Annotated in this window: 105 protein-coding genes (1 of these 105 only partly in view); 51 read left to right on the top strand and 54 right to left on the bottom strand. The window is 64.4% G+C overall.

Annotated elements, in window-relative coordinates:
* A protein-coding gene (locus E8E95_RS07430; protein WP_280349238.1) for a LysR family transcriptional regulator crosses the window boundary here: on the top strand, positions 1-87 show its final stretch. Its footprint begins 816 nt before the window's first position; only the last 87 of its 903 coding nucleotides appear in the window; its start codon lies off the left edge, out of view; its stop codon occupies positions 85-87.
* A 163-nt stretch (positions 88-250) separates the two neighbouring features.
* A complete protein-coding gene (locus E8E95_RS07425) occupies positions 251-634 on the top strand; it encodes a RidA family protein (protein WP_280349237.1) in 384 nt (127 codons plus the stop codon).
* An 85-nt stretch (positions 635-719) separates the two neighbouring features.
* Here E8E95_RS07425 and E8E95_RS07420 read toward each other — a convergent pair whose 3' ends face one another.
* The gene (locus E8E95_RS07420; RefSeq protein ID WP_280349288.1) at positions 720-6215 is read right to left on the bottom strand and encodes a trifunctional serine/threonine-protein kinase/ATP-binding protein/sensor histidine kinase; all 5496 of its coding nucleotides are present in this window, start codon (positions 6213-6215) and stop codon (positions 720-722) included.
* Between the two features lie 133 nt (positions 6216-6348).
* On the bottom strand, positions 6349-7023 hold the full coding sequence (locus E8E95_RS07415; protein ID WP_280349287.1) for a response regulator transcription factor: 675 nt from the start codon (positions 7021-7023) through the stop codon (positions 6349-6351).
* 456 nt (positions 7024-7479) lie between these two features.
* Here E8E95_RS07415 and E8E95_RS07410 point away from each other — a divergent pair, with 456 nt between their 5' ends.
* Positions 7480-8436 (top strand): DJ-1/PfpI family protein, encoded by a 957-nt coding sequence (locus tag E8E95_RS07410; RefSeq protein ID WP_348532575.1) that lies wholly within the window; start codon positions 7480-7482, stop codon positions 8434-8436.
* Positions 8437-8472: 36 nt separating this feature from the next.
* Here E8E95_RS07410 and E8E95_RS07405 read toward each other — a convergent pair whose 3' ends face one another.
* Positions 8473-9402 carry a LysR substrate-binding domain-containing protein gene (locus E8E95_RS07405; RefSeq protein ID WP_280349235.1) on the bottom strand — a complete coding sequence of 310 codons (930 nt, stop codon included), beginning with the start codon at positions 9400-9402 and terminating at the stop codon, positions 8473-8475.
* Between the two features lie 323 nt (positions 9403-9725).
* Here E8E95_RS07405 and E8E95_RS07400 point away from each other — a divergent pair, with 323 nt between their 5' ends.
* From E8E95_RS07400 to E8E95_RS07390, 3 genes are all read left to right on the top strand, one after another.
* Positions 9726-10082: a response regulator gene (locus E8E95_RS07400; RefSeq protein ID WP_280349234.1), complete on the top strand. Its 357-nt coding sequence runs from the start codon at positions 9726-9728 to the stop codon at positions 10080-10082.
* 245 nt (positions 10083-10327) lie between these two features.
* Positions 10328-11530: an NAD(P)/FAD-dependent oxidoreductase gene (locus E8E95_RS07395; RefSeq protein ID WP_280349233.1), complete on the top strand. Its 1203-nt coding sequence runs from the start codon at positions 10328-10330 to the stop codon at positions 11528-11530.
* 78 nt (positions 11531-11608) lie between these two features.
* Positions 11609-11833: a transmembrane sensor/regulator PpyR gene (locus tag E8E95_RS07390; protein ID WP_280349232.1), complete on the top strand. Its 225-nt coding sequence runs from the start codon at positions 11609-11611 to the stop codon at positions 11831-11833.
* A 339-nt stretch (positions 11834-12172) separates the two neighbouring features.
* Here E8E95_RS07390 and E8E95_RS07385 read toward each other — a convergent pair whose 3' ends face one another.
* The 5 genes from E8E95_RS07385 to E8E95_RS07365 all read right to left on the bottom strand — a co-directional run bounded on the left by E8E95_RS07385 (position 12173) and on the right by E8E95_RS07365 (position 17772).
* Positions 12173-12934 carry a TerC family protein gene (locus E8E95_RS07385; RefSeq protein WP_280349231.1) on the bottom strand — a complete coding sequence of 254 codons (762 nt, stop codon included), beginning with the start codon at positions 12932-12934 and terminating at the stop codon, positions 12173-12175.
* Between the two features lie 170 nt (positions 12935-13104).
* Entirely contained in the window at positions 13105-13476 is a 372-nt protein-coding gene (locus E8E95_RS07380; RefSeq protein WP_107504124.1) for a RidA family protein, read from the bottom strand.
* Between the two features lie 61 nt (positions 13477-13537).
* Positions 13538-15049 carry a BCCT family transporter gene (locus E8E95_RS07375; RefSeq protein WP_280349286.1) on the bottom strand — a complete coding sequence of 504 codons (1512 nt, stop codon included), beginning with the start codon at positions 15047-15049 and terminating at the stop codon, positions 13538-13540.
* A gap of 280 nt (positions 15050-15329) precedes the next feature.
* Complete coding sequence (locus E8E95_RS07370; protein WP_280349230.1) at positions 15330-16316, bottom strand: dipeptidase; 987 nt, start codon at positions 16314-16316, stop codon at positions 15330-15332.
* Between the two features lie 13 nt (positions 16317-16329).
* The gene (locus E8E95_RS07365; protein ID WP_280349229.1) at positions 16330-17772 is read right to left on the bottom strand and encodes an aldehyde dehydrogenase family protein; all 1443 of its coding nucleotides are present in this window, start codon (positions 17770-17772) and stop codon (positions 16330-16332) included.
* A gap of 93 nt (positions 17773-17865) precedes the next feature.
* On the opposite strand from E8E95_RS07365, the gene E8E95_RS07360 reads away from it, so the two are divergent.
* From E8E95_RS07360 to E8E95_RS07350, 3 genes are all read left to right on the top strand, one after another.
* Positions 17866-18771, top strand: a complete 906-nt coding sequence (locus E8E95_RS07360) for a LysR family transcriptional regulator (protein WP_280349228.1) — start codon at positions 17866-17868, stop codon at positions 18769-18771.
* 187 nt (positions 18772-18958) lie between these two features.
* Positions 18959-20668 (top strand): hypothetical protein, encoded by a 1710-nt coding sequence (locus E8E95_RS07355; RefSeq protein WP_280349285.1) that lies wholly within the window; start codon positions 18959-18961, stop codon positions 20666-20668.
* Positions 20662-21405 carry a DUF3726 domain-containing protein gene (locus E8E95_RS07350; protein WP_280349227.1) on the top strand — a complete coding sequence of 248 codons (744 nt, stop codon included), beginning with the start codon at positions 20662-20664 and terminating at the stop codon, positions 21403-21405. The genes E8E95_RS07355 and E8E95_RS07350 overlap by 7 nt, the downstream gene beginning before the upstream one ends.
* Before the next feature lie 4 nt (positions 21406-21409).
* On the opposite strand, the gene E8E95_RS07345 is transcribed toward E8E95_RS07350, so the two are convergent.
* Positions 21410-21538 carry a hypothetical protein gene (locus E8E95_RS07345; RefSeq protein WP_280349226.1) on the bottom strand — a complete coding sequence of 43 codons (129 nt, stop codon included), beginning with the start codon at positions 21536-21538 and terminating at the stop codon, positions 21410-21412.
* A gap of 307 nt (positions 21539-21845) precedes the next feature.
* Here E8E95_RS07345 and E8E95_RS07340 point away from each other — a divergent pair, with 307 nt between their 5' ends.
* Entirely contained in the window at positions 21846-23027 is a 1182-nt protein-coding gene (locus E8E95_RS07340) for an MFS transporter (protein WP_280349225.1), read from the top strand.
* Here the strand turns inward: E8E95_RS07340 and E8E95_RS07335 are convergent.
* Entirely contained in the window at positions 23024-23554 is a 531-nt protein-coding gene (locus tag E8E95_RS07335) for a helix-turn-helix domain-containing protein (protein ID WP_280349224.1), read from the bottom strand. The genes E8E95_RS07340 and E8E95_RS07335 overlap by 4 nt on opposite strands.
* A gap of 102 nt (positions 23555-23656) precedes the next feature.
* Between E8E95_RS07335 and E8E95_RS07330 the strand changes: the two genes are divergently transcribed.
* Complete coding sequence (locus tag E8E95_RS07330; RefSeq protein WP_280349284.1) at positions 23657-24280, top strand: isochorismatase family cysteine hydrolase; 624 nt, start codon at positions 23657-23659, stop codon at positions 24278-24280.
* Positions 24281-24365: 85 nt separating this feature from the next.
* Positions 24366-25931: an aldehyde dehydrogenase (NADP(+)) gene (locus E8E95_RS07325; protein WP_280349223.1), complete on the top strand. Its 1566-nt coding sequence runs from the start codon at positions 24366-24368 to the stop codon at positions 25929-25931.
* 22 nt (positions 25932-25953) lie between these two features.
* Here the strand turns inward: E8E95_RS07325 and E8E95_RS07320 are convergent, their stop codons facing one another.
* Positions 25954-26493, bottom strand: a complete 540-nt coding sequence (locus E8E95_RS07320; protein WP_280349222.1) for a cysteine hydrolase family protein — start codon at positions 26491-26493, stop codon at positions 25954-25956.
* A gap of 138 nt (positions 26494-26631) precedes the next feature.
* On the opposite strand from E8E95_RS07320, the gene E8E95_RS07315 reads away from it, so the two are divergent.
* The 4 genes from E8E95_RS07315 (at position 26632) to E8E95_RS07300 (ending at position 29753) form a co-directional block, all read left to right on the top strand.
* Positions 26632-27429 (top strand): alpha/beta hydrolase, encoded by a 798-nt coding sequence (locus tag E8E95_RS07315; protein WP_280349221.1) that lies wholly within the window; start codon positions 26632-26634, stop codon positions 27427-27429.
* Positions 27430-27484: 55 nt separating this feature from the next.
* Positions 27485-27886 (top strand): hypothetical protein, encoded by a 402-nt coding sequence (locus E8E95_RS07310; RefSeq protein ID WP_179059135.1) that lies wholly within the window; start codon positions 27485-27487, stop codon positions 27884-27886.
* 77 nt (positions 27887-27963) lie between these two features.
* A complete protein-coding gene (locus E8E95_RS07305) occupies positions 27964-28830 on the top strand; it encodes a GNAT family N-acetyltransferase (protein WP_280349220.1) in 867 nt (288 codons plus the stop codon).
* A complete protein-coding gene (locus E8E95_RS07300) occupies positions 28830-29753 on the top strand; it encodes a polysaccharide deacetylase family protein (RefSeq protein WP_280349219.1) in 924 nt (307 codons plus the stop codon). The genes E8E95_RS07305 and E8E95_RS07300 overlap by 1 nt, the downstream gene beginning before the upstream one ends.
* Positions 29754-29800: 47 nt before the next feature.
* Here E8E95_RS07300 and E8E95_RS07295 read toward each other — a convergent pair whose 3' ends face one another.
* The 7 genes from E8E95_RS07295 to E8E95_RS07265 all read right to left on the bottom strand — a co-directional run bounded on the left by E8E95_RS07295 (position 29801) and on the right by E8E95_RS07265 (position 38946).
* Positions 29801-30760 carry an HlyD family secretion protein gene (locus tag E8E95_RS07295; RefSeq protein ID WP_280349218.1) on the bottom strand — a complete coding sequence of 320 codons (960 nt, stop codon included), beginning with the start codon at positions 30758-30760 and terminating at the stop codon, positions 29801-29803.
* 3 nt (positions 30761-30763) lie between these two features.
* A complete protein-coding gene (locus E8E95_RS07290) occupies positions 30764-31114 on the bottom strand; it encodes a DUF3302 domain-containing protein (protein ID WP_280349217.1) in 351 nt (116 codons plus the stop codon).
* Between the two features lie 141 nt (positions 31115-31255).
* The gene (locus tag E8E95_RS07285) at positions 31256-33784 is read right to left on the bottom strand and encodes an MMPL family transporter (protein ID WP_280349216.1); all 2529 of its coding nucleotides are present in this window, start codon (positions 33782-33784) and stop codon (positions 31256-31258) included.
* Positions 33785-33801: 17 nt separating this feature from the next.
* Entirely contained in the window at positions 33802-34854 is a 1053-nt protein-coding gene (locus E8E95_RS07280; protein ID WP_280349215.1) for a YCF48-related protein, read from the bottom strand.
* A 70-nt stretch (positions 34855-34924) separates the two neighbouring features.
* Entirely contained in the window at positions 34925-36283 is a 1359-nt protein-coding gene (locus E8E95_RS07275; protein WP_280349214.1) for a DUF1329 domain-containing protein, read from the bottom strand.
* 41 nt (positions 36284-36324) lie between these two features.
* Positions 36325-38247 carry a DUF1302 domain-containing protein gene (locus E8E95_RS07270; protein ID WP_280349213.1) on the bottom strand — a complete coding sequence of 641 codons (1923 nt, stop codon included), beginning with the start codon at positions 38245-38247 and terminating at the stop codon, positions 36325-36327.
* Between the two features lie 135 nt (positions 38248-38382).
* On the bottom strand, positions 38383-38946 hold the full coding sequence (locus E8E95_RS07265) for an alpha/beta hydrolase (RefSeq protein WP_280349212.1): 564 nt from the start codon (positions 38944-38946) through the stop codon (positions 38383-38385).
* Between the two features lie 362 nt (positions 38947-39308).
* On the opposite strand from E8E95_RS07265, the gene E8E95_RS07260 reads away from it, so the two are divergent.
* Positions 39309-40313 carry an AraC family transcriptional regulator gene (locus E8E95_RS07260; protein WP_280349283.1) on the top strand — a complete coding sequence of 335 codons (1005 nt, stop codon included), beginning with the start codon at positions 39309-39311 and terminating at the stop codon, positions 40311-40313.
* Positions 40314-40793: 480 nt separating this feature from the next.
* Here the strand turns inward: E8E95_RS07260 and E8E95_RS07255 are convergent, their stop codons facing one another.
* The 8 genes from E8E95_RS07255 to E8E95_RS07220 form a co-directional block, all read right to left on the bottom strand.
* Positions 40794-41804, bottom strand: a complete 1011-nt coding sequence (locus E8E95_RS07255) for a putative sulfate exporter family transporter (protein ID WP_280349211.1) — start codon at positions 41802-41804, stop codon at positions 40794-40796.
* A complete protein-coding gene (locus E8E95_RS07250; RefSeq protein ID WP_280349282.1) occupies positions 41786-42136 on the bottom strand; it encodes a Rieske 2Fe-2S domain-containing protein in 351 nt (116 codons plus the stop codon). Before E8E95_RS07250 ends, E8E95_RS07255 begins: the two co-directional genes overlap by 19 nt.
* Entirely contained in the window at positions 42133-42801 is a 669-nt protein-coding gene (locus E8E95_RS07245; protein WP_280349210.1) for a DsbA family oxidoreductase, read from the bottom strand. Before E8E95_RS07245 ends, E8E95_RS07250 begins: the two co-directional genes overlap by 4 nt.
* The gene (locus E8E95_RS07240) at positions 42798-44102 is read right to left on the bottom strand and encodes an MFS transporter (protein ID WP_280349209.1); all 1305 of its coding nucleotides are present in this window, start codon (positions 44100-44102) and stop codon (positions 42798-42800) included. Before E8E95_RS07240 ends, E8E95_RS07245 begins: the two co-directional genes overlap by 4 nt.
* 113 nt (positions 44103-44215) lie before the next feature.
* Complete coding sequence (locus E8E95_RS07235; protein ID WP_280349208.1) at positions 44216-45268, bottom strand: 3-keto-5-aminohexanoate cleavage protein; 1053 nt, start codon at positions 45266-45268, stop codon at positions 44216-44218.
* A 70-nt stretch (positions 45269-45338) separates the two neighbouring features.
* A complete protein-coding gene (locus E8E95_RS07230) occupies positions 45339-46187 on the bottom strand; it encodes a TauD/TfdA family dioxygenase (RefSeq protein ID WP_280349207.1) in 849 nt (282 codons plus the stop codon).
* An 11-nt stretch (positions 46188-46198) separates the two neighbouring features.
* The gene (locus tag E8E95_RS07225) at positions 46199-47179 is read right to left on the bottom strand and encodes a quinone oxidoreductase (protein WP_077526986.1); all 981 of its coding nucleotides are present in this window, start codon (positions 47177-47179) and stop codon (positions 46199-46201) included.
* A gap of 232 nt (positions 47180-47411) precedes the next feature.
* On the bottom strand, positions 47412-48425 hold the full coding sequence (locus E8E95_RS07220; RefSeq protein ID WP_280349206.1) for a hypothetical protein: 1014 nt from the start codon (positions 48423-48425) through the stop codon (positions 47412-47414).
* A gap of 284 nt (positions 48426-48709) precedes the next feature.
* Between E8E95_RS07220 and E8E95_RS07215 the strand changes: the two genes are divergently transcribed.
* Positions 48710-49054: a hypothetical protein gene (locus tag E8E95_RS07215; protein ID WP_280349205.1), complete on the top strand. Its 345-nt coding sequence runs from the start codon at positions 48710-48712 to the stop codon at positions 49052-49054.
* A 45-nt stretch (positions 49055-49099) separates the two neighbouring features.
* On the opposite strand, the gene prpD is transcribed toward E8E95_RS07215, so the two are convergent.
* Entirely contained in the window at positions 49100-50584 is a 1485-nt protein-coding gene (gene prpD, locus E8E95_RS07210) for a 2-methylcitrate dehydratase (RefSeq protein ID WP_280349204.1), read from the bottom strand.
* Positions 50585-50733: 149 nt separating this feature from the next.
* On the opposite strand from prpD, the gene E8E95_RS07205 reads away from it, so the two are divergent.
* Positions 50734-50877, top strand: a complete 144-nt coding sequence (locus tag E8E95_RS07205; protein ID WP_162945806.1) for a hypothetical protein — start codon at positions 50734-50736, stop codon at positions 50875-50877.
* A 165-nt stretch (positions 50878-51042) separates the two neighbouring features.
* On the opposite strand, the gene E8E95_RS07200 is transcribed toward E8E95_RS07205, so the two are convergent.
* From E8E95_RS07200 to E8E95_RS07190, 3 genes are all read right to left on the bottom strand, one after another.
* Positions 51043-53478, bottom strand: a complete 2436-nt coding sequence (locus E8E95_RS07200) for a TonB-dependent siderophore receptor (protein WP_280349281.1) — start codon at positions 53476-53478, stop codon at positions 51043-51045.
* Between the two features lie 116 nt (positions 53479-53594).
* Positions 53595-54566, bottom strand: coding sequence for a FecR family protein (locus E8E95_RS07195; protein WP_280349203.1), 972 nt, complete (start codon positions 54564-54566; stop codon positions 53595-53597).
* Positions 54567-54649: 83 nt separating this feature from the next.
* Entirely contained in the window at positions 54650-55141 is a 492-nt protein-coding gene (locus E8E95_RS07190; protein ID WP_280349202.1) for a sigma-70 family RNA polymerase sigma factor, read from the bottom strand.
* 193 nt (positions 55142-55334) lie between these two features.
* Here E8E95_RS07190 and E8E95_RS07185 point away from each other — a divergent pair, with 193 nt between their 5' ends.
* Positions 55335-55901, top strand: coding sequence for a hypothetical protein (locus E8E95_RS07185; protein WP_280349201.1), 567 nt, complete (start codon positions 55335-55337; stop codon positions 55899-55901).
* 47 nt (positions 55902-55948) lie between these two features.
* Here E8E95_RS07185 and E8E95_RS07180 read toward each other — a convergent pair whose 3' ends face one another.
* Positions 55949-56434, bottom strand: coding sequence for a DUF2938 domain-containing protein (locus E8E95_RS07180; RefSeq protein WP_280349200.1), 486 nt, complete (start codon positions 56432-56434; stop codon positions 55949-55951).
* Between the two features lie 81 nt (positions 56435-56515).
* Here E8E95_RS07180 and E8E95_RS07175 point away from each other — a divergent pair, with 81 nt between their 5' ends.
* The 3 genes from E8E95_RS07175 to E8E95_RS07165 all read left to right on the top strand — a co-directional run bounded on the left by E8E95_RS07175 (position 56516) and on the right by E8E95_RS07165 (position 58969).
* A complete protein-coding gene (locus E8E95_RS07175; RefSeq protein WP_280349199.1) occupies positions 56516-56950 on the top strand; it encodes a helix-turn-helix domain-containing protein in 435 nt (144 codons plus the stop codon).
* Between the two features lie 104 nt (positions 56951-57054).
* On the top strand, positions 57055-58497 hold the full coding sequence (locus tag E8E95_RS07170; protein WP_280349198.1) for a SulP family inorganic anion transporter: 1443 nt from the start codon (positions 57055-57057) through the stop codon (positions 58495-58497).
* An 85-nt stretch (positions 58498-58582) separates the two neighbouring features.
* Positions 58583-58969, top strand: a complete 387-nt coding sequence (locus tag E8E95_RS07165; protein ID WP_280349197.1) for a VOC family protein — start codon at positions 58583-58585, stop codon at positions 58967-58969.
* A gap of 334 nt (positions 58970-59303) precedes the next feature.
* Here E8E95_RS07165 and E8E95_RS07160 read toward each other — a convergent pair whose 3' ends face one another.
* The 6 genes from E8E95_RS07160 to E8E95_RS07135 form a co-directional block, all read right to left on the bottom strand.
* Positions 59304-60416: a PAS domain S-box protein gene (locus E8E95_RS07160; protein ID WP_280349196.1), complete on the bottom strand. Its 1113-nt coding sequence runs from the start codon at positions 60414-60416 to the stop codon at positions 59304-59306.
* Between the two features lie 66 nt (positions 60417-60482).
* Positions 60483-61454 carry a PDR/VanB family oxidoreductase gene (locus tag E8E95_RS07155; RefSeq protein WP_280349195.1) on the bottom strand — a complete coding sequence of 324 codons (972 nt, stop codon included), beginning with the start codon at positions 61452-61454 and terminating at the stop codon, positions 60483-60485.
* A gap of 65 nt (positions 61455-61519) precedes the next feature.
* Positions 61520-62968, bottom strand: a complete 1449-nt coding sequence (locus E8E95_RS07150) for an NAD-dependent succinate-semialdehyde dehydrogenase (RefSeq protein ID WP_280349194.1) — start codon at positions 62966-62968, stop codon at positions 61520-61522.
* Between the two features lie 58 nt (positions 62969-63026).
* Positions 63027-64148: a ring-hydroxylating oxygenase subunit alpha gene (locus tag E8E95_RS07145; protein ID WP_280349193.1), complete on the bottom strand. Its 1122-nt coding sequence runs from the start codon at positions 64146-64148 to the stop codon at positions 63027-63029.
* Between the two features lie 243 nt (positions 64149-64391).
* Positions 64392-66005: a BCCT family transporter gene (locus E8E95_RS07140; RefSeq protein ID WP_280349192.1), complete on the bottom strand. Its 1614-nt coding sequence runs from the start codon at positions 66003-66005 to the stop codon at positions 64392-64394.
* Positions 66006-66219: 214 nt separating this feature from the next.
* On the bottom strand, positions 66220-67299 hold the full coding sequence (locus E8E95_RS07135; RefSeq protein WP_280349280.1) for a tartrate dehydrogenase: 1080 nt from the start codon (positions 67297-67299) through the stop codon (positions 66220-66222).
* A gap of 110 nt (positions 67300-67409) precedes the next feature.
* Between E8E95_RS07135 and E8E95_RS07130 the strand changes: the two genes are divergently transcribed.
* Together E8E95_RS07130 and E8E95_RS07125 are read left to right on the top strand one after the other, a co-directional pair.
* Positions 67410-68318, top strand: coding sequence for a LysR substrate-binding domain-containing protein (locus E8E95_RS07130; protein WP_280349191.1), 909 nt, complete (start codon positions 67410-67412; stop codon positions 68316-68318).
* Positions 68319-68611: 293 nt separating this feature from the next.
* A complete protein-coding gene (locus E8E95_RS07125) occupies positions 68612-68947 on the top strand; it encodes a DUF3703 domain-containing protein (protein WP_280349190.1) in 336 nt (111 codons plus the stop codon).
* Between the two features lie 4 nt (positions 68948-68951).
* On the opposite strand, the gene E8E95_RS07120 is transcribed toward E8E95_RS07125, so the two are convergent.
* From E8E95_RS07120 to E8E95_RS07110, 3 genes are all read right to left on the bottom strand, one after another.
* Positions 68952-70394: a HAMP domain-containing sensor histidine kinase gene (locus E8E95_RS07120; protein WP_280349189.1), complete on the bottom strand. Its 1443-nt coding sequence runs from the start codon at positions 70392-70394 to the stop codon at positions 68952-68954.
* A 195-nt stretch (positions 70395-70589) separates the two neighbouring features.
* Positions 70590-71471, bottom strand: coding sequence for a hypothetical protein (locus E8E95_RS07115; protein ID WP_280349188.1), 882 nt, complete (start codon positions 71469-71471; stop codon positions 70590-70592).
* A 453-nt stretch (positions 71472-71924) separates the two neighbouring features.
* Positions 71925-72665, bottom strand: coding sequence for a sulfite exporter TauE/SafE family protein (locus E8E95_RS07110; RefSeq protein WP_280349187.1), 741 nt, complete (start codon positions 72663-72665; stop codon positions 71925-71927).
* Positions 72666-72976: 311 nt separating this feature from the next.
* Here E8E95_RS07110 and E8E95_RS07105 point away from each other — a divergent pair, with 311 nt between their 5' ends.
* Positions 72977-73435, top strand: coding sequence for an Ohr family peroxiredoxin (locus tag E8E95_RS07105; RefSeq protein ID WP_280349186.1), 459 nt, complete (start codon positions 72977-72979; stop codon positions 73433-73435).
* A 154-nt stretch (positions 73436-73589) separates the two neighbouring features.
* On the opposite strand, the gene E8E95_RS07100 is transcribed toward E8E95_RS07105, so the two are convergent.
* Entirely contained in the window at positions 73590-74108 is a 519-nt protein-coding gene (locus tag E8E95_RS07100; protein ID WP_280349185.1) for a thioredoxin family protein, read from the bottom strand.
* 58 nt (positions 74109-74166) lie between these two features.
* Positions 74167-74391 carry a VF530 family protein gene (locus E8E95_RS07095; protein ID WP_280349184.1) on the bottom strand — a complete coding sequence of 75 codons (225 nt, stop codon included), beginning with the start codon at positions 74389-74391 and terminating at the stop codon, positions 74167-74169.
* A gap of 177 nt (positions 74392-74568) precedes the next feature.
* Here E8E95_RS07095 and E8E95_RS07090 point away from each other — a divergent pair, with 177 nt between their 5' ends.
* The gene (locus E8E95_RS07090) at positions 74569-75132 is read left to right on the top strand and encodes a DUF4256 domain-containing protein (protein ID WP_280349183.1); all 564 of its coding nucleotides are present in this window, start codon (positions 74569-74571) and stop codon (positions 75130-75132) included.
* 61 nt (positions 75133-75193) lie between these two features.
* Here E8E95_RS07090 and E8E95_RS07085 read toward each other — a convergent pair whose 3' ends face one another.
* Positions 75194-75697 carry an anthrone oxygenase family protein gene (locus E8E95_RS07085; RefSeq protein ID WP_280349182.1) on the bottom strand — a complete coding sequence of 168 codons (504 nt, stop codon included), beginning with the start codon at positions 75695-75697 and terminating at the stop codon, positions 75194-75196.
* A 229-nt stretch (positions 75698-75926) separates the two neighbouring features.
* On the opposite strand from E8E95_RS07085, the gene E8E95_RS07080 reads away from it, so the two are divergent.
* A complete protein-coding gene (locus E8E95_RS07080) occupies positions 75927-76205 on the top strand; it encodes a hypothetical protein (protein WP_280349181.1) in 279 nt (92 codons plus the stop codon).
* Between the two features lie 75 nt (positions 76206-76280).
* Positions 76281-76583 carry a YgaP-like transmembrane domain gene (locus E8E95_RS07075; protein ID WP_179059178.1) on the top strand — a complete coding sequence of 101 codons (303 nt, stop codon included), beginning with the start codon at positions 76281-76283 and terminating at the stop codon, positions 76581-76583.
* On the opposite strand, the gene E8E95_RS07070 is transcribed toward E8E95_RS07075, so the two are convergent.
* From E8E95_RS07070 to E8E95_RS07060, 3 genes are all read right to left on the bottom strand, one after another.
* Complete coding sequence (locus E8E95_RS07070; protein ID WP_280349180.1) at positions 76584-77165, bottom strand: MliC family protein; 582 nt, start codon at positions 77163-77165, stop codon at positions 76584-76586.
* Positions 77166-77378: 213 nt separating this feature from the next.
* Positions 77379-78167 (bottom strand): putative hydro-lyase, encoded by a 789-nt coding sequence (locus tag E8E95_RS07065; protein WP_280349179.1) that lies wholly within the window; start codon positions 78165-78167, stop codon positions 77379-77381.
* Positions 78168-78332: 165 nt separating this feature from the next.
* Entirely contained in the window at positions 78333-79286 is a 954-nt protein-coding gene (locus tag E8E95_RS07060; protein WP_280349178.1) for a LysR family transcriptional regulator, read from the bottom strand.
* 295 nt (positions 79287-79581) lie between these two features.
* Here E8E95_RS07060 and E8E95_RS07055 point away from each other — a divergent pair, with 295 nt between their 5' ends.
* From E8E95_RS07055 to E8E95_RS07035, 5 genes are all read left to right on the top strand, one after another.
* Positions 79582-80868, top strand: coding sequence for an MFS transporter (locus E8E95_RS07055; protein ID WP_280349177.1), 1287 nt, complete (start codon positions 79582-79584; stop codon positions 80866-80868).
* Between the two features lie 74 nt (positions 80869-80942).
* Positions 80943-81686, top strand: a complete 744-nt coding sequence (locus tag E8E95_RS07050) for a 5-oxoprolinase subunit PxpA (RefSeq protein ID WP_280349176.1) — start codon at positions 80943-80945, stop codon at positions 81684-81686.
* Complete coding sequence (locus E8E95_RS07045; RefSeq protein WP_280349175.1) at positions 81683-82396, top strand: allophanate hydrolase subunit 1; 714 nt, start codon at positions 81683-81685, stop codon at positions 82394-82396. The genes E8E95_RS07050 and E8E95_RS07045 overlap by 4 nt, the downstream gene beginning before the upstream one ends.
* A complete protein-coding gene (locus E8E95_RS07040) occupies positions 82393-83310 on the top strand; it encodes a biotin-dependent carboxyltransferase family protein (RefSeq protein ID WP_280349174.1) in 918 nt (305 codons plus the stop codon). Before E8E95_RS07045 ends, E8E95_RS07040 begins: the two co-directional genes overlap by 4 nt.
* 116 nt (positions 83311-83426) lie before the next feature.
* Positions 83427-84137: an rRNA pseudouridine synthase gene (locus tag E8E95_RS07035; protein WP_280349173.1), complete on the top strand. Its 711-nt coding sequence runs from the start codon at positions 83427-83429 to the stop codon at positions 84135-84137.
* A 161-nt stretch (positions 84138-84298) separates the two neighbouring features.
* On the opposite strand, the gene E8E95_RS07030 is transcribed toward E8E95_RS07035, so the two are convergent.
* Positions 84299-85219 (bottom strand): LysR substrate-binding domain-containing protein, encoded by a 921-nt coding sequence (locus E8E95_RS07030; RefSeq protein ID WP_280349172.1) that lies wholly within the window; start codon positions 85217-85219, stop codon positions 84299-84301.
* A gap of 246 nt (positions 85220-85465) precedes the next feature.
* Here E8E95_RS07030 and E8E95_RS07025 point away from each other — a divergent pair, with 246 nt between their 5' ends.
* From E8E95_RS07025 to E8E95_RS07005, 5 genes are all read left to right on the top strand, one after another.
* Positions 85466-86587 carry an ABC transporter ATP-binding protein gene (locus tag E8E95_RS07025; protein WP_280349171.1) on the top strand — a complete coding sequence of 374 codons (1122 nt, stop codon included), beginning with the start codon at positions 85466-85468 and terminating at the stop codon, positions 86585-86587.
* A gap of 28 nt (positions 86588-86615) precedes the next feature.
* Positions 86616-87542 (top strand): ABC transporter permease, encoded by a 927-nt coding sequence (locus tag E8E95_RS07020; RefSeq protein WP_280349170.1) that lies wholly within the window; start codon positions 86616-86618, stop codon positions 87540-87542.
* Positions 87539-88348 carry an ABC transporter permease gene (locus E8E95_RS07015; RefSeq protein ID WP_280349279.1) on the top strand — a complete coding sequence of 270 codons (810 nt, stop codon included), beginning with the start codon at positions 87539-87541 and terminating at the stop codon, positions 88346-88348. The genes E8E95_RS07020 and E8E95_RS07015 overlap by 4 nt, the downstream gene beginning before the upstream one ends.
* A gap of 16 nt (positions 88349-88364) precedes the next feature.
* Complete coding sequence (locus E8E95_RS07010; protein ID WP_280349169.1) at positions 88365-89399, top strand: extracellular solute-binding protein; 1035 nt, start codon at positions 88365-88367, stop codon at positions 89397-89399.
* A gap of 64 nt (positions 89400-89463) precedes the next feature.
* On the top strand, positions 89464-90918 hold the full coding sequence (locus E8E95_RS07005; protein ID WP_280349168.1) for an amidase: 1455 nt from the start codon (positions 89464-89466) through the stop codon (positions 90916-90918).
* 130 nt (positions 90919-91048) lie between these two features.
* Here the strand turns inward: E8E95_RS07005 and E8E95_RS07000 are convergent, their stop codons facing one another.
* Both E8E95_RS07000 and E8E95_RS06995 read right to left on the bottom strand, forming a co-directional pair.
* On the bottom strand, positions 91049-91351 hold the full coding sequence (locus tag E8E95_RS07000) for a hypothetical protein (RefSeq protein ID WP_280349167.1): 303 nt from the start codon (positions 91349-91351) through the stop codon (positions 91049-91051).
* Positions 91351-91581, bottom strand: a complete 231-nt coding sequence (locus E8E95_RS06995; protein WP_256873336.1) for a hypothetical protein — start codon at positions 91579-91581, stop codon at positions 91351-91353. Before E8E95_RS06995 ends, E8E95_RS07000 begins: the two co-directional genes overlap by 1 nt.
* A 206-nt stretch (positions 91582-91787) precedes the next feature.
* On the opposite strand from E8E95_RS06995, the gene E8E95_RS06990 reads away from it, so the two are divergent.
* On the top strand, positions 91788-92927 hold the full coding sequence (locus E8E95_RS06990) for a carboxylate-amine ligase (protein ID WP_280349166.1): 1140 nt from the start codon (positions 91788-91790) through the stop codon (positions 92925-92927).
* A 24-nt stretch (positions 92928-92951) separates the two neighbouring features.
* Here the strand turns inward: E8E95_RS06990 and E8E95_RS06985 are convergent, their stop codons facing one another.
* Complete coding sequence (locus tag E8E95_RS06985) at positions 92952-93638, bottom strand: RES family NAD+ phosphorylase (RefSeq protein WP_280349165.1); 687 nt, start codon at positions 93636-93638, stop codon at positions 92952-92954.
* Entirely contained in the window at positions 93638-94039 is a 402-nt protein-coding gene (locus tag E8E95_RS06980; RefSeq protein WP_280349164.1) for an MbcA/ParS/Xre antitoxin family protein, read from the bottom strand. The genes E8E95_RS06985 and E8E95_RS06980 overlap by 1 nt, the downstream gene beginning before the upstream one ends.
* A gap of 215 nt (positions 94040-94254) precedes the next feature.
* On the opposite strand from E8E95_RS06980, the gene E8E95_RS06975 reads away from it, so the two are divergent.
* The 4 genes from E8E95_RS06975 to E8E95_RS06960 all read left to right on the top strand — a co-directional run bounded on the left by E8E95_RS06975 (position 94255) and on the right by E8E95_RS06960 (position 99434).
* Complete coding sequence (locus E8E95_RS06975) at positions 94255-94845, top strand: TetR/AcrR family transcriptional regulator (protein ID WP_280349163.1); 591 nt, start codon at positions 94255-94257, stop codon at positions 94843-94845.
* A gap of 301 nt (positions 94846-95146) precedes the next feature.
* Positions 95147-96442, top strand: coding sequence for a PepSY-associated TM helix domain-containing protein (locus E8E95_RS06970; RefSeq protein WP_280349162.1), 1296 nt, complete (start codon positions 95147-95149; stop codon positions 96440-96442).
* A 193-nt stretch (positions 96443-96635) separates the two neighbouring features.
* Positions 96636-97157, top strand: a complete 522-nt coding sequence (locus E8E95_RS06965; RefSeq protein WP_280349161.1) for a gluconokinase — start codon at positions 96636-96638, stop codon at positions 97155-97157.
* Between the two features lie 351 nt (positions 97158-97508).
* Positions 97509-99434 carry a DEAD/DEAH box helicase gene (locus tag E8E95_RS06960; RefSeq protein WP_280349160.1) on the top strand — a complete coding sequence of 642 codons (1926 nt, stop codon included), beginning with the start codon at positions 97509-97511 and terminating at the stop codon, positions 99432-99434.
* Between the two features lie 171 nt (positions 99435-99605).
* Here E8E95_RS06960 and E8E95_RS06955 read toward each other — a convergent pair whose 3' ends face one another.
* Entirely contained in the window at positions 99606-100913 is a 1308-nt protein-coding gene (locus tag E8E95_RS06955) for an MFS transporter (RefSeq protein WP_280349159.1), read from the bottom strand.
* 196 nt (positions 100914-101109) lie between these two features.
* On the opposite strand from E8E95_RS06955, the gene E8E95_RS06950 reads away from it, so the two are divergent.
* Entirely contained in the window at positions 101110-102849 is a 1740-nt protein-coding gene (locus E8E95_RS06950) for an IlvD/Edd family dehydratase (RefSeq protein WP_280349158.1), read from the top strand.
* Between the two features lie 79 nt (positions 102850-102928).
* The gene (locus tag E8E95_RS06945) at positions 102929-103651 is read left to right on the top strand and encodes a FadR/GntR family transcriptional regulator (RefSeq protein ID WP_280349157.1); all 723 of its coding nucleotides are present in this window, start codon (positions 102929-102931) and stop codon (positions 103649-103651) included.
* Here the strand turns inward: E8E95_RS06945 and E8E95_RS06940 are convergent.
* Positions 103648-104973, bottom strand: coding sequence for a sensor histidine kinase (locus E8E95_RS06940; protein ID WP_280349156.1), 1326 nt, complete (start codon positions 104971-104973; stop codon positions 103648-103650). The two genes, E8E95_RS06945 and E8E95_RS06940, sit on opposite strands and share 4 nt — an antisense overlap.
* Positions 104970-105659 (bottom strand): response regulator, encoded by a 690-nt coding sequence (locus tag E8E95_RS06935; RefSeq protein ID WP_280349155.1) that lies wholly within the window; start codon positions 105657-105659, stop codon positions 104970-104972. Before E8E95_RS06935 ends, E8E95_RS06940 begins: the two co-directional genes overlap by 4 nt.
* 142 nt (positions 105660-105801) lie before the next feature.
* On the opposite strand from E8E95_RS06935, the gene dsbD reads away from it, so the two are divergent.
* The 5 genes from dsbD to E8E95_RS06910 all read left to right on the top strand — a co-directional run bounded on the left by dsbD (position 105802) and on the right by E8E95_RS06910 (position 111885).
* Positions 105802-107517 (top strand): protein-disulfide reductase DsbD, encoded by a 1716-nt coding sequence (gene dsbD, locus E8E95_RS06930; protein WP_280349154.1) that lies wholly within the window; start codon positions 105802-105804, stop codon positions 107515-107517.
* A complete protein-coding gene (locus E8E95_RS06925; RefSeq protein WP_280349153.1) occupies positions 107517-108332 on the top strand; it encodes a TlpA disulfide reductase family protein in 816 nt (271 codons plus the stop codon). The genes dsbD and E8E95_RS06925 overlap by 1 nt, the downstream gene beginning before the upstream one ends.
* Positions 108329-109102 (top strand): thiol:disulfide interchange protein DsbG, encoded by a 774-nt coding sequence (gene dsbG / locus E8E95_RS06920; protein WP_280349152.1) that lies wholly within the window; start codon positions 108329-108331, stop codon positions 109100-109102. The genes E8E95_RS06925 and dsbG overlap by 4 nt, the downstream gene beginning before the upstream one ends.
* Positions 109103-109281: 179 nt before the next feature.
* A complete protein-coding gene (locus tag E8E95_RS06915; RefSeq protein ID WP_280349151.1) occupies positions 109282-111066 on the top strand; it encodes an alpha/beta fold hydrolase in 1785 nt (594 codons plus the stop codon).
* A gap of 213 nt (positions 111067-111279) precedes the next feature.
* Complete coding sequence (locus tag E8E95_RS06910; RefSeq protein WP_280349150.1) at positions 111280-111885, top strand: cell wall hydrolase; 606 nt, start codon at positions 111280-111282, stop codon at positions 111883-111885.
* Positions 111886-111900: the final 15 nt, after the last annotated feature.

Below are 111900 nucleotides of genomic sequence, written 5' to 3'. Positions count from 1 at the left end.
ATCAACCTGTTCTGGCATGCGAAGTACCACCGCGACCCCGCTAACCGCTGGATCAGGCAATTGATGTTCGAGCTGTTTGCGGATTGAGGACCAAGCGCCTGCTCGCCCAACCTTCAGGCTGGATCGTTTCTGACCTGCGGCTTCTGGGGCGGTCCACAGCGCTATACACTGGCCGCCCGGCGGGCCTGGCTGACCGAGCCCGCCACGGTGGCCACGCAGGCCGCTTTCCTACTTCTCGAGCAAGATAGCCATGGCAAACCACGACCTCACCTTCCTCCCCGATCCCGATCCGGAATCCATCTCCTCGGACGTCGCCAGCTTCGGCGGCCTGCTGGTCTCCACCCAGATTCCCACTCGCGCCGACGGTAGTCTGGAACTGGGTGACATCGCCCTGCAAAGCGAATGCACGCTGCAGGCGCTGAAGGTCGCGCTGGAGCGCGCCGGCAGCTCCATGGACCGGGTCATGCACCTGACCATCTACCTCACCGACATGGCCGACCGCCCCGCCTTCAACGAGGTCTACCAGCGCTTCTTCGCCAAACCCTGGCCAGTTCGCGCCGCCGTGGGCGTGGCCGAGCTGGCCGTTGAAGGCATGCGCGTGGAAGTCACCGCGATGGCGGCTGCCAGGTCGTAATCCGGAATTCCCGGCTCGCTCCTACAAAAACATGACCACGTCCTTAGGGCGTGGCTTTTGCCGGGCGGACACCACGGGGGCACGATCAGACCGGCGAATGGGCAAGCACGGTGAACTGGACGACGGCTCCGCGCGGCTGATTGGCGCTCGCCCACAACTGGCCGCCGTGGGTCTCGATGATCGATCGGCAGATCGAGAGCCCCATCCCGAGGCCGGTGGGTTTGGTGGTGTAGAAAGGTGCGAACACCTGTTCGGCACTTTCCGCGAAACCCGGCCCCGAATCGCTCACCGTTACCCGCACCCCGCCTGACTCGTCGGCGCCGGTGCTGATGTGCAACTGGCGGAGGCCGTCATTGACGCTACCCATGGCCTCCAGCGCGTTGATGATCAGGTTGAGTAGCACCTGTTGCAGCTCGACACGGTCGCCTTCAATGAATGGCAAGCCTTCCGCGAGTTGCGTCTGCACCGCTGCACCGCACTTGCTGGCCTCGCCGTGGGTGAACTCGACCATCTCGCGGATCGCCGCGTTGATGTCCACGGGCTCCTTCTGCGGCGGCGCCTTCCTGATCAGCTCACGAATCCGCCCGAGGACGTCTGCCGCCCGGTTGGCATCCTTGATGATGCGGCCCAGGACCTGCCCCACCTCGCCGACTTCCGGCGGCTGCGCGTTCAGCCAACGCTGTGCGGCGTAGGCATTGGTCACGGTCGCGGCAATCGGCTGGTTCACCTCGTGGGCGATCGATGCGGCGAGCTGTCCCATGGTCGCCACCCGGTTCGCATGGGCCAGTTCCGCCTGCACCTCGCGATAGCGTTGCTCGCCCTCGCGAACCTTCTGCTCCGCCAGCTTGCGCTCGGTGAGGTCGAGCACGAACGCCACGCCATCCTTGCGACTGGTTTCGAACGTGGCCAGGCCGACGATAACCGGCAGGCGACTGCCATCCTTCCTGACGTACTCCTTCTCGAAGGGTTGCACATGTCCGGCCCGCAACGCCTCGGCCAAGGCCATTTCGCTCTGCGGGCGCAAATCCGGCTGCGTCAGGTCGCGCCAGCCTACGCTGCCCGAAACCAGGTCCTCCCGCTCGTAGCCCACCATGCGCAGGAAGGCGTCGTTGGCTTCGATGATGTCGCCTTCGGCATTCCAGACGATGATGCCGATGATGTTGGCATCGACGAGGCGCCGGATCTTCGCCTCGCGCTCCGCAATATCACGGTACAAGCGCGCGTTTTCCAGGGAGATCGCCGCCTGGGAGGCCACCAGCTTCAGTACGGCGATGCGGGCCGGGCTGAACACGCGAGCTGTCAGGTTGTTCTCGAGATAGAGCGCGCCGGTGAGCTTCGCCTGGTTCATCAGGGGCAGGCAGAGGATCGAACGGGTGCGCTGCTCGCGGATGTAAGGGTCCGCGGCAAACGAGGGCTCGGCCACCGCATCGTCGAGGAAGACGCTCTCGCGTGTACGCAGGACGTTGAACAGGATCGCTTCAGGCAGCAGCGCCGCACTCACCGGCACAGCCCTCAGCAGCAACTCCGTCGCGTCGCCGGCGGTCGTCGCCTCCGCCGCAATCAGGTGATCGCCGCCATCCGAGAGGATCAGCAGGCCCCGCTCGGCACCGGCCTGCTCGATGGCCGTGCGCATGACCATGTCGATCAGTTTCTCCAGGACGATCTCACCCGAGACCGCTTGCGACACCTTCAGCACGGTCGCCAGGTCGAGGTGTTCTACCGGCGTCGCGATGGTGGTGGTCGCGCCAAGGGCAGGCTCTTCCGTTCTCAGGTAGGAGTACTTCGTCTCGAGTTGCCACACCTTTCCATCGGCGCCCCAACGCAGGTAGCCATAGCGTGCGTCGCGCATGTACAAACGGGCGATCTTGCCGAGGCCTCGCGCCGCGTAGAAGCGCGACGCGAGCTCATTGGCGAGGGCCTCGACATGAATGAAGCCGTTCTGCTGCGCCGCCAGGATGGCATGCTCATAAAGCTGCTCGGCCTCCGCCACGCGGCCTTCGACGCGGGCAATCTCGGCGCCGATCAGGGCAGCACGGTCCGCGAAATTCTCGCGGCAGTTGTCTGCCCAGACCTGGTACTGCCGGTGATGCGAAGCCAGGGCGACCCGGTGCGTCGAATGCTCGACCGCCGGACTCGCATCGCACGCAGCAGCGTGGACCAGCGCGCTGTAGAAGTGATACTCGGCCTCCTCGAAGAATGAGGATGAAGTCCAGAGCAACGCCTCCGCCTTCGTGGCAGCCTCCATGGCCGCGGGATAGTCGCCGGCCAGGTAGCGCAGCTGCAGTTTGCGCGTCCAGTACCAGCATTCGGCGAGCGCCAGGTCGGGACTGCCGGCCAGATGCCGTTCGGTTGAAAGCTCGGTGAAGTTCGCATCGTCGAAACTGCCGAATGCGGTCGTCAGGCCACGAAGTGTGCGTACCAGCGCCAGTTGCGTGGCGATGAAGTCGACCACCAGGCCGAAGCCCACCTTCTCCGCATAGGCCAGTCCGCGCTCGGCTTCCGCCTGCACCGCAGGCAGCGATTCGCCGGAGAACAACAGGTCGGAGACCAGGCTGTTGCCGGCATAGGCGCCATACGGAAGGTCGCCGATCCTGTTCGCCGCGGCGAAGGCGCGACTCAGCAGCGCACGGCATTCCCGCACGGGCCGCAGCCAGCGCATGACGAAGATCGAGAAACACAGATAGGTCTTGGCCTCGAAGCGCTTCAGCCCGCGTCGGTCGACGAGGTCGCAGCCGAGCTGGCCAAAGCGCAAGCCGGCCTGGTAATCACCGAAGCGCCGCCCCGCCACCCGGCCGACGTTGGCATAGAGCACGCACGAGGCATCGCAGTTGCCACGTTCCAGACTGATGCTCACCGCCATGCAGATCGTCAGGCACGCCAGGTTCGCATCCGTCTGCAAGGCCGGCGCGAAAAGCTTGCTCAGCGCCTCCACGGTACCCAGCGAGGCCGCATCTTCCATCAAGGGCAGATCGATCAGGTCCTCGATCTGCCGCTCGCCTAGCAGCGTCCAGATCCGCTGGTATTCGCGCTGCACCTCCCCGTCGTCGGGATGCGCCGACCAGTCGATGCCCACATGCCGGAGGTAGGCGAGGCAAACCGCGACAGCACGGTCGCTCTGGTCGAGGACCAGGCAGACATCCAGTTGCAGGCACGCAACCAGTCCCTTTTCCACCGTCGTACGCGCACGTTCGGCCAGCGTCACCAGACGCGCGTCCGCCGCCGGCAGCTGCCCGGTGAGGAACTCGCATTCGGCCCGATTCAACTCCAGGGCGAAGCTCAGCTCATGGCGCCGCGCCCAGCAATCGCTACCCAGCAGTTCCGCACCGGCGTACAGGTAGGTAAGCGCCGACGCGTAGGCTGTCGATGCCTTCGCACGCTGGCCGGCCAGCAGGTTGAATTCGGCCAGTTGCTCACGCTCGGAGACGTCGGTCAGCAGTGCGGCGCCCCGGTTGAGCTGGCCAGCGATCTCGAAAATCGCCTCCTCGCGCCGTTCCGGCGTGGTCTGCGCGGCGAGCAGCCAGCCGATACGCAGATGGACCTCGGCGCGCGACGCCTTGGGGATCAGTGAGTAGGCCGCTTCGTGAATCCGGTCATGGACGAAGGCATAAGCGCTCTCCTGCCGCTCTACCAGCTCCTGGCGGATCGCCTCCCACAGCACGGCGTGAGCCTGGGCCTGGGGAATGCCCAGGACGCTTGAAAGGACGGTGATCTCGGCGACGTTGCCGAGACAGGCCAGCTGTTGCAGCGCCATCTGCGTGTCGCTGGGCAGGCGCGCCAGCTTGCCGACCATGAGGTCCACGACATTGTCCGTGTAGCCCTTGGCATGGATGCGATCAGGCTCCCAGCGCCAATGCCGCGCGTCATGGTCGAACGTCAGCAGGTCTTCTTCGACCAGCGCCTGGAGAAACTGGATGACGAAGAATGGATTGCCGGCGGTCTTGTCCTGCACCAGCCGGGCCAGCGACTCGATGCGCGCCTGCGGACTGTGCAGGGCCTCGGCGATCAGCTGTTCGATATGCGCCTTGGCCAGCGGCGCCAGCCTGATTTCGTCGATCCTGACACCCGCGTTCCTGATGGCCTGGAGCTTGGCCGTCAGTGGGTGTGCGGCATCCACCTCATTGTCCCGGTAGGCGCCCACCAGCATCAGATGGCGCAGGTCCGAACGGGTCAGCAGGTCCTCCAGCAAGTCGAGGGTTGCCGCGTCGAGCCATTGAAGATCGTCGAGGAACAGCGCGAGGGGGTGCTCCGGTTGCGCGAATACGCCGATGAAGCGCCGGAACACCAGCAGGAAACGGCGTTGCGACTGTTGCGGTTCGAGCTCCGGGACCGTCGGCTGTTCACCGATGATGAGCTTCAGTTCGGGGATGAGGTCGGTCATCAGCCGCGCATTGGGCTCCAGCGCCTCCCGCATCGCCCCGCGCCAGCTCTCCAGTTCTGCGTCGCTCTTGCCAAGCAGCGTCCGCACCAGGTTCTGAAAAGCCTGTACCAGAGTCGAATAGGGAATATCGCGTTTGTACTGGTCGAACTTGCCGGAGGCGAAAAGCCCCCGTGGCGGTACCAGCACCTTGTGCAGTTCGTTGACCACCGAAGACTTGCCGATGCCGGAGTAACCGGACACCAGCACCAGTTCCGGTGCACTGCTGTTGACGATGCGGGTGAAGGAGGCGACCAGCGTATCGACCTCGTATTCCCGCCCATACAGCTTCTCGGGTATCAGCAGGCGGTCGGGCGTGCCCTGCTCGTTCAGGGGGAAATCGTCGATGCGCTGACGGATTTGCCAGTCTTCCAGGCAGCGGCGCAGGTCATGTTCGACGCCAGCTGCGGTCTGGTAGCGCTCCTCGGCGGTCTTGGCCAGCAGCTTCATGACGATGTTCGAGACCACCGCCGGCACCGAGGCCACCCGTTCGCTCGGGGGCACCGCCTTCCTGGCGATATGGCAGTGCACCCATTCCATGGCGTCGGCGGCGGTGAACGGCAGCGCGCCCGTCAGCATCTGGTAGAGGGTGATGCCGAGCGCATAGAGGTCACTGCGCGAATCGATCGAACGATTCATCCGCCCGGTCTGCTCCGGCGCCATGTAGGCGAGCGTGCCGGCGATGGTTTCCGGCGGCTCGGGCGCCTGGCGCTCACGGGGCAGCCGCGAGGCGAGTCCGAAACCGGTGAGACGTACCTGGCCATCGGAGCAATTGACCAGGATGTGCGTGGGCTTGAGGTCCTTGTGGACGAGCCCGCGCTGGTGGAGCTTGCCCAGCGCCGTGGCGATGCCCACGGCGACGCCCAGGAAGGCGCCCATCTCCATGGGTGCGCCGAGCAACCGCTCGAGTGGCTCACCGCCCGGGTCCTCCAGCACCAGAAGAAGCCCACTGCTCTCACGCACCAGTTCAAGTGGCCGGACCGCCCATGCCCCATCGAGCTCTTCCTTGAGGCCGAACTCATGTGCGAGGCGCTCGAGGCTGGCCGGCAAAGGCTGTTCGGCGGCGGCCCGCGCGACCAGCACGTCGTCGCCGCCTTCATTTGGGTGCGGTCCTCGGCAGAAAGCACGCTCGCCGTCGTCCCAGCACATCTGGAGTCTGTTGCCCATTGGTTTCGGAGCCATAAGTAGGATTTCTTGAATGACGCACCCTGCCCTCAGGCTGCCGCCCGTCATTGCGATGGACGCTGGCGCCTCGGCGGGTCAGCGACAGGCCGCAAGGGCACTGCCGCTGATGCCGAAATCAGGACGACTTGCGTGACTGCGGCTGGATGCCCAGGGATTCCGATTTTCTGACGAGGTCCGCGACGGAGCGCGCGGCCAGCTTCTTCATGACCTGTCCGCGATGGACTTTCACGGTGACTTCGCTGAGGTTGAGTTCGGAGGCGATCTGCTTGTTCATCAGGCCGGCGACGACGAACCCCATGACTTCCCGCTCACGCACGGTGAGCGAATCGAATGCAGTGCGCAGCGTCGCGATGGACTGCTCGGCGGCCAGGCGCTCGCCGTCCTTCGCCAGGGCATTGGCCACTGCATCGAGCATGTCCTGGTCCCGAAACGGCTTGGCGAGGAAGTCGATCGCCCCGGCCTTCATCGCCTTGACCGTCATCGCGATGTCGCCATGCCCGGTCATGAACACGATCGGCATGCGCAAGCCGCTCTTCTCCACCTGTTCCTGGAAGGCAAGGCCACTCTCGCCACGCAGCCTGACGTCAAGGATCAGGCAGCTGGGGACGTTGTTCTTCGGGAAGGCAAGGAATTCCTGGGACGATTCGAACGTCTCGACGCGCAGTCCGATGGAGCGCAGCAGACCCTCGAGTGCCAGCCGCATCGACTCATCGTCATCGACCACATAAACCACGGGTTCCTTCTGTTCGCATGTGCTTTTGGTCGAAGTTGTTTGCGACCACGAACTCATCTTGTCTCCTTGCTGAAGACCGGCAAAACACAGCGTGCTGGTCAAAAAATCTAGTCCATGCCCCCCCTTGCGGCAACGCAATGGCCTCGGCGTCTGCCGGGCGTTATGCACGTTGGGAAGGCCTATGGCTGGAATGTTGATAACGCGGGTTGGGGCGCCGAGAACAGTGCGCTCAGCATTGACGAGGCTATCGCGCTTGCCGAGGCACCAGCCAGGACATAAAACCCTTGTTATCGGCCAACCCGGAACGCCGCACACCTCATCCGACTTTCCGACGATCGACCCTCGTGGATCGCTTGAAAAAAAGCACGGCGACACATACTTCCCAATGCCATTCGAACAGTCACGGCGGCGACAATGGTCGATTCTCCAGGCAGCCAAGGGAAACCCCCACCCAGGGACGGCACATTCGACACGCGGACTTCGACGTGGGACCGGCCTCGCGAAGTGGTGTTCGTGGCCTACCCGCAAATCGGGCTGCTCGACCTGACCGGTGCCCAGACAGTGTTCTGGGCCGCCACCAAGGCGCTGTCCGCACGCCAGATGCCCGGTTACCAGCTGCGCACCGCCAGCCTCGAAGGCGGGCTGGTGCAGACCGTCGAAGGTCTCGCCGTAGACACGTCCCGACTTGATCAGCCCAGCGCTCCCCCGGCCGACACCCTCGTCGTACCCGGCGCCCCGGGAATCTGCCTGTCCCTGGACAGCCACGGCGAGCTGGTTGATTGGCTGTCGGGCGCGGCCCACCGCTTTCGGCGTGTCGCGGCCGTCTGCAGTGGCGCATTCCTGCTGGCCAAGGCCGGCCTGCTCGATGGCCGGCGCGCCGCCACCCACTGGGCCATGTGCGACACGCTCAAGGAGCGTTTTCCGGCCATTGATGTCGATGCCGACGCGATCTTCATTCAGCAGGGAACCGTGTGGACGTCGGCGGGCGTGAGCGCCGGCATCGACCTGGCACTGGCCCTGGTGGAAGCCGACTGTGGCCGCGAAGTGGCCATGCAGGTGGCCAGGGAACTGGTGGTCTACCTCAAGCGACCGGGTGGCCAGGCGCAATACAGCACGCTGCTGCAGTCGCAATCGGGGGAAAGCGCCGCATTTGACGACCTGCACCTGTGGCTGACGGAAAACCTGGGGGACGAAAGCCTTACGGTCGAACGCCTGGCCGAGCGCGCGCAAATGAGCCAGCGCAACTTCTCCAGAGTCTACAAGCTCAAGACCGGCCGGACGCCCTCCAAGGCCATCGAACTGTTCCGCCTGGAAGCCGCGAAGCGCTTGCTGGAGAACTCCCCGCGCAATATCGAGCAGATCGCCCGGCTCTGCGGATTCGGCGACGAGGAACGGATGCGCTGCACCTTCCAGCGAAACCTGTCCATCTCTCCTCGCGACTACCGCAGCCGCTTCACGCGGGAACACTGATCGGTATTCCACCCGCCCCGCCCCGGCTCTCGCCCCTCAGGCCGCAACCGCTGCCTGTTCCACCGCCTCGCCGAGGTGACGGAAAAAGCACGAGCGCAGCCAGCGTTCACGCGGGTCGTCGTGGCTCGCGCCACGCCAGGCCATGGACAGGTCCGGAGCAGGTAGCTCCAGCGGCGCGAACTCGGCGTGCATCCCGTGCAGCCGCTCCATGGCCTGGGCAACGTAGTCCGGCACGATAGCGACCATGTCGCTGCCGGCGAGCAGCCCCGGCAAGGCACTGAACTGCGGCACCGCCAGCACCACCTTGCGCTGGCGCCCCATCACAGCCAGGACATGATCGACGTCATCGATGACGTTGCCCATCGAGGACACCACCACATGGGGCCGCGCGCAGAACTCGTCCAGCGTCAGGCTGCATGCCGCCGAATCGCCACGCAGCAACATCGGCTGCATCGGCCGCAGGCGTTTGCAGTGGGAGCTGGCCGGCAATCCCTGCGCCAGGCTGATGCCCACGGAAATTTCGCCCGTGGTGATCAACTGCGGCAATTGCCACTGGTCCACCCGGCGCACCACCAGGGTGATGTTCGGTGCCTCGTCGCGCAGGTGCTTCATCAGCTGCGGGAGCAGCGCGTACTCGACATCGTCCGAGAGTCCGACATGAAATGCCGCATCGCTGGTGCGCGGGTCGAACTCCTGGGAGCAGCTCAGGGCCACTGCGATGCCATCCAGGGCCGGTGCCAGACGGGCATGGATTTCCTCGGCCCGCGCGGTCGGCTCCATGACCCCGCCGGTGCGGATGAACAGCGGGTCGTTGAACATCGAGCGCAGGCGGGCCAATGCACTGCTGACCGTCGTCTGGCCGATGAACAAGCGCTCTCCGGCACGAGTGACATTGCGCTCACGCATCATGGTCTCGAAGACAACCAGCAAGTTGAGGTCAGCACGCCGCAGGTCATTTCTGTTCATGATGTCCGCCGCCTGGTTAATGGGTCTTTTACAACTTTCCATGCACCTCCGGAGTTACCGGAAGCCAATGACTGAGTAGTGCCAGATTATTCGAGATACCGGAAACAGTTAATTTGTACGTCAGTGCAGATGAAGTATCCATTCGGGGCGTGCACTTGTACCTGGGTATGATGCGTCGACGGAGAACCCAGAAGTGCTTCGCTTCGAGGGGCGGAGACTATACGTAGGTATACTTCTCGACGTTATGAGACAGCGTATCTTGAAATAACGACAGGCCGCCGCAACGAGCGACCCCACATGACGCAGATACTCAGGTGCGCAATATGGCTGTTATTGCAGTCGTCGATGATGACGAATCAATCCGTACGGCGCTGGAGAGCTTGTTGAGGGCCAGCGGCTACCAGGCCAGAACCTACTCCGACGCCTTGGAGTTCCTAGGCTCCAGCGGCCCCGCCGAAGCGCACTGCCTGATCTCCGATATCCAGATGCCGGGCATGTGCGGCGTCGAGATGCATGAAAAACTCATCGCGATGGGTTTTCGTATTCCCACCATCTTCATCACCGCCTACCCCGGCGCCATCGGCCCCGATACGTCCGGAATGGTCGCCTGCCTCCCCAAACCCTTCGAAGCCGACACACTGCTGAACTGCATCGAAATCGCCCTGCGCGAGCGCCCCTGAGAACATTGGAAATGTTACCGGACGCACACGACTTATACCTAGGTATATATCAATTCGACTGACGCATAATTCTGCTGACCCTATGTAGAAGTGCGCCAACAGATATCCATCGATAGCATGTAACCACAGCGGACGATCCGATACAGCGAATATGGGAACCCAGTATCAATGGACCTGTAATCGTCACGCCGGAGCTTTAAAAAACAACATCAATCTTATTGGGCACTTCTTTCGAGGAGCACTTCATGAAACAACAAATTCTGGTTGTTGGCGCAGGTTTCGGTGGACTCTGGAGCGCATTGAGCGCCGCACGTTTGCTGGATAAACATGATCGCAACGATGTGGCAATCACCCTGCTCGCGCCCCAGGCCGAACTGCGTATTCGTCCGCGCTTCTACGAGCCCAACGTCCATGCCATGTTTGCGCCCCTGGATGCTCTGTTCGATTCGGTTGGCGTGCGTTTCGTCAAAGGCACTGCAGAGCGCATCGATGAGCAGGCCAAGACCGTCGGTTACAGCGACGAGGCTGGCCGCCAGCAGGAGCTGCACTACGACCGCCTGGTCCTGGCGACCGGCAGCCAGTTGGCCCGCCCACCGGTTCCTGGCCTGGCCGAACATGCCTTCGACGTCGACCAGATCGAATCCGCGACTCGCCTGGAACAGCACCTCAAGTCCCTCGCGGAGCGCCCCTACAGCCTGGCTCGCAATACCGTGGTGGTCGCCGGCGGCGGCTTCACCGGTATCGAGACGGCCACCGAGATGCCGGCGCGCCTGCGCGAGGTACTGGGTAGCGACCAGGATATCCGCGTGATCGTCATCGACCGCGCCCCGCAAATCGGCGCCGCCCTGGGCGACGGGATTCGCCCGTCGATCGTCGAAGCCTCCGATCATCTCGGCATCGAGTGGGTTCTCGGAACCAGCGTTGCCGCAGTGGACGCCAATGGCGTGACCCTCGCCGACGGTCGCCATATCGAGAGCCATACGGTGATCTGGACCGTCGGCTTCCGGGCCAGCCCGTTGACCGAGCAACTGTCCAGCGTGCGCGATGCCCAGGGCCGGCTGCATGTGGACGAGAACCTCAAGGTGCGCGGCCAGGACAACATCTTCGCTGCCGGTGACGTCGCCTATGCCGCCACCGACGACATCGGCAACTTCGCCGCCATGTCCTGCCAGCATGCGATCTCCCTCGGTCGCCATGCCGGCAACAACGTCGCCGCCGACATCCTGGGCGTGTCGCCCACGCCCTACCGCCAGCCCAAGTACGTGACGTGCCTGGACCTGGGTGCCTGGGGCGCGGTGTTCACCGAAGGCTGGGACCGCCAGCTGAAACTGGTGAAGGCCGAAGCCAAGGAGCTCAAGACGCAGATCAACACGATGTGGATCTATCCCCCGGCAGCCGATCGCACCGCCGCCCTGGCCGCCGCCGATCCAATGATTCCGGTGGCCTGATCACCCTGCATGGACCCGGCGTCCGTGACCCCGTCACGGACGCCCTTGGCAGGCGCAACGCCTGCTGGAGCATTGGATATGTTCGCTTTCTTCGAATCCCCCCAGCGCGTCTACTTGCTTGGCAGCCAGTTGCTGGTCAGTGGCAGCGCCATGCTGGTGATAGGAGCCCTGCTGGCCTACGTCTTCGACGCATACCTCTCCATGGGCTGCCTGGTGCTGGCGCACCTGCTGACACTCCTCGGACCGATCGCGATCAAGCTCGGTTACGTGATGCGCCTTCACGCGCAATTCCGCCTCAGCTGATTACTCCCTGGGCGGGGACGCTGGCTCTAGTCCCTGCCTGCTTCGCCCGCCAACATTCGTGTTGGCGGGCTTTTTTATTCCCAGCGGGCCCCACTCTTGTAGGAGCGAGCTTGCTCGCGAAGATCGGCCCGGAAGGTTCGCGAGCAAGCTCGCTCCTACAGAAGCACAGCACACTCGCTCTTCCGCTTCATACGCTCAAGCTCGCATCAGAGCTGAAGCGGACTTGTCGCCCAACTGCTTTATCCCTGGGCAGGCGCCACCCTTGTAGGAGCGAGCTTGCTCGCGAAAGGTCGGCTCGGAAGGTTCGCGAGCAAGCTCGCTCCTACGAAAAGCCAACACTCACTCGCCCATCATGTCCTTGCGCAACTTCACCGGCTCTGCCGCCTTGCGGCCGCGAGCCGCGCGGGCACGGATGTTGAGTGCTTCGACGGCCAGGGAGAAGGCCATGGCAAAGTAGACGTAGCCCTTGGGCACATGAACGTCGAACGATTCGGCGATCAGCACAGTGCCGACCACCACCAGGAACGATAGCGCCAGCATCTTCAGGCTCGGGTGCCTGTCGATGAAAGTGCTGATGGTGCCGGCGGCGAGCATCATCACCAGCACGGCGGCCACGATGGCGGCCACCATCACCGGGACGTTGGAGACCATGCCGACGGCGGTGATCACCGAGTCCAGCGAGAAGACGATGTCGATCAGGGCGATCTGGATGATGGTGCCGATGAAGCCCCCGGCCAGGCTCCGTGGCTCGTCGGCTATTTCATCCTCGCCTTCCAGCCCCTGGTACATCTCACTGCTGCTCTTCCAGAGGAGGAACAGGCCGCCGAAGAAGAGGATCAGGTCGCGCCCGGAAATCCCCTGCCCGGCCACCTCGAACAGGTCGTTGGTGAGCCGCATGATCCAGGAGATGGAAAGCAGCAGCAGGATGCGGGTAACCATCGCCAGAGCCAGGCCGAAGAAGCGCGTGCGCGCCTGCATGTGCGGCGGCATACGCCCGACGAGGATGGCGATCATGATGATGTTGTCGATGCCGAGAACGATTTCCAGCGCGGTCAACGTGAAGAAGGCCACCCATATTTCCGGGTTGAGCAACCATTCCATCCCAAGCTCCCAGGTCAGGCCATACGGCGAAAAGGGTGCGAGCGCCGGTCCGCTCGTGACGGAAAGGCACTCGTACAAGGTTCAAGCGTAGTAGGAGTCGCCGCCGGGACAATCGGCAGGCGGAAACCGGTCCTCCGGGATCACCGGAGCGGACCGGCGACAGCGGCAGGTCAGGCCACCGCGTAGACCACCAGCTCCACGAGCATTTCCTCGCGGGCCAGCCCGGCCACGACCATGGCGGCGCGATTCGGATAGGGCGCGGCGAAGTACTCGGCATAGACCGCATTCACGGTTGCCAGGTAACTGCGGTCGGTCACGTAGATCAGCACCTGGGTCACGGCCTCCAGGCCGAGCCCGGCGCACGCCAGGGTGTGCTTGAGGTTGTCGAGGGTCTGGCGCGTCTGGGCCTCGATGCCCCCTTCCACCACACGCCCCTCGACGTCGATGGGAATCTGCGCCGTGTACAGGGTCCCGTTACCGATCACGGCCCACTCCAGCGGCGCCTTGGACGGATACAAACGGGTACTCACGGACTGTTTCATTGGGTTCTCCAGCATAGGAAGAAAAAAGGAGGGGCGACGGCCATCGCACCCTCCCAAGGGACTAGACCTGCTGTTCCCGGGCCAGCCGACGTGCGATCTGCGGGGCATTCCACAGCGCCGGGAGGATCAGCAGGGAGACCGGGACGGCGGTGATGACGATGAAGGACTGCAGCGCCGAGACCCCGCCCGAGCCGATGGTGATCAGCACGACCGCCGCCAGCCCCATGCCGATGCACCAGAAGGCACGCAGCCACTTCTTCGGCGAGTCGCTGCCGGACATTGCCATGGCCACGGTGTACGCCATGGCATCGCCGTTGGTGGCCACCGAAATGAAGCTGAGGAACAGGAACAGCGCGGAGACCAGCCCCGCCAGCGGCAGGCTTTGGGTGACGCCCAGCAGCATGGCTTCGGGCTGGGTGCCGTGGGCAGTGACGATGCCGGGGGTCTGCAGTTCCAGGCCGATACCGGTGCCACCCACCACGGTGAACCAGAACATGGTGACCAGCGGGGCGATGACCGACAGCGTCAGGACGATCTGGCGGATGCTGCGACCACGGGAAATCTTGGCGACGTACAGGCCCATCATCGGCGCATAACCGATGAACCAGCCCCAGTAGAACACCGTCCACCAGTCGAGCCATTTCGGGTCGGCGCGATACAGGGTCATGGGCAGGAAGTGCTCCAGCTGCAGACCGAATGCTGCCGGGAAGCCGGACAGGATGAACAGGGTTGGCCCCGCGATGATCATGAACAGCGCCAGGCCGATCATCAGCCAGACGTTGATCTCGCTGACGAAACGGATGCCGTTCAGACCGACCAGGCAGGACGTGGTGTACATGGCCGTCACCAGGATGATGGTGATGGACTGGGTCAGCAGGTCGTTGGGCAGGCCCCAGACCGCGTGCAGCGCATTGCTGATCTGCAGCCCGAGGAAACCGATCGGGCCAATGGTGCCGGCGACCACCGCGATGATCGACGTGGCGTCGGCGAGGTTACCGATCGGCCCTTTCAGCGCGCGCTCGCCCAGCAGCGGATACAGCAACGTGCGCGGTGCCAGCGGCAGGCCCTTGTCGTAATGCAGGTGCATCAACACGATCGCCAGCAGGCTGCCGAGCACCGCCCAGGCGAGGAAGCCCCAGTGCACGAACGACTGGGCCAGCGCCACATGGGCCGCCTGCTCGGTGTTCGGCTGTACGCCGGCGAACAGGGGTGGCGGGCTGGCGAAATGCATCAGCGGTTCGGCGGCTGCCCAGAAGGCGCCACCACCGGCGAGCAGTGCGCACATGATCACGGCGATCCAGTTGAACGTGCTGGTGTCGGGTTTCCGGTCGATGCCACCCAGCCGGACGCGGCCGTACTTGCTGAAGCCGATGCCCAGGCTGACCAGGAAGGTCGCCAGCATCAGGAGCTGCCAATAGAAACCGAAGACTTTCGTCGACCAGGCGAACAGCGTGTTGACCAGCGCGGAAACCGCATCGATATCCACCAATGCCGCGATCAGGAAGGCGAGCAGGAAGCCGCCGCTGATGACGAACAGGGGCAAGTCGATGCCTTGTAGTGCCGAGCACTTCATCGGTTCGCTGCCTACGGTCTGGGTCGGGAACAATTTCATGATGCCTCCAGGTTGTTGCGCTGGCTCCACCGAATCGAAATCGGCAGAGCGAATGACCATGGGTTCAGGAATGGGGCGAAGCGCGACGTCAGCACGGTGGCTGCGTTTCGCTCCTGCCTCCCGGAGGCAGCGGATCAAGGTGATGTATCGTCGGGCGCAGGCCAACTCCAGGGTGGGAGTAGGTCGAGGCTCTTTTCTTGTTCTTGTTCATGGCGTCCTCACGTTGGGGGAAATCAGGAAATCACTGCCGCGGCGCGGTACTGCGCTCCAGCAGGTCGAGCCAGTTCAGGCCCATGATCTTGCGTACCTCGTCCTCGTCGAAGCCGCGCTCGCGCAGGCCACGGGCGATGACGGGGAAGTCGCGGCTGTCGCGGAACCACTGCAGTGGCGCCGGCCAGTCGGCGTTGTCCGCCGAGCCTTCGCCGTAGTCCTTGGCCTTGCTCCAGCGGCCGTTGCGCATCCACTCCAGTACCTGCAGTGGCTGCTGCTGGCAGAGGTCGGTGCCGATACCGATGTGCTCCACGCCCATCAGGTCCGCCGTGCGCGCGACCATGTCGCAGAAGTCCTCAAGCCGGCACGCCGAGCCGCCGCGCAGGTGGAAGGGATAGGTGCTGAAGCCGAGCAGGCCGCCCGATTCGGCAATGCCACGCAGCACCGCGTCGGATTTGTTGCGCTTGGCCGCGTGGAAGCTGGTCGGGTTGGCGTGGGAGATGATCACCGGCCGGGTCGACAGCTCGATGGCCTCCAGGGTGCTGCGTTCGGCGCTGTGGGACATGTCGATGATCATGCCGACACGGTTCATCTCCTGGATCACCTGGCGACCGAAGCGGCTGATGCCGTTGTCTTCGCTCTCGTAGCAGCCCGACGCCAGCAGGCTCTGGTTGTTGTATGTCAGCTGCATGATGAAGACGCCGAGCTGGCGGTAGATCTCCACCAGGTCGATGTCGTCCTCGATGGGCGAGCAGTTCTGGAAGCCGAAGAAGATCCCGACCCGTCCTTCCTGGTGGGCCAGGCGGATATCCGAAGCCTGACGCACCGGGCGGATCAGCTCAGGGAAGGCCTCGAAGCGACGATTCCATTCACCGATGCGCGACAGGGTTTCGCGGGCGGTCTCGTGGTAGGCGATGGTGGCGTGGACGGCACTCAGGCCGCCCTCCTGCATCTGCCGGAACAGCTCGGGGCTCCAGTTGGAATACTGCAGGCCGTCGATCATCAGAAGCTCTTGCATGGCGCTCTCTCCCTCAGGGACGCACGTAGACGGTCTTGACCACCGTGTAGAAGTCACGGGCGTACTGCCCCTGCTCGCGGGGGCCGAAGCTGGAATCCTTGCGGCCGCCGAACGGCACGTGATAGTCGGTGCCGGCAGTGGGCAGGTTGACCATCACGCAGCCGGTGTTGGCGCGGCGCTTGAAGTCGCTGGCGTACTTCAGCGACTGGGTCATGATCCCGGCCGTGAGCCCGAAGCGCGTGTCGTTGAGGATGGCCAGCGCCTCCTCGTAATCCCGCGCCTTGATGACGCAGGCGATGGGGCCGAACACTTCGTCGCGGTTGATGCGCATGTCATTGCGGGTGTCGACGAAGAGCGCCGGGCGCATGTAGAAGCCTTCGTGCTCTTCGGCGATGCGCTCGCCACCGCACACCAGGCGCGCACCTTCGGTCTTGGCGTCTTCGATGTAGCGAAGGTTCTGCGCCAGCTGGCGCTCGTCGATCACCGGGCCGATCTGCATGCCTTCACGCAGTGGGTGCCCGACCTTCAGCTGCCCCATGCGCTCAACCAGTGCCTCGACGAAGCGGTCATGGATGCCCTCGGTGACGATCAGTCGCGACGACGCGGTGCACTTCTGGCCAGTGCCGAAGAAGGCGCCGTTCACCGCGCACTCCACGGCCAGCGGCAGATCGGCATCGTCGAGCACCACCAGGGCGTTCTTGCTGCCCATTTCCAGCTGGCAGCGCACGAAGTTGGCGGCCGTTGCGGCGGCGACCCGGCGCCCGGTTTCCACCGATCCGGTGAAGCTCAGGGCATTGATTGCGCTGGAGTGGATCAGGCGTTCGCCGACGTCGGCACCGCTGCCCATGACCAGGTTGAAAGTGCCGGCCGGCAAGGCCTGGCGGGAGATGATCTCGGTCAGCGCCCAGGCACTGGCCGGTACGGCATTGGCCGGCTTGAACACCACTGCGTTGCCGAAGGCCAGGGCCGGGGCGATCTTCCAGGCGGCCGTGGCCATCGGGAAGTTCCAGGGGGTGATGATGGCGACCACACCGACCGGCTCACGACGGACTTCGATCTCTACGCCGGGACGCACGGAATCCGCTGTCTCACCCAACTGGCGCAGGACCTCGGCCGCGTAATAGTGGAAGAACTGCCCGGAGCGATAGACCTCGCCAACGCCCTCGGCCAGGGTCTTGCCTTCTTCCCGGGCGAGTTGTTCGCCGAGTTCGGCCTTGCGGGCGATCAGCTCGTTGCCGATCGCCATGAGCACCTGGTAGCGCTCTTCCAGTCCGCTGCGTGCCCAGACCTGCTGGGCAGCGCTGGCGGCACGAATCGCATCGTCCACCTGGCGGGCGTCGGCCTGGGTGTAATGACCCACGACGTCGTCGACGTTCGCAGGGCTTCGGTTGGCAATACTCGAGGCGCCTTCGACCCAGGCGCCATCGATGTAGTTGCTGAAAATCTTGTTGGACATGTGCACCTCCGCTCTCGCTTTGAGCGCATGGTAGGTGCCGTCTCAGATAAACTAAAATTAGTTGTAAATATTGATTGATAAGGAAAACTTACCATGCTGCCAGACCTGAAGATCGTGCAACTTCGTCACTTCGTCTGGGTTGCCGAGCTCCAGGGTTTCCATGCGGCGGCCGAACGGGCGCACCGCACCCAGCCGGCCATTTCGCTGTCCATTCGCGACCTTGAAGGCAAGCTGGGCCAACCGGTGTTCGAGAAGCGCAATGCGCGGGTCACCAAGCCGGAGCTGACGCCCTTTGGCATTCAGTTCCTCGCCTACGCCAAGGAGTTGATCGAGCACCACGACCGCGTGGTGCGCGACATGAGCCTGATCGCGCAATACAAGTCCGGCCACCTGCGCATCGCGTCCGTGCCATCGATTGCCAGCCGCCTCCTGCCGGACATCCTCACGCGCTTCATTGGCGATGCCACGGACCTCCACGTCAGTCTGTTCGACGACAACTCCGAGGCGGTCCTGACCATGGTCGAGAACCAGCAGGTGGACTTCGGCATCTCCAGTCTCTGGGAAACCGAGAGCGACATTCGCTTCATCCCGATCTGGGAAGACAGCATCGGCGTGGTCTGCCGCCAGGACCATGCGCTTGCCGCCGAGGAGCAGATCGGCTGGCAGCAACTGCGCGGCGAACGCCTGATCGCCAATGGCACCTCGCGTCTGCTCAGCGGTACCCGCGCAGAGGAGCTGGTGGCCGATTCGCAGTTCTATATCTCCAACATGATTTCCCTGCTAGCCATGATCGAAGCAGGCATGGGCATCACCACCCTGCCCCGCTTCGCGTTCCCCGCCGAGGCCGGCCAACTGCGCTTCATCCCCCTGTCCGACCCACTGGTGACGCGCGATATCGGCATCGTCCGCCTGGCCAACCGCTCCCTGCCGGTGGCCGCCCAGGCACTGTTCGAGTTCATCCTGCGGGACAACGAACTCGAACCGGACGACTGGCGCTAGCCACGCTGATCGATCAAACCATTTGAATAAGGATTGCTTATCAGGCGATAGGGCGATCTGAATTGCTCGGGGACGCCGGCTGTCCCACCATCGACGGCAGACAAATAACAAGCCGCTCCCGGTCGCCAGCCGGCCCGGGTATGCGGTTACGCCAGTTGAGGGCCCCAGAATGAGCACCCCTTCAATCATGGATTCCGGCTTGCCCGAAGCCGCGAGCCTGCCCATGCGCCCTGCCAGCCTGGTCATGGACCTGGAACGGCTCGGCAGCCTGCATCAGAGCCGCCTGAGCTTCATGCGCAGCCTGGTCCGCCGGATCATGCGTGAGCGTTGGCAGATCGAGGCGCAACGCTTCGAGCTGGATGCTGACGGCTACGGCACGGTCATCTACCGCATCCGCACCCGCAGCGACCTGTTCAGTTTCGTGCTGTTCTCGCAATACCTCGCCCCGGAGAAGCGCAACGACCGTGTCATCGCCAGTGAATGGGACCTGACCATGGCGCTCTGCGAGGGCGATGTGGATGACGCCTATGTCGACTACCTGCGCCGCAATGTGCCGCTGCAGGAAGCCGGCCGGCTCGACGCCAAGGTGATGGTGCTGTCCCGCGCCAACCGCAGCATGCGCAACTTCGACAGCGTGGTGGACGCCCTGGCCCAGGGCCGGCAGCCGGAGATCGGCCAGATCGCCAAGGTCGGCTACCTGTACCGCACCACGGCCGTCTACGGCAGCGGCAAGCTGGGTATGGCCGATTGGGAGAAAGTCAGCCGCAAGCACCCGGATTTCGCCCGTCCGTTTTCGGCCGAGATGTTCACCTGCTTCATGCTGCGCAACTTCAGCCTGCAACAAGCCGAGCACATTGCCCGACGCCGCTCGCCGACCACGGCCGTGCCCTTCGAGCCGGCGATCAAGCGCTACTTCGGCATCGGCAACTCTACCGGCCTCGGCATGGCGCCCTACCTGATCAACCACCCACAACTGATCAGCCGCTGGATCGAAATGCGCGAACTGGCCCTGGCCCGCATCCTCGCCATCCACCCCGTGGCGCCCGCACGAAAGGCTCGCTTCCCCGAGCTGGTCGACCGGGCCATCCGCCATATCGAGGAAACCTTCACCGAGGACCAATGGCAGACCGGCAACAACCAGCGCGTGCTGGCGGACCTGCGCAATCTGCACGACTCGCTCGGCCAGGCTCCACTGGACTCCTGGCAAGCCCTGCAGGAGTGGGCCCTCGCCCATGCCAGCCTGCAAGGCCAGGAGCTGGTCAACTGCATCCTGCTGGAACTGCATCCCGAGCTGGTGGATGAACTGGAGGACCGCCTGGCCCTGCCGGAACAACTCCAGCTGCAACCGGAGATGGCCGCGCAGCAGCTGAAAGCCCTGATCGAGAGCTGCTACGACTGGGCGCTGGCCATCGACTTCGAAGCCGATGGCGCCCAGGAAACCTTCTGGTACCGCTCCGAAGAGAAACAGGAACCGCGCCTGGGCAGTTGCAGCCTCGACGAAGGCAAGGAAAAGCAGATGCCGCTGGGCATCGGTTACCTGGTCCAGCAATGCCATCGGCAACTCGCCGGTTACCTGGCGCAACACCCGCAGCATAACGTCGCGCGCTTCCTGCTCGGCCACCCGGAACAGCGCAGCATCGTGCGCCGCATCCAGGGCATGGCGACCACTCACTACGGCGAGATCCGCGCCAACCTGCTGGACCGCGACGTCCTGCCGATGCACCTGCTGCGATGCAAGCTGTCGTTCTTCGGGGTGAGCAAGTTCGACCCGCGCTCGCGCCTGTGGGTCCGCAACACCATGTTCCAGGGCGCTCCCGTGCTGGAGGACATCGGCCAGCCGTTCGACGATGACTGGTTCCTGCCGCTGGCCCCTACCCAGGAGAAAACGCCATGCTGATTTCCGCCAATGAACTGACTTCCCTGCTCAAGCGGGTGTTCGAGGGCATGGGTTACACGCCGGGCCACTATGAAGACGCCGCCGCCCTGGTCGGCTGGCTGCAATTGCACGGTGAGGACGGCCTGGGCGAACTGGAGCGGGCGCTGGACCTGGTGGCCGACCGTGATCGCGCCGCGGCCGAATTGCTGGCCGAGGGCACCGGCAGCCTGGTCGCCGACTGTCACGGGCGCAGCGCCCTGAACTGCCTCCCGGCACTGCTGGAACTGGCCTGTGTCCAGGCCGTTGAGCAGGCCTCGCTCCGCGTCGAGGTGCGGAACTGCCATAACCGCAAGTTCATCCTCAAACTGCTTGGAGACTGCGCACGGCGCGGGCTTTGGGTCCAGGCCAGCTGGGAGAATGGCCACGCACCGGTACTCGGCCACCTCGCCCGGATCGAACCTGGCGCCGCCTACCCGACCTTCCTGACCCACGAACTTGCGCAGGGTTTGCCTCGGGCGGGCCGGCAGTCGCTGCGCCTGATCCTGGGTACACCCGCCGGGCCGCAGCCAGCATGCGAGGTCGACGCTACCGGAAGCGAGCGCGTCGTTACCCCCGATGACTTCGCCCTCGCCCGCGAGCAGGCCCTGGAAAATGGCATGGAGATTTCTCCGGCGCTCTGGCAACGCCTCAACGGGCTCGCCGAAGCAGTGCTGGTGGAAAGCTCCGAACGCTCCCGCAGCGGTGCCGGCGGGCGCTGAGGAGTCACTCGGGAAGGCCGGCCTTGCGATAGCCATCGACAAAATGCGCCAGCGTCGCGGCGTCGCGGAATGGCACCGTCGCAGCCGCCCGGGTGTCGGCTACATTGGGGTCCAATTCGATGGCTTTGTGCATCCGCCTCTCAAGAACCGCTCTGTTCATATCCCTGGAGAGTCCTGCTTGGGGGTCGAGATCAACCTCGTCCCCCAAGGAGCTCGTCATGAACGATACTCCCCATCCCTGTGACCGGCGAAAGCGTCGCGCCGACCCTACAATCTGGCGACCTTGCGTTGCATTTCGCGACCTGGAAAGCGCAAAGGCTTTCGTGGGGAACTTGAACGCATGGCGAAGGCCAACCCCCATTGGAGCGACGACATCGGCCTGGGACAAAGCCGGGGCGAGGTAGAGATCGCCAAGCCTTTCTGGGAGGAATGAGGTCCGCATGACGGCCAACAGCACGACATCAGCACGTGGGGACAGGATTCCCTGGGCCGCGCTGGCTGGCATCATCGCGACCGTCTCGGTGTTCGCCCTGGCGCAGGGGCTGACCTATCCGCTGCTCAGCTTCATCCTCGAGCGGCAGGGAACGACGCCAGCGCTGATCGGCTTGTCGGCGGCGATGACTCCGTTGGGTTTCATCCTGTCCTCGCCCCTCATCCCGGCGCTGGTGCGGCGAGTGGGCGGAGGACGGCTCGCCATCCTGTGTTCGATGCTGGCCGCACTCAGCCTTATCGCGATTGCCTGGACCCATCAGGTCTGGGCCTGGATGCCGCTGCGCTTCCTGCTCGGCTTCTTCGCCAACCCGCTCTACGTGATCAGTGAAACCTGGCTGATGGCGATCACGCCCGCCGCTCGGCGCGGTCGAATCCTCGGGCTCTACTCATCGATCGTTTCCGCTGGCTTCGCCCTCGGTCCCTTGTCCCTTGGCATGGTCGGCACGCAAGGGTGGCCGCCCTTCATGGTCGGCATCGTGGCCTTCCTGCTCTGCGGCCTGATCGTGCTGGCGGTTGTGCCGCGCCTGCCGAAGACATCGCATGAAGGTGAGGCAACCTCGGTCGGCGGCTTCGTCGCCCTGGCGCCGCTCCTGCTGTTCGCGGTTTTCGCGGCAGCCGCCTTCGAGCAGATACTGCTTTCGCTGTTCGCGGTATACGGCGCCGCGTTCGGCCATACGGAGGAGCGCATCGCCTCGCTCATCACCTGCTACATCGCGGGCAATGCAGGGCTGCAGATCCTGCTCGGCCGCGTGGCCGAAAAGGCTGGCTCGCGGCGGACCATGCTGGTCTGCACCCTGGCGTCGCTGGCAGGCTGCCTGCTGCTGCCATCGGCCTTGAACTCCTGGCTCGTCTGGCCGTTCGTTTTCGTCTGGGGCGGGTTCGCGTTCGGGATCTACACCATGTCGCTGATCCAGCTCGGCGAGCGTTTCACCGGCCAGATCCTGATTGCCGGGAATGCGGCCTTCGCATTCGGCTGGGGCGTTGGCGGCCTGGTGGGCGCACCCGTGACCGGGCTGGCGATGCAGCTGATCGGGTATCAGGGGATGCCCTTGTCCCTCGGCCTGCTGTGCGGCGTGCTGGCGGTGCTCCTGCTGGTGGGGAAGCATCGCCGGAACGACATGCGAACCTAGCCGCCCTTCTGCTCAGAGGCGGCCGCTCCCCGGGCAGCCCGAAACGCCTCGCGCCGTTCGTTGCGTTCCTCGGCATAGGCCGGGTTTTGCTCGCCGCTCAGGTCTTCCCGCCGCAGGACCTCGCCACAGCCATCGCACAGCGGCCCCAGGCCGGCGGGCTGACCGCATGTCTTGTGGGTGAAGTGCACCGCGACCCCCTCCTCCGCGGTCTTGCACCACTGCTCACCCCAGGCGCGCAGGGCAAGGATCACGGGATAGAAGGCCTCGCCCTTGGCGGTGAGCTGATACTCGTAGCGTACCGGCCGCTCGTTGTAGCGCGTGCGCAGCACCAGGCCGTCCGCCTCCATCTGCTTCAGGCGAGTGGCGACCATCTGCGGCGTACCACCGGTCTGCGCCTGGATCTCATCGAATCGACGGTTGCCCATGAACAGTTCACGTAGGACCAGCACCGTCCAGCGGTCGCCCACCAGGTCCTCGGCGCGGGCAACCGGACACAGCGTCTCGGCGGATTTTCTCGGGCTTGACATGGCGTCTCCGGGGGGTGATTTTGTAAATATGATTTTCATAGCGATAACGGACAAAGTCAATCCAGGGAGCAATGGACATCCCCTAACCACGAGGACCCCATGATGTCGAACACCCCCTATCCCATCGACAAAACCGCCTACCTGCTGGTCGACCCTTACAACGACTTCCTCTCCGAAGGCGGGCGCATCTTTCCCCTGATCGAACCCATCGCCTCGGAAGTCGGCCTGCTCGACAACCTGCGCACGCTCGACCGTGCAATCCGCGATCACGGTATCCCGGTGTTCATCGTGCCGCATCGGCGCTGGGAGCCGGGCGACTACGAAAGCTGGGACCACCCGACGCCCACCCAGTGCAAGATCATGCACGGCCATCACTTCGCCCGTGGCGAATGGGGCGGCGAGTGGCACCCGGATTTCGCGCCCCGTGAAGGCGACACGATCATCTCCGAACACTGGGGCTCCAGCGGGTTCGCCAATACCGACCTGGACTTCCGCCTCAAGCAACGGGGCATCAGCCACGTCATCATCGTCGGCCTGCTGGCGAACACCTGCATCGAGGCGACCGCCCGTTTCGCCTCGGAACTCGGCTACCACGTCACGCTGGTGCGCGACGCCACCGCCGCCTTCCGCCACGACATGATGCATGCCGCCCACGAGCTGAACGGCCCCACCTTCGCCCACGCCATCGTGACGACGAACGAGCTCATCGCGAACCTCGCCAACTGACCGTCACGCCGGGCCGCCGCTACCTCTGGCGGCGGCGCCTTGCGTCGAAACGACGCTATTCCCCGCATCATCAGGTGACAAAAAGATGGATTTGACAGGAAACCTCATCATCGGCGCCCGCGACGTGCCCGCCAGCCAAGGCGTCATAAAGGCGCTCAATCCCGCGACCAACCAGCTCATGGAACCGGACTTCGCCTTCGGCGGCGTGCAGGAGGTGGACCAGGCCGCCACCCTGGCCGACGAAGCGTTCGACAGTTACAGCCACAGCACGCTGGCAGAACGGGCGGCCTTCCTCGAACACATCGCCGACAATCTGGAGCAGGTCCGCGAGGTGCTGGCGGCCCGTGCCGCGCTGGAAACCGGGCTGCCCGAAGCGCAGCTGCAAGGCGAAGCCAGCAAGGCCGCCACGCAGTTCCGCCAGTTCGCCGAAGTGGTGCGCAAAGGGCGCTTCCTCCAGTTGTCGATCGATACAGCCCAGCCCGATCGCCAGCCGCGTCCGCGCATGGACCACCGGCTGCAGAAGATGGCGACCGGTCCGGTAGCGATTTTCGGCGCGAGCAATTTCCCCATCTCGTATTCGGTCGCCGGTGGCGATACCGCCTCGGCGCTGGCGGCCGGCGCGACGGTTGTGGTGAAGGCCCACAATGCCCACCCCGGCGCGTCTGAAATCATGGCGCGGGCCATCCGCAAGGCGGTGCGCGAGAGTGGCCTGCACGAAGGCGTCTTCTCGATTCTGCGCGGCAGCGGAAACACCATCGGCGAGGCCCTGGTGGATCACCCGCTGATCAAGGCCGTGACCTTCACCGGATCGGAAGCAGGCGGCATGGCGTTGTACCGCCGCGCCCAGCAGCGCCCCGACCCCATTCCCGTTTTCACCGAGATGACCAGCGTCAACCCGACCTTCATCCTGCCGGGTGCCGTGGCCGAGCGCGGCCGCCTGATCGGCGATGGCTTCATCGAACGCATGCTGGCCAATGTGGGCCAGGCCTGCCTCAAGCCGGCGATTCTTATCGCGATCGATGGCGCGGGCTTCACCAAACTGCGCGAGGCCATGGTCAATCGCCTGGAGACAGCCCCCGCGCGCACCCTGCTCACGCCGGGCATCCACGCGTCCTATGTCAGCGGCCTCGATGGCCTGGAAGCAGCCGGCGCCCAACGCATCGCCGAAGGCGCGGTGACCAGCGCCGACCTGGATGGCCGCGCCACGCTGTTCGAGGTGGATGGCGAGCGTTTTCTCGCCGAGACCCGGCTCGCGGAAGAGGTCTTCGGGCCGGTGGCGCTGCTGGTGAAGGTGGGAGATGTGGAGCAAATGCTTGCCGTGGCCCGTTCGCTTCGCGGCCAGCTATCGGCAACCCTGCACCTCGAAGGCAGCGACACGCCCCTGGCTCGCCGCTTGCTCCCCGTCCTCGAAAGACGTACCGGGCGCATCGTGGTCAACGCCTTCGCCCATCCACAGGAAGTGTCCTTCGCTTCCGTGCATGGCGGCCCGTTCCCGGCCACGTCCGACAGCCGCTTCACCTCGGTGGGCATGACGTCGATCGAACGCTTCCTGAGACCGGTGTGCTACCAGGGCTTCCCGGACGAATTGCTGCCCGAGGCGCTACGCGAGGGCAACCCTCTGCAGCTGCCGCGCAGCGTCGATGGCCAGTAAGCGATAGCGCCCGCGGACGCGATCAGCCCTCGATCTGCACCCGATCGGCGGGCACCACCTCCGCCCGCACACCGAAGCTCGACATGCTGCCAAGCACCGCATTGTGGTGGGCGATGATCTGTGCGGCGCTGATGGCGGCGTTGTCGAGGGTCGAGTGAGCATCCGCTGGCAGCACCACTTCGTAGCCCAGCGCCAGGGCACGGCGCACGGTGGTATCCACGCAATAGTCCGTCTGCAGGCCGCAGATGATCAGGCGCTGGATACCCCGCTGCTGCAGCACATCCTGCAGTTCGGTCTGGTGGAACGAGTCCGGGGTGGTCTTGCGCACGCGAATGTCACTGTCCGCCACGACCAGGTCGTCCGCCAGTTGCCAGGTCTCGCTGCCGTAGAGGAAATAGGCTTCGGGCTCCTCATGCTGGATCACCACCACGGGCAGCCCGGCGGCCCGCGCCTTGGCGCTGAGGCCATTGATGGTGGGAATCACACGGTCGATCTCGAAAGCGGCGTACTCGCCGACGCTGATGGCGCGCTGGACGTCGATGATCAGGAGAGCGGTTTTCATGGGGCAGCGGTCCCTGCAGAAGTGAAAGGCGAAGCTTAGGACGGGGCGGCAATCCAGACCAGAGACTGATTCAACCTTCTACCGCTACCCGGATATTTTCTGGCAACCTGCAGGCCGATCATCGTGTTGGAGTCACCCGTGCCAAGCCCCAGCCACCATACACAGGACCTGCACATCGACAGCCTGCATGGCCGTCTGTTCGTTCGCCTCTGGAGTCCTGCCCACCTCAGCCCGTCCTTCGACGAGCCGCCCATCGTCCTCTTCCACGACTCCCTCGGCTGCGTCGAGCTGTGGCGTGAATTTCCCAGCAAACTCGCTGCGATCACCGGCAAGACAGTCGTGGCCTACGACCGACTCGGCTTCGGCCGCTCAGACGCGAATCCACGCGAACTGTCGCTCGGATTCGTCGGCGACGAAGCGGAACAGGCCTTCCCGACCCTGAAAGATCATCTGGGCATCGGCCAGTTCATCGCCTTCGGCCATAGCGTCGGCGGTGGTATGGCGACCCATTGCGCCGCGCGCCACCGTGAAGACTGCCTGGCGCTCATCACCGAATCGGCCCAGGCGTTCGTCGAAGACCGCACCCTGCAAGGCATTCGTGAAGCCAAGGCCGGCTTCCAGCAGGACGGCCAGATCGACCGCCTGGCGAGATACCACGGCGACAAGGCCCGCTGGGTGCTCGATGCCTGGACCGAAACCTGGCTGTCACCCGAATTCGCCGACTGGACCCTGGAAGCCGAGATCGACCGCCTGGACTGCCCGGTGCTGGCCATCCATGGCGACCTGGACGAATTCGGCTCCGACCTGCACCCGCAACAGATCGCACGGCTGACCGACGGGCCGTCGCGGGTTCTGCTCATCGATGATTGCGGCCACGTCCCTCATCGCGAGAAACCGGAGATCGTCCTCCAGGCCGTAGCGGAACTGCTGCGTTGAACCGGACCCGGGCGCCGTTGGCGCCTGGGCCTTCGGCTGACTATGATCGGAAGCCATGACGCCCACTCTCCCCACCCGCCAACCCTGCCCACCTGGTGCCTGCAACTGCGGGCGTGAGGAGTTGCTGGAGTCGCCAGGTGCCGATGTACGCATCCTGCTGCTGACCCGCCAGGAGGAGAAGCGCCTGCTGGAGCGGCTGGAGAACATCCAGAGCCTTGCCGACCTGGAACACATGCAGCGGCGCATATACGAGCAGCTCGGGGTGCGCCTGCATATCGCCCCTGGCTTCAACGAAGTGCGGAGCATGCGCGGCATCGATATCGAGATCGACGAACTGCCCGGCCTCTGCCGCAAGACCCGCCAGTCCATCCCGGCGGCCATTCGCCGGGGCCTGGAGCTGCACCCGGAAATCGCCTACCGCCTGCTGGACTCCCACGACCTCTTGCGCGACGCCTGATGTCCGCCCGGCGGCCTGGCCGCCCTCCTCGCTTGGCGCTATACCGATAGCGTCCACCTCCTCCGAGGAGTCCCGTCATGCCTATCCCGCTGGTCATCCGCAACATGCTGCGCCCCGAGTTGGACGAACTGGTTGGCTGGGCGGCGCGCGAAGGCTGGAATCCGGGCCTCCACGACGCCGAGTTGTTCTGGGCGAACGACCCGGAAGCCTACATAGCAGCGGACCTGGACGGCGTGCTTATCGGTGGCGGCGCCATCACCTCCTACGCGGGTGAGTTCGGTTTCATGGGGTTCTTCATTATCCGCCCGGAATTTCGCGGGCGCGGACTCGGCGACATCCTCTGGCACGCACGCCGCGACCGTCTGCTCACCCGCCTCAATCCGGGTGCCGCCATCGGCATGGACGGCGTGTTTGCCATGCAGGACTACTACGCCAAGGGTGGCTTCGTCTTCTCCCATCGCAACCTGCGGTTCCAGACGCAAGTCGCCGAGCCACCGGAATGGGCGCCCGACGAAGAAATCCTGCCGCTTGCCGATTTCCCCCTGGACGAGGTGCAGACCTACGACCGCCTCTGTTTCCCTGCACCCCGTGCACGCTTCCTGCAAGACTGGATCACCCAGCCCGAGGCCCTCGCCCTGGGTTGCCAGCGCAATGGCCGGCTGGCCGGATTCGGGGTCATCAGGCGCTGCCTCGCGGGTTGCAAGATCGGCCCCTTGTTCGCCGAAGATGCCAGCGCGGCCGAAGCCCTCTTCGCGCAGCTGAGCGAGTTCGCCATCGGTGGCCCGCTGTTCCTCGATGCCCCGGAGAACAATCCCGACGCCATGGCCCTGGTGCAGCGGCTTGGCATGGAGGAAGTCTTCGGTTGCGCCCGGATGTACCTCGGCCCGTTGCCCGTCGTCACCCAGCACCGGGTCTTCGGCGTCACCACCTTCGAGCTGGGCTGATGGTCGAGCGCGATCTGCTCGGTTACGGCGGCAAGCCACCCCATCCGCGCTGGCCGGGCGATGCGAGGGTGGCCGTGCAGTTCGTGCTGAACGTAGAGGAAGGTGCTGAATCCTGTGTGCTCAACGGCGATGGCCAGTCGGAGGCTTACCTGCACGAGCTACCCGGCCGGCCTGCGCGGATCGGCGAGCGGGACCTCAGTGTCGAAGGCCTGTATGAATACGGCTCTCGTGCGGGTGTATGGCGCATCCTCGATCTGTTCGACGAACGCCGACTGCCGCTGACCGCATTTGCCGTGGGTCGCGCCCTGGAACTGGTGCCGCAGATCGGCCATGCCCTGCATGCGGGCGGACACGAGGTAGCCGGGCACGGTTATCGCTGGCTGGACTATCGCGACGTGGCCGAAGACGAGGAACGCCGCCACATCCAGCGGACCATCGAACTGATCGAGCGCATCTGCGGCCGCCGTCCATTGGGCTGGTACACCGGCCGGGTCAGCGCCAACACCCGCCGACTGCTGCGCGAGGAAGGCGGCTTCATCTACAGCTCAGATGCCTACAACGATGACCTGCCCTACTGGCTCCCCGGCGCGCCGCCGCATCTGATCATCCCCTACACGCTGGTCAACAACGACGCCCGCTACCTGATGCCCAACGGCTTCGCATCGGGGCAGGATTTCTTCCAGCAGTTGAAGGACGCCTTCGACTACCTCTGGCGGGAAGGCGCAAGGCAACCCGGGCTGATGAGCGTCGGCCTGCACGGCAGGATCAGCGGCCATCCCGCACGCGCCATGGCGCTCGCGCGATTTCTCGACCATGTGCAGGAACATGAAGGCGTCTGGGTGTGCCGCCGCGAAGAAATCGCCTGGCACTGGATGACTGTGCATGGATACCAGGCGGGCCAACCTGGGGGCAGCCCGTCGTAGAACCTGTTTACGACGAAATCGTAAACAGGTTCGTGGCTATCCGACTGTTAGTGGAACGGGAAGATGTAGTTCATCCAGGCCGCCATGCGCAGCAGGATCTTGCGCATGATCGCCACATGGTGGAAGTGCTTGCTGTAGAGCGCCGCCTGGCCATAGGAGCCACCCGGCATCACAGCGGCGTACTGCGCATAGTCCGGGTCGGTGATTTCGATGAACACCGGCACCCGTCCCGGTGGCGGTGACCCGGTGAAGCTGATCAGGGTACCGGACGGTTGCACCTGGCCTTCGCCGATCACCGGAATCACCTGCTTCACCTCGCCCTTGAAGACGCGGCCCGGAATGCCGTCGAACGCCACTTCCGCCTCGTCGCCAGTGCTCAGGCGCAGTTGGCTGTTCTGCCGCATCCAGGCGATGAAATAGAACCCTTCGTCAGGAATGAAGACCATCGAGGGGCGCAGCGGCAACTTCACCGCACGGACGCCCGGACGCAGGGATACGTGGGAGACGAAGCCCTTGCTCGGCGCCCGAACCACGGTGTTGTCCAGGTCGAACTGGGCAATGTTCAGCTGCGCCTGCAAGTCGTCGACTCGTGCGGTGGTGAGGTCCACGTCGCGGCGATTGCCGACATTGCGTGCGGCCAGTTCACGGGCGCGGGACTGGTCGGCGCGGGCCGACACCAGCTGCGCCTTGATGGATTTCAACTTGTTCTCGAACGGTGTCGGATCGATGCGAAACAGCACATCGCCCTTCTCCAGCGGCTGGTTGGCCTTGACCGGCACCTCGATGACCTGGCCCGACACCTCGGGCACGATGGGCACCGAGACGAAGTAGGTCCGCGCCACTTCCGAATAGGGGTGGTTGTAGTTCATCAGGAAGATCAGCGCACCGATCAACACGATGCCGCCGAGCACGGCAGTGGGCACGCTCCACTTGTTCAGCGGGATCTTGAAGATTTTGAAGATGGCAACGCAGAACGCCGTATAGGTGAGGACTAATAACAGATCCATGGCTCAATCCCCCTTCTCGTCCTGGGCGGCCGGCGCGCGACCTTCGAGCTGCTCGATGCGCTGACGCAGTTCCACCAGCTCCTTTGCCAGGTCAGCGTCCTGGGCAGAGCCGGGCTTGCCGTGGTCGAAGCCCCAGCCGCGGTCCTCGCGGTACAACATGGCCCAGATCCACAGGAAGGGCCACAGCGCGTGGAGGGTGAACAGGCTCACCCAGCCAGCGGCGTGGATGGCGTCCTGATGCGGGTGGTTACGGTGTACGGCGATTTCGTAGGGAATGTCGTGGAGGACGATGATGCCGTAGAACAGCACGATCCCCACGAAGAAGAGTACGCCCAGCGCAAAGTAATCAAGCATGTTGTTCTGTCCTTAAGGACGGCCTTCACAACATGAAGCAGGCACGTCGGTAAATCCGAAAACGGTATCGCCACCGGCCACAAAAGTAGCCGGCGGCGATCCCCCGTTTTCCAGATTAGTCCAACTTCCTTCGCTTGCTGGTCAGGGCTGCACGGACTCCACATGGCTGCTCTGCACCGCCTCGCTGACGGGGCGTGCAACCGGCTCGTCGGCCGGGCTCACCGGCCGCGCCGCTTCGCCGCGTTCGCGCAGCAGGAAATAGGACAGCGCCGGGATCAGGATCAGGGCACCGATCATGTTCCAGACGAACATGAAGGTGAGCAGGATGCCCATGTCGGCCTGGAACTTGATGGGCGACCAGGCCCAGCACACCACGCCGGCGGCCAGGGTGATGCCCACCAGACCGACGACCCGTCCAGTGAACGACACCGCCTTCTTGTACGCCTCCGACAGCGAAAGGCCCTGGCGCTGGAACTGCAGCTGCACGCTGAGCAGGTACAACGCGTAGTCGACGCCGATGCCGACGCCGAGGGCGATCACCGGCAGAGTGGCCACCTTCACGCCAATGCCCATCACCACCATCAGCGCCTCGCAGAGCACGGAAGTGAGCACCAGCGGCAGCAAGGCCACCAGGGTTGCACGCCAGCTACGGAAGGTGATCAGGCAGAACAGCGTCACCGCCAGGTAGACATAGAACAGCATGGTGCGGTTGGCTTCGCGCACGACGATGTTGGTCGCCGCCTCGATGCCCGCGCTTCCGGCTGCCAGCAGGAACTGGCGATCCTCGCTGCTGTTCTCGGCGGCGAAGCGATCGGCGATCGCCACGACTTCGTCGAGGGTCTGCGCCTTGTGGTCCTTGAGGAAGGCGATAACCGGCATCAGCGAGCAGTCGGTATTGAACAGCTCGGGGGTGTTCACCGAGGCCTGCTGGGCGGCGTAGTTCAGCACGTCCTGGTTGCGTTGCAGGCTGAGGAACTTGGGGTTGCCCTCATAGGTGCCGGCGGTGATCTGCCGTACCGCGTTGGCCAGGGATGCCGTGGCCTGGACGTTCGGATGCTGCTGCAGAGCCCAGGCCAGGCGGTCGGCCTGGATCAGCGTCTGGTAGTTCAGGCAGCCCTCGGCCGGCGTTTTCACCATCACCGCGAACAGGTCGCTGGACAGCGCGTAGTGGCTGGTGATGTAGGCGTTGTCACGGTTGTAGCGCGATTCCGGGCGCAGTTCCGGTGCGCCGGCATCCAGGTCGCCGATCTGCAGGTTCATGCTGACCATGAAGCCCGCCACACCCAGCACCGAGGCCAGGGCGACGGTGGTCAGGGCCCAGCGCTTCTCGGTGAAACGGTCGAGGAAGTCCCAGACATGACCGAAGCCCTTGTGCGCGGCGGCGTTGTTGTCGATGCGCAAGGCACGCTCGGCGGCCTTCTTGCCGACGCCCACGTAGGACAGCGCCACCGGCATCATCAGCAAGGTGGTCAGGATCAGTACGGCGACGCCGATGCTCGCGGTGATGGCCAGGTCCTGGATCACCGGAATGTCGATCAGCATCAGTACGGCAAAGCCCACGGCATCCGCCAGCAGCGCGGTGACCCCGGCGAGGAACAGCCGGCGGAAGGTGTAGCGTGCCGCCACCAGGCGATGGGTGCCCAGGGCGATGTCCTGCATGATGCCGTTCATCTTCTGTGCCGCGTGGGACACGCCAATGGCGAAGATCAGGAAGGGCACCAGAATGGAATACGGGTCCAGCGCGTAGCCGAGCCAGGCAACGATCCCCAGCTGCCAGACCACCGCCAGCAGTGAGCAGACGATCACCAGCAGGCTGCTGCGCAGGCAGCGGGTATAGGCCAGGATGATGAAGAAGGTGGTCACCACCGCCAGGCCGAAGAAGGCCATGACCCGCATCAGACCGTCGATCAGATCGCCCACGAGCTTGGCGAAGCCAATCACGCGGATCTTGATCGCGCCCTGCCCTTCTTCACCTGAAGCTTGCGCCTTGCGGTCGCCTCCGTATTCGAAGTGCAGGCGCAGCTTTTCTTCCAGATTGCGCGAGAACTGGTGATAGTCCACGCCCTGGCTGCCGGCGGTGGCCTGGTCCAGCAACGGCACCACCAGCATGGTGGACTTGAAGTCATTGGCCACCAGGCTGCCGACGATGCCGGCGCGGGCGATGTTCTGCCGCAGTTGCTCGATGCTGGCGGGCGAGCCGTCATAGCCATCGGGCATGACCGGGCCACCCTGGAAGCCTTCCTCGGTCACTTCGGTCCAGCGTACGCCGGGGGCCCAGAGGGATTTCATCCAGGCGCGGTCGACGCCTGCGGTGAGGAATAGCTCGTCATGCACCTTTTTCAGCGCATCGAGGTAGGCCGGATCGAAGATGTCGCCCTTGGGGTTCTCCACCACGATGCGCACACTGTTACCCAGCCCGCGCAGGGCCTTGCGGTTCTCCAGGAAGTTCTGGATGTAGGGATGCCCCTGCGGAATCATCTTCTCGAAGCTGGGCTTGAGTTCCAGCCGTGTGAAGGCCATGTAGCCCAGCAGCACCGTCACCAGCAGGATGCCGATCACGAACGGCAGACGGTTGTTGAACACCATGCGTTCCAGCAGGTTGCCGCTGCGTGGATTGAAGTCTTTCAGATCCCGGATAACCGGCATCGGCTCTTGTTTCATGCCACCCATGTGGGTATGCCTCGCTTTTATTCTTGTTTTCCAGAAACCACGGGGCGCTGGCTGATGCCTCGCGCGCCCACCAGCAGCAGGCCGTTGTCGCTCGACACCAGGGCGCCGTAGACAGGTACGGGCTGGCCGATGTCCAGCGGCTGGAAGTTGGCGCCCTGATCACTGCTCACCAGGGCCTGGCCAGTCTGGCCGAACAGGTAGAGCGTGCCCTGGGCATCGAGCGTGGACGCGGTGATGCTGCTGTTCAGCCCGGTCTTCACCGCTGTCCAGCTGGCGCCAGCATCGGTGCTGCGATAAGCGTGGCCGCGCAGGCCGTACGCCAGCACCATGCCGGGCTGGGCGCTGATACCGAAGAAGCTGCCCTGATAGGGCGACTCCAGTGCCTGGAAGCGCTCACCGCCGCCGTCGAGGCGCAGCAGCAAACCTTGCTCCCCGGCAATGTAGAGATGCTCGCCGTCGCTGGAGATGGCGTTGAGGTGGTAGCCGGACGGGTTGTCGGTACGGTCGGTCCAGGGCTCCCAGCTCTGCCCGCCATCGCGGGTGCGGAAGATCAGATTGAAGGCACCCACGACGAAACCGTTGCGTTCATCGCTGAACCAGAGGTCTAGGAACGGCTTGTCGGCGCCTTCGGTCTCGATGCGTTTGCCTTCATCCAGCCATTGCCCGGCATCGGGACGGGCGCTGTAGTAGTCCTGCATGAGCCGACCGAGCTGGCGGCCATCGAGCTGCTTTTCCCAGCTGGCGCCGCCATCAGTGCTGTGCAGCACAACGCCGTCATGGCCTACGGCCCAGCCTTGCTTGTCGGTGGGGAATTGCACGGCATTCAGGTCAGAGCTGACCGGCACGCTTGCCTGGTGCCAGCTTTGGCCCTGGTCATCGGAGTAAAGAATGTGGCCGCGCTGGCCGACCGCGACGAGGCGCTGGCCAGCCTGCGCCATGTCGAGCAAGGGGCTGCGAATCGCCAGCTCACTGTGTTGCGCCGGCAGGTCGAGCACATCGACCAGGGACGCGGCTTGGGCATTACCCGCCACGAGGGCCATGCCCAGAGCGATGAACTTGAAAGAAAACATCGGGACGTCCTCTGAAAAAGAAAGCGGTTGCCGCTCCCCCACACTCAAAGGGAGCGGCAACCAACCTGGCTTAGCGAATGCCGGCGCCAGCCAGGGACTCGGCTGCCCACTGAGCCTTGGTCAGCGGGTCGATATAACGGATGCCGCCGTACGGGCCAACGATGCCGTTGATGTTGTAGGAGTTACCCACCAGGTCGTAGATCACGAACGGGGTGGTGTCCGGTACCTGCTTGTCGTAGCTCTGGCTGAGGAAAGCGAAGGAGCCACGGTAGATCTGCCCACGAGCGTCGTACTGGTCGGAAGCCAGAGCGACCCAGCTGTCCTCATCCAGGTAGAAGCGGCGTTTGGCGTAGATGTGGCGAGCGCCCTCTTTCAGAGTGCCCTCGACAACCCAGACGCGGTGCTTCTCCCAGCGCACGTAGTCAGGTGACAGGTGGTTGGGGGTGGTCAGGGCCTTCGGGTCCTGGGCGTAGGTCAGCTTGTAGGTGTTGTAGGGAACGATGAGTTCCTGTTTGCCCACCAGTTTCCAGTCATAGCGGTCCAGTGCACCGTTGAAGACGAACACGTCGTCGTAGGTGCCGGCACCTGCGGTACCCGGGTTCGGGGTGTCGTAGGCGAGGCTCGGCGCGAGCTTCACGCGGCGCTGGCCGGGCAGGTACTGCCAGGCGCGGCGCGGCTGCTCGACGGCGTTGGCGGCGTCCTTGAGCATGATCGCCTCGCCGGCGCGGCGGGCCGGACCCGAGTAGTACAGCTTCATCTGGTAATACACGTCGGTATTGGCGATGGGCTTGTTCAGGTCCTGGTAGATCGGATAGTTGATGAAGGCCTGGCCGGTGGTGGCCAGGGTAGCCACGCCCGCGGCGTCAACGTTCCAGGAGTCGTACTTGGAGTTGATGGTCACACCCTGGTAACGCAGCAGGTGGTTCCACATGGCTTCGGCGCCCGACTGCGGGATCGGGAACGGCACGCCCGGCAGCACGTTTTCCAGAGCCAGGCCGCCATTGGCGGTCTTGGCGCCGGTGGCGTTCTTCACGGCGTTGTCCAGCACCGGCTGCGGCATGGCCACGGTTCGGTGAGTCGGGTAGACATCAACGCGGAAGCCTGGATAGCGCTTGGCCAGCTCAACGGTGGTAGCGCTGAGCAGATTCTTGTACTGGTCGACGTTCTTGCCATCGATCACCATCGCCGGCTTCTCGCTGGCGAAAGGATCGGGGCGCATGCTGTCGCCGGACTTGAAACCCGCCGGAGCGGTGGTCAGGCCACCGTCGTAGGCCGGGATCGAGCCATCGGCGCTAGCCGCTTTCTCGGCCCCTACCAGGGTCAGGTTGTTGCCCAGCTTGGCGGCCTCATCAGGCGACACGGCGGCATGGACGGAACCAGCGAAGGCCACCGCGAGGGAAGCCGCCATCAGAGTTTTCACGAATCTCATCTCGTTGTTCTCCTGCTCTTTTGTTTGAGCTATGCGGAATGTCAGAAGGTGGTCTTCAAGGTCAGATACACCGCGCCACGGTCTTCCGTGGTAGCCCCGCCGCCGGAGAAGGAGGAGTAACCCCCGGCAAAGCAGGTGTAGCGCTGCGTGGCGTCCAATGCGTTAGGTGTCGAGCCGTCGGTGGCTCCGTTGTTGCACTTCTCGGCATCGCCGAAAGAGTCCACGTACTTCAGGTCCACGAAGTACTGGTTGTAGATGGCCGCACCGATACCCACGGAGTAGTTGCCGGTGTCTTCGGCGCCGCCGCCCTGTACCGGCGAAACGCCGTCCAGGCCAACGTTGACGGACATCGGGGCGGAGAGGTCCACGCCCGGGAATACCTGGTACCAGGTGGGCGTGAAGTTGACCGCGACGCCCCAGTTGTCGCGGGTCGGCTGATCGATGCCGTGGTAGGTCGACTTGCCCTTGTAGAGCGCCTCGTTCTTGCTATCGAGCTTCAGCAGGTTGCTGTAGTAGAGCTCGCCCAGCAGGCTGGCCGCATCGAACAGTGGCGTGTCGCCGATGGTCATCAGGCCGTTCAGGGTCCAGTGCAGGGTGTCGCCGGTGGCGCTCATGCTGTCGCCGCTGCTCGGAATATCGGTGACCACGCCGGAACCCGGAATACGCGCCGGCAGCAAGCCGAGGCCCGCAGCCAGGCCGCCAGGGCCGGTGGCGCTGGTGATGGCCGGGATGCTCGCCAACGGCATGTTGTGGCGGACGTTCAGGTCGCTGGCGACGCTGACGCCGCCGAATTCCTTGGACAGGCTCAGGCCGAAGATGTCGATGTCGTCGCCGTAGGCCAGCTTGTAGTTGGTGGTGCTGATGGAGTTCTGCACGTTGGCGATGGGGCCAGCTGCACCGCGTGCGGTCAGGCCGGTGCCATCGAGCACGGCTTGCGGCAGGATTTCCGAAGTCTGGCGGTAATAGGCGCCAACGGTGCCATCCAGCCATTCCGGCGACCACTTGAGCATCAGGCCCCAGTCACCGCGCTTATCCGGAGTAATGTCGTGGCCACGGCGAATGTTGGTCAGGGTGCCGTTCGGCCCCGCGAGGCCCGGACCGCCGGTGTGGCCAAGGATGAAGGACTGCGCGCCGAAGCCCACAACGTCCGAGCTGCCGTAGTAGGTGCCGGCCTCAGGCAGGCGTGCAGCGTCCCAGTCGAGGAAGTACTGTGCGGCAACGGTCAGCTCAGGGTTGATGGTGAAGGAAGCGGAAACCTGGTTGCGCGGAACGAACAGTTCCTTGGCCTCGGTACCCGGTGCCGCAGCGAGTTTGGCCAGGTCCAGGCCGGACTGACCGTAGCTGATGGCATGCACGGGGTTGAGGATGGTTTCGCCCCAGTACACGTTGTGCTGGCCGGCCTTGATGCTGAACATCGACTCTTCGCCAATTTCGGTGCTGTAGAACACGAAGGCGTCGAGGATTTCACCGGACGGGCCGCTGTAATAGCGCTGGGCGTAGTTGGAAAGGTGCGGGCTGCCCAGCACCGCATTGTTGGTGCCGGGCTGGCCGGCAATGCGGGAGAAGTCCTCGTTGCCGTTGACGAACGGGTTCGAGTTGGAGCCGGTGTTGTCGTAGGCCTTGTCGTACCAGCTGGCAGCACTGACGCGGAAGCCCTTGTTGCCCTGGTGGATCACGTCCAGCTCGGTCAACAGGTCGATACGATTGGTGATGTTGGTGCCAGAACGACGGAAGTTGTAGTCACCGTCGTTGTTGTTCGGCGTAGCCAGCATGCGCTTGTCGGCACTCTCGGTGCGAACACCGTAGTTGTACTTCACGGTGTTGTCGAAGCGAACCGACCAGTCCGGGTTACCGGTGTCAACTTCCATGGCCTGTATCGCTGCTGGCGCGCCGATCCCGGCCGCAATGGCCGAGGCGAGCAGGCACCTGCGCAGGTTCAGGTTTTGATTGTTCTTGTCTTTCATGCGTTGGCTCCGCTTTTTGTTGTATTGGCTACCGCAACCCTTTCCTTGCTCCCTGCCTGGTTTGCGCGCAGCCGGTTGCATGGCCGCGCGCCACTTACGCCGGACTCCCCGGCCAATTGAGTTGGAATCTTTGGATCAGCGATCCAGTATCCGGATCAGGTCATGGGCGTCCGGCCATTCGCCGTAGCCCGAGGCCGGATTGAGATGACCGACCTTGCCCAGCTCGACCAGGCTGCTTTCCCAGTCGTAGGCCAAGGCGCGAACCGCGTCCAGGCTGGCCAGGTGATCGTCGTCACTGGCACAGACAAGGCTGGGGAACGGCAGCGGCTGACGCGGCAGCGGGGTCCAGCCATTGGCCTGAAGGGATTCGGGGCTCGGGTAGTTCGCCGGCCAGGTAGCGTCCAGGTCCGGAGGCGTGGCCAGCAGCGCACCTTTGATCGGTCGGCTGTAACGTGCCGCCCAGTGCGCCACCATCAATACGCCGGCGCTGTGGGCAACGAGGATCACGGGGCCGTCGATCTGTTCCAACTCGCGCTGAATGGCGTCCACACGGGCCGCGCAGCTGAGCTTGTCCTCTTCCAGCGGTGGAACGCTGCGGACTTTGGGCAGTTGCTCGGCCAGCAGGGTCTGCCAGTGCTCGGGCACATGATCCCGCAGGCCGGGGACGATAAGGATGGTTGCGTTGTCGTTGTTGTTCACGTCATCACCCTGTGCCGCAATCGCGGCTGGAGGAACTTGGTGATGCAAACAGTAGAGGTGCCAGGGGGGAGTCGCTTCTCATAGGGCGTCAGGCTCTTCGCATTTCATGACAGCCCCACCCTGCTCCCATTTCCAGCCCGCCGGGCGGCCATGCCCGCCGTCCGTGGCATGGGCCAAATTCCAGGGATTGGCTTTACTTTCATCTGGCCGGAACGAGGAAAAATGCCGGCGTTGTCATGAAAGACAAATTCAAAGACTATCCGCGACGACAGACTCACTTCGCTTTATCTGACAAAAACAATCGGCGCATGCCTACAGGCACATTCCGGTACAACGACAGCGTGGCGATCGACATGACCCCAATGGTTCGCGCGGCGGCCCTCACCAACTACATGGAAGTGGCCCATCACCTCGGTCTCAACCCACAACAGATGCTTCGCCAGGCGGGACTCAGCCAGGCACTGATAGAAAACCCCGACCAACGCCTGCCCACCTCGGCGGCTGCCAGCTTGCTGGAAGATTCCGCCCGCGCCAGCGGATGCCTCACCTTCGGCTTACGCATGGCCGAATCCCGCCAGCTTTCGGACTTCGGCGTCATCAGCCTCCTGCTTTCCCACCAGCCGACCCTGCGTGATGCCCTCGAAACCATCGTCCAGTACCGCCACCTGCTAAATGAGTCACTGGCGCTGTTCGTGGACGAAGTGGGCAAGACAGTGGTACTGCGGGAAGAGATCATCACCGACCCGCCGGTCCCCATCCGCCAGGGCATGGAGCTGGCCATCGGTGTGCTGTTCCGCATGTGCAGCGCCCTGCTCGGCTCGGGTTGGCGGCCAATGGCAGTGAACTTCAGCCATGACGCACCGCCGGACCTGCAACTGCATCGGCGGGTGTTCGGCTGCAAGCTGGAGTTCGGCAGCGAGTTCAACGGCATCGTTTGCCAGGCCGCCGACCTGGACAAGGCCAACCCCCTGGCTGACCCGGCCATGGCCCGTCACGCGCTGCGCCTGGTGGAGACCCTGCCCGGCGCCGCCCAGCAATCGACACTGAACGACGTGCGCAAGGCCATCTACCTGTTGCTGCCCATGGGCCGCGCCACCATCGAGCAGATCGCCCAGTCGCTGGGGATGAACGTGCGCACACTTCAGCGACGCCTGGAGGACAGCCAAGTGACCTTCTCCGACCTGATCAGCGAGGTGCGCCGCGACCTGGTGCTGCGCTACATGGAGAATCCGCGCTATTCCCTGTCCCGCATCGCCGACCTGCTCGGCTATTCGGTGCCCAGTTCCTTCACCCGCTGGTTCACCACGCAGTTCGGCATGGCACCGGCAGCATGGCGCCGTGAGCATCAGGTGAAGGCGGAGGAATGAGCGGCGCTGTCCGGGGCATTCGATGGTGGATGTGAAGAGCGACCCTACGAAACCATGAACGCCGGGTTCTCAAGGGTGGATCACGCTTCACCGATCCACCATTTGGGTTCGCTGACGGCACGAATGTTGGGCTTCGCTGCGCTCTGACCAACCTACGGGAGACCACCGTAGGATGGGTTGAGCCTGCGATACCCATCAGCCCTTTCCGCATGGGTATCGCTCCGCTCAACCCATCCTACGAACTACGACAGCGCTTCGCGAGCAGAGCTCGCGCCTACGCCACCTGTCCCGCCCGCAATGTCGTAGCGTGGATCACGCTTCTCAACCGTCCAAAGAAAAAAAGGGGTAAATGCCTCCCTGTATTCACCCCGTCACGCCAAAAAAAACCGCGCTACGAAGCCCTTCCCTATAGGCTTCGGCGCGGCAAATGCCCGCTGTCGCAGGCGTCGATGACCCCCTTACGGGAGCAGGAGTAAGTCTTTAGAACCCCCAATGCAGCATCGCCAGCACCAGGGCGGCGAGGAAGGCGGTCTCCCCCACCATCAACAAGATCGGCTTGATACCCACGGAAGCGAGGTCCTTGAGTTGGGTTTTCATGCCCAGGGCACTGATGGCGATCACCAGGCACCAGCGCGACAGCTCGTTACCGGCCTCTTGCACCACTGGCGGAATCACGCCCGTGCTGTTGATCGCAGCCAGGATCACGAAGCCGACTGCGAACCAGGGCAGCAGCGGCGGACGCTTGCTGCCCGGCTCGGCACCGCGCATGCGGGTGATCATCGCCGCGCAGACGATCACCGGCAGCAGCATGGCGACCCGCATCAGCTTGACCACCGTGGCGCTGTCGCCGGTCTCGTGCCCCATGCTGTAGCCAGCGCCCACCACCTGGGCCACGTCGTGAATGGTGCCGCCGATGAAGAACCCGGCATGCAACGGAGACAGCCCAAGGGCCTCGGCGATCATCGGGTAGAGGATCATCGCCAGGGTGGACAATGCCGACACACCGATCACGGTGAACAGGGTCGCGCGTTCCTTCTGCGGATGGCTGGGCAGCGCCGCCGCCAGGGCCAGCGCCGCCGAGGCACCGCAGATGGCGGTGGCGCCACCGGTGAGCAGGCCGAACAGGCTGTTGAAGCCAAGCAGACGCGCCACTGCGACTGACACGAGGATGGTAACCACCACCAGTGCCACCACCATGGCGACTGGCTGCCAGCCGAGCGACGCGATCTGTTCCAGGGTGATGCGAATGCCCAACAGTGCCACGCCGACCCGCAGTACTTCGCGGGCGGTGAACTCGATGCCGGGCTTGCATGCGCCGTCGGCCGCCAGGAAGTTCACCGCGAGGCCCAGCAGGAGGGCGAAGAGCATCACCGGAGCACCGTAGTGCTCGGAAAGGAAGGTGGCCGCCGCGGCGACCACGGCGCTGACGATCACGCCGGGCATGAGTATCCGGGTGCGCGATCCCAGCGAGGTTATTGCTGTTGCAGACATACGATTGATTCCTGCGGACGCGGCCGCGATAGATCGATGAAACAACGGCCCTGCTGCAGCTCCACCGCATAGGTGGCGACACCGAAGCCGCTCACGCCAGGGACGCATCCGCTGGCCAGGTCAAAGCGCAGGCCGTGGGCTGGGCAACGCAACAGTCGCCCCTCCAGCTTGCCGCCGAACAAGGAGGCGCCGTTGTGCGGGCAACCTTCGTCGATGGCGTAGATCTCACCGCCCTGGTTGAACAGCACCAGCGACTTGCCGTCATGTCGAAACAGGCTGCGACCGCCTTCCGGCGGCAGCTTGTCCGCTGGCACCTCTACCCGCGCGGTCATGGCAGGCATGCCTCCGTCGCTTCGCGCCGCTCCAGCGCGTGCTGCAACTGGGCCACCATCAGCCACGACGGCTGGGCACCGGCCAGGGACGGCCGGTTGTCGATCACGAACGAAGGAACGGCCTGGTTCGCGGGAACCGCATCGCGTCCTACATAGGGTCGGCCATCGTCGAACAGCGCCTCCTCCAGGTTTCGCGGATCGAAGCCGCACTGCCTGGCCACCCGCAGCAGCAGCTCGCTGCTGCCCAGGTCCTCGCCACGCTGGAAGTAGCTGGCGAACAGCCGTTCGAGCAGGGCGTCGACCTGACGCGCGCTGCCCTGCTCCGTGGCCAGCGCCAGCAGGCGGTGCGCGTTGGCGGTGTTGGGCATGGTCACGATGCGTCGCAGGTCCACATCCACGTCGGCGTGATAGGCGGCTTCACTCACCTGCTCCTGGCGCGCCCGCACCATCGCCTCGCTGCCGAGGCGTTGCAGGTAGAACTCCATGAAGGGCACACCTTGCGCCGGCAGGTCGGGCAGCAGTTGCACACCCTTCCAGCGGAGTTCCACGGAGACATCCGGCCGCAGCTTGGCCAGGTTGCCCAGCGCCTTCTCGAGGTTGCGTTTGCCGATCAGGCACCAGGGACAAATGAAGTCGAAAGACATTTCGACCAACAGCGGTTTCATGCACGTTCCTCGCTCGCCATCAGCGGCGCGAGCTTCTGGATGTCCTTCTGGTAGTGGCGCTTGCCGTACCAGAACACCAGGGCAGCAGCGACGCTGATGAGCGGAATCAACTGAAAGGCGCGATCCAGGCCGAAATGGTCAGCCAGTACGCCGGTTACATAAGGCCCCGGGGCCAGGCCCAGCAGGTTGTTCGCCAGTGTCAGGGTGGCGAAGGCCGTGCCGTGGATCGAGTAGTGGGTCAGGTTGGCAACCATCGCGCCGGCTGGGCCGGAGGTGCCGGTCGCCACCAGCATGGCCAGGGCGATGACCACCAGTTGCGCGACACCGGGCGCCATCTGGAAAGCCACCGACAGCAGCACGCAGCTGATCAGGCAGTAGGCAATGGCCAGGGCGATCTTGCGGTCTGGGGCATTGCGGCACAGGCGGTCGCTGAGGATGCCGCAGACGATCATGCCGGCACCGCCGGTGAGCACGATGATGGCCGCGACAGCGCCGGCCTGATCGGTGCCCATGTGGTAGTAGCGATTCAGGTAGCTGGGGAACCAGACCATCACCGCAGCACCGACGAACAGCTGCAGGCCGCTGCCGACATAGGCGCAGATCACCGAGCGGCTGGCGAACAGGGTTTTCAGCGGGCGACGGCAGGGGAACTCGTTGTTCGCGCTCGGCGCCGGCAGCGGACTACCGATGCGCGACTGCTTGACCACCATCGGATAGACCAACGCCAGCACCAGGCCGAACATCGCCATGCCGGCGAAGGACCAGCGCCAGCCCAGGTGTTGCGCCAGGACTCCGCCCAGGGCCATGCCCAGTACCGAGCCGAACATGCCGCCGGCCATGAAGGCGCCCGTGACGGTGGCGCGCATCTCGCGGGGGAACACCGACAGCACCACGGCGATACCGACGCTGCCATAGGCCGCCTCGCCCACACCCACCAGGAAGCGCGCGATGAACATGTGTTCGTAGTTTTTCGCCAGGCCGCAGCCCAGGGTTGCCAGGCTCCAGAGCATGGCCATCAGTACCAGGCTCTTCACCCGGCCCCAACGGTCGGCCAGTAGCGACAACGGGAAGGTCAAGAGACCCACCATCAGCGCGACGATGCCGCTGAGCAGGCCAAGCTGGGAGTCGGAGAGCGTCCATTCGGACTTCAGCAACGGGAATACGGCGTTGAGCACCTGCCGCGACATGTAGTCAGAGATCAGCAGGCCGAACGTCAGGGCGAAGACTACCCAGGCGTAGGTGCGGGGGACGTTCACGGCCGATTGGTCAAAATCGGCGGTGGCAGCGGAATGAAAGGCCATCGCGGTTACCTTGAATCTGTGCGTGTAGTTGTTTTTGTCACGCTAGCTGGCGGTGGCGCGGTTAGCGCCCCGCCGGGTCCGGCCTTGTGGGCCGGCCCTTGTGGCTACGCAGGTCAGGTACGCATGGGAACATGCTTCTGACCCGGCTGGCGGTTCGGCGCCATGCCGTTCATGCGCAGGGTCTCTTCCACGTCCTTGTACTCGACGCCGATCTTGTAGATCTCGCGTGCTTCCTTGCCGGATGCGATTTCGCGGCCCAGTTCGTGGGCGATGCGCACGGTCTGCTGGATCTGCTGCACGGAAGTGAAGCGCTTGCCGTGCTGGTCGATGATGGTGTCTTCGATGCCAACGCGCGGGTGCAGACCCATGGCGAGTGCCATGGTGTTGAACGGCAGGACGTTCTTCAGCAGCGACTCGGCGGTGAGGGTGCCACCGTTCGGCGCGCGATGAATGAAGTTGAAGAAGTTGAACGGGTTGGGGCCGTCGAAACCGCCGCCGATGCCGATCCAGGTCAGGTTCAGCGGGCCCTTGTAGACGCCCTTGCGCACCAGGCGCTCCAGGGTTTCCAGGGCATGCATGCCGGTGAGCTGGAAGTGCGGCTGGATGCCGTTGGCCATCAGGCGCTTGAGGTGTTCCTCGACCCAGGCCGGGCCGGCCGGCACGGTCATCTCACTGTAGGCGGCCTGGTAGACCGGGTTTTCCAGGGAGGTGCCCTTCAGGTACTCCGGATAGAGGAGTTCCATGATGTTCATCTGGGTGGTGTTGATGGCCACAGTGACCTGGTCCGGCTTCGGAGTCAGCTCGGCCAGCATGTGGCGGGTATCGTCGGACAGCCACTTGGCTGCTTCGCCCTCGCCCTCGGGAGCGAAGGAAATGGAACCGCCCACCTGGATGATCATGTCCGGTACGGCTTCGCGCACGCCGGCGATCAGTTCGTTGAACTTGGACAGGCGCTTGGAGCCGGTGCCGTCGAGTTCACGCACGTGCAGGTGCAGCACGGTCGCGCCCGCCTCATAGCAATCAACGGCTTTCTGGACCTGCTCGTCCATGGTCACCGGGATGTCTTCCGGGAAGTCTGCCGGCATCCACTCGGGGCCGTAGGGCGCCACGGTGATGACCACTTTTTCCATGTTTTCCGGGTGCAGGGAATCGTCGAAGAATTGCATGCTGGATGTCCTCGGTAAGTTCTTGTTCAGGGGGTCCCGGCCGAACTGCCTCGGCCGGGTGGATCGATCGTTAGAAAGTCTTGTCGCCGATGATTCCGGCGCGTTCCATCTTGCGAACGCAGGGCGGGTAATCCATCACGGCGTAATGCTGGGTGGAGCGGTTGTCCCAGATCGCCACGCTGTTCTTCTTCCAGCGCCAGCGCACCTGGTATTCCGGGATGTAGGCCTGGCTGACCAGGTAGCGCAGCAGGTCGCTGCCACCCATGCTGTAGTCCTGGCCGTAGCGCACGTGCTCAGGCGTGTGGAAGTTGGTGAAGTGGGTGGCGAAGGCATTGACGAACAGCACCTTCTCGCCGGTTTCCGGGTGGATGCGCACCACCGGGTGTTCGGCGTCCGGGTACATGGCCTTGAGCGCCAGGCGCTTCTCGACGGGCATGGCCGCACCGAAGCTCGCTTCGATGCTGTGGCGGGCACGCAGCCCCTCGATGCGCTGCTTCACGTCTTCAGGCAGCTTCTCGTAGGCCAGCGCCATGTTCGCCCACATGGTGTCGCCACCGACCGGCGGGCACTCCACGCAGCGCAGTACGCAGCCCATGGGCGGCGCATCGCGCCAGGTGGCATCGGTGTGCCAGGCATTCTCGTAGCGGTCGTTGGGCTGGTCAGGATCCTTGTAGATACGGACCAGACCAGGATGCTCCGGATCGCTACCGGCCACCGGGTGGTCTTCCAGCTCGCCGAAGCGGCGGGCGAACGCCACGTGCTCGGCACGGCTGATGTCCTGGTCGCGCAGGAACAGCACCTTGTGCTTGAGCAGGTGCGCCTTGATCTCGGCGAACAGGCCGTCATCACGAGAAGCGTCGCCCAGGTTCACACCGCTGATTTCGGCGCCGATGGCGCACGTGAGTTGCTCGACTTTCATGGCCAGCGACCTCAGATGACGAAGATGGACGAACCGGTGGTCTTGCGCGATTCCAGGTCACGATGGGCCTGGACCGCATCTTCCAGCGCGTAGTGCTGGTTGATATCAATCTTGATGCGACCGCTGCCAACATGGTCGAACAGCTCACCGACCAGCTCGGCCTTCTCCGCTGGATCGGCGATGTAGTCGGCCAGGGCCGGACGAGTGATGAACAGCGAGCCTTTCATGGCCAGTAGCACCGGATCGAAGGCCGGGACCGGACCCGAAGCGGTGCCGACGCACACCAGCAGGCCGCGACGGCGGAGCGAGTCCAGGGAGGCGTTGAAGGTGTTCTTGCCCACGCTGTCGAAGACGACGTCGACACCGCGACCGCCGGTCAGCTCACGCACGCGCTGGGCGATGTCTTCTTCGCTGTAGTTGATGACGTGGTCGCAGCCGTGGAAGCGCGCCACTTCAGCCTTGGCCTCGGTGGACACGGTGCCGATCACGGTCAGGCCGAGCAGCTTCGCCCACTGCGAGACGATCAGGCCCACACCGCCGGCAGCGGCATGCAGGAGGATGCTGTCGCCTTCCTTGAAGTCGTAAATACGACGCATCAGGTAGGCGGAAGTCAGGCCGCGCATGGTCATGGCCGCGGCGGTTTCGAAGGCGATGGTTTCGGGCAGCTTGATCAGCGGCGCTGCGGACACCAGACGCTCGGTGCTGTAGGCGCCAAGGGTGTTGAGGAAGCCGGTGTAGGTGACGCGGTCACCCAGGGCAACGTTGGTTACGCCCGCACCGACCGCCACCACCACGCCGGCGGCTTCTACGCCGATACCGTTGGGCAGCGGGATGGGATAGGTACCATTGCGGAAGTAGGTGTCGGCGTAATTCAGGCCCACGGCAACGTGGCGAATACGCACCTCACCCGGGCCAGGGTCTGCGACCTCAACCTCTTCATAACGAAGCACTTCCGGTCCCCCGGCTTCATAAAATCGAACTGCCTTGGCCATGCCTTGTCTCCAATCTGGATTCTTGTAATCGGGTCACGGACCCATGGATTGGACTCTAGGCATCCCCCCTCCTGACTGCTTCTCATAGGGCGTCAGCAGCTTCGCATTTCATGACAGGCGTAGCGGCGCAGCGGCAAAGCCTGCGCCGCGCCGAGAAACGCGATGGGGTATTCGATGTTCGACAGGTGGAACGCAGGAAGCAGTGCCGGCCTGGAGCCGGCGCATGGGCAGGCTATTGCGCAGGTATCACGCGGGGTAGTGGCTGGAACTGGATGGGCTGGGTCTTGGTCTGCGTCAGGCTGCCTTCTACTTGCCCGGACAGGTGGATCACCCCGGCCATCACCCCCACGTCGGGGTTACGCATCAGCTCCAGCCATTCTTCGTCGAAGGCCTGGTTGAGGCTCTGGCGCAAGGTCGCCTCGCGATCGGCTCGCCCCTCTTCATGGAGCATGGCGCTGACGCCGGTGAAGCCGAGGGACAGTATCGGGCCCGCGACGCGCCCCATGAAACTGGTGGCGATACTGGCGGCACCGCTGGTCGCCAGTTCCGATTCCAGTTGCTCGCTGGTGTCGCGGGTAATGCGCGACAGACCGTCATCGGTGGTCCATGCCCCGGCGCCGTTCGGCGCATTGCGAATCTGGCCCATGAGTGAGGCATAGGCTGGCAGTTTCTCCAGCGGGTCGGCCTTGAGTACCTGGTAGAGCGACGCACGCTGGCCAGGTGGCGCCAACTCGATTGCCGGAATCTTCTGCAGATGCTGGGCGAACTGGTCGCCGGGTACGCCAAAGCGCTGTGGAATCACCTGCAGGCGCTCATCCAGCTGCTGGATATAGGTTCGCGTGGTCTGCTCCATGATGTCGTCCGGATCGATCTCGCGGGCAACCGGCTGCAGCACCTGCTCGTCGTATTCCTCCTGCAGGTAGGCGGCCAGCCGATTCACCGTCTGTTCCCGTTCGCCGTCGGAACTCAGGCGATACCAGCCGACCTTGATGCTCAGCCACTTGCGGGTCCAGAAGCTGGAAAACCAGGGGAGGAATTGGCTATCGGTGCGCTGGTAGATCAGGTCCATCCAGCGATCCATGGAATCCTGGGCGTAACGGCGGGCCTGGCTGGTGGCCGCAAGGGAAGCGGCGGCGATGTCGCGGTCCACCTGGCGCCAGGTGGCTTGGGAGACCACGACCGGAGGCGGTTCTGCCGGTTTCGACGCGCACCCGCCGAGCGTCAACGCAAGGATGACGATCAGCATTGAAAGCAGCGTACCCGGGGTTCCGAAGAGCCTGCCGGGCACCTGTTCCGCCCGAGTTCGAGGGGAAACTTGCGCAGCGCTCATGAGAGTTCGCCCGTCCCGTGGGCCAGTCGGCCCAGGTCCTATGAGTATAGGTATGACCACCCTCCCCCGTGCCTCGTTCGGACGCGTTGCACCACGGAGCAAAAATGCCGCCGCGTGGTCATATTCGTCGCCAGGTCGAGCCTCGCGATGAGCGCGTGGACACTGGCCCACTCCAGTCGTATCGGAATCGAGGTAAAGCAATGAAAACAGGCCCGCTAGTGGGTGTGTTTGTTCTGGTCGCAACCCTTGCCGGCACCATGCAGAGTGCCCAGGCCGACCACAGACGGGACGATGATGACGGCAGGGTCGAGCACTACCGCGATGGCCCTTGTCGGGTGAAGGAAATCACCGACCGCGGCTATTACCGGAAGGTCATCCGCTGCCCGGACGGGCGCGGTAAGAGCTGGCGCCGCGGCGAGTGGCACCGCGACTACCGTGACGGCCCCTGCCGGGTGCGCATCGATGCGTCCCGGGAAGTCTTCGACAAGGAAAAGGTCTGCCGTAGCCGCGACTTCGACCGCGACCACGACCGTTACGACGATTGATGCGATGGTGCGGAGCCCCGCTCCGGGGCTCTCTCCACCTGTCAGCTAGCCAACGAAGAACTCCACGAACCGATCCACGGGCATTGCCTCCAGGGCAGTCTGGTCCTTGCACAGCGCCAGGATCTCCGCGCAACGATGGGGCGCGAAGCGGGTCGCCAGGCTGGTCTTGAATTTCTCCTCCAGCAACGGCATTCCCTCGCTGCGCCGGCGGCGGTGGCCCATGGGGTATTCCACCTCCATCTTCTCGGTGTGCCGGCCGTCCTTGTAGAACACCTGCACGGCGTTGGCGATGGAGCGTTTGTCGGCTTCCAGATACTCACGGCTGTAGCGGGGGTCTTCGACCACTTCCATGCATTCGCGCAGGCGGTCGATGATCGGATGGGATTGATGGAAATCGTCTTCGTAATGCTCGGCCGCCAGATCGCCATAAGCCAGGGCGACCGCCGTCATGTACTGCAGGCAATGGTCCCGGTCGGCGGCGTTGGCCAAGGCGCCCTCCTTGGAAATGATGCGAATGGCCGACTCCTGGGTGGTGATGAGGATGCGGTCGATCTCCGTGATGCGGTTGCGCACCAGGGGGTGCAACCGCACCGCCGCTTCGCAGGCCGTCTGGCCGTGGAATTCGGCGGGATAGCTGACCTTGAACAGGATGTTCTCCATCACGTAGCTGCCGAAGGGCTGGGGCAGGCTGAAGTGGTGCTTTTCCAGCGGTTTGGTCGCCAGGTCCTTGTTGGTGTGGCTATAGGACACGTCGTAGAAGCCCCATTGCGGCGCGCTGAGCACGCCGGGAACGCCCATTTCCCCACGCATGGCGATATCCGCCAGGCGCACGCCCCGACTGGTGGCATCGCCCGCCGCCCAGGACTTGCGCGAGCCGGCATTGGGCGCGTGGCGGTAGGTGCGCAGGGCCTGGCCATCCACCAGGGCGTGGGAGATGGCCGAGAGCATCTGTTCGCGACTGGCGCCCATCAGCCAGGCGCAGACGGCAGTGGATGCGAGCTTGACCAGCACCACATGGTCCAGCCCGACGCGATTGAAGGAATTTTCCAGGGCCATCACGCCTTGTATCTCGTGGGCCTTGACCATGGCTTCCAGCACCAGGCGCATGGTCAAGGGTGGCTCCCCCCTGGCCACGCGCCGCTGCGACAGGTGGTCGGCCACCGCGAGGATGCCGCCCAGGTTATCGGAGGGGTGCGCCCACTCCGCCGCCAGCCAGGTGTCGTTGAAGTCCAGCCAGCGGATCATCGCGCCGAGGTCCCAGGCCGCCTTGACCGGGTCCATCCGGTAGGACGTGCCCGGCACCCGCGCCCCCTGAGGCACCTGGGTGCCTTCCACCAGGGGGCCGAGCAGCTTGGTGCATTCGGGAAAGCGTAATGCCATCAAGGCGCAACCGAGGCTGTCCATCAGGCAATTGCGGGCCGTGCCCAGGGCCTCTGCAGACTCCACCCGATAATCCAGGGCGTAGTCCGCAATGGTCTCGATCACCGGGTCATAGGGTGGCCGCTGGTTCAGGTCGACGTTGCTGCTCATGGCCCTGTCTCCTTGTGGCGATGGCTTCCAGTCTAGGCCCTGACTTGGCAAAGGCTGGCCCCAGCCGATGAAACCCGCCGGGCGACAGGTGGCCAGCGCGACGCGCCACCTTGTGCTGCGCTTAGGGGACAGAGAAATCGGAGGTGCCCATGAACAGCGACCCCAACGTGCGCACACCCGCGCCCAAACCCCAAGGCCCGAGCCAGCCACCGGAACAGGTGCCGGCGGCGGACGTGAAGCGCATCAGCGACAAGGCGCCGAGCAAGGACAAGAAGCCAGACGATTGGGATTGAGGATGGGGAGGGACAAGGTGGTTCTTTTTGTGGGGGCGAATTCATTCGCCAAGGAGGCCGAAGGTCTCCCCAACAATTCGAGGGTGGGCTACCGGTTGGTTTTACCTGTGGGAGCGAAATCATTCGCGATTGAAATCGCCCCCACAAGAGCACAAAGCGCTCGCGTCAGAACCCTACGCTGGCCTGGATGTACCAGGTGCGCGGCTGGCCGACGTAGATGCCCGCGTTGTTGTCGCTGGAACGGGTGAAGTACTGCTTGTCGAAGATGTTCTTCACACCCACGCCCACCTTCAGGTTGGACAACTGCTCGCCGAAGTCGTAGGCACCACGGGCGCTCCAGGTCACGTAGCCGGGGATATCGCCGAACTGGCCGTCAGCGGTCGGTTCGGTGATGTAGTCGCCGGTGAAGTTGCCGTTGGCATCGATACCGGTACCCGGAGCTCGCTGGCCGGACTGGGCGTAGCCGTCGAAGTTGTAGGTCCAGCGATCCGCCTGGTAGCGCAGGCCGACGTTGGCCACATGACGCGAGTAGAACGGCAGGTCGCGGGTCTTGAAGCCCGGAATGTCGCCTTCATAGGTGGCGCGGGTGAAGGTATAGGTGCCGGTCAGGCTCAGTCCGGAGAGCAGTTCGTCCAGATTGTAGTAGCCGGACAGTTCCAGGCCCTGGTGCTTGGTAGCGCCCAGGTTGGTCCAGCCCACATCGTTGCTGATGAATTGCAGCTCGTGGTCGAAGTCGATGTAGAACAGCGTCGCTTCGCCGCCCCAGGTCTGGCTGTTGTAGCGCGTGCCCAGTTCGTAGGTCTTGGCTTTCTCCGGTTCCAGGCCATTAGCCGCGTTGTCGCCCTCCCCGCCCTGGCCGAGCTGGAAGTACTGCAGGCTGCCGAACGAGGTCTCGTAGTTGGCGAACAGCTTCCAGGAATCCGAGAGGTGGTACATCACGGCAAGGGCCGGCAGCGGCTCGTTGTAGTCCTTACTGCGGTTCTTCTCCTGCACCGGCTTGCCGTTGCTGCCGATCACCGGGCGCTCATGCCAGTCGGTGTTGATGCTCTCGAAGCGCACACCCGGGGTGACGGTCCATTGGCCCACGTCGATCTTGTCGTCGATGTAGAAGGCGTTGGCCTCGGTGCCGCCGGTGCGGTCCTGGAACACATGGCCGTCAGCCGATGGGCCGGGAGTCGGCGTCGGGACGTTCTTCACCAGGGCCACACGGCTGCTTTCTTCGTGCATGGCCTCTTTCAGGTAGCGGTAGCCAACGCCCACCTCGTGGGTGCTGTCACCGGCGAAAAAGATGCGCGAAACGCGCGGCTCGATTCCGTAGGTGTAGTAGCTGCGCGGATAGGAATTGAGGAACTTCTGGTCGCGGCTGGCGATGTGGCTGCCCCGAAAGCTGTCGCTGTAATAGGTCAGCACTTCCACCTGGGTGACGTCGTCCACCTGGCGCAGGTATTTCAGCGAGACGTCCTTGCGGCGGCCGCTGAAGTTGTCCCAGTCGCGGTCGGACTGGAAGGGGTTGTCGTCGTACTGCGCCTGGGTGAGGCCGCCCGGCATGTCGGCGGTGGCGTCGTAGTAGTGGAAGTTCAGCGACAGGTCGTCCTGCTCGGTGGGCGCCCAGTGGGTCTTGAGCAAAACGTCGTCAATGTCGTTGTCGTTGTTGCCGTCGCGGTAACCGTCGCCATTCACGCCCGAATAGAGCAGCGCGGCGCCGATGCCGTTGTCAGCGGTGCCGCCGAGAAAGGCATTGTTGAGGTACTTCCAGCCACCATGGGCGGTGTCTTCCATGCTGGTGCCGACTTCACCGGAGAACTTCTCCGGGATGGCGCGGGTGACGAAGTTGATCACGCCACCGACGTTCTGCGGGCCATAACGCACGGAACCGGCGCCACGGACCACGTCGATGCTGTCGAGGTTGCCGATGGAGATCGGCGCCATGGACAGCTGCGGCTGGCCGTAGGGGGCGAAGGCGGCCGGCACGCCGTCGATCAGTACGGTGGAACGGGGCGAAAGACGCGAAGTGAGGCCGCGCACGCCGAAGTTGAGGGCGATGTCGCTGCCCCCGGTGCCGTTGGACTCCTGGACCTGGACGCCGGGCACCGAGCGCAGCGCGTCACGCACGTTCATCGCACCCTTCTCGATCATCGCTTCGCGGCGCACCACGGTACGGGCGCCGGGGTGGTTCTGCACCACAGCGTCTTCGGCAGTGCCCAGCCAGTCACCGACAACGGTGATGCTGGAGGCCGGCAGTTCCATGGCCGACGCGCCCTGCTCTTCGCTGGATACGCGACGCAGGATGGCGGTGCCGTCCGAGAGGTCGAAGGTCAGGCCGCTGCCCTGCAACAAGGTCGCGAGTACTTCTTCCGGCAGCAGGTTGCCATCGACCGCGGGAGCCTGTTTGCCCGCCACCAGGTCAGGGCTGAAGAACAGCTGCAGCGAGGTCTGCTTGCCCAGCTGGCCGAGGGCACCGGCCAGGGACTGCGCCGGAATGTGGACTTCAGTGCGCTCGGCGGCTTCGGCACCGAGGCTGCCGACAGCCAGGGCGATGGCCAGGCTCAGGGGCAGCCAGCGGTGGGTACGAGGAATCTTGCGGGAGGAATCTGGCGACACAGCTTGTTGCGTTACTTCGTTGATCACGTTCGTCCGGTCCTGAAAGAAAGCGCCCTGCACTGCACTGGGCGCAAAGAGTCGGACGAGAAGACGAACGACAGAAAAAAAACCTGAATCTAAAACGGAATTATTTCGCTTGACCCGTCAGGCAGGGTCCTGACCTTGACCGGAAGGATGCGCGGAAGGGCCGTCAGCAAGGCGTTGGTGTCATCGGCGCGGAACACGCTGGAGAAGCGCAGGTTGGCCACTTCCTCCGCAACGCGCAGGGGTTGTTCCCTGTAGCGGGACACTTCCTGAGCCACTTCCACGAGGGGCACGTCGTTGAAGATCAGCTTGCCCTGCCGCCAGGCGGTAATGCTCGCGATATCGATGCGCTGTACCGGACCGACCCCGCCATCGGCCGCCACCCGCACCCCGTCGCCGGCCAGCAGCGGCCGATTTGCGTCACCCCGCTCGCCGGCTACCAGGACGCGGCCCGACTCCACCGCCACGCGCACATCCTCGACATCCCGTCGCACATTGAAACGCGTACCGGTGACGGTGACGCGGCCTGGCCCGGCTTCGACCACGAAGGGGCGGGCCTTGTCCGACTTCACGCTGAACATCGCTTCACCGGCCTCCAGACGCACCAGTCGGCGGTCAGCGCTGTAGATAACGGTGATGCGGGTGCGTCCGTTGAGATCGAGGGTCGAGCCATCGGCCAAAGTCACCTGGCGACGCTCACCCAATTGGGTTGCATAGCTTTCGCCGCGCAATGAGAAGGGATCGAACAGGTAGGTCGCACCACCCGCCAACACCACACTGGCTGCGGCTGCCAGCGCGCCCTGCAGGAAGCGCCGGCGCGAACGCACCGGCAAAGGCAGAACTTCTGCCGTGCACAGCTCCCGCAAGCGTTGCTCGGGGATCAGGTCGACGGCGCGCCACATCTCTTCCAGTAAGCGGTACTCGGATCGGTGCGACGCAGCTGCCGCCAGCCAGGCTTCGAATTCGCGACGCTCGTCGCTGCCCTGCTCGGGGTCGCGGTTGCGACTGAACCACTGGGCGGCTTCGTCGCGCACCTTGCAGTCGGCGTAATCGGCTTGCTTCATCAGGCTGCCATCCAGGTGGCGGGAATCAGGCTGCAGTGGGTGTCCATGGCTCGGGTCTTGATGCCCTTCTGGGTGGTTCCGGTTCATGTGGCGCTCAAATCCAGGCGCTCACGCAGGTGACGAATGGTGCGGATCATATACCGCTCGACCATGTTCTTGGATAACCCCAGGCGCTCGGCGATCTCGGCCTGGCTCAGCCCTTCCAGCTTCTGCCAGACGAACACCTGGCGACAGTTCACCGGTAATTCGGCCAGGGCTTTCTCGATGGAATCCGCCAACTGGACTGCGTGCATAAAGGACTCGGGATCATCCTTCGACTCATCGCCCGAACCTGCGATGTCCATCTCCAGCAAGGCGCGGCGCTCCTCGCGACGGAAATGGTCGACGGCGATATTGCGGGTCGTCTGGTGCAGGTAGGCGCGTGGCTGCTGGACGCTCTCCTGGTCAGCCTCGAGTACCCGGACGAACGCGTCGTGGGCAAAATCTTCGGCGCGATGGCGGCTTCTCAGCCGGCGCGTCCAGGTGCCGATGAGCTCTTCATAATGCTCGAAGAATCCGTGTTCGCGCTTGCGCATCTAGGGAATTGGGAGAAGCCGAAAATCGAAAGTCGCGAATGATAATATCTCTCAAGTGTTACCGCAATTTCCCCTCATCCCCACTGATTGGCCGTCCGACGAAAGCCCCTTTTCAGGTCATATGGAGACTTGGCATCTTTTTTCGGTATCTTCTCCGACCGTCGCCAACCGTTCTCCAGAAAGAGCCTGTTCCATGAGCCGTACTGCAATCCGGGCCGCCGTCTTCTGCCTTGCCACCCTCTGCTCGGCCGCCACCTTCGCCAAGGTGGAAGTCCAGCCCGTCCAGAACACCAAGGCGGGCCGGATACTCGCCGTGCAGGTCTCCGAGGACATCGCCCCCGGCGACTACGAAGCGCTGATGAAGGGCCTGCGCGCCAACCCCGGCAAGTTCGACCGCAAGCTCGCGCTGCTGGACAACATCGGTGGCAGCGTCACCGAAGCCATCCGCATGGGCCGGCTGCTGCGGGAAACCGGCTTCGACGTGATGGTCCCCACCAATGGCGTGTGCCAGGGCAGCTGCGTCTACCTCCTGGCTGCCGGCCGCACCAAGACCGTACGCGGCTACGTGGGCCTGCACCGCCCCTACTTCCCCCACGGTGACTCCGCCCTCGCCGCCTCCACCGGCATCGGCTACAGCCCGACCGCGTACCTCAAGGACATGAACGTCCCCCTCAGCCTGCTGGACACCATGAACAGCATCGAGCCGACGCAGATGCGCGTGCTGACGAAGGATGAGCTGGCGATGTATCGGTTGAACTGAGGCGGACCAATCCGCCGGGCGCTGCGTTCTACCGGCGCACATGAAAGTCAGCGAGTTATTCCATCCACCAGCACGGCGGTGAGGAACATCCCCAGGCCGAACACGCTGTGGTTGGCCAGGCTGCGCATGCAGTTCTTCAACGGCGTCGGCGTCTTGTTGGCGAAGAACCCCGCCCCCATGGCGGGCTGCATGACCAACAGCGGCGCGGCTACGGTTCCGATCCCCACCAGCACGGCGGGCAGCAAGGTCGGATTGGTCGCCCATTCGATGCCGGCCAACCTCACCAGCAAGGTCGCGAAGGCAATACCGATGGCGTAATGGGTGAGCCATCCAAGGGCCAACTCGCCCGGAATCGGTTCTGCCCTGGCGATGGCGTCGTGAGCGATGCGCCCCTGCAGCAAGTGCCCTACCCAGCGACCAATGAAGGCGAAGTTGAGCGTCGGAACGCCCAGGCGTTTGAGGAAAATCAGCCAGATATCCATGACGGCGGTGGCGCCGATGCCAATGCTGATCACCTTGATGATGTCGTTCATGTGAGCCCCTTGCGCGTTGACGGTGGTGGGTGTCAGGGCCACTCTAGAAGTTGAAGTCAACTTCAAGTCAAGGGACTACAAATGGACATCGCCGAGGTCGCTCGACGCACGGGGCTCCCCTCCTCCACGCTGCGCTACTACGAGAAGAAAGGATTGATCACGTCCCTCAGCCAGCAAGGGACCCGACGCTGGTTCGCGCCCGGGATTCTCGACCAGTTGGCGCTGATCTCCCTCGGCCAGGCGGCGGGGTTGTCGCTGGATGAGATCCGCTCGATGTTCTCGCCCAACGGCGAACCGGAAATCGACCGTGAATTGCTCGCGGCCAAGGCCGATGAGATCGATGCGCTGGTCAAGCGTTTGAAAGCCATGAGCGACGGCCTGCGTCATGCCGCGGCCTGCCCTGCGCCGAGCCATTCGGAATGCCCGACCTTCAAGCGACTGCTGAAGGCCGCGTCGAGCGGCGCCATCGAGCGGCGCTGGAACAAGGCGGCGCCCAAGCCCAGGAACAGGTCATAGGTAGGGACCGGTCGACTGGCCGGGTCAGCGCCAAATCCGTAACATCCGCCCCCCTTTCGCCATTCCCGTGGCCGGTGCCGCCGGCCCTTCGATTCAGGTACACCATGAAACCAGCCCGTCTGCGCGCCGATGTTCTGGCCGGACTCACCACGTCCTTCGCGCTCGTCCCCGAATGCATCGCCTTCGCCCTGGTCGCCCACCTCAACCCGCTGATGGGCCTCTACGGCGCCTTCATCATCTGCACCCTCACGGCGCTGTTCGGCGGCCGACCGGGGATGGTGTCCGGGGCGGCGGGTTCGATGGCTGTGGTGATCGTCGCCCTGGTGGTGGAGCACGGCGTGCAATACCTGCTCGCCACAGTGCTGCTGGGCGGCCTGATCATGATCGCGTTTGGCCTGCTGCGCCTCGGCAAGCTGGTGCGCATGGTGCCCTACCCGGTGATGCTCGGCTTCGTGAACGGCCTGGCGATCATCATCGCGCTAGCCCAGCTGGAACATTTCAAGGCAGGAGAAGACTGGCTGAGCGGCAATCCGCTGTACCTGATGCTGGGTCTGGTGGCGCTGACGATGGCCATCGTCTACCTCCTGCCACGCCTGACCCGCACGGTGCCACCGGCGCTGGTGGCGATTCTCGGTGTCGGGCTACTGGTCTACCTGCTCGGCCTGCCCACCCGCACCCTGGGCGATATGGCCCACATCGCCGGCGGCCTGCCCACCCTGGCGCTGCCGGACATTCCCTGGAGCCTGGAGACCCTGAAGATCATCGCGCCCTATGCGGTACTGATGGCGCTGGTGGGCCTGCTGGAAACCCTGCTGACCCTGAACCTCACCGACGAGATCACTGAGAGCCGTGGCTACCCGGATCGCGAATGCGTGGCCCTGGGCGCGGCCAATATCGTTTCCGGTGCCTTCGGCGGCATGGGCGGCTGCGCCATGATCGGCCAGACGGTGATCAACCTCAGCTCCGGCGGCCGGGGTCGGCTTTCCGGCGTGGTAGCTGGAGTGATGATCCTGCTCTTCATTCTCTTCCTCTCGCCGCTGATCGAGCGCATTCCACTGGCGGCGCTGGTGGGGGTGATGTTCGTGGTGGCCCAGCAGACCTTCGCCTGGGGTTCCTTACGGGTGGCCGGCAAGGTGCCGCTGAATGACGTCCTGGTGATAGTCGCCGTGACCGTCATCACCGTGTTCACTGACCTCGCCACCGCCGTGCTCTGCGGCATCATCATCGCCGCGCTGAACTTCGCCTGGCACCACGCCCGCGAGCTCTACGCCGACAGCCATCTGGATGGCGACGGCAGCAAGCTGTACCGCGTCCATGGCACGCTGTTCTTCGCCTCCACCACGCCGTTCCTCAACCAGTTCGACCCGGCGGGCGACCCCGCCGAGGTGACCCTGGACTGCCAGCACCTGAGCTTCGTCGACTATTCCGCCATCGCCGCATTGAAGACCTTGCGCGAGCGCTACGCGAAGGCCGGCAAGCACCTGCGCGTGCTGCACCTGTCGGAGCGCTGCAAGAAGCTGCTCAAGCGCGCCGGAGAGCAGCACTAACCCCTCGTCAGGCGGGTTGGCGAGGGTGGCGGTTCTGCGCTGCAGTTAGATCGGGAGGAAGGCGCAAATCCGCAAGGAGGTTGCCATGGCCATTCAACTCGATCACCTGATGGTGCCGGCGCGGGACAAGCTGCGCTCGGCGAGGCTCCTGGCCGAGCTGCTGGATGTGCCCTGGTCGGCAACCGGCATCGGCCCGTTCGCGCCGGTTTACGTCAATGACGGGCTGACCCTGGACTTCGATGCATGGGGTGAGCCGTTTCCGCTGATCCACTTCTGCTTCCGGGTAAGCCCGAATGAATTCGAAGCGATCCTGGGGCGGATCAAGGCGGCGGGCATCGACTATCGCAGCTCCGTTCATGGGCCGGTCGACCATCAGGTGGACAAGGAACACGGCGGTTCCATCGTCTACTGGAATGAGCCGGATGGGCATCAGTGGGAGATGTTGACGGTGAGTTATGCGCGGCGGGGCTGACGCTGTTTGCTCTTGTGGGGGCGATTTCAATCGCCAAGCAGGCCGAAGGGCTGCCCTGATACTCCGAGCTGCCGGTAATCACCCTCACCCCCGGCCCCTCTCCCAGAGGGCGAGGGGTGACTCGCGCCGGCGGCGCCGTGCGTACCCGGGATTCCCTGCCTGTGAAGAGCGCCTCGTAGGGTAGATTTAGCCCACGCAAATCTTAGATGGTGGGCTGAAGCCCACCCTACGGGCTGAGACCGTTTGGCTGGCACTTGTACTGTGGGGGCGAATTCATTCGCTAAGCAGGACGCAGTCCTGCCCAACCTCTACACAAGGGGCAGCTCCGCCGCCCTCAGCGATTGAAATCGCCCCCACACGAGCCCTTCACCAAGCCCAGTCGCTGCTCCAACTCCGCAATACGCGCCTCCAGCACCTGACGCTCGGCGCGGGTGGCGGTGATGTCGTCGTAGACGCTGATCATGTGTTCCGGGCTGCCGTCGCGGGGGTTGCGTTGGACCGAGGTGCGGACCTTCACCCAAAGGTCGCTGCCGTCCTTGCGACGGAAGCGTTTCTCCATGGTGCTGACCGCCTCTTTTCCTTCCAGCAGACGCTGGACCTGGGCCAGGTTCGCGGGAAGGTCGTCGGGGTGGGTGAGCTGCTGGAAGGTCAGGCCGGCGAGTTCGTCGGCGCTGTAGCCCAGCAGCTCGCACAACGGCTGGTTGACCCGCTGCCATTGCCCGTCGAGGCCGATGTAGGCCAGGGCACCGCCGGCCAGTTCGAAGATGGCGCGGAAGCGCTCCTCGCTCTGCCGCAGCTCTTCTTCCACCCGTTTGCGTTCGGTGCTGTCCAGGCTCACGCCGACCATCTTCACCGAGCGGCCGGAGCTGTCCTGCAGCGAGGTGGCGCGGGAGGTGATCCAACGCTGTTCACCGTTGGGATGGAAGATGCGGAAATCGAATTCGTAGCCTTTGCCCTCGGCCACGCACTCCCGGTAGATGGCCTGAAGCGCGGCGACATCGTCGGGATGCAGATGGACCCAGAAGTCTTCATTGCGGCGCACCGGCCAGCCGTATACGGCTTCGACGTTGGCCGAGTAGGAGACCTCATCGGTGATCAGGTTCCATTCCCAGTTGACGATGCCGGCGCTTTCCTGGGCCAGCTTCATGCGCGCTTCGCTTTCCATGATCTCGGCGGTGTACTTGCGCCGAACGTCGGTCATGGGCAGGTCCTGCACTTCCACGTGCTGGGCGTCCTGCAGAGCCTCGTCGCCATAGCGCAGCCAGATCCAGTTGACCTTGAGGAAGGTGGCCAGCATGCGCAGGTTGTCGTAGTCGATCTCGCCGCCACGGGTCCACTTGTGCACGGCAGTACGCGAAATGCCGAGCACCGTGGCCACGGCCTGGAGTGTCAGTTTCTGGTGTTCGAGCAGTTCTTTGAGGCGGAAGGCGAAGCTGTTTTCTGTCATGGCGAGCATGTCCCTGAGCCAGGCGACGCAGTATACACGTCGCCAGCTCCGCCCTATCCCGCTGCCTTAGAGGTCTAGAACAAGGCGCTGCCCCTTCGCGCGGGAGACGCACAGCATCATGGTCTGCTGGGCCGCTTTCTCGTCGTCGGAGAGGTACTGGTCGAAGTGCTCGGCTTCACCTTCGAGGATGCGGGTCTCGCAGGTGCCGCAAACGCCCTCGCGGCACAGGCATTCCACCTGGGCGGCGTTGGATTTCTCGATGGCCTGGAGGATGGTCATGCCCTCCTCCACCTGCAGCTCGCGGCCGGACTGGGCCAGCACCACGGTGAAGGCGCCACCGGTGACCGGTGCGGCAGCGAACTGTTCCCAGTGCACGCGGGCGTCGGCGATGCCCAGGGCCTTGGCGGTGGCGATCACCGCGTCGATCAGCGGCTTGGGACCGCAGACGTAGACATGGGCATCCGCGTCCATGCCACCAATGAGTTCCGCCAGGTTCAGCGAGGTGCCCAGGCTGTCGACATAGAAGCGCACGTTCCCGGCATGGGGACCGTCCGCCAGTTCACCCTGGAAGGCACCGTGTTCCGGGCTGCGGAAGGCGTAATGCAGTTCGTAGCGGGCGTCCTGGGCAAGCAGCTCGGGGAGCTGGGCGAGGAACGGAGTGATGCCGATACCGCCTGCGATCAGCACATGCCTGCCGGCGGCAGGATCGATGGCGAAGAGGTTGTTGGGGCTGGAGATGACCAGTTCGGTGCCCACTTCGACCTGTTGGTGCATGAAGGCCGAACCGCCCTTGGACTGTTCTTCCAGGCGCACGCCGATCTGATAGCTGGCGGTGTCGGCCGGATCGTTCATCAGCGAGTAGGCATTGCTGAACTGGCGGCCGTCGGCGCCGTTCATCTGCACGATGATGTGGCTGCCGCCGGTGAAGGCCGGCAGCGGCTGGCCGTCGGTGCGCTCCAGGGTGAAGCGCTTGATCTGGGGGGTTGCCTGCTCCACCGCGGTCACGCGGGCAGACATCATTTCGTAGGAGTTGGCCATCGCTCACCTCTGTTGCGACTGCGGGCGGCGCCGGGGGCCGCCCTGATGGTGCGTGGTGCCCGCCGTCAAACGGCGAGGCACAGGTACTTCATTTCCAGGTAGTCCTCGATGCCGTACTTCGAGCCTTCGCGGCCGAGGCCGGACTGCTTGACGCCACCGAAGGGGGCCACCTCGTTGGAGATCAGGCCGGTGTTGATGCCGACCATGCCGTACTCCAGCTGCTCGGCGATCTTCCACACGCGGCCTATGTCGCGGCTGTAGAAATACGCCGCCAGGCCGTAGAGGGTGTCGTTAGCCAGACGCAGCACTTCCTCGTCGGAGGAGAAGCGCACCAGAGGCGCCACCGGACCGAAGATTTCCTCATCCAGCAGCTGCATGCCCGGCGCCACGCCGGTCAGCACCGTGGGCTGCAGGAAGTTGCCGCCCAGTTCGTGGCCATCGCCGCCCACCAGAATGTCGGCGCCCTTCTCCACCGCGTCGGCGATCAGGCTCTGCACCTTGTCCAGCGCCTTGCCGGTGATCAGCGGGCCGATCTGGGTGGCGCCTTCCAGGCCATGGCCGACGCGCAGGTCGCGCACGCGGGCGGCAAAGCGTTCGGCGAAGGTGTCGTAGACGGCGTCATGCACGTAGAAGCGGTTGACGCAAACGCAGGTCTGGCCAGCGTTGCGGTACTTGGCGACCAACGCCCCTTCCACGGCGGCGTCGATATCGGCGTCGTCGAAGACAATGAAGGGCGCATTGCCGCCCAGCTCCAGGGAAACCTTCTTGATGGTGGGCGCGCACTGGCCCATCAGCAGGCGGCCCACCGGGGTGGAGCCGGTGAAGCTCAGCTTGCGCACCAGCGGGTGGCTGGTGAGCTGGGCGCCGATGGCGATCGCGTCGCCGGTGACGATGCTGAGAACGCCGTCCGGCACGCCCGCGCGCTTCGCCAACTCGGCCAGTGCCAGGGCGGAGAACGGGGTCTCGTTGGCCGGCTTGACCACTATGGTGCAGCCCGCCGCCAGGGCCGGCGCCACCTTGCGGGTGATCATGGCCGAGGGGAAGTTCCAGGGCGTGATGGCAGCGCAGACGCCGATGCCCTGCTTGATCACCACCAGGCGCTTGTCGCCGGCCGGCGAGGGAATCACGTCGCCATAGATGCGCTTGCCTTCTTCGGCGAACCACTCGATGAAGGACGCGGCATAGCGAATCTCGCCCACGGCTTCGGTCAGAGGCTTGCCCTGCTCCAGGGTCATCAGGCGCGCCAGGTCATCTTCATGCTGGAGCATCAGCTCGAACCAGCGACGCAGGATCTGCGCACGTTCCTTGGCGGTGCGCGCACGCCAGGCCGGCAGTGCGGCATCGGCGGCTTCGATGGCGCGCAGGGTTTCGCTGCCGCCCATGTTCGGCACGCGGCCCAGCAGATCGCCGCTGGCCGGGTCGGTCACGTCCACCGTGCGAGCGTCATCGGCGTCGCACCAGGCGCCGGCGATGAAGGCCTGCTGGCAGAACAGGTCATTGTCTTTCAGGTTCACTCGGGAATTCCTCATGCACGTGACGCGGGCCGCCGCACGCAGGCGGCGGCCAGGGTCATCAACGGTCCAGGTGGGCGACGGCAATCAGGTTGTGGAAGTGGGCGATGCCATGCTCGCTCTGGCCGCTGCGCTGGCTGTCCACCATGATCCGGCCCTGGCCACGGTAGCCACGGGACTTCAGGCCCTTCTGCACGCTTTCCACCAGGCGCAGGTCTTCCGGACGGAACACGTCGCGGTACCACTCGATCAGCGACTGCTGCTCGGGGGTGATGTCCTTGTTGAGGAAGTAGATGTCGTAGTGCTGCAGGGTCACTTCGGCGCTGACCGGGAACTCGTAGATCACGGTCATGAAGTTGCCGCCGGGCGGCGCGTTGAACATGGTGCACGGCCAGACCCAGAAGCCGCTGAAGGACGGGTCCTTCACCGACTCGTCGAACTTGAAGGACTTCTCCGACGGTTTGGCCAGGCCGTACTGGAGCGACCAGTTGCCATGCATGGTATGGGTGTACTGGCCAACGTCGACGGAGTCGGAGAAGCCCGGATGGGCCGGGGCGCAGTGGTAGCACTCCATGTAGTTGTCGACGATGGACTTCCAGTTGGCCGGGGTCTCGGTGACAAAACGGGCGGCCAGGTGCAGCTCGTCCACCACCGGGCAGGCCTGGCGGATGCGAGCTCCCAGACAGGGCAGCTGCTCTTCGACTGAACCTGCGTCCTTGTTCATGTTGACGAAGATGAAGCCGGCATATTCCTCCACGCGCAGCTGCACCAGGCTGGAGTTGGCCTTGTCGAAGTTGGCGACGTGATCGCAGTTGCGCGCGTGAGCCAGTTCGCCGTCCAGCTTGAAGGTCCAGGCGTGGTACGGGCAGGTGATCACGTTCTTCGCCTTGCCGTCGCCCTGCAGCAGCTGGTGGCCACGGTGCGGGCAGACGTTGTAGAAGGCGCGCAGTTCAGCGTCGCGGCCGCGCACGATGATGATGCTCTCGCCGATGTATTCGCGGGTGATGTAGGCGTTGTTCTCGGCGACTTCGCTGCGATGGCCCACGCAGACCCAGCTGTTGGCGAAGATCTTTTCCTTTTCGTGCTCGAAGATCTCCGGACGGGTGTAGTAGCTGGCAGGAATGGTGTAGGCCTCATCGGCGTTGGCGCAGAAGTCGGCAGGGAGGCGTTGGATATCGTTCATCTTATGTACTCCAGGCATTTGAAAGGCATCGACCGGGGCCGCGCCATCACAGCTATTTACTATTGGTTAACGCAAATCTGTCAGTTAACAGATTGGGCAAAATTTTTTGGCCAAAGGCCGGTAGGTTGCGGCTGAGCGAAGCGAAGCCCAACAGCCTAGCTCAGCATCGCGTTGGGCTTCGCAGAGCTCAGCCCAACCTACAAGAGCACCACCCTGCACGTCCGTGTGCAGGTACAACTCAACTCATTGCGCGGTAGCAGGTTTCAGGCGCACGCCCTCTTCCGCTTGCGGCGGCTCGACGCTCTCGTCCAGAGCGCGACGCACCGCTTCTTCCTCGATCAGGTGGGCCGGCATGCTGCCGTAGTCCTGCACCATCCACTTGAAGAAGCCGTAGATCTTGGTCAGCAGGATCACCAGGAACGGAATCGCGGTCAGCACCACGGCGGTTTTCATGGTGGACAGCGATGCCTTGGCGAACAGCATGGCCAGCGGGATCAGGGTCAGCATCACGCACCAGAACAGGCGGTGGGTCGGAGTCGGGTCCTGGCCTTCCTTGAGGTTGCGGGTGCTGGTGGCTGCCACGGCGTAGGCCGCTGCGTCCATGTGGGAAGCGCAGAACACCGCCATGATGAACAGGTACACCGCCAGGAACACTTTGCCGAAGGGCAGCGAGGTCAGCAGCATTTCCACGGCAGTCTCACCACCCTGCTCGCTGAGGATGCGCGGCACGTCGATGGCGCCGGTGATGAACTGATGCATGCTGTAGCTTTCCAGCGCACCGAAGAAGAACCAGCAGCCCAGACTACCGCCCAGCAGCAGTGCGGCGACCACTTCCTTGATCTTGCGGCCCTTGGATACACGGGTCACGAACATCGCCACGCCCGGCGCGTAGGACACCCACCAGAGCCAGTAGAACACCGTCCAGTTGCGGGTGAAGGCGCCGTCGCCCGCCGGGTCGGTGAACAGGCTCATGTGCACGTAGTTCTGGATCATCAGGCCGATGGCGTTGGCGGTGTTGTTCAGGGTGAACTGGGTCGGGCCGACCAGGAACACCACGCCAGCGAAGGCCAGGGCACCCACGCAAACCATCTTCGACAGGCGCTGCATGCCGCCGTCGATGCCAATGTAGGAGCTCAGGGAGAAGATCACCGCCACGGCGCCGATCACCACCAGCTGGGTGACGAAGGTGTCCGGAATGCCGGTCAGGCCCGCCAAGCCGCGGGTCAGGGTGGAGGCCGTGAGCGCCAGGGAAACGGTCAGCGCGCCGAACATGGTGAGCAGGAAGATCAGGTCAACCAGGCGGCCCACTGGACCATTGGCGCGGAAGCCGGTGACCGCTTCGATGATCGAAGCCAGGCCCAGACCGCTCTTCTTGCGCACGTGGAAGTGATAGGCCAGGGCCAGCGACGACAGCGCATAGAGCGACCAGGCGCTGATACCCCAGTGGAAGAAGGAATAGCTGACGCTGAAGTCCAGCGCTTCGCGGGAGCCGGGAGCGATGTTCAGGCCGGGCGTCTGATAGTAGTAGGCCCACTCCATCACACCCCAGTAGAGGGTCGAGGAGCCCATTCCCGCGCAGATGAACATGAACACCCAGGTCATGTTCGAGTACTCCGGCTTGCCGTTGCCAAGACGGATGTTCCCGTACTTGCTGAAGGCCAGGTACAGCACGGCCAGGGCAGTGCCGAACACGAACAGCTGCACCGTGGTGCCGAAGGTTCGGGTGGAAATCTCGAAGAGCCGGTTGGCCATGGCCTCCGACTCGGCAGGGAAAGCAGCAAGGCCAAACACGGTCAAGGCCACGGCGATCAGGCTCGCCGTGATCAAGAACATGTCTTTCTTATTGTTGTTGGACATCTATTGCTCCTGGAACTGGATAACCCGGCGCTCCCTCAGGCAGGGAAGCTACCGGACTACGCTACTTGTTAATCATTGGTTTACGTTAATCCATTGGTTAACAGCTTGTCCGAAATGCGCTTTTAAAGCAACTCCTGTCGGACAATTTGCAGGCCGCTTGTCACCTGCGGAAAAGCGCCGGCCGCCTCGTTTTCACGGGGCGGCCGGATGAGTCTTACAGTGCGTCAGCGATGGCCTTGCCCACTTCCTGGGTCGAGGCCTTGCCGCCCAGGTCCGGTGTCACAGGACCTTCGGCGATCACCTGTTCGATGGCTTGCAGGATGCCGTCATGGGCCGCCTTGTAGCGCTCGTCGCCATTACCGAGGAAGTCGAGCATCAGCGCGCCAGACCAGATCATCGCGATAGGGTTGGCAATGTTGCGCCCGTAGATGTCCGGGGCCGAACCGTGCACCGGCTCGAACAGCGACGGGAAGGTGCGCTCCGGGTTGAGGTTGGCCGAGGGCGCGATGCCGATGGTGCCAGCACACGCCGGGCCGAGGTCGGAGAGGATGTCGCCGAACAGGTTGGAGGCCACCACCACGTCGAAGCGATCCGGCTGCAGCACGAAGCGCGCGCAGAGGATGTCGATGTGCTGCTTGTCCCACTTGATCTCCGGGTACTTCGCAGCCATCGCGGCCACCCGCTCGTCCCAGTAGGGCATGCTCACCGCCATGCCGTTGGACTTGGTGGCGGCGGTCAGTTGCTTGCGCTCGCGGGTCTGGGCCAGGTCAAAGGCGTACTTGAGGATGCGGTCGACACCACGACGGGTGAACACCGACTCCTGCAGCACGAACTCGTGCTCAGTTCCTTCGAACATGCGACCGCCCAGAGAGGAGTACTCACCCTCGGTGTTCTCGCGGATCACCACGAAGTCGATATCGCCCGGCTCACGGCCGGCCAGCGGGCACGGCACACCGGGGAACAGGCGCACCGGGCGGATGTTCACGTACTGGTCGAAGTCGCGGCGGAACTTCAGCAGCGAGCCCCAGAGAGAGATGTGGTCGGGCACCTTGTCCGGCCAGCCCACGGCGCCGAAATAGAGCGCATCGAAGCCCTTGAGCTGCTCGAACCAGTCGTCCGGCATCATCTTGCCGTGTTGCAGGTAGTAGTCGCAGCTGGCCCATTCGATGGTCTCGAAGGAAAGGTCCAGGCCCCACTTGCGAGCGGCTGCTTCGACGACCCTCAGGCCTTCGGGGAGAACTTCGTTGCCGATGCCGTCGCCGGGAATAGCGGCGATCTTGAATGTCTTGTTCATGCTGGTCGTGCCCTTGGTGAAGGCGCCCTGTTCAGGCGGGGTGATGACCATGCTATAAGGACCTGCAACAAAGATAATCCAGTACTTCATTGATAGATAAGACACGAATCGTGAACAGTCTGCCCAACCTGGAAGACCTCCGCGTCTTCGTCCTCGTCGCCCGCCGTTCCAGCTTCGCCGCCGCCGCCAGCGAGATGGGCACCTCCCCCGCCTTCGTCAGCAAGCGCATCCGTCTGCTGGAGGAAAGCCTCGGCGTGCGCCTGCTGCACCGCACCACCCGTCGCGTGGCGGTGAGCGAGGACGGTGAGCGCGTGTACCGCTGGGCACAGACCATCTTCGATGCGGTGGAACGGATGACCGACGAAGTGTCCGAGCTGCATCAGGAGCCGCGTGGGCAGTTGCGCATCGTCAGCAGCTTCGGTCTTGGACGGCGCCTGGTGGCTCCGGCGTTATCGGCGCTGTCGGAGCGTTATCCGGCGCTGGATATCCGCCTGGACCTGTTCGACCGGCTGGTGGACCTGATCGACGAAGGCTTCGATCTCGACATCCGCATCGGCGACAACATCGCCCCCAACCTGATCGCCAAGCCGCTGGCCGAAAACAGCCGGATTCTCTGTGCCGCCCCTTCCTACCTGGCGCGCCACGGCGAACCCGGCAGCCTGGCTGAGCTGGCCGGTCACGACTGCCTGGTGATCAAGGAGCGCGACCACCCCTTCGGACTCTGGCGCCTGCGCGGGCCGGCCGGCGAGGAGAACGTGAAGGTCACGGGGCCGCTCTCCGCCAACCACGGCGAGATCGTCCATCAGTGGGCCGTGGACGGACGCGGCATTGCCCTGCGCTCCTGGTGGGACGTCAGCGACAGCCTGGAATGCGGGCGCCTTGTGCATGTCCTGCCCGAGTATCGCCAGCCGGCGAACATCTGGGCGGTGTACGCCGCGCCCCTTGCCACCTCGGCCAAGATCCGCGTGACCGTGGAGTTCTTCCGCCAGTATTTCCAGGAGCACCAGGGCCTTTCGTAGGGTGGGTCACGCTTCATCGACCCACCAGCGGAGGTGGCCATTGGCGCCGAATGGTGGATGTAAAAAGCGACATCCACCCTACCCAACTGAATACCAACGCAACGTCTGACACGGAACGGCTCCCTCTCCCCCTGGAGAGGGCTGGGGTGAGGGGCTCGTCCATCGCGAATAAATTCGCCCCCACAAGAAACTTACGTAGGGTGGGCTTCAGCCCACCACGAGTTAGCCCCTTGACCCTGAAGTAACTACAGGGTGTTCACTGCGATCACTTGTCTTCCGCAGGAACGCTCGCCATGAAAACCGAACTGCGCATCGCCATCGACCAGGCCTTCCAGCAGGCCAATCAAGCCCTTGCAGCTCATGAGCCGGAGCGCGCCTGGCCCTGGCTCGAACGCGCGCACATCCTCACGCAACGACTGGCGTTGGCGCACACCCGTAGTCACTGGCTGATGCTGCGCGCCGGCTGGCAACAAGGGGATTACCGGGAGGTACTCGGCCAGGCCCTGCGCATGCCCGCCGCCCTGCTCTTCTCGCGAATCTGGGTTCCGTTGGGCAACACCGGCCGGGCCAGGGTGAGTGCCTTCAAGCCGATGCCCATGGCCGAGGAGCTGCGCCAACTCCTCGGCTGATGGGTCAGGCGGCGCGCTCAGCCACCTTGAAGCTCAGGCACACGCTGGTGCCTTCGTTCTCGCGACTGGTCAGGCTGGCCTTGCCGCCGAATCGCTCCATGATCTGCTTGACCATGATGAGGCCAATGCCAAGACCGCCCTGCTTGGTGGTGTAGAAGGACTTGAAAGCCATCATCTCCTGCTGCCGCGACATACCCTTGCCGGTGTCCCTGATCGTCAGGTGCAGCCAGTGCCCGCCGTTATCGGGCGCCGCAGTGATGCTGAGACGCCCACCACCCGACATTGCCTCAATAGCATTGGCAATTACGCTGTTGAGCACCTGGGCCAGCAGGAGTTGATGGCTGACTACCAGCGGAGTGGCGGTGTCGCTGCATTCGACCTGGATCTGCGACCTGGACAACTGCTGGTCGAAGTTGCCCAGGGTCGCGTGCACCGCTTCCATCGGGTCCACCTGCTCCGAGTCCCCCTGCAGGGGACGCAGGCACAGCAGCAGATCGCGCACCCAGGCAGACATGCGGTCCACCTGGGTGATGATGTCGTCGACGCATTTGCGCGCCGGCGGCCCTTCCATTTCCTGGGCCAGTTCGGCGCTGGAGCGAATCGACGCTAGCGGGTTGCGCAGGCTGTGAGCCACCGCTGACGACATTTCCCCGAGCCCCACGTAGGTACTGTTGGCCACCAGTTGTGCCTGCTGCGCAGCCAAGAGCAGCGAGGCACGCCGCACGATCCAGTACAGGCCGAAGTACATCAGCACGCCGCCGATGACGGTGGCCAGCCAGATCATCCGATAGCCACGGTTGACGCGGTCGATCAGGTCCACCGGCTCCTTGTAGATCTCCACCATGGCCTTCACCTCGCCATTGGCGTCGGTGAGTGGGATGTAGTTCTCGATGAAGAACATCTTCGGCGGACGCAGGAACTTCTGCTCCACCCGACCTTCCTCCACATCCTGGTACTCGGCGGAAATTCGGCCGCCAGACTCGAACGCCTCGTCCAGCGCATCGTCGTCCTCGATGCGCTGTCCCACCAGATCAGGGTTGGTGGACCAGATCACCGTACGATCAGGGGAGAAGATGGTAGCCAGGAGCGAATCCGGCACATGGGACAGGTGATCGAGGAACTCCGAGCGGGCGCGCTCGCGATTCTTCGCGGTGCCATTGGTGAGCATGCCGTAGTGATGGGGCACCAGCACATCACCCATTTCCATGCCTTCCAAGCCGTGGTGGCGCATCTCGCCGAGCGCCAGGGTCTGGATGAACTGCGCCGAAAGCATGGCGTCGCGCTCCAGGCTCTCGCTCACGAGGAACCGTGTCGAAACGGTACCGATACCAATGGCCACCGTACCGATGATCAGCAGGCTGACCAGCGAGAACCAACGCAGGAGATTGAACTGCCCCTCCGGCGAAGCCGCCTCGCTCTGCGCGCCCCAAAACCGCCTTCCCAGCATTGCCGCCACGTCCATCTGGAGTCCCCCAACTCGGATACTCCAGACTTATAGCAGCCTCCAGCAATGCCGTTGAGTCCAGGCGCGACTCGTTTCAGTCGCTGGACAGACAGGGCACCGTTCAGGCACAGCACACGTGATCAATTCACCCAGGCTCCGCTATCGCTCCCACGGCTGAAGCCGTGGGAGCGGACCCGCTCAAGGCAATCTCGGCGTTATGCGGTTTTCCTGCGGAACCGGGAACGGGAAGCCCAACACCGGGAACTTGCCACGTACCCGATTCTGCGCGCCGCAGTTGCGGGTGCAATCAGTGGCTGGTGGCGCCACTTCCACGGCGTCCTCGCCAGTGACCATACCCATCCGCCCACCACTCTCGACCCGCCAGCTGGACAGGCCACCCAACTGGCTGAGGCGCGTGGCGACCTGGGGACTGTCGCGGCCGACGAATCTGGGTGAAAGATCGTTGGCCCAGTTCACCCGCGGCGTTACCGGAACCGGGTAGCACTCCGGCGTGAAATTGGGCGGGGTGCAAAGCGGCAGTACCGGCGGATTGCTGAAGCGCGGGTTGTCGAAATAGAACACGTTGGGCGCCAGCAGGTGAACGATATCGGTGGATGCACCGTCTTCGCGCTCCGGCTCCATCTGGAACACGCCGCCTGCGGCGCAATCCTTGGCCTGGATCTTCATGTTCAGGCCGGGACCGGTGCGCTCCAGCACCAGTGCATCGCCATCGATTTCCACCGACACCGGACCGTTCAGGCTCAGGCCGCGGTGGTTAGGGATCTTGCTGGTATACACCACGGTCGGCGCACCACCCGTCAGGTCTTCCGCATTAGGCGCACCTGTAAAGGTGTAGTTACGGATGCCAAAGGTTGCGGCATCCACCTCGAAAGTGTTGTACAGCCCCACCACCTGGAAGCTGGACCCAACGCCGGCGGCCGGCACACTGGATTCCTGGGCGCCACTGCGGGTGCCGTTGGGAAATACGACGGAATAGCCGCCTCCTTCGCATCCATCGGATTTCGCAGCTTCAGCCTGCCCGCCGAAGATGACGAGTGTCAGGGCGAACAGGGCCTGCATGCCGGGGTTGCGGCACGGGCTTTTCGAATCAAGCCTGCTTGGAATTCCTGGTAACGATGACGCTGATTTCTGGTTCATGAGGACGACCTCCCAGACACGCGCAAATGGGGCATTCGTCCCTGCACGGCTGAGTGCGACCGTCCTGCCACGCCGCCCCGACTGATCCGACCCGCGGTCGGAATTCGAGAACCAAGTGCAGAGCTGACTGGTATGCAAATGCAGCGTTCCGTGTAATTCACGGGGTCTCGGACAAATGGCGTTACATCAAACCCATTTCCTCGACGGAAAGCCGACGCACTTTTTCTGACATGGACTACTGTGAAACTGTCCCCTTGCAGAGGACAACTGGAGTCGCCACGGTCGCCACCTCCCCCCGTAAGTTGACCGCACCGTGGCGGCCTTTTTTTGTCCGGATGGACAGAAATGGGCGTCCTGCCTTCCCTTCAGTGCGGTCTATGCGTTCTGCACGAGCAACTGCACTCCCGTCACCAGCAATCCGGCCCAGGCAACGCGGTAGAACCAGGTGTGGTTGACGCGGCCCTGCAGCCAGATGCCCAGCCACACGCCAGCCACCACGATGGGCGCCAGGGCCAGGCTGGCGGTCAGGCTGGTGGTGGTGAACTGCCCCAGCAGCGCGTAGGGCACCAGCTTGATGGCGTTGGTCAGCAGGAAGAAGCAGTTGACCGTGGCCACGTAGCGCACCTTATCCATACGTTGCGGCAGCAGGTACATCATGATCGGCGGTCCGCCGGCATGGGCGACGAAACTGGTGAAGCCCGCGATTCCGGACAGCAAGGTGCCCTTGCCCAGCTTCGGCATGCTGGCCGCCTGGGTCGCGCTGGCGTTCAGCACGTTGAGCAGGAAGAAGACGATGGCGATACCGCCGATCATCAGCCCGATCAGGCGCTCGCTCAGAAGGCCGAAGCTCAGGGTGCCGACCAGCACGCCCAGCAGCGCACCGGGCAGCATGATCTTCAGGTTGTGCAGGTCCCACTTGCCGTAGAAGCGGCGCAGGCCGGTGATATCCGCCATGCAGAGGATGGGCAGCATGATCGCCGCCGCCTGGGTCGGAGGCATCATCAGGGCCAGCAACGGCACCGCGATGCCGCCCAGCGCGCCACCGAAGCCGCCTTTGGAGATGCCCGTCAGCAGGACAGCGGGAATTCCCAGGAGAAACAGTTCGGTGAATGACATCGGGGGACGGCCTTCAGGATTGGAAAATACGAAGCGCAGCATTATGGCGATCATTTCAGCCGTCGCCGACGCTCGCTTGCGTGAAACGGGCGGTGAACGAACGTCCTGCCTTTTCAGCCCCTCCTAAAGAACTCAGTCCCCTCCTCGCCCCACTTTCTATCGCATACGACCGTCCGTCCAGAAGGCTGCCTCACCCCCATTGACGCCATCTGACTTGTGCGTGACTATTCATCCATCGCATGCGATCTACTCTTATGCGACTAACAGTTAAGACCCTGTCTTCATGCACACCAAACATTGAGGTACCCCCCATGAGCAAGATCGAAAAAGTACTGTTCACCGGCAAGACCCACACCACCGTCGCCCACCGCGAAGGCGCTGCACGCAGCGATCACGGCCGCCTGGACATCAAACTCTCTGCCCTGCGCGGCGGCAGCGCGGATTCGGGCATCCAGTTCGACGCCACCCAGCCCCATCCCACTGCGGAGCAACTGTTCGCAGGTGCCTGGTCGGCCTGCTACATCGCCGCCATCGGCCTGGTGGCCCAGCAGCGTAAAGTGGAACTGCCAAAAGACCTGGCAGTGGAGATCGAGGTGGACCTGGGCATGACCGGCAACGCCTACTTCATCCAGGCGCGCTTCAACGTCACCGCTCCGGGCCTGCCGTACGAAGTCGCCGAAGCCATCGCCAAGGAAGCCCACGAGGTCTGCCCGTACTCCAAAGCCACCCACGGCAATATCGATGTCGCACTGAATGTGGTCGTGGATTGATTCGCCTTTAGCCCGCGCAAAAAGAAACGCCCCGGTCAAAAGCCGGGGCGTTTTCAATGGTGGCTGCTAACGCGCGTCTTCCAACGCTCCGCGCCACGCCCTCCCCCTGTAGGAGCGAGCTCTGCTCGCGAACAGCCCGAGCCCTGTCCGTGGCTCAGTTGGCCTCACGGCCCTCCGCTGCCTCGAAGATCGCGAGAAGATCACGCAACGTACTGTCCAGGTAACGCCCCGCCCGGTAGTCCGGCTTCATCGCCTCGCCACCGGCAATGACGTCCTGGGGCTTCTCGACGAAGCGGCCGACCAACCGAAACTCGGCATCCAGCACCGCCACCAGGGGAATAGGGACGCGGTCGATTTCCAGGCGCGAGAGCAGATCGTCTTCGGCACGGCCCTTGGTGATGACCGCCAGCTCGACGTTCGGCTGGACGCGTTGCAGGTAGTCCATGACCGTGACGTTGATCTGGCAATCCGGACACCACATTTCGCCAGCCACCAAGAGGTGGTAGCGGCCCTGGATGGCTTGCAGCCGCTGCACAGTCTCGTCGCTGATGACGCCAGGGTTGGCGAGTTTGCGCTGCACGGTCTGCACCGCTGCGATTTCCGTCGGCAGTCCGTGGCCGACGAACGCGTCGAAGCGCTCACCAATGGAGAAGAGTTCTTCGTAGGAGGCCATGGCGGGTTCCTCGATCAAGGGGATGAAGATGGCACCGGATCGGCGATGGCGGGCCGCGTCAGCCCTGTTGCTGGCGCAACTGGGTGAACAGGGCCTCGACCTTTTCGCGCGCCCAGGGCGTCTTGCGCAAGAAGGCAAGGCTGGACTTGATGCTGGGGTTGTTCTTGAAGCAGCGGATATCGATGCGGCTGGCCAGCCCGTCCCAGCCATAGTGGGCCACCAGTTCGTTCAGTAGCTTTTCCAGCGTGATGCCATGTAGCGGGTCGTTCGAGGTCTTGGTCATGGCCTGCCCTGGGCGGTGATCGGTCAAGAAGGCGAGCAGCTTAGAGCAGCAGCCGGAACCAGGCTACAGCGCGCACGCCAGTTTCCGGGCAACGTCTATGCTTGCTCTCCCATACAACAACGAGCTGACCCAGAAGCCATACCAGGGAAAGGTCAGGAATCACAGGGAGGAAGGGTGATGAAAGGCGGACAATACGAAGATCTACTCGGAACCTTGCAAGCACGCTTCGAAGCGAACATGGATCGACACCAGGAAATCGAATGGTCCGCGGTTCAAGCCAGGCTGGAATGCCAGCCTGAAAAACTGCGCGTCCTGGCCGAGATGGAGCGAACCGGCGGCGAGCCGGATGTGGTGTTCCATGATTTGGAAAACGATGCCTACGTGTTCGTCGACTGCTCCGCGGAGACTCCTGCCGGGCGCAGGAGCTTGTGCTATGACCGGGAGAGTCTGGATGCCAGAAAGGAAAACAAGCCTACCGGCTGCGCCCTCGACATGGCCGCCGCGATCGGCATCGAGATCCTGACGGAGCAGCAGTATCGGGCTTTGCAGGAGCGGGGTTGTTTCGATAGCAAGACCTCCAGCTGGATACAGACCCCGGCCGCCATCCGCAAGCTCGGCGGCGCCCTCTTTTGCGACCGTCGCTACGACGCTGTGTTCGTCTATCACAACGGTGCGCAGTCTTATTACGCAGCCAGGGGGTTCCGTGGTGCACTGAGTATCCCGCGTTCGGTCTCGCGCTGATCGGAAGCGCCAGCCTGGCTCGGGGCTGCACCTTGCGGAACAACGCGGCCCGTGTCGGCCGCTAAACCATCGTCAGCATCATGAACAACCCGATCATCAGCAGCATCGAAGCCCCCAGCGCGGCGCCCGTGCGTACATGGTTCCAGCGGGTCCATTGCTCCAGATAGATACGCCAGTACACCAACGACTCCAGGCTCCCGGCGTCCAGCCTCGCCAGGGCATTGTTGCGCGGCACATTGCACACCAGCGTCACACCGACGTTGCCCACCAGGTACAGCAGGCTGCCGGTGAGCAGGAAGAACGTTCCCGACACCTCCCAATGCAGGAAGGCGTAGAGCATGAGCAAGGCGCAGGCCGCCGTGGTGCCCAGGAAGGTGGAAAGGAAAATGCGGTTGAGCACGGTCCGGTTGATGGCCTGCATGGCGGAGATGCCGGCCTCCGGTGCGATGAGTTCCAGCGCTCGCATGACGAAGTTGGAGAAGGCGAAGAACAGTCCGCCCATGAGGCCACAGGCGATACTGGTGAAGAATGCGAGCACGAAGGCCAGGTCATCGATAAAGGGCATGGGTTTGCGTCTCCGAACTCCATTCATTCGCGGCGGTTTTCCGGAGCCCTTCCTGGCTCCGGCTTCCAGATGCACCTGGAATCGATAAAGGCATAGTCCAGCAACGCGGGGATGACCAGTTTCCGCCCACTCGTCGCCCATCTGGCTGGACCTCTTCGCCCCATGCATGCTGAATGGATGCCGGGAACCGCTGCCGTCCGGTCCAAACGAGACTGCCGAGGACACAAGCATGGTCGAGGAGAACGAATCGAACCGGCATCTGCGCGAAGTTCGCCAGTCGCCGATCTTCCGCTGGGCCCAGGGACTGCAATGGTTCGGGGTCGTGATGTTCCTGCTCGCGGTTGGCCTGGCGATGTTCAGCGAAGTGACGTCCACCCCGGGCGGCGTCACCCTGGTCGCGGTGTTCGGCATGCTCGGCCTGCTGTCCCTGGTGCCCGCGCGCTTCATCCTCACCGTGTACCTGATGAGCCCGGCGAAGAAGACCGCAAAGCACCAGGTGCGTAGCTGACCGCTCGTCCCGGTACCGGAACGGGGCGCAGCTCCAGCCGGTCAAGCTTCAAACCAACACGGGAGGAAACCCGCTATGGACAACCAATGGCAGATCCACGGTCCGGCGTACGAACAGAACGTGCATGGACTGGAGCGGGCCGGCTCCATCGTCGGTGGCCTGTTGATGGCCCGGCGTGGCTTCCGGCGCGGTGGTTTGCTGGGCGTCTGGGACATCGGACTCGGGGCCGCGCTGTTGCTGCGTGGGCTCACCGGTCACTGCTACGTGCGGGAAATTCTGCACGACCGCCGCGAAGCGCTGCACCAGCTCCGGATCGACCTGCAACGTCTGCAGCGGGCGGCTGACAAACTCACCCGGGAAGTCCCCGGCAATACCTGATCAACGCACAGGCTTGCAGGTCAGCTGGGTGCCGTACCACTCCACCTTGGCTTCGCCCTGGTGCTCCCAGAAATCGACGCCGTCATTGCTGTAGCGGGCGCCGCTGGCGGTCCGTTGGCTGATGGCGATGACCTGGTCGCCCCCATAGGTGAGGACGGCGGCGTTAGGTTCCACGTTGTTGTAGAAGCTCGCCGCAAAGGGCTTGCTGTTGTCACCGCAGGCGAACTCCACCGCCTTCGGTGCCGTCGCTCCGCCGGACTGGATCTGCAACTCCACCAGCCGGCTCTGGTAGCTGAGCGTCAGGCACTGGTTCTGGTCACCGGCCTTCCAGCAATCATCGCGCCCCTTGAGCCAACCGCGCTGTTCGGCGCGAAGGCGCTTCTGGGTCGCCGCGTCGGTGGCGGCCAGGGTCTTCTTGTAGGCATCGGCCATCTGCCGGTCGAGTGCGCTCAGGTCGGCGCTCTTGCAGACCTGCTGCTCGATGCCCTGGGCCTTCGCGCAGTCGAAAGACGGGCCGGCGTCGGCCATGGCGAGTGGGCTCGTGGCGCTCAGCGCCAGAATCAGTCCTTTTGCGGGGATCATGTCGGTCTCCAATCCTTCCGTGGGCGTCTGGAGACGAAGTTAAGACCAAAGCGACGGAGATGTCGCAAGTCATCCGGTTCCTGCGGTGGATTGGGGCTGATCGCTCCTCTTGTGGGGGCGAATTCATTCGCTGAGGACTGCGCAGCAGTCCCCGTAGGCCGCAGGGCAGACCTGCGGTCTGCATCGCGATTGAAATCGCCCCCACAGAGGCGGCTAAACCTCGCCGTAGAGCTTGTCGCTCACCAGCATGTGTCCCGGCGCGTGGGTGATGTAGAACTCCGGCTCGGCTTCGGCCAGCACCGCCTGCGGGGTAACGCCACAGGCCCAGAACAGCGGGATTTCATCGGCATGCACCGGCACCGCGTCGCCGTAATCCGGAGCGGCGATGTCGGCAATGCCAATCAGGGACGGGTCGCCGATGTGCACCGGCGCGCCATGGGTCATCGGGAAACGCGCGGTGATTTCGATCGCGCGCACGGCATCGGCGGCCTTCATCGGGCGCATGGAAACCACCGTCTTGCCCGCCAGGCGCCCGGCCGGATGAGTGTCGATGGCGGTGCGGTACATGGCGACATTGCGCCCCATCTCGATGTGACGAAGCTGAATGCCGGCGTCCAGCAGGGGCTGCTCGAAGGAGAAGGAGCAGCCGATGGCGAAGGCGACGAAATCCGCCTCCCAGAGCTCGCCGATGTCGGTCACCTCCTCGAATCCGCGCCCGCGACGATGAACGCGGTAACGCGGCACATCGCTGCGCACGTCGACATCCACACCGAGCTTCTCGAAGTACGGAGAGCCCGGTTCGGTCACGTCCAGCAACGGGCAGGAACGCGGATTGAGCACGCAGAAGCGGAGGAATTCGTCGGCCCAGGATTTCTGCAGGATCACGATGTTGGCCTGCAGATGGCGCTGGCCCAGGCCACTGGTGTGACCGCTGTAGTCGCCACGGCGGATCAGGCGGCGCAGCTCACTAGGAGGAAGTTGGGCGAGTTGTTGCGAGGTCATGGGGCCAGCTCCGGTTATTGTTCTGCGCGTTTTGTAGGGGCACGGTGGCCAGGCCGTCCAACAAGAATTTTCCGGGACCGGGCATCGGGAAAATTGAACATCCACGTTGGCAGAACCTGAACCCAGCGCCGCACCATGCTCCATCGTAGGGTGCGCCGGCTGGTGTCAGAGGCCGCGCGGGCGTCCTTCTCCCTTCTTCAGCTCGGCCGGAACGAAGCGCTCCTTGCCGACGTTCTCGGCGTAGTTCGCCACCACCGACTTGCTCACATCCACCACCTGGTCCACCAGTTCCAGGCCAGTGCCGCCGCGCCAGGACACCACCAGCGGCAGGATCGGCGGCATCGGCCCGACGCGCAGGATGGTCAGCTCGCCGCGCTCCAGTTCCTGGGCCACCAGCGCTGGAGGCAAGGCGCCGATGCCGAAGCCGTCGCGCAGCAGGCGGGTCATGGCCGCAACCGAGTTCACGCAACTCAGGTGTGGCGTCGTCACGCCATTGGCGTGCAGCAGGCCGAGCACATCCTGATGCGGCCGCGAGTGCTTGGAGAAGGTGACGATGCGCTCGCGGGCCAATTCGGCCAGGGAGGCGTAGTCGCGGTGGTAGATGGAACCGGTGGATACGATCCAGCACAGCGGGTAGCCGCCCAGTTCGAGGTTGAGCACCGACTCGTGGCGCAGCGGATCGGTCTGGAAAATCAGGTCCAGGTAACCCTTCTGCAACTGCTCGGAGAGGTTGCGCGCGGTGTCGGCCATCAGCTCGATCTCCACCGCCGGATACAGCTCGTTCAGCTTCGATACCAGGGGGCTCAGCCAGGTATGGATCACCGTATCCATGGCGCCGATGCGGATGCGTCCCTGGGTGGCGGCGCTGGTGTCGATGGCCTGCCGCAGGGCGTGCATGGTGTCCATCATCTGCTCGGCGTACTCCAGCACCTTGTGCCCCTCCGGCGTGAGCGTCACGCCACGGGAGTCGCGCACGAACAGCTTCACGCCCAGTTCATCCTCCAGTACGGCAATACGGCTGGAAATGGACGCCTGCGTGCTGAACAGCTTCTCGGCGGTCAGGCGAAAGCTTTTCAGGCGGGCGACCCAGACGAAGGTTTCAAGGAACTTCAGGTTCATGGCGATTACCGGCAAGCAAGGTCTCAAACGCAGCAAGGGCGAAAAGATACAGTAGATTCAAGCACTTCCTGTACCACGCAATCTCCGGTACGACGAACGCCTCCTGCGCACGACGCGAACGGCCTCGATCCTGGCGCCACTGATCGGGTATCGGAATTTCTTATCCCCGGCGGCCGCTTTAATTAGTTGGACGATCTGCCAACCCCGGCACAAGAATCCGCCCACAGGCTGCGGGCGTCGACTCCGCATCCCCCGAATGCTCATACAACGCCAAGAACAGCGATCGGAGAACCCCATGCAAAAACACGCGACCCACGCGGGCGGCGGCCTGGATATCGACCAGGGCGGCCATTTCGGCTGGTACCGGGCCCTCAGCAAGCAGGAACGACGCACCTTCTGGAGCTGCAAGATAGGCTACGGCCTGGACGGCATGGACACCCAGATGCTCAGCTTCGTCATCCCCACGCTGATCGCCATCTGGGGTATCAGCACCGGTGAAGCCGGCCTCATCCACACCCTTACCCTGCTCGCCTCCGCCGCTGGCGGTTGGGTTGCCGGCATTCTCTCCGACCGCATCGGCCGCGTCCTGACCCTGCAACTGACGGTGCTCTGGTTCGCCTTCTTCACCTTCCTCTGCGGCCTCGCGCAGAGCTACGAACAACTGCTGATCGCCCGCACCCTGATGGGCTTCGGCTTCGGTGGTGAGTGGACCGCCGGCGCGGTACTGATCGGTGAAGTCATCAAGGCCAAGGACCGTGGCAAGGCCGTGGGTCTGGTGCAGTCCGGTTGGGCCCTTGGCTGGGGCATGACCGCCATCCTCTACGCGCTGATGTTCAGCATCCTGCCGCCGGAAGATGCCTGGCGCGCCCTGTTCATGCTGGGCCTGCTGCCGGCGATCTTCGTCATCGTGGTTCGTCGCCTGGTGAAGGAGCCGGAAATCTACAAGGAAGCCCGCAAGCACAACCAGGGCGCCGAGAAGGTCAATTTCTACGAGATCTTCGCCCCCGGCATGCTCAGCATCACCCTGCGCGCATCCTTGCTGACCACTGGCGCCCTGGGTGGCTACTACGCCATCACCTCCTGGCTGCCGACCTTCCTCAAGGCCGAGCGTGGGCTTACCGTACTGGGCACCGGCGGCTACCTGGCCATGGTGATCCTCGGTTCCTACGTGGGCTACGTGATCAGCGCCTTCCTCACCGACCTGATCGGCCGCAAGAAGAACTTCATCCTCTTCGCAGTCGGCTCCTTCGTCGTGGTGCTGCTCTACACCAACCTGACGGTGAGCAACACCGCCATGCTCTGGCTGGGCTTCCCCCTGGGATTCTTCGCCTCAGGCATCTTCAGCGGCATGGGCTCCTTCCTCACAGAGCTGTTCCCCACCCGTATCCGGGGTTCGGGCCAGGGCTTCTGCTACAACATCGGCCGCGCCGTCGCCGCGCTCTTCCCGATGCTGATCGGCATCCTCAGCCAGCACGTCTCGCTGGGCGTGGGCATCGGCAGCTTCGCCGCGGTGTCCTACGGGGTGGTCATCCTCGCCGCCCTCAGCCTGCCGGAAACCCGCGGCAAGCAACTCGAGCTCTAACCCCCTATCCCTTGTCCCGCCTGCTGCCGAGCCCCTGGCCGGCGGCAGGCCTTCGCCTACCTGTAGGACAAACCATGACCAGACTGCTGTTGAACTGCGATATCGGTGAAAGCTTCGGGGCCTGGACCATGGGCCTGGATGCCGACGTGATGCCCCTGATCGACTGCGCCAACATCGCCTGCGGCTTCCACGCCGGCGACCCCGGCACCATGCGCCGCACCATCGCCCTGGCGGTGAAGCACCGGGTGAGCATCGGCGCCCACCCCGGCTACCCGGACCTGGTGGGCTTCGGTCGCCGCTCCCTGGCCTGCTCGCCGGCCGAAGTGGAAGACCTGATGCTCTACCAGATCGGCGCCCTCGACGGCCTCTGCCGTGCCCAGGGCGCCCGTGTCAGCTACGTGAAGCCCCATGGCGCGCTGTACCAGGACATGATGCGCGACCCGGCCATCCTCGCCGCCGTGATGCGCGCCATAGCCGCCTACGACGCACAACTGCCGCTGATGCTCATGAGCACCCGCGACAACAGCGCCGCCCAGGCCATCGGCGACGAGTACGGCGTGACCCTCTGGTTCGAAGCCTTCGCCGACCGCGCCTATGATGGCGACGGTTATCTGGTGTCGCGCAGCCTGCCTGGCGCGGTGCACCACGACCCGGAACAGGTGGTGGCGCAGGCCATCACCCTCGCCCGTGGCGACGCGCTGCGCGCCAGCGATGGCAGCGACCTGCCACTGAAGGCGCACACCCTCTGCGTCCACGGCGACAACCCCGGCTCGATCGCCGCGGTCAAACGCATACGCGAAGCGCTGGAGGCCCAATGAGCACCCCGCAACTGCGCATCGAAGTGGCGTCCATCGACGCCTTCATCCTGCGCCTGTTCGACCGCATCGACGAAGCCAACATGCCCTGGATGCTGGCTGCCGGCACGCGTCTGCGGGAGACCTTCGGCACAGCGCTGATCGACCTGGTGCCGTCCTACACCACCCTGCTGCTGCACTATGACTTGCAGCGGCTGGACCCGCGCCAGGCCCGCGAGCTGATTGCCGGGGCCCTCGCCGACCTCAGCCCGGAAACCCGCGCCAGCGGCCGCCGCCATGTCATTCCCACCTGGTATGACCCGAGCGTCGGACCGGACCTCGAACCCCTGGCCCGACGCAAGCACCTGAGCGTGGCTGAGCTGGTGGAACGACACAGCCAGCGCGAGTACCAGGTGTTCGCCCTCGGTTTCACCCCCGGTTTCGCCTTCATGGGATTGGTGGAGGAAGCGCTCGCCGCGCCGCGCCTGACCACGCCGCGCAAACGTATCGCTCCCGGCAGCGTCGGCATCGCCGAACGGCAGACGGCGGTCTACCCGGTGGAAAGCCCCGGTGGCTGGAACCTCCTGGGACGCACGCCGGTTCGCCTGTTCGACCTGGACCTTCCCGGCTACAGCCTGCTCCAGGCGGGCGACCGGGTGCGCTTCGAGCCCATCGACCGCGCTGAATTCATCCGCCTGGGCGGCGACGACACCCCGCTGGAGACCTTGCCATGAGCCTCGTCATCGACCGCAGCACACCCTTCATCCTCCTCCAGGACCGGGGCCGCTTCGGCTGCCGTCATCTGGGCGTGACCCAGGGCGGTGCGCTGGATTGGGTATCCATGGGCTGGGCCAACTGGCTGCTGGGCAATCCGCTGGACGCGGCGGTGGTGGAAGTCGGCCTGGGCATCTTCAGCCTGACCTGCCAAAGGGACGGCACCCTGGCCATCGCCGGTGCCGACCTGGGTGCCACGCTCGACGGTCAACCGCTCCCCGCCTGGGGTGCCTTCAAGGTGCGCAGCGGCCAGCGCCTGGAGTTCGCCCATCCGCGCCGGGGTGTTCGCGCCTATCTCGCCGCGCCGGGCGGATTCCGTGGTGAACCTCAGCTGGGCAGCGTGTCGACCGTCGCCCGCGAAGAGCTGGGCGGCCTCAACGCGAACGGCAAGGCCCTGGCCATGGGCGACCAGTTGCATTGGCAGGGCGACGCCGTGCAGATGCGCAACATGCCGCGCGCACGGATTCCCGACTTCAGCGCTGATGCCCGTCTGGAACTGATCCTCGGCGCGCAGATCGGCGACTTCTCCGGGCAGAGCCTGTTCGACGCCTTCAATAGCCAGTGGACGGTGGATACCCGCGCCGACCGCATGGGCGTACGCCTACTCGGACCGAAGCTGGAATGCAGGACCCAGTCGATGATTTCCGAAGGCATCGCCCTGGGCGCCGTGCAGGTCCCGCCGGACGGCCAGCCCATCGCCCTGCTCAACGACCGCCAGACCATCGGCGGTTACCCCCGCCTCGGCGCCCTCACCCCGATGGCCGTGGCGCGCCTGGCGCAATGCCTGCCCGGCGCCGCGTTGCAGTTCGTACCGACGGTGCAGGAAACGGCGCATCAGGAACACCGCAAGGCATTGGCAGGATGGTGGAGCTGAGCGCTCCTCTTGTGGGGGCGACTTCAGTCGCGAAGGCGGCCCGAAGGGTCGTCAACCTCACCATCAGCCGTCAAAGGGTTTACCATTGCGCCCTTTCCCCTCCACTGGCTGCCTCCATGACCGACCCCATCCGCCTGTCCAAATGCGTCATCGAACTCACCGGCTGCTCCCGCCGGGAGGCCGAGCTTTATATCGAGGGTGGCTGGGTCACCGTCGATGGCGAGGTGGTGGAGCAGCCGCAATTCAAGGTCGAGGGCCAGACCGTCGCCCTGCTCCCCGGCGCCACGCCCGAGCCGCAGGACCCGGTGACCCTGCTGCTGAATCAGCCTGCCGGCCTCTCCTTCGAAGCCGCCCAACGCGAGCTCACCCCGGAAAGTCGCTGGCCGGAAGACCGCGCCAACCTGCGCCTGCTGCGCAGCCACTTCGCCCGCCTGACCACCACCCTACCGCTGCAACCGGGCGCCAGTGGCCTGCTGGTGCTGACCCAGGACTGGCGCGCCCTGCGTAAGCTCAACGAAGACGCCAGCAAGCTGGAGCAGGAATATGTGGTGGAGGTGTCCGGCAGCATGGTCGACAACGGCCTGGACAAGCTCAAGCGCGGCGTCCGCATCAAAGGCGGCGAATTGCCCCCGGTGAAGGCCAGCTGGCAGAACGAAACCCACCTGCGCTTCGCGCTGAAGAACCCGAAACAGGGACTGATTGCGGCCTATTGCACCGCCGTTGGCCTGAAGGTGGTCGGCATGAAGCGCATCCGAATCGGCGGCGTGCCCATGGGCAAGGTGCCGGTCGGCCAGTGGCGCTACCTGGGGCAAGCCGAGAAGTTCTGAGGCACAGCCACAGTCTGCAGGTACGAACTCATTCGTGACTCGTAGGATGGTGTAGAGCGAAGCGAAACCCATCACCGCAATCGATGGGTTTCGCAGGCTCTACCCATCCTACGCTGCTTCCTGCAGGGGCGATTTCATTCGCCTGGCGATTGAAATCGCGCCTACAACGATTTCACCCCTGCATCCCCCTCGAACGCTTCCGGAAACTCTTCCCGCAAAACAGCCGCGATCCATTCGCTGAACCACTCCACATCCGCCGACACCGGCCCCGGCGGGGTCAGCAGCTGGTAGCTCTCCAGCGGCACATCCACGTCGACGGCTTTCACCAGCAAGCCATTCTCCAGCTCACGACGCACCAGCACCTCATTGGCCAGGGCAATGCCACGGCCGCCCTCGGCCAGTGACAACACGTAGTCGTTGCTGACGTAGAGCACGTCTGCACTCACTTGCACTTCGACGCCGACGCGGGCGAACCAGAGATTCCACCATTCGCTGTCGTAATGGATGAGGTCGTGGCGGGCCACGTCTGTGGCGTTTTCGATCGGTCCGATACGGGCCAGGTATTCCGGTGAGCACACGGGGAACACCCTTGGCTGCATCAGGATTGTTCGGGCGCCGCTGTAGTCCCCCGGCATGCCATAGACGATGCCCAGGTCAGCGCTCTTGCCGTCGACCTCGGTGAAAGTGGAATTGGGCTCGATGACGATCTTCAGCCCCGGCCGCATACGGCTCACCGCTTCCAGCTTGGGCGTCAGCCAGCGCTTGGCGAATGCGGGCACGGCGAGGATCTTCAACCAGCGCACGGCGCCCTTCTTCGCCACCTCGTCACCGGCATCGGCGATCTGCCCCAAGGCGGCGCTGATGCGCGCGTAGTACTGCCGCCCGGCCGGCGTGAGCTCGACGCCACGCGGGGTGCGGTCGAACAGCTGCACGCCGAGCCATTCCTCCAGCAACTTCACATGGCGGCCGATGGCGGGCTGGGTCACATGCAGGGCCTTGGAAGCGGCGACATAGCTGCCCAGCTGGGCGGCAGCCTCGAAGGCGCGCACGGCATTGAGGGGTGGCAAACGGCGAATGGGCATGGACGCGAGGGTACCTGGTAGCTGTTAGTTTTTTTAATAGCACATGTAAGAAAATTGAGCTTTATAGCCCGCATCCCCTGCCAGATGATCGATCCCGAGGCACGAAGAACAACAACCTCGCCCGATCAACTCCCTGTTGCCCCGGCACTGCCGGGACTGCCTAGAACAACAATCGATAGCCCGAGGCCCGGGAACGTCCGTCAGCATACGCGGCCGCCCGAACCACGGGGAACAGGAGAAGTAGTGATGAATGCTGTGCATGTCCCGTTGCCTGCGGCGGCGGTCTCGGTTCGTTCGGTACGCAAGGTGTACGGCGACCCGCAGAACGGGCCGGTCGCCCTGAAGAGCGTCGATCTCGATATCCGCGACAACGAGTTCTTCACCCTCCTCGGCCCTTCCGGCTGCGGCAAGACCACCCTGCTGCGGATGATCGCCGGATTCGAGTTTCCCAGCGCCGGGGAAATCCTCCTCTACGGCGAGAACATCGCCGACCTGCCGCCCTTCCAGCGGCCGGTCAACACCGTGTTCCAGCACTACGCACTCTTCCCCCACATGACCATCGCCGAGAACCTCGCGTTTGGCCTGGAGTCCCACCCGATGGGCAAGCGGATGAGCCGCGCCCAGGTGGCCGAACGGGTCCGCGAGATGCTCGCGATGGTGCAGATGGAACGCTTCGGCGAGCGCCGTCCCAGCCAGCTCTCCGGTGGCCAGCAACAGCGCGTGGCCCTCGCCCGAGCCCTGGCGCCGCATCCCAAGGTCCTGCTGCTGGACGAACCGCTCTCGGCCCTCGACCTCAAGCTGCGCCAGGCCATGCGCGAGGAACTGAAGAGCATCCAGGCGCGCACCGGCATCACCTTCATCTTCGTCACCCACGACCAGGAAGAAGCGCTGGCGATGTCCGACCGCATCGCCGTGCTCTCCGAAGGCCAGGTGCAGCAGGTCGGACGCCCCGACGAAATCTACGAACAACCGCGCAACCGCTTCGTGGCGGACTTCATCGGCGAGACCAATTTCATCGAGGCGCGGCTGCTGCAGGAAGACGGCACCCAGGCGATCTACCAGGGGCCGGGCGGCAAGCCGTTCCGCGCCGTCGCCCGTGAAGGCGTCAAGCCGGGCCAGGATGTCTGCCTGTCGATTCGCCCGGAACGCCTGCACCTGGTGGAACCGGCCCAGGGCGGCGCCATTCCCTGCCGCGTCGACAACCAGGTCTACCTCGGCACCGACCTGCACTACCACGTCAGCCTCGGTGATGGCAGTCGCCTGACCGTGCGCACGCCAAACCGTGGTGGCCAGGGCCAGCGTTTCCGCCCCGGCGAAGCCGCCGCCCTGCTGCTCGACCCGGACAGCGCCAGCGTGCTGCTGGATTGAACCCGTCACCTGCCAACGGTCAACTGCCATGAACCCGACATCCCTTGCGCCCGGCGCCCTGCTTGCGCGCCGCCAGGCCATGCAGAGCTTCCTCGGCGTGTCACCCGCGCTGGTCGCCATCTGCCTGTTCCTGATCCTGCCGATCCTGATCGTGGTCGCCTACTCACTGCTGGAGGCCAACCCCTACGGCGGCGTCAACCGCGTACTCAGCACCGAGTCTTACCTGTCGCTGCTGTTCGAGCGCCAACTGGACGACAGCCTGGCCTTCGCCGATTCGTACCTGGTGATCGCCCTGCGCTCGATTGGCATCGCCGCCGCCACCACCCTCATCACCCTGCTGGTGGGCTTCCCGGTGGCGGTCTGGCTGTCGATGCAGCCGCCCCATCGCCGTGGTTTGCTGATCTTCCTGATCACCGTGCCCTTCTGGGCCAACCTGCTGATCCGCACCTACGCCTGGATTCTGCTGCTGCGCGGCAGTGGCGTGATCAACACCAGCCTGATGGCCCTGGGGCTGATCGATCAGCCGCTGGAGCTGCTCTACACCGACGGCGCAGTGCTGCTGGGACTGGTCTACACCTATGCGCCTTTCGTGGTGCTGCCCATCTACGCCTGCCTGGAGAAGATGGACATGCGCCTGCTGGAGGCTGCCCAGGACCTCTATGCCGGCCGCGTACGCACCCTGCGCAAGGTGGTCCTGCCCATTGCCAAGCCCGGCATCCTCGCCGGCGCGATCCTCACCTTCGTGCCTTGCCTCGGTGCCATGATCGCCCCGGAATTGCTGGGCGGCGGGACGAAGATGATGCTCGGCAACCTGATCTTCCGGCAGTTCAGCGACGCCCGTAACTGGCCCTTCGGCGCAGCCCTGTCGCTGGTGCTGATGGCCGCGGTGATGCTGGTCCTTACCGTCTATGCGCTGCGTGCCGAACGCCAGCGTGCCGCTCGTGGAGGTGTCTGATGTTGCGCCTGTTAGGCAAGGCCCGCCTGGGCGTGCAGGACTTCCCCGGTTTCGGTGGATTCAGCTTCCTGTTCTACCTCTACCTCTACGCGCCGATCCTGGTGCTGGTGATCTTCTCCTTCAATGCCAACCAGTCGGCCACCATCTGGACCGGTTTCAGCCTCGACTGGTACCGCGCCGCCTTCGCCAACCAGGCATTGCGCCAGGCTGCCGGCAACAGCCTGCTGATCGCCGTATGCGCCAGCCTGGCGGCCACCGCCATCGCCACCCTGGCGGCACTGGGCACCTCGCGCGGCGCGAAGTTCAAGGGCATGCGCCTGTCCATCGGCGCCATCATGCTGCCGCTGGTCTTGCCGGAAATCGTGGTCGGCGTCGCCACCCTGGCGCTGTTCTCCACCCTTGGCCTGTCGCTGGGCTACGGCAACCTGATCATTGCCCACACGGTGTTCTGCATCCCCTTCGCGTACCTGCCGATCCGTGCCCGTCTCGACGACATGGACCTGTCCCTGGAACAGGCCGCCGCCGACCTCTACGCCGGCCAGTGGCGGACCTTCCGCAAGGTCACCCTGCCCCTGCTGATGCCGGGGATCGTCTCGGGGCTGATGCTGGCCTTCATCGTCTCGCTGGATAACTTCGTGATCTCGATGATGGTCTCCCAGGCAGGCACCACCACGCTGCCGATCTTTATCTTCGGCCTGCTGCGAATGGGCGTGACGCCCGATGTGAACGCTGTTTCCACCTTGATCCTCGGGGTCTCCGTGCTGTTCGTGACCCTGTCCTACCTGCTCGGCAAGAAGAAACACTGAACCGGAGAGCCAACCCATGAATGCAGTGATGAAAACCCTCGGCGCCGGCCTGGCGCTAGGCCTGAGCCTGTCCGCCCAGGCCGATGGTCAACTCAACGTGGTGAGCTGGAGCGGCTACTTCTCGCCGCAGCTCCTCGAGAAGTTCCAGAAGGAAACCGGCATCAAGGTCACGGTGGATTCCTACGACTCCAACGAAACCCTGCTGGCCAAGCTCAAGCAGGGCGGTACCGGCTACGACGTGGCCATCCCCTCCCACCAGTTCATCCCGATCCTGGTGCAGGAGAACCTGCTGGAGCGCTTCGATCCGGCGCAGCAGCCCTATTACGCCGGCATCGTCGACAACCTGAAGAAGCCGACCTGGGACCCGGAAGGCGCCTACTCGGTGCCCTTCATCTGGGGCACCACGAGCGTCGTGGTGGACACCGGTACCTACAAGGGCCCGACTGATAGCCTGGCGTTGCTGTTCCAGCCGCCGGCCGAGTTGCAGGGCAAGATCAACATGTTCGACTCGGCCAGCGAAGTGATCGACGCTGCCAGCGTCTACCTGGATATCCCCCTCTGCAGCGAGGACCCCAAGCAGATGCAGCAGGTGTTGAACCTGCTGAAGGCACAGAAGCCCTTCGTGAAGACCTACAGCTCCAAGGCCGGCTCCATCCGGGAGAACCTGGCCTCGGGTGAAATCGACATGTCGCTGTTCTGGGGCGGCTCGTCCATGCGCGCCCGTGAAATGAAGCCGAGCCTGCGCTACCTCTACCCGAAGGAAGGCGTGATGGCCTGGGTGGACAACCTGGTGATTCCCAAGGGCGCACGCAACCCGGATAGCGCGAAGCGCTTCATCGCCTTCCTCAGCCAGCCGGAAAACGCCGCTCTGACGCAGAACTTCCTCAAGCACCAGAGCCCGGTCAAGGGCGTGGAACCGTACCTGGACGCCAGCCTGAAGGACGCCCCGGAACTGCACATCCCCGACGGTACCAAGGTGCTCTTCAGCAAGACCTGTGGCGAAGGCGCCATCCGCTTGGCCGACCGCGTCTGGACCAACCTGATGCGCTGACCCGCCCGGCCCCGTCCAGCCGGACGGGGCTTCCCGCAACTCGCCGTTTGCCCAAGGCAGAACCATGAGCAAGAACGAACCCATCAGTGAGCTGGTGCAACTGCCGGCCCACCAGCTTTCCCTGCACATCCGTCAGCGCCAGGTGTCCTGCCGCGAAGTGATGCAGGACTACCTGGCCCATATCGAGCGTTTCAATCCGCAGGTGAACGCCCTGGTCAGCCTGCAACCGACTGAACGCCTACTGGCCGAAGCAGACCAGCGCGACGCGGAACTCGCTCGCGGCGACTACAAGGGCTGGATGCACGGCCTGCCCCATGCGGTGAAGGACCTGTCGCTCACCCAGGGCATCCGCACCACCCTCGGCTCGCCGCTGTACCGCGACTACATTCCCGAGCGCGACGGCATCATGGTCGAGCGTCTGAAAGCTGCCGGCGCCATCATCATCGGCAAGAGCAACACGCCGGAATTCGGCCTCGGCTCACAGACCTACAACCCGCTGTTCGGTGCCACCGGCTGCGCCTACGACCCGAGCCGCACCGCGGGCGGCAGCAGCGGCGGCGCGGCGGCGGCCCTGGCCATGCGCCTGGTGCCAGTGGCCGACGGCAGCGACATGATGGGCTCGCTGCGCAACCCGGCGGCCTTCAACAACATCATCGGTTTCCGCCCCTCCCAGGGACGGGTGCCGTTCGACGACGCCGCCGACCTGTTCTTCGACCAACTCGGCTACGAAGGCCCCATGGGTCGCAACACCCGTGACGTCGCCCTGCTCCTGTCGGTGCAGGCCGGCGGCGACGCGCGCGCCCCGCTGTCCATCGCGGAAGGTGGCCAGGACTTCGCTGGCGCCCTGCAACGGGACTTCAAGGGAGCCCGCCTCGGCTGGCTGGGCGACTTCGACGGCTACCTGCCCATGGAACGCGGCGTACTCGAGCTGTGCCGCACGGCCTTCAAGGACTTCGAATCCGTTGGTTGCAGCATCGACGATGCCCGCCCCGAGTACGCCATGGCCCAGCTCTGGGACACCTGGCGCACCCTGCGGCATTGGCAGGTGGCCAGCTCGCTGGGCGGACACTATGCCGACCCGGCCAGACGTGAGCTGCTCAAACCGGAAGCGATCTGGGAGGTGGAGAACGGCCTCGGGCTCTCGGCCATGGACGTGTCCCGCGCCTCGGCGGCACGCACCGACTGGTACCGCGCCATCTGCCAGCTATTTGAACGCTACGACTATCTGTTGCTGCCCAGCGCCCAGGTGTTCCCGTTCGACAAGACCCAGCACTGGCCGAAGGAAATCGCCGGCCGGGCCATGGACACCTACCACCGCTGGATGGAAGTGGTGATCCCCGCCACCCTCTCCGGCTGCCCGGTGGCCAACGTGCCGGTGGGCTTCGACCGCCGTGGCCTGCCCATGGGTATGCAGATCATCGGCCCGCCCCGGGCGGACCTGGCCGTGCTGCAACTCGCCCATGCCTATGAGCAGGCCAGCGCCTGGACGCGGCATGTGCCGGGATGTCTGGTGGTTTGAATCTGCTGCTTTTCGTGGGGGCGATTTCAATCGCTATGCAGCCCGAAGGGATGCCCGACCTGCCTTGGGGAGGCTGCGCCTCCCTTCGCGAATGAATTCGCCCCCACAGGAAAAGCAAAAGGAATCGCGGTTACAGCTGCACCCGCGCCTGCGATCCCTGGCCATTACGGCTGTCCTGCCTGGACGACTGTCCAGACGCGGCGGTCCGCTCGGCGGGATTGGCGCTCAGGCGCTGGAACTCGAATACCGGGATCTTCACCGGTTTGGTCTTCGCGAGTTCGGTGCCCGGGCCACGGCCGGAGTACTGGCCGTAGACCCCCAGCATGAAGACGCCAATCACCAGGAAGATGGCGACGCGCTCGACCACCCTGGGGTTCTTGCCTGAAGGCTGGTGCAGGACCTGCAGCTTCGGCGAATGGGATTGATGCTTCATCAGTCTTCCAGGACCCGGTCCATCAGTTCCAGGCCCAGCCGCTGGGTACTGGACACATCCTTCAGCTCACGCTGGCTGATGCCGGCCACCTTGGTTCGCGGTATCGCAAGATGCTGGTTGCGCAGGGTGATGGAGTAACTCCCATCGGGCTCCCACAAGCATTCGAACTGAAACGTGACGCTCATCTTGTTCAAGGTGTCCTCAACCTGGCGAAGCATCAAATTATTCATTCTCAGTCCTCCCCACCAATCGAGTGGCCGGACTGGAAAACCTAGCAGGGAAACTCACGACGTAAATGTCTTCGGTCGGTTTTTCATCGGAAAGCATCTCTCGTCCCGATGACACTCCCGTTGCAGAGCCCTTGCTGACAAACGGTCCTTGAAACCTCGGCCAGCCGGTACGTCACTTGCCATAAGGCACGATTGAGGCGGCAGGCATGCCCAACGACCCGCTCGCACCCGGATTCGGCGTCGAGGAAACCTTCTTTCTGGTGGACAAGCGCAGCCGCAATCTGCCGTCGCAGCTTCCCGCCGGCTTCCTGCAGGCAGCCCGGAACACCTTCAAGGACGGTTTCAGCCAGGAGATGTTCCAGAGTCTGGTGCGGCTGGACATGGTCCAGCCCAGCCTGCTGGAGATTTCCGAAGCGCGCGCCTACCTGCTGGAACGCCGCACCCGTCTCGCCAGCCTTGCCGGGGAGTACCAGCTGGCGCCCATCTGCGTCGGCTCCCATCCCTTCGCCGACTGGCACGTGCAGGTGCCGACCGACGACTCGCACTACCAGCCACTCTTCGAAGACCAGCGGATGATCGCCCACCGCAGCCTGGTCGGCGGCATGCGCGTGCATGTGCTGATACCGCCGGACACCGACCGCATCAAGGTGATGAACCGGGTGCTCGGCTGGCTCCCCCTGTTACTGGCGCTGAGCACATCTTCCCCCCTGTGGAACGGCCGACCGACCGGCCTTATGAGCTATCGCCAGGCGGTCTGCGCCGAGTGGCCGCACAGGGGCATTCCCGAGCACTTTCCGGACGAGTCGGCCTTCGATGCGTACGTGCAGTGGCTGATGGCCGCGGGGTCCATACGCCGCGAGAGCGACCTCGCCTGGTGCGTACGCCCATCACCGCGCTTCTCCAGCCTGGAATTCCTGGCGGCCGATGGCTGCCCCTCGGTGGAGGATGCGCTGTGCATCGTTGCCCTGTTCCGCGCACTGGTGAGCTGGGCGATGACCCAGGAGGATGGCGACCCGCAGGACTCTCAGCTGCAACGCCTGGTACTGAAGGAAAACCACTGGCGCGCCATGCGCTTCGGTATCCACGGCATGTACCTGGACGCCTCGGGCGAGGCGAGCCTCTCGGCCGGTGCCTGGCTGGCGAGGGCCCATGGTTGCTTTGGTGAACTCGCCGAGTCCGAGGGAGATGGCCAGGCGTTCGTGCGTGGCCGGCATGTGCTGCGCTATGGCAGCAGCGCCGACCGGCAGTTGCATCGTTACCGCGAGGCCCTCCAGGCCGGCCTGCCCCGCCAGCAGGCGCTGGTGGCGGTCGTCGACGAACTCATCGCGGAAACCTGTGGGGGTTGAGCCCGGCCGGCGCGCGGGAAGCGATCAGCCGACCGGGCTAATCTTCAGCACGCAGGAAAAGCTCTGGGTGCGGCCATCCCAGATGTAGCGAAAATGTGGCCCCTGCACCGGTAGCGTCAGCGCCGGCGGACGGAACGCCGCCACGCATTCATGACCCCGCAGGCGCACGCTGTTGTACAGCAATCCCCACTTACCCTCGTTCCGGTGCAGTCCCGCGAAGACCTGGCTGGTGGCATAGCTCACCGGATCGGGATCGTGCAGCTCCGCGCGATCGCGCACGTCGAGCATCGGCTGAATCACCTTGTTGACGTAGGCGCGCAGGGTGACCTCGATGCTTTCCTCCTGGGTGGCACGCCAGAAGCGCTCCTGGTGGTAGCGGGTTTCGGCGATGGCGGCGTCGATCGAACTGGCGCAGTAGTAAACGCCGAAGCTGCCATCGGTAAAGCGGCTGCTGCGGCCGATATGGGTGAACACCGCCATCACCACCGTGGAGCCATTGCCGCTGACCCGGTCCTCGGGAGCAACGCGGGAAATCTCCCCCACCTGGTCACGCAGGCGGTCATTGGTCATGGCTTCGATGGCGTAGGCCAGATCGAGGTCAGCGGGATCGAGGGTGTCCTCGAATACCGATATGGGCGGGAAGGCGCTGTTGACCAGCCGATAGGCCTTGTTCCAGTCAGGAATCCGTTCCACCAGCAACTCCTGGGTCATCAGCCACGCACTCCATCGAGGTAACGGCGCACATCGGCCACATCCACCACCTGGCCGCCGAGCATGTACTCCAGCGCGCTCCGGCCATTGAAGGGTGCGGCGCTGTTGAGCTTGTGCACCCACTCATAGGCACGCGCTTCCTGGTTGCTGAAAAGGATGCGCAGGGACTTGTGGATACCCATCAGGTAGGAGATGCGCTCCAGCGTGTCGTGGGGCAGGCGCACACTGGGCAGCTTCTTGTAGCTGAAGTAGGTGGTGTTGCCGATGGAGCCCAGTAGCGTGCGCTGCTGTTCCTTGCTGCAACCCCACTTGTCCATCAGGTTGAAGAAGAACTTCAGGGCCACGCGGCCGGCTTCGCCGCTCTGGAGGTCCGGAATGACATGGCTGGCGGGAATGCTCATGGCGTCTCCTGGGAGAATTGCTATGGTTTCACTCTACTCCCGATCCGAATTATTTCAAGCATTGAGTTCTGATACGTATCAATTTCCGACCGTGAATTGCAGGCCCGCGCCGATCAATGGAAAAAAACGCCAAGGTAACGGAGCGCTTTCGACCTAGGCCCTGATGCACACGCTGGCTAGAGTGCCCGGGCACGCCATTCGCGAGGGCCAACGCCATGCTCGATGTCACTACCGCCCGCCCCTCCCGCTACCTGGAAAACCGTCACCTGGCATTGGCCCTGTTCGCCGAGCAGGGCTACGGCCAGGTGAGCATGCGCGACCTGGCGGCGCACCTCGGCATCAAGGCCGGGTCCATCTACCACCATGTGGAAAGCAAGGAAGCGCTGCTCTTCGAGTTCATCGAGGAGCTCTACGAACAGCTGCTGGACAACGCCGCCCTGGCCCGCCGCCACACCGATCCGGCCACGCGACTGTCCACGTTGATTGATGGCCACCTGGCCTTGCATGAGGCGATGGGCCCGCATTTCCGCCTGGCTGAGCTGGAGTGCCGCTGCCTCTCCGGCGAGCGACTCGAACAACTGCGCGAACTGCGCCAGGCCTACGAGCTGGCCCTGCTGGAGCCATTGCAGCAACTGGCGGGGCAGCCGCTGGATAGCGCCGGGCGCGGCGCTGTGGCGAGCATCGTATCCCTCCTTAACCAACTACCCGCCTGGCTGGATGCCAGCGGCCTGCCGGGTGAGCAAGGACGCGAACTGATGACACGGATGATCCTGGGGACAGTGCGCGGGGCGTTGCGCTTGCCCTGAAATCGCCCGGTGATCCAGAAGCCAATACCCCCCTAAGGTCCTGCAGAGCCCCCTTCGGGCCTTGGCTGTTGCCAGAATTCGACCGTCGGTCCAGGAGTCTTGTAGGAGCTAGCTTGCTAGCGAAAAAAAAGCCATTCGCTGGCAAGCCAGCTCCTACGGGCGATGCAGCTGCAATGCCAATGAATTCGTCAACGAACACGCCCAATCACACCCCATCGAAACACCCCGTTACACCTCCCCTGGCGGATTCGCCGTTCTCATCCGTCCTTTCCAGACAAGCCCTGAAATTTCGGATTCCCCCATGCGTTCCTTCGCCACCCTCCTCCATCGCTGGGCCGGATTGGCCACGGCCACTTTCCTGTTCATCACCGGCCTGACCGGCGCGATCATCTCCTGGGACCACGAGCTGGATGACCTGCTCAACCCGCACCTGACCCAGGTCAGCAGCCAGGGCCCGGCCCTCGACCCGCTGGAGCTGGCGCGCCAGGTCGAGGCCCGTGATCCGCGCGCGGTGGTTACCTATGTGCCGTTGGCAGCGGAGCCCGGAGGGTCTCTGGACCTGGGTGTGACCGGCCGGGTCGATCCGTCCACCGGCAAGCCCTTCGAGCTGGGCTACAACCAGGTCTTCGTCGACCCGATCACCGGCGCCGAGCTGGGCAAGCGCGACTGGGGCGCCGTGTGGCCGGTGACCCGCGAAAACCTCGTGTCCTTCCTCTACGTGCTGCACTACAGCTTGCACATCCCCGAATTCTGGGGCATCGACCACTGGGGCCTGTGGCTGCTGGGAATCGTCGCCATCGTCTGGACGCTGGACTGCTTCGTCGGCTTCTACCTCACCCTGCCCGCGCGGCGCCGCCAGGCAGCGGCCAAGGCCGCCAAAGCTGCCGGCGGCGCCTCCTGGTGGCAGCGCTGGAAGCCGGCCTGGAAAGTGCGTTGGAGCGGCGGTTCCTACAAGCTCAACTTCGACCTGCACCGCGCATTCAGCCTGTGGACCTGGGTCTTGCTGCTGGTCCTGGCCTTCACCGCCTTCTCCCTGAACCTGTACCGGGAAGTCTTCTTCCCGATGATGCAGCTGGTCACCGAAGTCACCCCCGGTCCCTTCGACAAGCGCGAGGAAACCCCGGAAGACCAGCCCATCGAGCCGCGCCTGGGCTTCGCCGAAGCCATCACCACCGCCAAGGCGGAAGCCGCGCGCCGTGGCTGGGAAGAACCTGCGGGCAGCGTGTTCTACGCGCGCCACTATGGCATCTACGGCGTCAGCTTCTACCACCCCGGCGGTGACCACGGTGATGCTGGCGTAGGCCCGGCGGCGCTCTACTTCGACGGCCAGGACGGCAGCCTGCTGGGCGACAGCCAGCCCTGGAAAGGCACCGCCGGCGACATCTTCGTCCAGGCCCAGTTGCCCCTGCATTCCGGACGCATCCTTGGCCTGCCGGGACGCATCCTGATCTCCGCCATGGGCGTGGTGATCGCCATGCTCTCGGTCACCGGCGTGATCATCTGGTGGCGCAAGCGCGCCGCCCGCGAGCGTTCCTTGCAGAACAAGGCACAACGCCAGGCGGATGCCACCGACGGCGAAATCCTGCCCTCCAGTTGATCCCCGTCCCCCTTCAGGCCGGCTTGTTCCGGCCGGCCTGATTGCCTACCGCAAAAACTCTTCGCGAATTCGTTCCGGTTTTTCCTGCCTCGTTCGGTGCGAATACCGCTTCGCTGTCATCGAATCAGCTTCCTGAAACCATCTTTTCGCTGCCATTGCCTATCGTTTAAGAACCAGCAGCAGAGATGACGCGATGTACGAGCCCATAAACGCAGTGGTGATCATGGGTGTTGCCGGTAGCGGGAAGTCTGCCGTGGCCCGGGCGCTGGAGGTGCGCAGCGGGGCGCGGTTGATCGAGGGGGATGCCTTCCACCCCGACCGCAACATCCAGAAGATGAGCGCCGGCCAACCCTTGACCGACAAGGACCGCGCCAGCTGGCTGCATGCGCTCGAGAAACAGCTGAAGCAGACCTACCGTGCTGGCGAACATCCCATCCTCACCTGTTCCGCCTTGAAGCGTGCCTACCGCGATGGTCTGCGCCATGCCGTGCCTGGCCTGGCGTTCGCTTACCTGCAACTCTCCCCCACTGCCGCAGCCGAGCGGATGGCGCAGCGCCAGGGACACTTCATGCCGTCGAGCTTGCTGGACAGCCAGTTCGCCGATCTGGAAGAACCGTTGGATGAGCCTCTTACCCTGGTGCTCGACGGCACCCTGTCGGTGGGCGACCTGGCCAGCGCCATCCACCAGTGGTGGCAGCATCATGCGCCGGCCTGAAGCCATCCGGGCGCATACCCTGTGGGGGCGATTTCAATCGCTGAGCGGACCGAAGGTTCGCCATGTGGCCCTCAAGGGGGCAGCTTCGCCGCCCATAGCGAATGAATTCGCCCCCACAAAGAGCAAAATCCCGTTCCAGGCACAAACCCTGTAGGGGCGATTTCAATCGCCAAGCGGACCGAAGGTTCGCCCTGTGAGCCTCAGGGGCAGCTTCGCCGCCCTTGGCGAATGAATTCGCCCCCACAAGGCAAGGCAGTCCCGCCTCCACCTGAAGCCAATCCGCCATCATCCAGTCTTCACGCAAAAGCGCTTAGAATTCCGCGCTTTGTCGTGGTTACAGGGATCGATCCAATGCTGTCTGCCATGAAACGCGCCCTGGCGCGTTACTTCCCGCGAACCACCGAGTACCTGCGCGCCGAGCGTGAAGCGGCTGACCAGCTGCGCAAACCCACGCCTCGGGCGAAGAAATCCGCCAGCACCGGCAAGACCAAGGCGGCCGGAACCAAGAAGCCCGCCGCCGGCGATGGCCCCGCGAAAGCCGACAAGCCAGTCGACGAAGGCATCTACGCCGGCACCCGGATGAAAGTGACCGACGCGCAGGTGGAAGCCATGCGCGAACGCGTCGGCCAAGCCGTGGCTGCGGGGGTGGTCAGCCCACCGTCCGATGAGCAGTGGGCGATGGTTCTCGGCCGCGCCCCGCTCACCCGCATCTTCGCCGGTGCAGGTTCCGGCAAGTCCACCACCCTGGTGCTGCGGGTGGTGTTCATGCTCTGCCACATGGGTGTGGCGCCGGAGCGGCTCACCGTCATTTCCTTCACCAACGCCTCCTGTGCCCAGCTCCGCGAGCAACTCCTGAAGGTCCTGGCCTTCTGGCAGTTCCCCTTCGACGCCGCCCAGGCACGCCAGTGCGTGCGCACTTTCCACTCGGCCATGGGCACCCTGGCCAAGGAACTGCTGGGCAACCCGCGCTGGTTTGAACAACTGGACGAGGCCGGGAGCGGCGAACTGGACAACCCGCTGCTCGCCGGTCGCTTGCGCCCTGCCCAGCAGCGCCTGCTACAGCAGGCCTACCAGGATTGCTACGCGGCAAATGCGGACTTCCGTGAGCGGGTGCACAGCCTGCTGGGCTTGCCGCCCCTGCCCACCCCGGTTGAAGGCCAGTCTCAGCAGATACCGAAGGCGCCGCTGGACGGCTTCAAGCTGGCCGGCGAGTTCACCCCGCTGCCGCTGTTCGAGGCCTTCTATATGCAGGCCGGGTTCATGGAAAGCATCGGTATCCGCCTCGACCGCTTGAAGCCCCGCGCCTTAGGCTGCTCGGCTCGGGAGCGCGCCTTCGTCGAAGCGCTGGTGCAGTTCTGGAAGCACTTCGAGGCCGTGCTGCAACAGCAAGGGCTGATGACCTTCAACGCCGCCTTCCAGCGCCTGGGCGAAGTGCTCACCAAGGGCAACGGCTTGCCCGGCGAGGCCCTCGCTCCCTTCAGCCATCTGCTGATCGACGAATTCCAGGACATCTCGCCGCAGATCGTCCAGTGGCTGCAGGCACTGCATCGTGCCCTGTCGCGCCAAGGCGAAGCGGTGAGCCTGATGGCCATTGGCGACGACTGGCAGTCCATCTACGGCTGGCGTGGCAGCTCGCCGGAGCTGTTCATGGACTTCGACCGGCACTTCCCCAGCAAGGGCAAGACGAAGAAGAGCACCGTGCTGACGCTGGAAACCAACTACCGCTCCATCGAGCCGATCCTGCGGGACGGCGAGGCGGTGCTGGAGGGTGTGGCCTTCAAGCAGGCCAAGGGCAGCAAGGCTTTCAAGGCCGTGCAGCCCGGCGATCATGGTGTGAAGCTGGAATCGCGCTTCGACCTCAAGTTGCGGTTGCCCGAACTGGTAAAGGAAATCGAGGCCCAGTGCGCTCATGTGGCCGGCCGCGCGAATGCCGACCGCAATCCGGTGCTGCTGCTCTCCCGGCGCAACGAGCCGCTCCGGCAGATCCAGGCGCAGCTCGATTCGGCGCTGCCGGTGCGCGCCTACAGCATCCACCGCGCCAAGGGCTTGCAGGCGGAAGTGGCGATCATCGTCGACGACTGCAACCCGCCGGAGAAACACCCGCTGCGCAATGCGCTCTATGCCCACTCCGGTTTCTTCCGCAACAGCTACGACCAGGCCATGCAGGACGAAAGCCTGCGACTGGCCTATGTAGCCATCACGCGGGGTGTGAGCCGGGTGATCTGGTACACGAACAAGGTGCAGGGGGCGGTCGAGGTGTTGGCGCGGAGGGGGTAAACGACTGCAACTTCCGATCCGGCCTGACACTACCCTCACCCCCCGCCCCTCTCCCAAAGGGAGAAGGGTGACTCGCGCCGGGGAGGCACTGGCCATCCTGAAGCCAATCGGTAGTGGCCAGTTCAGTCGCGAAGGCGGGCCAGTGGCCCGCCTTTTTTTTCGCACCCACTATCAGGAAGGTTGTTGCTCAAGCCTGCCGCTGGGGGCGGCGGTCTTCTTTTCCAGCTTGGCGTAGACGAGCCAGGTCAGCAGCACGCCGCACGCCAGTACGGCGGAGAGGAAGTACAGGCCGGATGCCAGGCTGCCGGTGTACTCCTTGAGCGCGCCGATGCCGAACGGGCCGATATAGCCACCCAGGTTGCCGAACGAGTTGATCAGCGCGATGCCTGCCGCCGCGCTAGCGCCGGTGAGGAAGCGGCCCGGCAATACCCAGAAGATCGCGGTGGTCGAGAACAGGCTGAAAGCGGTCATGCTCAGCGCTGCCAGTTGCAGTACCGGCGACGTCAGCCAGGCACTGAAGAACAGGCCCAGGGCGCCCAGGATGTAGAGCACGATGAGGTGGCCGTAGCGGTCGTTGAGACGGTCCGAGCTGCGCGGCACCACCAGCAGCCCGATCACCCCGAACAGGTAAGGCACCGAGGTGATGAAGCCGGTGGCCAGGTCGCTCCCGCTGAACTGGTGCACCAGGGTCGGTAGCCACAGGCCCAGGCCATAGATGCTCAGGGTGCCCGGCAGGTACAGCAGCGCCAGGAGCAGCACGCGGCGGTCGGTCAGGGCGCGCAGCGGGTTCTGGTGTTCGGTCTGGCCGTACTCCCGGCGGTCCTTTTCCAGCTCCGTGCTCAGCCACTGGCGGTCAGCCTCGGTCAGCCAGCGGGCGTCCTTCGGCGTGTCGGGGAGGTACTTCAGGGTCGGCCAGGCCAGCAGGATGGCGGGAATTCCGATCAGGATGAACAGCCACTGCCAGCCGGTCAGACCACCCAGGCCATTGAGACCGAGCAAAGCGCCCGACAAGGGTCCGGTGACCATCAGGGCAATGGGCTGGGAGAGGATGAACAGGCCCAGCACCTTGCCGCGATTACGCACCGGGTACCAGCGGGTGATGTAGTACAGCACGCCCGGGAAGAAGCCCGCCTCCGCGGCGCCCAGCAGGAAGCGCATGAGGTAGAAGCTGTGGGCGCCCTGCACCAGCGACATGCCCACGGTGATCGCACCCCAAGTGATCAGGATGCGCGCGAACCAGCGTCGGGCGCCGTAGCGCTCCAGCAGCAGGTTGCTGGGGACTTCGAAGATGAAATAGCCGATGAAGAACAGCCCCGCGCCAAAGCCGTAGGCCATGTCGCTGATGCCGAGGTCGGCGTTCATGTGCAGCTTGGCGAAGCCCACGGCGGAGCGATCGATGTAGGCGACGAGGTAAAGCAGGATCAGGAAGGGAATCAACCTGAGCGTGAGCGTACGAATGATCCGTGCTTCCGGATTCATGGCGGGTCTCCAGCTTGTCTTGTTTTTATGGGTCGGTTGCCTCGTCCGGCGGGCCCATGGCAGATGCCCGTCTCGTCCAAGTGAAGGAGACAATATAGTAATACTTTTTATCGAGCAACGATTTCAAAACAGCTTTTCATCAGGTAGATTCGGCAGCGTCTCCACGAAATAGTCATACAATAAGAGTGACTGCGCCATGACTGAGAAAAAACCCACGCTCCGCTCCGCCCAATGGTTTGGCACTGCCGACAAGAACGGCTTCATGTACCGCAGCTGGATGAAGAACCAGGGCATCCCGGATCACGAATTCCAGGGCAAGCCTATCATCGGCATCTGCAATACCTGGTCTGAGCTGACGCCCTGCAACGCCCACTTCCGCAAGATCGCCGAACACGTGAAAAAAGGCGTGCTGGAAGCCGGCGGCTACCCGGTGGAGTTCCCGGTGTTCTCCAGTGGCGAGTCCAATCTACGCCCCACCGCCATGCTCACTCGCAACCTGGCCAGCATGGACGTGGAAGAAGCCATTCGCGGCAACCCGGTGGACGCCGTGGTGCTGCTGACCGGCTGCGACAAGACCACGCCGGCGCTGTTGATGGGCGCAGCCAGCTGCGATGTGCCGGCCATCGTCGTCACCGGTGGGCCGATGCTCAACGGCAAGCACAAGGGCAAGGACATCGGCGCCGGCACCATCGTCTGGCAGATGCACGAGGCCTATAAGGCCGGTGAGATCGACCTCAACGAATTCCTCTCCGCCGAGGCCGGCATGTCCCGCTCGGCGGGTACCTGCAACACCATGGGCACCGCGTCCACCATGGCCTGCATGGCCGAGGCACTGGGCACTTCCCTGCCGCACAACGCCGCCATCCCGGCAGTGGACGCGCGCCGCTACGTGCTGGCGCATCTGTCGGGCATGCGTATCGTCGAGATGGTTGCCGAAGACCTGCGTCTGTCGAAGATCCTCACCCGCGAGGCCTTCGAGAACGCCATTCGTGTGAACGCTGCCATTGGTGGTTCCACCAATGCGGTGATCCACCTGAAGGCCATCGCCGGCCGCATCGGCGTCGAGCTGGACCTGGAAGACTGGACGCGCGTCGGCAAGGGCACCCCGACCATCGTCGACCTGCAGCCTTCCGGCCGTTTCCTGATGGAAGAGTTCTATTACGCAGGCGGTTTGCCGGCGGTGGTTCGTCGTCTCGGCGAAGCCAACCTGCTGCCCAACCCCGAGGCGCTCACCGCAAACGGCAAGAGCCTCTGGAGCAACTGCCAGGCGGCCCCCCAGTACAATGATGAAGTGATCCGCCCGCTGGACAAGCCCCTGGTGGCCGACGGCGGCCTGTGCATCCTGCGCGGCAACCTGGCGCCCCGAGGCGCGGTGCTCAAGCCCTCCGCCGCCAGCCCGGAATTGATGCAGCACCGTGGCCGCGCCGTGGTGTTCGAGAACTTCGACGACTACAAGGCGCGCATCGCCGATCCGGAGCTGGATGTCGACGAAACCTGCGTACTGGTCCTGAAGAACGCCGGGCCCAAGGGTTATCCGGGCATGGCCGAGGTGGGCAACATGGGCCTCCCGCCCAAGGTGCTGGCCAAGGGTGTCACCGACATGGTGCGGATTTCCGATGCGCGGATGAGTGGCACCGCCTATGGCACCGTGGTGCTGCACGTAGCGCCGGAAGCGGCCGCCGGCGGCCCCCTGGCTGCGGTACGCAATGGCGACTACATCGAACTGGACTGCGCCAGTGGCCGCCTGCACCTGGACATCAGCGACGAGGAGCTTGCCGGCCGCCTGGCCGACCTGCGGCCTGATACCAGCGCGAACATTTTCAGCAGCGGCTATGCGCGGCTGTATGTGGACCACGTGCTGCAGGCCGACCAGGGCTGCGACTTCGACTTCCTCGTGGGCTGCCGGGGCGCGGCCGTGCCGCGCCATTCCCACTGAGAGCAGGGGCGCCGTTCTGGCGCCCCATCTCCCCTCGCCGTTATGATGCGCCGCATCATTTCCCAGCCGCGCGTCTCAGATGGACTACCAGACCCCCAAACCCCGCAAGAGCATGCACGCCCGCATCGTCCAGGAACTGGGCATGCACATTGTTTCCGGCCGCTTCAAATCCGAGGAGAAACTGCCTCTGGAGGCCACGCTCTGCGAGGAATACAAGGTCAGCCGACCGGTGCTGCGGGAAGCGACCCGTGTGCTCAGCGCCAAGGGGCTGGTCTATTCGAAACCGCGCGTCGGCACCGTGGTGCGCCCGCGCAACGAATGGCACCTGCTGGACCCGGACGTCCTCTACTGGCTGGTGCAGAGCACACCGCAGAGCGAGTTCTTCAACACCTTGGTGGCGGTGCGACGCATCCTCGAACCGGAAATCGCCGCCCTTGCCGCCACCACGGCCACCGATGACGACATCGCAGCCATCGAAGACGCCTACCGGCGCATGGAAGCCGCCCAGACCCGCGAGCAGCTGCTGCAGCCGGACCTGGATTTCCACCGCGCCATCGCCGAAGCCACTCACAACGACCTGCTCGCCTACATGTGCAACATGCTGTCGTTACCGCTCCGCGAGTCGATCACCGTCACCAATCTGCGCCCGAACATCCAGCAACTCGCCCTGCCCCGCCACAAGGCCATCCTCACCGCGATCAAGAATCGCGACGCCCTCGGCGCCCGCCACGCGTCGCTGGTGCAGCTCGATGACACCCGCGTGGCACTGGACACGGTGATGAACGAGCTGACGCCGCTCTAGAAAGTCGCTGGCTGCAGCCGAACCGCCAACGTCACCTCCAGGCCGTCCTCCGTATTCGCGAATTCCAGCGTGCAACCGCAGCGCTCGGCGATGGCCTGGACGATGGACAAGCCCAGGCCACTGCCGCCGCTGTCGGCGCTGCGCCAGAAACGCTGGCCCATGCGCGCCAGCTTTTCCGCCGGCAGGCCGGGGCCCCGGTCACGCACGCTGAAGCACACCTGGTCGCCGTGCCGCTCAAGGGCCAGCTTCACCTGCGCATCGCTGTGGCGCAGGGCGTTCTCCAGCAGGTTGCGCAGGGCCGCCACCGCCAGCGCGATGGGAATATCCAACGGTGCGGCAGGCAAGTCATCCGGCAGCTCCAGCTCGATGCGTTCCCGTCCCCCCGGCCCGGCGTCCTCGATGGCCAGCCTGGCCGCTTCGGCAGCGGTGCACTGCAGGCCATCCTCGAAATCCAGACTGCCCTCCACCCGCGCCAGCAGCAGCAACTGCTCCAGGGTCCGCTGCAGGCGGTCGGCGCCAGCTTCGGCGTTGGCCAGCGCCTGATCGACGGCGGCGCCCTGGGTCATGCGGGCCACTTGCAGGTGGGTCTTGATCGCCGTAAGGGGGCTGCGCAGCTCATGGGCCGCATCTCCGGTGAACCGCCGCTCGCGTTCCAGTGCCTGGGCGATGCGCTGGAACAGCTGGTTCTGGGTTTCCACCAGGGGCTGCAGTTCGCCGGGCAAGGTGCCTACTTGCAAGGGTTGAAGGGAGTCCGCGCTGCGCCGGGTGAGCGCTTCGCGGATGCGCTGCAGCGGCGCCAACCCGCGTCCGAGGCCAAGCCAGAGCAGGCCCAGGCTGCCCAGCAGGGCCACCACCATCGGCACCGCAGCCGCCAACAGCACCGAGCGCCCGAGGGTCGCGCGCTCGTCCAGCCGGTCGGCCGTTGTGACGCGCAGTTCGCCGTGCAACAGGGTGAAACTGCGCCAGGGCACGCCGTCGATCATCTGGTCATGAAAGCCCGCGCGCTCCGCGTCCAACTGCTGGCCCGGTGCCGCGTGACTGCGGGCCAGCACTTCGCCGCGCAGGGAGCTGACCTGGCAAGCCATGCCATTGGGAATGCCCAGCCGCTCGGCGCTGATGGGCTTGCGCGTGCCATCGCTGGCCACGGGTTGCGGCAACTGTTCGAGCAGGCCGGCGACCATCCGCGCGGACGCCCCCAGCCGCTCGTCCAGCGAGCGCATCATCTCGTTGCGCAAGTCGAAGAGCATCCAGGTCGCCGCCAGGGTCCAGAGCACCACAAAGGCGGAACCCAGCATCAGGGTCAGGCGCAGGCGCAGGCTCATGGCGTCGTCTCCCGTCCGCTGTCGCCGCTGGCCGGGCCCAGCCGATAGCCCAGGCCGCGCACGGTCTCGACGATGCCGCTGCCGAGCTTGCGGCGCAGGTGATGGATATGCACGTTCAGGGCATTGCTCTCCACATCCTCGGCAAAGCCGTAGACCGCGTCCTTGAGTTGATCGGCACTGAGCACGCGACCCGGGTTGTTCAGCAGCGCCTGCAACAGCGCCAACTCGCGCCGCGAAAGTTCCACGGGGCGACCCTCCAGCCGCGCTTCGCAACTGCTCGGGTCATAGCAAAGCGGGCCGTGTTCGATGAGGTTCACGCGGCGCCCGGACACGCGACGCATCAGCGTGTGCAGGCGCGCGGCCAGTTCGCGCAGGTCGAAGGGTTTGAGCAGGTAATCGTCGGCACCGGCCTGCAGGCCGATCACCCGATCGCTCACCGCATCTCGTGCAGTGAGGACCAGCACCGGCAGTTCGAGCCCGCGCTGACGCAGGCGCCGCAGCAGGTCGATGCCGTCTTCGTCGGGCAGGCCGAGATCGAGGATGAGCACATCGAAGCGCGCCGCGCGCAGCATCGCTTCGGCGCTGGCCGCCGTGGCGGCGTGGTCGACGGTCAGGCCCTGGGCCAGGATGCCGGCAACGATGCCGCTGGCGATCAGGGCGTCGTCTTCGGCGAGGAGCACATGCATGGAGTCGCGTCCGCTGAAATGGAGTCGATGGTGGACCTTACCGATTAAGGCGACATTAATGCAGCCCGTGCGGCCGCTGTTAATGCCGCGTTAATACCGCCGGCACAATCTTCCGCACACCTGAAACCGCAACGGAGCCTTCATGCGTGCCCTGATGCTCGCGCTGTTCCTGCTGTTGCCCGGCCTGGCCTCGTCGGCCGGCGGGCTGCTGGGCAACGCGCAACCCGACTTCCTCCCGGTGGACCGGGCCTTCGACCTCAGCGTCACCCCCCTGGAGAACGGCGCAACCCGGCTGCATTGGCAGATCGCGCCCGGCTACTACCTGTACAAGCAGCGCCTGCAATTCCAGGGGCTGGCGGAGGCAAACCGGCCCAGCCTGCCGACCGGTGAGCCCCATAGCGACGAGTTCTTCGGCGACACCGAGGTCTATCGCCAGAGCCTGACCCTGGAAGTTCCGCCGGGAGCCGGTGCGCGCATGCGCCTGGGCTGGCAGGGCTGCGCCGATGCGGGTTTGTGCTATCCGCCGCAAAGCCGCGACGTTGCACTGAGTACCAGCGGTTCCGGCGAACCGGGCGCCTTTCAGGCCGAAGACCAGGCCCTGGCCAGCGGCCTGCAGGAACGCTCGCTGGCCTGGAGCCTGCTTCTGTTCTTTGGCCTGGGATTGCTGCTGGCCTTCACCCCCTGCTCCTTGCCGATGCTGCCGATCCTCGCCGGCATCGTGGCCGGCGGCGGCGCCTCGCCCCGTCGTGGTTTCGCGCTCGCCGGCACGTACGTGGTGGCCATGGCACTGGTCTATGCCGGGCTAGGCGTAGTGGCCGCCCTGCTAGGCGCCAACCTGCAGGCGGCGCTGCAGCAACCCTGGCTGCTGGCAAGCTTCGCCGGGGTGTTCGTGCTGCTTGCCCTGCCCATGTTCGGGGCGTTCGAACTGCAACTGCCGACGGCCCTGCGCGACCGTCTGGAGAATGCTGGGCGCCAGCAGAAAGGCGGCAGCCTGCTGGGTGCCGGCGTGCTTGGCGTGTTGTCCGGCCTGCTGGTCGGCCCCTGCATGACCGCACCGCTGGCGGCCGCACTGCTGTTCATCGCCCAGAGCGGTAGCGCCGTGCAGGGCGGCCTGGTGCTGTTCGTCCTGGGTCTGGGCATCGGCACGCCGCTGCTGTTGCTGGTGACGCTGGGCAATCGTTTCCTGCCCAAGCCCGGTGCCTGGATGGAACGGGTCAAGGGCGTGTTCGGCTTTCTCTTTCTCGCGGCGGCCCTGTTCGTCGCCAGACCGCTGTTGGCCGACAGCCTGTGGCTGGCCCTCTGGGGTGTCTGGCTGGTCAGCCTGGCCACCGCCCTCTTCCATGTCTCGCGGCGAGTCCCCGCGCGCGCCGCCGGCATGGTGCTGGGCCTGTGGGGCGTGAGCCTGCTGATTGGCGCTGCGGGTGGCGCGACGGATATCCAGCGCCCGCTGGCGGTGTATGCCGGCTCGACCAACTTGGCCCCCACGGCAAGCAACACGGCCCACTTCAGCGACCCCACCACCCTCGACCGTGAGCTGACGGCCGCCAAGGCCCAGGGACAGTGGGTGCTGGTGGACTACTACGCGGACTGGTGCGTGTCCTGCAAGGTCATGGAGAAAGAAGTATTCGGCAACGCCGAGGTGCAAGCGAGCCTTGCTGGCGTGCGAATCCTGCGCCCGGACGTGACCCGCAGTGACGCCAACAGCCGTGCCCTGCTCGATCGCTACCAGGTACTCGGCCCGCCGACGCTGCTCTGGATCGGCCCCGATGGCCAGGAACGCCGCGACGCTCGTATCACCGGTGAGGTGGACGCCCAGGCCTTCCTGAAGCGCTGGAATGCGGTTCGGGAGCGCGGCTGATGCTGACCTTGAACCTGGGTCCATTCGCCCTGGCACTGCCTCATGTGCTGATCCTCGGAAGCCTGCTACTGGCCACCCTCTGCGGCTGGTGGATCGGCCGGCGCCACGGCCACAACCCGGAGCGCTGGCTGTTCCGCCTGTTGCTGGTGGCCTTGCTGGTGGCACGACTGGCCTTCGTGATCGCTTACTTCGAGCACTTCCGCGATGAACCCTGGCGGGTGATCGACATCCGCGACGGCGGCTTCATCGCCTGGCCCGGCGTGCTCGCCGCCCTGCTCCTGGGTGGCTGGGTGCTGTGGCGCAAACACGCCTTGCGCAAGCCGCTGGGCATCGCCATGGTGGTCGGTGTCGCGAGCTGGGGCCTGGGCACCTTCACCTGGCAGGCCCTCGACCGCGCCACGCGTCTGCCGGAACTGGCCCTGCTGGATATCCAGGGCCGCCCGGTGGCGCTGCAAAGCCTTGCCGGCAAGCCGCTGGTCATCAATCTCTGGGCCACCTGGTGCCCGCCCTGCCGACGCGAGATGCCGGTGCTGGCGGCGGCCCAGGCCGCCCATCCCGACACCCTGTTCCTATTCGTCAACCAGGGCGAGGCGGCTGAAGCGGTCAGCCGCTTCCTGGAGGGCCAAGGCCTGGCCCTGGACAACAGCCTGCTCGACAGCGGCAACCGGCTGGGCCAGCGCGTGGGCTCCACAGCGCTGCCCACCACCCTGTTCTACGACGCCAGTGGTCGCCAGGTCGGCAGCCACCTGGGCGAACTTTCGCGGGCGAGCCTGGCGCGCGCCCTCGAATCCCTTGATAAGGACAATCAGCAATGACACGACTCCAACAACTCACCTGTGCGCTCGCCGGCATCGGCCTGTCGACCATCAGCACCGCCCACGCCGCCGATTGGCCGGCGCCGATCAAGGCTGTGGAGGCCCGTGGTGCCAAGGTGGTCGGCACCTTCGACGCCCCGGGTGGACTCAAGGGCTATGCCGCCCGCTACAACGGGCAGGGGATGACGCTGTATCTCACGCCCGATGGCGAGCACGTGCTGATCGGCAGCCTGCTCGACGCCCAGGGCACGGACCTGGGCCAGGCGCCCCTGGAGAAACTGGTGTACGCGCCCATGGGCAAGGAAATGTGGGAGCAGATGGAAAAGAGCGCCTGGATCGCCGACGGCAGCCCCAAGGCTCCACGCATCGTCTACCTGTTCAGCGACCCCAACTGCCCCTACTGCAACCTGTTCTGGCAACAGGCGCGGCCCTGGGTCGAGAGCGGCAAGGTGCAGTTGCGCCACATCATGGTCGGCATGCTGCGCCCGGACAGTCCAGGCAAGGCCGCCGCCCTGCTTGGCGCCAAGGACCCGCAGGCCGCCCTCAACGCGCACGAAGCGGCCGGCAAGGACAGCACCCTCAAAGCCGCGGACAAGGTGCCCGGAGAAATCCGCAAGCATCTGGCGGAGAACCTCGACCTGATGGGCGAAATGGGTGCCCAGGCGACGCCGTCCGTGTTCTACCTGGATGACAAGGGCCGTCTGCAGCAACAGCAGGGCGTGCCGCAGCCCGATGTCCTGGCGAAGATCATGGGCTCCCAGGCGGAGTGATTTGGTCGAGGGCCCTGGCAGTGCCCTCATCCCCCCGGGGAATGCACCCCTTCCCCTCGTCGGCCGATGTCGTCCCTTGTCATGAAATGAAAATCGCCTGTCGCGGGATGCACGGTTATCGACTCCTCATGGGGCCTAGAGTCGCTGTTGTTTCCCGAACAAGAAAAAACGAGAGTTCCATGAGCAAATCCCCCCGCACGCCGAAAGCCTCGGCGGCCAAACCACTTCCCGCAACTGCCAAGCCCCGTCGCCCCCGCAAGGAGGCCGACCTCCCGTCCCCGCAACACGAGCTGATCGGCACTGCGACAAACCAGACGCTGGCGGGTAATCCGCTGGTCAGCGTGCGCGCGGCAGACCTGGTCGGTTCGGCCGGCTACCTGCTCAAGGCGCTGGGCCAGTCGCCGCTAAAGGCCAGCGCTCATCTGGGCGGATACCTCAAGGAACTGCGCGCCATCGTTGGCGGTTCCTCCACCATTGCTCCCGACCCCAAGGACAAGCGCTTCGCCGATCCGGCCTGGCAGTCCAACGTCTTCCTGCGGGGCCTGTTGCAGAGCTACCTGGCCGGCCAGGGCGAACTCAACCGCTTCATCGAGTCCACTGATCTCCCACCCCTGGAAAAGAGCCGGGCGCAATTCGTTGCATCGCTCCTGGCCGACGCGGTGGCCCCCAGCAACTCGCCGCTGACCAACCCCGCCGCCCTGCGCAAGCTGGTGGATACCGGTGGTTTGAGCCTGGCCAGGGGCATCCGTCACTTCGCCCACGACATGCTGAACAAGCGCGGGCTTCCGGAGCAGGTCGACAGCACCCCGTTCAAGGTCGGGGAGAACATCGCCACGGCCAAGGGCGACGTGGTGTTCCGCAACGAGATGTTTGAATTGCTTCAATTCGCACCGACCACACCGAACGCATTTGCACGGCCGCTGGTGATGTCGCCCCCGCAGATCAACAAGTACTACGCCATCGACCTCTCGCCGGAAAAAAGCCTGATCAAGTGGATTCAGGACAGCGGCGTGAACCTGTTCGTCATCAGCTGGCGCAACCCCACCAGCGAGCATCGCGATTGGGGCCTCTCCGAATACGCCCTGTGCCTCGACCAGGCAGTGGATGTGGCCTGCCAGATCACCGGCAGCCCGGACGTGAACATGTGGGGCTCCTGCTCCGGCGGTATCACCCTGGCGGCCTACCTCGGTTGGCTCGCAGCCCGTGGCGAGGGCCACAAGGTGGCCAACACCAGCTGGGCCGTGTGCGTGCTCGACATGCCGTCCGCGCTGGACGACACCACCCTTGGGCTGTTCGCCACACCGGCCGCATTGCGCGCTGCCAAGGCCAGCTCGAAGCGCAAGGGCGTACTGAGCGGCCAGGACATGGCGCGCATGTTCGCCTGGATGCGCCCCAACGACCTGATCTGGAATTACTGGGTCAACAACTACCTGCTGGGCAACAAGCCGCCGGCCTTCGACATCCTCGCCTGGAACAACGACACCACCCGCCTGCCCGCCCAGTTGCATGCGGATTACCTCGACCTGGTCCAGCAGAACCCCTACAGCAACCCGGGCACCCTGACGATTGCCGGCGAATCCATCGACATGACCCAGGTGAAGGTCGGTGCCTACGTAGTCGGCGGCACCACCGACCACATCACGCCCTGGCAAGGTTGCTACGGCACGGCCCGCCTGTTCGGCGAGGACGCTACCTACGTGCTGTCCAACGCCGGACATCTGCAGAGCCTGGTCAACCCGCCGGGCAATCCGAAGTCGTTCTACTACGCAGCGCCCGCCAGTTCCAGCGACCCGGAAACCTGGCTGCAGAATGCCGGCGAGCGCCAGCAAGGCAGTTGGTGGTCCCACTGGCGTGAGTGGATCCAGCAGCGCTCGGGCGAAAGCCTGGCCACGCCGAAAAAAGCCGGCTCGCGCAAACATCCGCCGCTCTGCCCCGCACCCGGCACCTATGTAATGCAGCGCTGAAATCCCGCCGCATCGGCAGGACTCGGGTGAGCCCGGCCAAGTGACTCAAGGCCGCACCACCCGTGAGCTCCAGCGCTCTTCAATGGAATGAATGCGCGGAGCCGCAGTCTATCCCTCAGGCGGGTCGACCCAGCGGCTCGGACCCGCCGGCTGCCGTCCCGTTCCTCGCTGTCACGTGGCGGCCTTGGTGGCACGTCATCAGCGAGGTCCAAGATGCGCTGGATACCCGGGTTACTCTGCGTAGCCGCCTTGCTTCTGGGTGGCTACGCATCGGCCGCCGACACCGAGAAGGCCGAGACGGCGGAAAACAAGGCCGAGGTGCTGGAAGAAAAGGCTGCCAACGACCAACCGCCGCCCAGCGGCGAGGTCGCCCCCATCACGCCCAGCGAGGCGCAGGCCGTGGACCCGGCCGGCGCGGCGCCACTGGACGACGCCATCACCTGCCTCGCGCGCTCCATCTACTGGGAAGCCAAGGGCGAGCCACCCTACGAAATGGAAGCCGTCGCCAATGTGGTGATGAACCGGCTGGCCAGCGACGACTTTCCGGATACCGTCTGCGCCGTGGTCAAGCAGGGCTCGGAGACCAAGAGCTGCCAGTTCTCCTGGTGGTGCGATGGACGCCCCGATGAAGTGGTGGAGGAAGAGCGTTACGAACTGGCCACGGAGATCGCACGCAAGGCACTCAACGGCCAACTGAAGGATCGCACGGAGGGTGCGCTGTACTTCCACGACCGCACCGTTTCACCAGCCTGGGCCCGCGAGTACGCCAGGACGGCGCAGACCCGGCGCTTCCTCTTCTACAAGCCGAAATCCGGGTAAGCAGCCGGTCGCCGA

Source organism: Pseudomonas sp. BN414 (genome assembly GCF_029871275.1).
Taxonomy (GTDB): domain Bacteria; phylum Pseudomonadota; class Gammaproteobacteria; order Pseudomonadales; family Pseudomonadaceae; genus Metapseudomonas; species Metapseudomonas resinovorans_C.
Note: the sequence above shows the minus strand (reverse complement) of the source record. Positions and strands in the feature narration are given on the sequence as shown.

What these genes read in the sequence shown, in the direction of transcription:
- E8E95_RS06950 (WP_280349158.1), top strand. Translation starts at nt 101,110, where the DNA reads ATGACTGAGAAAAAACCCACGCTCCGCTCCGCCCAATGGTTTGGCACT.
- E8E95_RS07110 (WP_280349187.1), bottom strand. Translation starts at nt 72,665, where the DNA reads ATGTCATTCACCGAACTGTTTCTCCTGGGAATTCCCGCTGTCCTGCTG.
- E8E95_RS07090 (WP_280349183.1), top strand. Translation starts at nt 74,569, where the DNA reads ATGAAAGGCGGACAATACGAAGATCTACTCGGAACCTTGCAAGCACGC.
- E8E95_RS07385 (WP_280349231.1), bottom strand. Translation starts at nt 12,934, where the DNA reads ATGGAATGGTTGCTCAACCCGGAAATATGGGTGGCCTTCTTCACGTTG.
- E8E95_RS07270 (WP_280349213.1), bottom strand. Translation starts at nt 38,247, where the DNA reads ATGAAAGACAAGAACAATCAAAACCTGAACCTGCGCAGGTGCCTGCTC.
- E8E95_RS07010 (WP_280349169.1), top strand. Translation starts at nt 88,365, where the DNA reads ATGAATGCAGTGATGAAAACCCTCGGCGCCGGCCTGGCGCTAGGCCTG.
- E8E95_RS07390 (WP_280349232.1), top strand. Translation starts at nt 11,609, where the DNA reads ATGTTCGCTTTCTTCGAATCCCCCCAGCGCGTCTACTTGCTTGGCAGC.
- dsbD (WP_280349154.1), top strand. Translation starts at nt 105,802, where the DNA reads ATGCGTGCCCTGATGCTCGCGCTGTTCCTGCTGTTGCCCGGCCTGGCC.
- E8E95_RS06980 (WP_280349164.1), bottom strand. Translation starts at nt 94,039, where the DNA reads ATGAGCATTCCCGCCAGCCATGTCATTCCGGACCTCCAGAGCGGCGAA.
- E8E95_RS07250 (WP_280349282.1), bottom strand. Translation starts at nt 42,136, where the DNA reads ATGACCGCGCGGGTAGAGGTGCCAGCGGACAAGCTGCCGCCGGAAGGC.
- E8E95_RS07280 (WP_280349215.1), bottom strand. Translation starts at nt 34,854, where the DNA reads ATGTTTTCTTTCAAGTTCATCGCTCTGGGCATGGCCCTCGTGGCGGGT.
- E8E95_RS07055 (WP_280349177.1), top strand. Translation starts at nt 79,582, where the DNA reads ATGCAAAAACACGCGACCCACGCGGGCGGCGGCCTGGATATCGACCAG.
- E8E95_RS07420 (WP_280349288.1), bottom strand. Translation starts at nt 6,215, where the DNA reads ATGGGCAACAGACTCCAGATGTGCTGGGACGACGGCGAGCGTGCTTTC.
- E8E95_RS06995 (WP_256873336.1), bottom strand. Translation starts at nt 91,581, where the DNA reads ATGAATAATTTGATGCTTCGCCAGGTTGAGGACACCTTGAACAAGATG.
- E8E95_RS06985 (WP_280349165.1), bottom strand. Translation starts at nt 93,638, where the DNA reads ATGACCCAGGAGTTGCTGGTGGAACGGATTCCTGACTGGAACAAGGCC.
- E8E95_RS07070 (WP_280349180.1), bottom strand. Translation starts at nt 77,165, where the DNA reads ATGATCCCCGCAAAAGGACTGATTCTGGCGCTGAGCGCCACGAGCCCA.
- E8E95_RS07255 (WP_280349211.1), bottom strand. Translation starts at nt 41,804, where the DNA reads ATGTCTGCAACAGCAATAACCTCGCTGGGATCGCGCACCCGGATACTC.
- E8E95_RS07085 (WP_280349182.1), bottom strand. Translation starts at nt 75,697, where the DNA reads ATGCCCTTTATCGATGACCTGGCCTTCGTGCTCGCATTCTTCACCAGT.
- E8E95_RS07185 (WP_280349201.1), top strand. Translation starts at nt 55,335, where the DNA reads ATGAGCCGTACTGCAATCCGGGCCGCCGTCTTCTGCCTTGCCACCCTC.
- E8E95_RS06910 (WP_280349150.1), top strand. Translation starts at nt 111,280, where the DNA reads ATGCGCTGGATACCCGGGTTACTCTGCGTAGCCGCCTTGCTTCTGGGT.
- E8E95_RS07375 (WP_280349286.1), bottom strand. Translation starts at nt 15,049, where the DNA reads ATGAAGTGCTCGGCACTACAAGGCATCGACTTGCCCCTGTTCGTCATC.
- E8E95_RS07205 (WP_162945806.1), top strand. Translation starts at nt 50,734, where the DNA reads ATGAACAGCGACCCCAACGTGCGCACACCCGCGCCCAAACCCCAAGGC.
- E8E95_RS07380 (WP_107504124.1), bottom strand. Translation starts at nt 13,476, where the DNA reads ATGAAACAGTCCGTGAGTACCCGTTTGTATCCGTCCAAGGCGCCGCTG.
- E8E95_RS07240 (WP_280349209.1), bottom strand. Translation starts at nt 44,102, where the DNA reads ATGGCCTTTCATTCCGCTGCCACCGCCGATTTTGACCAATCGGCCGTG.
- E8E95_RS07300 (WP_280349219.1), top strand. Translation starts at nt 28,830, where the DNA reads ATGGTCGAGCGCGATCTGCTCGGTTACGGCGGCAAGCCACCCCATCCG.
- E8E95_RS07360 (WP_280349228.1), top strand. Translation starts at nt 17,866, where the DNA reads ATGCTGCCAGACCTGAAGATCGTGCAACTTCGTCACTTCGTCTGGGTT.
- E8E95_RS07290 (WP_280349217.1), bottom strand. Translation starts at nt 31,114, where the DNA reads ATGCTTGATTACTTTGCGCTGGGCGTACTCTTCTTCGTGGGGATCGTG.
- E8E95_RS06935 (WP_280349155.1), bottom strand. Translation starts at nt 105,659, where the DNA reads ATGCATGTGCTCCTCGCCGAAGACGACGCCCTGATCGCCAGCGGCATC.
- E8E95_RS07425 (WP_280349237.1), top strand. Translation starts at nt 251, where the DNA reads ATGGCAAACCACGACCTCACCTTCCTCCCCGATCCCGATCCGGAATCC.
- E8E95_RS07145 (WP_280349193.1), bottom strand. Translation starts at nt 64,148, where the DNA reads ATGAACGATATCCAACGCCTCCCTGCCGACTTCTGCGCCAACGCCGAT.
- E8E95_RS07100 (WP_280349185.1), bottom strand. Translation starts at nt 74,108, where the DNA reads ATGGCCTCCTACGAAGAACTCTTCTCCATTGGTGAGCGCTTCGACGCG.
- E8E95_RS07355 (WP_280349285.1), top strand. Translation starts at nt 18,959, where the DNA reads ATGGATTCCGGCTTGCCCGAAGCCGCGAGCCTGCCCATGCGCCCTGCC.
- E8E95_RS07395 (WP_280349233.1), top strand. Translation starts at nt 10,328, where the DNA reads ATGAAACAACAAATTCTGGTTGTTGGCGCAGGTTTCGGTGGACTCTGG.
- E8E95_RS07365 (WP_280349229.1), bottom strand. Translation starts at nt 17,772, where the DNA reads ATGTCCAACAAGATTTTCAGCAACTACATCGATGGCGCCTGGGTCGAA.
- E8E95_RS06925 (WP_280349153.1), top strand. Translation starts at nt 107,517, where the DNA reads ATGCTGACCTTGAACCTGGGTCCATTCGCCCTGGCACTGCCTCATGTG.
- E8E95_RS07330 (WP_280349284.1), top strand. Translation starts at nt 23,657, where the DNA reads ATGTCGAACACCCCCTATCCCATCGACAAAACCGCCTACCTGCTGGTC.
- E8E95_RS07050 (WP_280349176.1), top strand. Translation starts at nt 80,943, where the DNA reads ATGACCAGACTGCTGTTGAACTGCGATATCGGTGAAAGCTTCGGGGCC.
- E8E95_RS06990 (WP_280349166.1), top strand. Translation starts at nt 91,788, where the DNA reads ATGCCCAACGACCCGCTCGCACCCGGATTCGGCGTCGAGGAAACCTTC.
- E8E95_RS07095 (WP_280349184.1), bottom strand. Translation starts at nt 74,391, where the DNA reads ATGACCAAGACCTCGAACGACCCGCTACATGGCATCACGCTGGAAAAG.
- prpD (WP_280349204.1), bottom strand. Translation starts at nt 50,584, where the DNA reads ATGAGCAGCAACGTCGACCTGAACCAGCGGCCACCCTATGACCCGGTG.
- E8E95_RS07215 (WP_280349205.1), top strand. Translation starts at nt 48,710, where the DNA reads ATGAAAACAGGCCCGCTAGTGGGTGTGTTTGTTCTGGTCGCAACCCTT.
- E8E95_RS07120 (WP_280349189.1), bottom strand. Translation starts at nt 70,394, where the DNA reads ATGCTGGGAAGGCGGTTTTGGGGCGCGCAGAGCGAGGCGGCTTCGCCG.
- E8E95_RS07045 (WP_280349175.1), top strand. Translation starts at nt 81,683, where the DNA reads ATGAGCACCCCGCAACTGCGCATCGAAGTGGCGTCCATCGACGCCTTC.
- E8E95_RS07195 (WP_280349203.1), bottom strand. Translation starts at nt 54,566, where the DNA reads ATGAAGCAAGCCGATTACGCCGACTGCAAGGTGCGCGACGAAGCCGCC.
- E8E95_RS07320 (WP_280349222.1), bottom strand. Translation starts at nt 26,493, where the DNA reads ATGAAAACCGCTCTCCTGATCATCGACGTCCAGCGCGCCATCAGCGTC.
- E8E95_RS07220 (WP_280349206.1), bottom strand. Translation starts at nt 48,425, where the DNA reads ATGCTGATCGTCATCCTTGCGTTGACGCTCGGCGGGTGCGCGTCGAAA.
- E8E95_RS07140 (WP_280349192.1), bottom strand. Translation starts at nt 66,005, where the DNA reads ATGTCCAACAACAATAAGAAAGACATGTTCTTGATCACGGCGAGCCTG.
- E8E95_RS07105 (WP_280349186.1), top strand. Translation starts at nt 72,977, where the DNA reads ATGAGCAAGATCGAAAAAGTACTGTTCACCGGCAAGACCCACACCACC.
- E8E95_RS07405 (WP_280349235.1), bottom strand. Translation starts at nt 9,402, where the DNA reads ATGAACAGAAATGACCTGCGGCGTGCTGACCTCAACTTGCTGGTTGTC.
- E8E95_RS07080 (WP_280349181.1), top strand. Translation starts at nt 75,927, where the DNA reads ATGGTCGAGGAGAACGAATCGAACCGGCATCTGCGCGAAGTTCGCCAG.
- E8E95_RS07340 (WP_280349225.1), top strand. Translation starts at nt 21,846, where the DNA reads ATGACGGCCAACAGCACGACATCAGCACGTGGGGACAGGATTCCCTGG.
- E8E95_RS07275 (WP_280349214.1), bottom strand. Translation starts at nt 36,283, where the DNA reads ATGAGATTCGTGAAAACTCTGATGGCGGCTTCCCTCGCGGTGGCCTTC.
- E8E95_RS07180 (WP_280349200.1), bottom strand. Translation starts at nt 56,434, where the DNA reads ATGAACGACATCATCAAGGTGATCAGCATTGGCATCGGCGCCACCGCC.
- E8E95_RS07160 (WP_280349196.1), bottom strand. Translation starts at nt 60,416, where the DNA reads ATGACAGAAAACAGCTTCGCCTTCCGCCTCAAAGAACTGCTCGAACAC.
- E8E95_RS07165 (WP_280349197.1), top strand. Translation starts at nt 58,583, where the DNA reads ATGGCCATTCAACTCGATCACCTGATGGTGCCGGCGCGGGACAAGCTG.
- E8E95_RS07230 (WP_280349207.1), bottom strand. Translation starts at nt 46,187, where the DNA reads ATGAAAGTCGAGCAACTCACGTGCGCCATCGGCGCCGAAATCAGCGGT.
- E8E95_RS07260 (WP_280349283.1), top strand. Translation starts at nt 39,309, where the DNA reads ATGGTTCGCGCGGCGGCCCTCACCAACTACATGGAAGTGGCCCATCAC.
- E8E95_RS06955 (WP_280349159.1), bottom strand. Translation starts at nt 100,913, where the DNA reads ATGAATCCGGAAGCACGGATCATTCGTACGCTCACGCTCAGGTTGATT.
- E8E95_RS07035 (WP_280349173.1), top strand. Translation starts at nt 83,427, where the DNA reads ATGACCGACCCCATCCGCCTGTCCAAATGCGTCATCGAACTCACCGGC.
- E8E95_RS07125 (WP_280349190.1), top strand. Translation starts at nt 68,612, where the DNA reads ATGAAAACCGAACTGCGCATCGCCATCGACCAGGCCTTCCAGCAGGCC.
- E8E95_RS07415 (WP_280349287.1), bottom strand. Translation starts at nt 7,023, where the DNA reads ATGAGTTCGTGGTCGCAAACAACTTCGACCAAAAGCACATGCGAACAG.
- E8E95_RS07370 (WP_280349230.1), bottom strand. Translation starts at nt 16,316, where the DNA reads ATGCAAGAGCTTCTGATGATCGACGGCCTGCAGTATTCCAACTGGAGC.
- E8E95_RS07170 (WP_280349198.1), top strand. Translation starts at nt 57,055, where the DNA reads ATGAAACCAGCCCGTCTGCGCGCCGATGTTCTGGCCGGACTCACCACG.
- E8E95_RS07190 (WP_280349202.1), bottom strand. Translation starts at nt 55,141, where the DNA reads ATGCGCAAGCGCGAACACGGATTCTTCGAGCATTATGAAGAGCTCATC.
- E8E95_RS07175 (WP_280349199.1), top strand. Translation starts at nt 56,516, where the DNA reads ATGGACATCGCCGAGGTCGCTCGACGCACGGGGCTCCCCTCCTCCACG.
- E8E95_RS07155 (WP_280349195.1), bottom strand. Translation starts at nt 61,454, where the DNA reads ATGGCCAACTCCTACGAAATGATGTCTGCCCGCGTGACCGCGGTGGAG.
- E8E95_RS07310 (WP_179059135.1), top strand. Translation starts at nt 27,485, where the DNA reads ATGACGCCCACTCTCCCCACCCGCCAACCCTGCCCACCTGGTGCCTGC.
- E8E95_RS07295 (WP_280349218.1), bottom strand. Translation starts at nt 30,760, where the DNA reads ATGGATCTGTTATTAGTCCTCACCTATACGGCGTTCTGCGTTGCCATC.
- E8E95_RS07030 (WP_280349172.1), bottom strand. Translation starts at nt 85,219, where the DNA reads ATGCCCATTCGCCGTTTGCCACCCCTCAATGCCGTGCGCGCCTTCGAG.
- E8E95_RS07005 (WP_280349168.1), top strand. Translation starts at nt 89,464, where the DNA reads ATGAGCAAGAACGAACCCATCAGTGAGCTGGTGCAACTGCCGGCCCAC.
- E8E95_RS06940 (WP_280349156.1), bottom strand. Translation starts at nt 104,973, where the DNA reads ATGAGCCTGCGCCTGCGCCTGACCCTGATGCTGGGTTCCGCCTTTGTG.
- E8E95_RS07065 (WP_280349179.1), bottom strand. Translation starts at nt 78,167, where the DNA reads ATGACCTCGCAACAACTCGCCCAACTTCCTCCTAGTGAGCTGCGCCGC.
- E8E95_RS07025 (WP_280349171.1), top strand. Translation starts at nt 85,466, where the DNA reads ATGAATGCTGTGCATGTCCCGTTGCCTGCGGCGGCGGTCTCGGTTCGT.
- E8E95_RS07325 (WP_280349223.1), top strand. Translation starts at nt 24,366, where the DNA reads ATGGATTTGACAGGAAACCTCATCATCGGCGCCCGCGACGTGCCCGCC.
- E8E95_RS06915 (WP_280349151.1), top strand. Translation starts at nt 109,282, where the DNA reads ATGAGCAAATCCCCCCGCACGCCGAAAGCCTCGGCGGCCAAACCACTT.
- dsbG (WP_280349152.1), top strand. Translation starts at nt 108,329, where the DNA reads ATGACACGACTCCAACAACTCACCTGTGCGCTCGCCGGCATCGGCCTG.
- E8E95_RS07115 (WP_280349188.1), bottom strand. Translation starts at nt 71,471, where the DNA reads ATGCAGGCCCTGTTCGCCCTGACACTCGTCATCTTCGGCGGGCAGGCT.
- E8E95_RS07020 (WP_280349170.1), top strand. Translation starts at nt 86,616, where the DNA reads ATGAACCCGACATCCCTTGCGCCCGGCGCCCTGCTTGCGCGCCGCCAG.
- E8E95_RS07305 (WP_280349220.1), top strand. Translation starts at nt 27,964, where the DNA reads ATGCCTATCCCGCTGGTCATCCGCAACATGCTGCGCCCCGAGTTGGAC.
- E8E95_RS06965 (WP_280349161.1), top strand. Translation starts at nt 96,636, where the DNA reads ATGTACGAGCCCATAAACGCAGTGGTGATCATGGGTGTTGCCGGTAGC.
- E8E95_RS07285 (WP_280349216.1), bottom strand. Translation starts at nt 33,784, where the DNA reads ATGGGTGGCATGAAACAAGAGCCGATGCCGGTTATCCGGGATCTGAAA.
- E8E95_RS07075 (WP_179059178.1), top strand. Translation starts at nt 76,281, where the DNA reads ATGGACAACCAATGGCAGATCCACGGTCCGGCGTACGAACAGAACGTG.
- E8E95_RS07335 (WP_280349224.1), bottom strand. Translation starts at nt 23,554, where the DNA reads ATGTCAAGCCCGAGAAAATCCGCCGAGACGCTGTGTCCGGTTGCCCGC.
- E8E95_RS07345 (WP_280349226.1), bottom strand. Translation starts at nt 21,538, where the DNA reads ATGCACAAAGCCATCGAATTGGACCCCAATGTAGCCGACACCCGGGCG.
- E8E95_RS07235 (WP_280349208.1), bottom strand. Translation starts at nt 45,268, where the DNA reads ATGCAATTCTTCGACGATTCCCTGCACCCGGAAAACATGGAAAAAGTG.
- E8E95_RS07245 (WP_280349210.1), bottom strand. Translation starts at nt 42,801, where the DNA reads ATGAAACCGCTGTTGGTCGAAATGTCTTTCGACTTCATTTGTCCCTGG.
- E8E95_RS07135 (WP_280349280.1), bottom strand. Translation starts at nt 67,299, where the DNA reads ATGAACAAGACATTCAAGATCGCCGCTATTCCCGGCGACGGCATCGGC.
- E8E95_RS06970 (WP_280349162.1), top strand. Translation starts at nt 95,147, where the DNA reads ATGCGTTCCTTCGCCACCCTCCTCCATCGCTGGGCCGGATTGGCCACG.
- E8E95_RS07225 (WP_077526986.1), bottom strand. Translation starts at nt 47,179, where the DNA reads ATGGCCAAGGCAGTTCGATTTTATGAAGCCGGGGGACCGGAAGTGCTT.
- E8E95_RS07400 (WP_280349234.1), top strand. Translation starts at nt 9,726, where the DNA reads ATGGCTGTTATTGCAGTCGTCGATGATGACGAATCAATCCGTACGGCG.
- E8E95_RS06945 (WP_280349157.1), top strand. Translation starts at nt 102,929, where the DNA reads ATGGACTACCAGACCCCCAAACCCCGCAAGAGCATGCACGCCCGCATC.
- E8E95_RS07350 (WP_280349227.1), top strand. Translation starts at nt 20,662, where the DNA reads ATGCTGATTTCCGCCAATGAACTGACTTCCCTGCTCAAGCGGGTGTTC.
- E8E95_RS07060 (WP_280349178.1), bottom strand. Translation starts at nt 79,286, where the DNA reads ATGAACCTGAAGTTCCTTGAAACCTTCGTCTGGGTCGCCCGCCTGAAA.
- E8E95_RS07000 (WP_280349167.1), bottom strand. Translation starts at nt 91,351, where the DNA reads ATGAAGCATCAATCCCATTCGCCGAAGCTGCAGGTCCTGCACCAGCCT.
- E8E95_RS06960 (WP_280349160.1), top strand. Translation starts at nt 97,509, where the DNA reads ATGCTGTCTGCCATGAAACGCGCCCTGGCGCGTTACTTCCCGCGAACC.
- E8E95_RS07040 (WP_280349174.1), top strand. Translation starts at nt 82,393, where the DNA reads ATGAGCCTCGTCATCGACCGCAGCACACCCTTCATCCTCCTCCAGGAC.
- E8E95_RS06975 (WP_280349163.1), top strand. Translation starts at nt 94,255, where the DNA reads ATGCTCGATGTCACTACCGCCCGCCCCTCCCGCTACCTGGAAAACCGT.